This window comes from Mesorhizobium sp. P160927 (assembly GCF_057766385.1).
This window is the reverse complement of the sequence record NZ_JBYMDW010000002.1, coordinates 1-115,343: the sequence shown is the minus strand read 5'-3', so window position 1 is coordinate 115,343 and position 115,343 is coordinate 1. Positions and strand designations below refer to the sequence as shown.

Here is a 115,343-nt window from a genome sequence, read left to right as displayed (position 1 = left end):
TTCGCATGCGCGATGTCGTCACCATGCTGGTCGAGGGCAAAGTGGCTGCCGGGTGAATTGTCGAACGTCTCAACGGTTCGCCGGGAATTTCGTCGTGCTCCGGACAATCTTCGCTGTCGACTCCACTCGACCTATCGCCTCACAAGTGCCCGCCGACATCTTGCCACGGTGTCAAGATCACTGACTTCTCACTGGCGACATCGCGCCCGCACCCGGTACACGAAGCGACTTTGTTCCAAAACCTGGCTCCCGTCGCTCTACCGGCTACCTGTCAAGACGGGATCGCTGCTGCGCGTCGGGCGGATCGCGGCTGATAGCCGCGCATCCGCTTGGCGCGCAGCAGCTCGAGGAAAAGGGCGACGGCTTCGTCCTCGGTATCAAAGGAGTGCTGTACCGTGCGGCCGGTGGTTCCGATCCGGCCCCAACGCCGGACCAGGCAGGTCTGGCCGAACAGGGTCTCCTCGATCGACAGTGCATAGAAGCGCGCCATGTTCCGATCCGCGTCGCGGCGTTCGATACAGAGGCGATAGAGTTGCGCGATCATTGCGGACAGAATCGCGCAGTCGGACGCGCGCGTCCAATGAATGGTTTGAATCGGCGGACGCAGATCGATTCACTCTGGTGATGGATGGAACCGAACGTCAGTCGTTCAGCACCGTCTTTGATGGCCTTCCCCGAAGAGATGTAGCCAATCCTCGTTAGGCCATAGTCCTGGGCGGTCGGTCGTACGAAAATCGACGCTGATAGCGCGTCCGGCTACTTCGGCTGCCCGGCAAGGAATTCCGTTATCAGCCCCTGCACCACCTCCTGCATGGTTGTTCTATTGCGCGCGCAATGGACCTGCAGCTCGATCATCTGCGAGACCGGAATGCGTGTGTGCAGCCGGGCTGTCTCGCCGTCTGCCTTCGGCCTTTCGAGCTTCGCTTTCGCCGCTCTGGCAGACTGGGTTCTCGTCTGCTGCTCCAGCCTGTCGGTTTCGCTGATGCTGGATTCCACTATGGCAGCCATGTTGCGCGAGAACGGATCATCCGAACGGGCGCGCGGTTTCAAGGCAGGCAGCGGCAATTGGTTTGCGGTCCGATCGCTTTTCTCATTCATTGCGGGGTGGCTCCGTTCAGTTTGCGGATGATCTCGGCGGTCAGGGCATTCGTCTGGTCGCGAGCGTCCTCGACGGCCTTGTTCACAGGCTGGACTTCGTAAAGCGTCCCGGCGGTTGCGATTGAGGCGAAGGTCGGCCGTTGCGACAAAAAGGTCTCAAGCACGCTGGCGTTGGCCTGCCGCAGCAGCTGGATCGCCGTGCGGAAGGCCATCGTGTTGTGTTCGATCCCCGAAACCATGTTGAGCATCACCGCGTAGGGAATTTCGCGCTGGCGCCCTCCAAGTGAGCGGATGTGCCGGATCAGACCGAGGCATTGTTTGACATCGAAGACGTGCGCTTTCGTCGGAATCAGCACGAAGTCGGCGTTGGCGACGGCCGGGCCGAGTGCAGCCACGGCCGTGCCCTGGACATCGACCAGCAGCAGGTCCTCGGCGTCGGATTGCGCCAGGCGATCGATCAGTTCGTCGGTCGAGCTGATGGGGATGACGTCGATGTTTGAAAGCGCGTACCCGGCTCGGCGACTGTTCTTGCTCCACTCCACCGCGGACAGTTGCGGATCGGTGTCGAGCACCGTCACCCGATGACCGGCGGCGGCGAATTCGCCCGCGAGCAGGATGGTGGTCATGGTCTTGCCGACCCCGCCTTTGGGAGAGGCCACTGTGATTTGCACCGCGCGTTGTTCCGGCATTGTTTTTTCCCAATGTTGCGTACCTTGGCGTCAAGGCGCATAGGCGATTTGGCGCCAAAGTGACTTTCTTGCATTATGCCTATGCGCCGATGCAACAAAGTACCGAGGCGCATAAGTGTCTGTGTGATAATATGAATTTGCACATCGGTGCAATGTCCCAGGATGCACGATCGGTTCTAGATCAATGTGTCAGTGAGTCAGTATAATGTTTCGTATTGAATTGACAAGATACGCAATTTGGGTCCAAATTGGCTGAGCAGGTCGTCGCTTCGCTTCGACCTGGACCGTCTGCGACGTGAGGCCCATCCGCCATAGCGAGGAATTTTTGGACACCAGCGCCGCCCACAAGGACACCCGAAAGCGCTCTCGGATCGATATTGGGCCGGAGGCGGGCGCGCTCCTGGATGAGGCCTGCAAGGTGTTCCAGCTTGACCGGGCGGAGACGTTGCGGCGCATTATCCGGGCCAGCCTGGATGTCGGTCCCGCTCTGTCAGCTGAGAATTCACGCACTGTCGCGGCGTTGGCCTCACAAGTTCGGATGGTCGGCCGAAACCTCAGCCAGCTTCTCCATGCCATTCATTCCGGCCACGCTGCCCCCATGGAGGCGGCGTTGCCGATATGGGAAGCGCTGGATGAGAGGGTGAAAGCCGTCGACGCCGAATTGACGGCGATGACGATCGCCCATGGCCTGAAACTTCGGAAGGCGGCGCATCTGATGGATGGTGAGGGCGCGTGAACCTCGACCAGTCTTCCATACAAGCCATAGCCGATCGGATTCGCGCGAGCGCGGCTTTTGAAGAAGAGAACCGCAAGCGCCGGCGTCGGGCCCTGTTGTCCTTTGCTGGAAATGACGATGATTGGTTGTTCAAGACGGTTCGCGGCCGGAAGGGGGAGGGCGGTCTCGGGGCAAGCCAGCCACCGGAACCGGCCGTGCCGCGCTCGTCTCCCGGGCAGCTGGAGCCGCCGCGCGGTAAAGCCGGGCGCCTAAACCTCGCCCTGCCAGCGAAGCGACGGAAGCTCGCCGGCGGACCTGCGCCGAGGGCCGCCGCCGACAGGCTGGCGGCCGGGTATCAGCCGGCCGTTCTGAAGGTGATTTCCTACGGGCATGGCGTCACAAGGGCAGCCGCCATCGGTCAATATATCCAGAAGGAGGGTGTCGCGCTCGAGACGCATGACGCGCGTATCCTGGCAACGCAGGAAGCTGTTGCCGAGGAAATGAAACAGTGGGGCAAGGGTTTCGACAAGCGGCGGGAGAGCGAGGATGTGGCGACGTTTCGGCTTTCGCTGGGAGGGCAGGAGAATGCCGAGCGCCTTTCACAGGCAGTTCAGGCAGGTTTCGCCGGCCACGGTTTCGCCTATCGTATCGACACACTGCAGGACGGATCGAGCGTCGCGCGCGTCGTCGCAACCATGGCCGGACACAGCGTCGTGCGGGGTGAGAACGGGGACGACAAGGTGAAGCATCGGTTTCACTTTTCGGATCGACGCCAGCAGGATCGCCAGTTCTCGGCACCGACCCGGGCCATGATCGCCTCGCGGATCTCCGAGGCGCTTGGGGTCAAGGAGGATACCGTTTCGGTGAAACCAATTGGGGAGCCCAGCCACGGCAAAGCCGGTGTCGTGTTCCAGCTCGCGCGCCTTAGCCATGACAGAGCGGCGATCGGCGCCGACGGCGCCGCGATCGCGTCTGAGCAGGCGGTTCGGCAGACCGCGCAGTCCTGGGACAAGACCCTGAATTCCTACAAGCCTCGCGACACCATGCACATGATCCTGTCGGCCAAGGCGGGCGAGGACAGGCAAGCTCTGGTGAGGGCCGCGCGTGGGTTCCTGCATGAGCTGTTCCCCAATCACAAATTCGCCTTCGGCATGCATGCCGATATGGCGGAGGAGGGCGGTCATATTCATGTCCACGCCATTGTTGCGGTGAAGGGTGAGGATGGTGAGCGCTTGCGACCAGGTCCGGCCCAGCTTCGCGAATGGCGCGCGCTCTATGCCCAGCACGCACAAGCGCAGGGCATGAAAATCGTCGCGACCTCCGCGGCCTATCGAGCGTCATCACAAAGCTATGGCCCGCGCGACAAGGCGATTGTGGCCACGGCCGAAAAGCCGCGGCCGGGCAGGGAGGCGCGTGACCGCGCCTACGCCGGTGCAAACCCGCACGTCATCGAGAAAGCCCGCCAGCGGATCGACTACGCGAGGGCCAACCCGATAAAGATTCCGACTTCGGCGCGCCAGCTGCAGGCCACCCAGGCAAGCCTTCGGGATTGGCACTCGGTTGCTGCTTCCCGCCCGGATAACGCGATAGCGAGTCAATTCATTGATCGGATGACGCAAGCTTTCCGATCCGGTACTGTTGTGGTTGCTATTCGAGATGGAAAGGGTGTTCAAATGAGTTCAGATGCCACCGCGGACCAGATGCGGGAAAACCTAAAACAGATCAACGAGACCGTTAACAAGACAGCGGCCATGATGAACGGCCAGACGAAAGCGGAGTTCTTACGGCGCGCAGCGCCCACCATGGAACTGCTTGCGATCCGGACGGATCTCAAATCCCTGCAGGAAGGTGGCGTCACGCATGTCAGCGAAGACCAGGCCCATCGGATTGCCGGCGCGCGCGCCGAAGCTTTGATCCATCGCGCCCAGGAGATCGAGGCCGCTGAGCGGCTTGAGGCCGATCGCGCTCGCGAGATCCGTAATCGCGCCATCGAGCAGGAGATCCGCGACGAACGAGCCGGATCGGCTGATCCGACCTCGCTTGAGCAGGTTGCGCAACACCGCGAAATGGTGCGCAACGCCGAAAGCATCGCTGCGAAGGAAGCCCGCGAGGCACAAGCCGCAAGCGAAGCCGCGCGATCACTGGCACAGAATCCCAACGAGCGGCTTGATCCCGAGATCGTCAAAGGCGAACGGCTCGAAGAACTGCAGCGCCTGCAGTCGAGGAGCATCAACACCGCTGCAGTCGAAGGCGAAGAGCCGGATTCACAAAAGCCGCAAAAGCAGTAGTTGCCTCGTCATGCACCACTGCGTGGGCTCGTTGCTCCCTAAGCCGGGCTCTGGCAGCGGCTCGGTTCGGCACACGCTCGCGTCCAAACGCAAGATGTACTCCGAAGGAAAGACGAGATTTGACACCTCGTGATTATGCAACCTCCTTCACCCGGATTTCTATATCCAGGTGAGCGGAGGCGGCGATGTTGACGAGCGCGTCAAGCGAGAACTTGGCGAGCTTGCCGCGCAGCAGATCATTGATACGAGGGCGCGTCAGGCCGAGCCGCTTGGCGGCTTCCTCCTGGGGAATGCCCCAACGCTGGACTGCCTTACGGATCTCGTAGAGCAGCGCCGAGCGCGCCTTGAGATTTGCTGCCTCCTGTTCGGTGTCCGCCAGGGCGTCCCAGACGTTCTCATAGATTTCTACGTTCATCGTTCTGCCTTCCATCGTTTTAGCCGTTGAGCCGCCAGATCGAGGTCTTTCTTGGATGTGGCCTGTGTCTTCTTCTGGAACGCATGAAGCACCAAAACGCGGTCCTCCAGCGTTGCCAGATAGATGACGCGGAACGCTCCCGATGCCTCCCGAACCCTGATTTGCCTGACGCCGCCCCCCACGATCTGCAGAGGTTTCCAGTCCTCGGGATCGTCGCCGCGCTGGACAAGTTCGAGCTGTCAGCCGGCGCCTCTATCCGCGCATCGTCAGGAAACGCTGGAACATCCGCCCTGCTGCTTCCAAGCCATTCAATCACCTTCATCGGGGTGCGCTGTATCGATTTTGATACAGGTTGGCTAGGGTGACAATCAATCGCATTTTACGGACCAGCAATCAGCTCACGTCCCCACCAAGAACCGGGAGCCGCAACGAAAAGGTTCGATGCGCCTGCCATCGATTGGGAACGCTTCGTCTTGTTCTCACCACCCGACATAGGCACCGAAGGCACAAATCGCGCATTTGTAACTAAATTTCACGTCCTAGCGATCGCCGTGACGTCTAATTTGATCCTGCAGCGCCTCAAGAGCGGCTGACGGTCCCCCGTCGACATCTCCGCTGTCCACTGACGGTGACAGGGAACGAGCGCCGGCCTCTACTTCCTCATCGAGCGATGCGAGCAGTGCGGCGATCGACGTGGACTTGTTTCCCGGCCGGACTTGGAATCGCAAGACACTCGCCTTGCCTTCAGACGCACTCGGGTCGGACGTCTTTGATGCTGCCGGCGCCGATCGCCGGCCAAGGGTGGGAAGCGGCCGCGGCGCATCATCAGCTGTCTGATCGGCCCGCTTCGACTTCAACTCCGGAACTTCAGCGGCGACCTCGCTCTTTGCTTCAGCCTCACCGACCGTTGGAAGGCCTGAGCTTGGCAGCACCTGTGGTGCGTCCGCGCTGTCGCTCTTTGCTTTCGGCTTTAACGCGACGGGATCAGCCCGTTCAGCCGCAGTCGCACACGGCACCGCATCGGCATACGCTGTATCGCCCGAAACCGGCGCTTCGACGGTATCGGGTTCCCCCAACTCGAAAGGTGCGGCCGGCGCGTTGTTAGCCGCCGCTTCGACCTCCGCCATGGAGCGCAGCGGAAGATCCTGCCATCGGGAGAGAGGCGGCACTTTCAGGCGTCGGTGCCGAAATTCCTGGTAGGTCGCTTTATAGGGAGCGTCCTTATAATAGGTGATCTTGCGCACCATGAAACCAGGGGGGCTCGAGCCCAGAACCACGGCCTGCTTCGCCGGCAGTTGCCGAAGCTCCGCCGCCGTTCGGAACGGCCTTTCCTGATAACTTAAACTCTTGTCTCGGCCACCAAATATACCTTGACCAGCCCTGATGATCGGTGTGGGCACCTCGATCGTGGTCGGCCCCAGCATTACAGAGACATGTTCCGAGGTCTCCACGTCGTTCATGCGGATGAAAAGCTTCACCTGACACGCGGTCACCGTGGTGTGCCGCGTCGCTTTTCCATAGACTTCGTCAAGCTGGGCTAGATCCTGCAGGATCAGGACCATGCGAAAGCCATAGCCCGCGTTGATCGCCAGCTTGGAAACGATAGACTCCATTTTGCCGAGCTGGCGAAACTCGTCGATCATCACCAGGACCTGATAGGGCTCGTCCGGGCCTGGCGAGGAAGCCATCAGCACATCATGGATTTGCTGAACCAGGAGTTTGATGATGGGCCGGAACACGTCGAGCTGCGCCACCGAGCAGCCGATGAAGAGAGCCGTCGGGTCCTTGCGAAACTTCGAGATATCGAAATCGGTCGACGCCGTAGCGGCTGCAACGAGATCATTGGTCCAGGGGTTGAGAGCCGCCGTCAGGTTGAAGTAGGCTGAGTTTCGCGTTTCCTTTTCCAGCGCAATGAACTGGTTGAGCCCGTGCACGACCCACGAAGGCAGATATTTTTCCTCGTCATTGCGGATATTCGTCAGCACCCTGAGAAAATCCACGCCGGTCGAAAGAAGCATCGCGACGGCGCGTAAATGACGCTGCCCCTCATAGCGTGGTGACGTCAGCACATAGCCGATCATGGCCGAAAGCAGCTGCCGGCCGGCGCGCGCCCAGATCTCGGAACTTCCTGTCGCGTCGGGGATGATGAAGGAGGAGACCACCGCGCAGTCCGTCGGCATGCGCGCATCGCGCCGGATGAAATCCAGCGGATTATAGCGATGCGAATCCTGCTCGCCGGGCGAAAAGAAAAAGACCTTATCGCCGAGAGCCTGCCGATGCGCACCGAACGCCTCGAAGTTCTCCCGCTTCGGATCGAACCACACCGAGGATCCTCGCCACATGTAACCGTTCGGAATGACAAAGCTGACGCCCTTGCCGGATCGGGTCGGCCCGACCACCAGGACGTGCGCGGGCTCGTCCGAGCGGATCGTCGCCCCACCCATGTTGCCGAGGATCAAGCCTTGCTTTGCCAGCAGGTTTTTCCTTTCGGCGTCCATGATCGTGCCGAACCGCGCATTGCCGTAGTGCTTTGGCTTGCGGTTGATCAGGCTTGCAAAGACCAGGCCGACGCCGATCGCCACGACAACCGCGACCGCGATCACGCCCCGGATGATCGTCTCGCCCTGCGTGGGATGATAGGCTAGGCGCTGGCTGAAATGCTGCCAGGCAACGAACAGGCCGCTTAGGCTGCGTTGCGCGTTCTGGTATTTTAGAAGCCCCCAGCGCGAGGCGCCTTCAGAGGGCAGCGCGGGAGTCCACCGCCATGTCGCCACCAGCTCGTAGGCCAGGCTCCAAAGGGCAAAGAAGGCGGCGAGGCCGATGAGGCCGAGGAGAAGCCTATAAGCGAATACGCGAGACATTCTGGGGAACCTTTCTGGCGGCTCTCCATTCGGTCATGCGGTTGAACCAGATCGCCGAAGTTCCGCGCCAGCCGCCCCGGCGCGTTTGTTGGATCACAATCGGCAGGACCGACCGCACGTAATCGATGATCTCTGCCTTGCTCAGCCCAAGCCCAGCCTGCATGACCATCAATGCTAGCTGCTCAAACGCACCGGTCGGGCTGTCCGCATGGATCGTCGTGATCGATCCGGGATGACCTGTGTTGACGGCGCGCAAGAACGAATAGGCTTCCGCTCCCCGGATCTCGCCCAGGAAGATTCGATCCGGCCGCAACCGCATGGCGGCTTGCAGCAGCGTTTCAACGGTCACGTGCGCCAGGCCCTGGTCGCCCTTTGATGCGACGAGGGGCAGATAGTTGGGCTGGTGTGGTTTAACCTCTCGCGTATCCTCAATGGTGAGGATCCGCTCATCCGAAGGCACCTCGTGCAATATTGCGTTCAGAAACGTCGTTTTGCCCGACGATGTGCCTCCTGAAAGCAAGATCGAATACCGTTCCCGCACGGCCAGGCGGAGGAAATCCTCGATCTTGCCGGCGTCGAGATATTCGCAAAGGGCGCTGTCGGTCTCGCTCAATTCGCCGGGATCCTGGACGGAGATCGTATCGAACGACCCCCGCTTCCGGTAATCATCAAGGCGCATATCCTTCACGACCTGCTTGCGGATCGCGAAGGCGCCTCCTGTCGGCGTCGCCGGCGCAAGCACGCCCTGGAAGCGTTCGCCGCCGGGGAGGGCGGCCGAAAGCAAGGGATTTTCCTCGCTGATCGATTGGGAGGATGATGCCGCTATACGTTCCATGAGGTAAGTGATCGCGGCGCGGTCGAGCTCGGGGACGTCGAAGGGCTCCATATGTGTCGAGCCAACAATTTCGACCCACACAAGCCCAGGCCCGTTTGCACAGATTTCGACCACGCGATCGTCGTCGAGCCAGCGCCGCACCGGCTCCAGCGCCTTATTTAGAAAGACGGTTCTTTGCTGCCCGCTCACGTCGTATCTCCCTCAACGCCTCGCGTACCGGGTCCGGATAGAACTCCGAAAAATCGAGGTCCCGGCGGACGAACACCATGATGCGCGACCCCTGATCGACATGGATCGTGGGCGCGATATTGATCGAATTTCGAAGCGCCTCTTCGGCAATGCGGTTGAGGCTTTGCGAGACCTGTTGCGCGCCGATCTGGCGGGCGCTCTGCAGGTATTGGTTGGGCTGCGTCTGGATTGTCACCGTCTGTCCGGTCTGCGGGTCCGTGTAGGCCTGGCTGGTGTTCGACCCATTCTGGTCGTTGCCAAGGTTGGCGATGAATTGCGTCGCACCGCCCACGACACTTAGAAGGATCGCCGAGCCAAACCGCTCGAAATAATGGTTGTCGACCTCACCCGGCATGCCGCTGCGACCGAGCTCGTCGGTGCCGGTCGAGCCGAGCTGCACCGACATGCCGTCCGATCGAAGCAGGCGTGTCCACACTATGAACACCCGCGTTTGGCCGGTTGCGAGGCCACTGCGATATTCACCGATAAGGCGGGAGCCAGCGGGGATCAAAACCCTGCGACCGTCGAACGACCACACATCCTCCGACACGACGGCCCGAACCATACCGGCAAGATCGCTCTGGATCGCGGTCTCGAGCACGCCTTTGATCATCGTCCCTTGGGCGACCAGAGCGTCCGTGCGCGGGTTCATCGTGGCTTTCGATGTATCCGCTCCGCTCTGGCTCGCCCTTGCCAAAAAACGCCGATTGGGGTCCTCCTCGCCCTCGCCGGCGTTTCCGGCCGCCGCTGCATCCGTACCATTGCCGCCAAATGCTGACGCACTGCCAGGCGCATCGCCGCTATCGACGACGAGCTGCTTGGCGCGCAAGCGCTCCCATTTGCGGCGTTCCTCTTCTTCTTGCCTGCGCCGTTCTTCCTCAGCCAGACGACGGGCCTCGGAATCATCCTGCACCTGTGGTGGAGCTGCAGGCGGTTGCAAGGCTGGTGGAGGGGGAGGCGGAGCCTCGACCGTCGACGGCGGCTGTGCCAGCGCCGCCGGCGGCTCCTCGGGAGCCGTCGGAATTTTCAGGGTCCCGTTATCAAGCTGAGGACGCGGCGTATCGAGCCCCGGTGCGGGAAACTGTGTGGTGTGAAACTCCTCGCCATCCGACGCCGTCAACAGCGGCTTGTCTGGCGCACGCGTCGCCGCATAGATCATCCAGCCGGCGAAGACCACCGCACCCAGCGGCACCACGATCTTGAAGAATGTGGTCGCCCCGAATTTTGGCGGGGCGACCGCCGTGCCTTCCTCGGCGAGCATTCTGTACTCATTGGGAGATGGCATCAGGCCCCCTCACTTTCCGAACAGTCCCACCGCCGACACGCTGCGGCTCGTAAGGTTCAAGCCCGGTCGGTTCGTTCACATTGTTCAGTCTCAGATTGAAGACGCAGGTTGCTTCGTTGCCATTGCGCAGCGTCCATTGGTAATTGACCTTGTCGACGACGATGTACGCGCCCTCGCGGCGATAATTCACAAGCGTCTCATTGCGCTCGCTGTCGACGACATAGATCGCCGGCACTTCCCTTGCCGGATCGAAGCGGAACCAGGTCTTCACGCCGTCGTCGTAGATCACGAGCGGCTTATTTGCCGACGACCCCTTATAGGCATAGGACGAGTTGGCGTTTTCGGCCTTGAAACCATGCCGGTTCGGCTGTGCCGCCCGGGTCCGGGCTTCGTCCATCAGCGCCGCGTCCGACGCCTCTTCGGGATAGCGGAACTTGATCGCATAGACCTGTTGCGCAACTGGCCGAAACTCGCCGTTGAGGAAGAACACATAGCTGCGCTTGTTGGTCAGGACGTTGAGATTCCCGCCCGCATTCTTCTCGATCGGCTTCACAAACAGCACATTGCCCTTCTTGTTGGGCTCGATGCTCCAGGCCGGGACGTCGCCAGCGCCGAGGGTTTCGATTTTCTCGTCATCGCCGAATTCGATCATGGTCGAGGCGCCGTAGCTGGCCGGCACCGACACCACATCGTCCTTTTGATACCAGACGAAGCGAATGCGACTGTCACGAGATCCCGCCCGAGGGGTCTGTTCGGCAAGAGCCGGGTGAACCGCGCAAACGCCGAGCCCGATTGCCATCAGGATGCCGGCAATCTTCATTGCGGTGTCTCCGCGGTGGGTGCCGGCGCCGTCTCCTGATCGCGCCGATATTCGAGCACCTGGAAGCCGAGGGGATTTTGAAAGCGGATCTCGTTTTTGGCCGGCACGCCGGTGTAGCGGAACCGGATCAACGACACCCAATGCCGCTGCACGGTGTTCGCCTGGCTCTTTTCCTCCGTCATGAACCGGACCAGGGCGGTCCTCTGGTTAGGAAATGTCACGGACTTCACGGTCACAGCCACGACGGTGTTTCGCCCATAGAGCACGACCGGGTTCGTCACCTTGTTTGCCGGGCTGAAAAGCTCGACGAGCTCCCTCGAGGCATCGCCGGCGCTCAGCAATTGCGCGAGATCGAAGTTGTCCTTAAGCGCCTTCGGATCGTAGGTCTCGCGGGCCTTCACATAACGGACGATATCGAACATCCCCATCGACTCGTCCTGCTGCAAAGGCCCGTCGGCCAGCGGCCGCTTGACCTCGACAAACCCGGTGGATTTGTCGACCACCACCATGTAGGGCTCATAAGTCTTGAGCGGAAGCGCAAGGATCAGCGCGCCCACCGCTGCAACGGCAATGACCGAGGCGACGCTTGCCACACACCACGCCAGAGATCGCGACCAGCGATTGCGCCGCGCGATATCTTTTTCCCAGATTGCCGCATCCACGTAGTACGGCAAGGGAGACTCGGTTTCCTTCGCCGGTCCCCCAGCGCTTTCCTTCACATCGCTCATTGGTGCCCCAAACCTATGCGGGATCCGTCAGCTTTCGGGAAAGCCGTGCATATTCCGCTGAATTCTCATACCTTCTCTGTGCGAGGCTCACGCGTGCCCGCTCGCGACCCGCCAGCCGTTCCTGCCGCGTGCTCCAGCCCAAGCGTCCCATCAGCCTGCGCTGACCGGCTTGGCCCATCGCTGCGAAGGCGCCGCCGTAGAAGCGCCCAAACGAAGGCGTTCCAATACCAATTCCGCCCGCGAGCGAGGCGGCAACGTTGGTGATTTGCGACAGCAGCAGCACGCCGACGAGGCAGATCAGGATCAGCGGCGCGGCTTCGGTCAAGGTCGTTGTCGCAGCACCATTCGACCGGTTGACCGCGTCGAAATAGGTCTGGGTGATCGAGATGAAGAAGGCACAGAAGGCGTAGACCAGAATCTGCACGCACATGTACTGCACGATCGCGGTTATCCAGCCGGCAAAGAACCGGGTCGTGTAGCCGAACAGCATAAGAATGATGAACACTGGGGCGAGCGCCAGCAAAAGCCAAAGAAAGATCTTCGACAGGATGATGAGGAAGATCGCATAGCCGATGAGCAGCGCGCCGACGACAAGGATGATCGCCGCCAGTACGTAGCCGCCGAAGTTCAACACGCCAAGGCTCTTGATAAAGGCGGAGGTGGAATTGGCGAGCGAATCCCAGATGTTTTGCAGGGTCGTCTGCACGGAGTTGACGGAGTTCAGCCCGGCCGATGTCCCGGTCACATTGGCCGAAACGCTCGTCAGAAGGCTGTTCCCGATCGCGGAAGGTGTCTCATTCGCGAACGAATAGGCATATGTTTGAAAGTCCCCCCAGCTCGTCGCCAGAGCGTAGATGACGAAGGCGCGGAACAGGCGCCAGACCATCTCTTTTCCCGATCCGGTCGAGGTTCCCTGCCAGATGCTGATGGCCCAGAATATCACGTACAGCGTCAGCATCAGGCCGGCGACACCCACCTGTCCCCCGCCGGTCAGGGCCGACGCAAGGTTCTGGTAGGCTTGCGATACATAGTTATTGCCGAACTTGTCGACCTGCTGCAGAAGCGTCGTGATATTGAAGTTCATTTTTTCGCCGTCCCACCTGGAAACAAAGATGGATCGCTATTGAGTGCCTTCATCGGACCGCACTCGAATGGCTTCTTCGCTCCTGTTCTTGGTTCAGGCGCCGCGAACGCCATCGGCTGCATCGGTCCCTCGTCGCGCGAGCATGGAGCCTTGAGCGGCTTGTGGCCGCACCCGGAGGTGGCGACAGCGCCAATGATGGCGGCCGCTGATAGAAGAAAGCGCACCGTCATTGGCCGGACTTGTATTCGAGCCCCCGCGAGGCCTGGGTGATCAGGTTCATACGATCGATGTTTTCCTGGTTGGCGGCTGCCGTAGCTGTGTTCACCGCGCCGATCAGCTCGTTCACGGTCAGACCCGTTTGCACCATGATCTGGCTGTTCTGATCGATCGAGCCCTTGATGTCCTGCGCCGTGCCGATCCGTTGAGCGCCCGACTGAAAAGCGCTGGAACGGGTCTTCACCCCATTTTGCGAGGAGTCCACCAGTCCGGTGACCGTGGCCGCGACGTTCACCAGGGCGCTGTAGTTCTTATCCATCTGCGTCGTCTGGCCATTGATCAGGCCCGAAATGGTTCTCACCAGCTGCAAGCCATTGATCATGTTCGAAACGATGCCCTGCGATCCATTGCCGAGGCCGGCGAACGACAACGAGCCGCCCGAGATCACGCTACCAAGCGAAGGCGCGTCCCCCATGGAGAAGCCGCCATTGCCCAAGGCCATCTGCGCGAGCTGGCCGGCTTGGCTCGACCGGTCGCCCGTGACTGCCTGCAGCGTCTTTTGTGTATAGTTCATGATGTTGCGGTCGGTGCTGAGGATCTCGCTCGTGGCCGATGCAATCTGCCGAGCCTGTTCCAGATTGGCCTCGTCGATCGTAGGCACCTGCGCAAAGGCGATGCCGCCCAAGCCAAGCAAGAGTGCCGCTGTTAACGGAATTCCACGCATAGCGCTTTCTCCTATTGACCCTGATATTGCTTGACGGCCGACATCAGCTCGTCGGTCGTCATTGTCACGGGAGCGCGGTTCGCGTCCCTTTGGATTTGCGAAAGCACGGGCGAGACGTTTTCAACCGTGTCGGTCGTGCGCGGCGCCGTGCATGTGCCGTCCGTCGACGGGCAGCACGGGTTGCCGGCCGTGCCGCCGCCGCTCGTAGCCCCGGGACAGCTTGTCGAGCCACCCGAACCAGGCGGCGGGTACGCGGGAGTGGGCACCACCAGGCCGGAGGATCCCCGACTTGTCAGTGTGGCAGTGCCGATGTTGCGCACGTTGAAAGCTTGGGCGAAGAAGCCTGTCGCCTGGATCACCTCGTTGAAGCTCAGCCCGCCTTGGGCGCGGATTGCGCTGTTGCGGTCGAAGGCTTCCATGACCGTTTTGTCAGTCCCGATATCCTGACCCATGGTCTCGAAGGACTGCCTATTGGGGGCCACCGTTGACATGCTGCCATTCATGCCGCCGAGAACCTGACCGGTGATATCCAACTGGCCCCTTTCGCCGGCATTGCCGCCGATAGCGCCCGATCCCGACCCGGTCGAGTCGAACGCCGAAGAGCCCTTGATGTCCGGATTGGCCTCTTCCAAGGACGCCCGGCCACTCGCCGGATCGACCGAAGCCTTCGGGCTCTTCACGTTCTGCGCCTTTTTGGGTGTCGTTACCGAGCAATTGACGCCCTGCGTGGCGGACTTGGTGTCCGCCTGGATGAGCTTGATCTGAACCTTGTCGGCCTTGTCCTCGCTCCGCTGCGACAGAATAGGGCTGTCAGAAACCGGCACGGCCGCCATGGCCGTCGATCCCGCGAAAATCGTCACAAGGGCGGCCGTCGTGCCCATAATGGTCTTCATTCCGGGTCCCTCCCAAGAAAGATTGGCAACCAAACCTGCGGATCGTCGCCGACGCGCGCGCGTAGCGCGTCGAGCTCCTGAACCGTCTCAATTCGACCGGAGAGGATCTTGATCGCGTCAGGCATCGCGCCCAGATTGAGGCGCGCAATGACGCTGTCCTGATCATGCTTGATCAGGAATTTGCGGGCTTCGGGCGGGGTTTCGCGGATCCATTTGATCTCGCGCTCCGACAGCCCGAACGCCCTGTGCGATTCCTCGTCGGCCTTCGGGTTGGGGAAAAAAATATTGGTCGGCGTCTGTTCGATCAGCGTGTTGGCGATCGATGACTTCACAATGTCCGCCGCTGACTGCGTGCCGAAGCCAACGATGCCATTCAGCTTACGAATGGTTTTCAGCTTGTCCTTGATGAAGTAGCTGAAAATATCATTGTCCAGCAGCTTCCAGCCTTCATCGAGGAAGATCATGACCGGTTGCCCGTCAAGCAGCTCCTCGATGCGATGGAAGATATAGAGCAAGGCCGCCGTGCTGGTCGTTGCGTCGCTCAACACGCTCGTCATGTCGAAGCCGAAAATGGACGACATCGAAAACGAGTCTTCCGCGTTGTTGAACAACCAACCGCGCTGATCGGGCCTCATCCATGGCTGCAAGCGCGAATAGAGATCGTCATCGCCGGCGCGCATCGCACCGCGCAACAGCTCGGCGAACTCCTCCATGGTTCGACCTTCCGGCGGCGCGCTCGCCACCTGGGCGATCGCGTTGCGGATGACTTGCTCCTCGCGCGTCGAGTGGGCGTGTCCGTCGGATCGACGCAGCATGAAGCTGAAAAGCTGGAAGAGGAATTCCCGGTTGCGCGGCGTATCGGGCAGGCGCAACGGATTGAAGCCGGAAGGCTCGCCGGCCTTCAAAACCTCATAGCGGCCGCCAAGCGACCGCACAAAGATATCCAGGCCGCGGTCCTTGTCGATCATCACCAGCTTGGGGCGCGGCGTGATGCGCTGCGCCTGTGCCGCGAGAAAGCCGAGCAGCACCGTCTTGCCCGAGCCCGAGGGGCCGTTCAGAGTGAAGTTGCCGAGGTCTCGAACATGGAAGTTGAAGAAGTAGGCCGTTTGCGACGTCGTCTCGAGAACGCTTATCGGCGTTCCCCAATGCACCGCGCCAGTCCGGCCGCTCGGATAGTTATGAAAGGCGGAGAAGCCCGCCATGTTCTTCGATGAGATCATCGACTTGCGCGCCACATAGGCGAAATTGCCAGGCAGGGTGGCCCAGAACGCAGGTTCACAATTCAGGTCCTCGCGAACCCACAGGGCGGACACCTCCGTCAGCGCGGTGCCGACGTCGGTCACGCAGCGCGCCACGTCGTCCATGGTTTTCCCGAGGCACAGCACCGTCAGATGATGCAAGCCATAGAGCGCTTCCGAGGAGAGAAGCTCATCGCGCGCTTCACCGAGTTGATCGGCCACGATCGAGCCGGCTTCATCCGACATGTCGATCTTGCGCCCGACCCGCTCCATCTGGGTCAGCGCCTGGGGCTTGTCGATGATGGCGAAGGATTGCGTGACGATGAATTCGTGCGGCACCTTCAGCATGGGGTTGAGCATCCCCGGTCCCGTGATCGAGGGGTACTCGCCTACCGAAATGATGGCCCCGTATCGCGTTTCGCCAGGGAACGCCCCGCGAATTTCCAGCGCATTCGGGCCGAAGAACAGCCGCTTTGTCGCTAGCGCCTCCGCGAGTTTCATGCGCGGCAGTGCCATCGGCCGCGGAAATCCGCCATTGACGAGCTGCACCAGGAATTCCAGCGGCTCGGAATGCCAAACGTCACTGCGCTTGACGACGGTGAGAACCCGCGCGCCATAAGCCTGCAGGCTCTCTCGGACGGCTTTCATCACGTCCGTGAGTTCGATCAGCGCCCGCTCCTCGCTCGAAGAGCGACCATCCGCAGCCCTTCGTCCCAAAAGCTTGCGGATCACGAGATCCGCCGTCCCGACCGTGCCTTGCAGCTCGCGCCGCACGATGGTCAGGTAGATATCGTTCACAAACATGCGCTGGGTGCGCAGGGCCGCCGTATAGCGCTGGTCCAGCTCTTGGCAGAACTTGTTTTCGAAGCTCGACTCGATCGCGGGCTTCACCTCGCGGCGCACGATATGCGAGTAGATCGCATAGCGGGAATTCGCCAAACCCCGGATGAGATCGTTGCGGCCGAGCAGGCGCGAATTGATCTCGGCGATATCGATCGTCTCGAAGCACAGTCCGCTCATGTGAACGAAGGACATCAACATGCCGTCCTGCGTCTTGATCACCTCGTCGGACACATGCCGCGAATAGGGTATATGGGCCGAAACCGGGTTCTCCCGACGAGACACGGCCCCGAAACTCAGTTCATTGCGAAGAGCCCGTGCGATCGCCACGGTCACACCCGATAACTGCGCGCACCCCAGAAGCTGGCGCTTCGGGGCGGCGTCTTGCGTGAACGGATGAACATGATCTCGATGAACATGGGATCGCGCATGATCGCGATCCTGGCAACCGCATAGAGCGGCACGCAGATAGAGAGCATGACCAGATTATGGGTTGCAAGGAACACGACAGCGGTCAGCACGCCGATGAACCCCGCAAGCTCGTAGGGAATGCCGAGCACCGTCGGCGCTCGGGTCAAGCCCTTGACCAGCGGAGTGATCAACAATTTGGGCTCGCCAGGATCGATCCGGCCGTCTGCCATGCCGATCACCTGCCGACCGCGGATTGAAAGAATTCGACGATCTGGGCCGAGCCGAAGACCAGCACGATACCCAACACCCAGCTTCCGGCCACAAACCATGACAGGCGTGCCGCCCAGGCCATGAAGCCCATGAAAATGCAGAACAGAACGGCCAAGGCTGTCGCAATCGGACCGGTCAAGGTCTGCACCAGCGTCTGCAGCGTGCTTTGCACCGGCTGGAGATTTCCGCCCCCGGCCATCGCCTGCGTTGCGAAGAGCATGAGCGGCATCGCCACACCAGTGCTGCGTGCAGCAAACATCTTCCACAAAGTCATCAAAGCTTCTCCTCAGTCAAAGTTTTGCACCATACCGCCCTGCCAGACCGGCGCCGTCGCTTCGCGAGACGTCATTGTGCTGCCATTGCGGGAGTTGGCGCGGGGTGTCGGATCATTTCGTTGATCCTCTGCGCCGGCCGCAGCCGGTTGAGCACCGGCCGGGTCAAGGCTTACCGCCCCTGCGGGCATCACCGCCTCAGACCCGACCGATGGCCATTGGTAGAAATCGTTGATGACGTTGGCGACATAGCCAATCGTCTCGGGGTAGGGCGGGACGCCCTTGTATTTGAGAACCGCGATCTCGCCGGCATTGTAGGCGGCGAGCATGTATATCGGGTTCGGAAATTTGCGATGCAGATCCCGCAGAAAGCCGATCCCACCTTTCACATTATCCGCGGGATCGCAGATATCGACCCCGTAGCTTGCCGCCGTGGACGGCAGAAGCTGCATCAGGCCGTAGGCCCCTTTGGGCGATAGCGCACCGGAATTGAAGCGGCTTTCGGCCCGGGCAACCGCGAGGGCGAGGGGCGGGGCAAAGCCTTGCTCGCGCGCGACCGTTTCGACGATCCGCTGTCCTTCTTCCTTCGACAGGGCAGCGACGCCGGGGCAGGGGTTGTCAGCCAAGGTCGGTGTCACCGTAGCGGCCGCGCTGTCAGCGTCGCCCGGCGCACCGACCCGCTGCACGCCCTGGCTCTCAACCTGGTAGGCCGGCATCACCCGGCCATTCACGTCGACGGCAGCATTAACGCTGGTGGCGGGAGTCGTAACGCGGTCCTGGAATCTTTGCGAAGCTTCCTGTGCAGACGCCGCTTGGCACGTCACCAGGATCGCACCCGCTGCCAACACCGTTTTGCGGGATCGAATCATTAAAATAGTCCTGCGCCGTTGCCGATCCTGGAATGCTTAATTAATACAATGACTCGATGAACTGCAATCGCGAAATTGAGGCGGACACAATGAAAATGAGCAAGGTTCTTCCCGTTGTGGCGTTTTTGCCGACCTTGTCGGTTTTGTCGGCGGCGCCGGCCCATGCTGATGATTTTGGCTGCAAGGTCTTGCTGTGCATCCTCAACCCGCAGGGTTGGGCGAGCGTCGGGGAATGTGTGCCCCCGGTCGAGCGCGCTTTCCGTATGGTCGCGCATGGGAAGCCCTGGCCCCAGTGCACCGAGGCCGGCAGTTCCGGTCGTATCGGATATGAGAAATTCAAACCCTGCCCAGACGGCACGATCGCCGTCTCGCCCGAGACGGAATCGAGCGGGAGCGACAACAGCTCTCGCTCACAAACTGTCTACAAGCCCGACAATAACGGCGCTTTCTGTGCTGCGCGGAATGCAACGAATGCCTCTTGGGGCACTTACCCGAGAGGTTCGGGTTACGGTGCGCGTCCAACATCGGCCGTGACGCGGCGCGAGCAGAGGACGGAGCCAAACTATCTCGATCTCACGACGACCGACGGCAAACAACGGTTCTGGTTCAATCTGAGCAGGTATCAATAATGAAACCTGGCTTCGCCGCCGCCGGCATTCTCGCGGCCGTCCTCGCCAGTGTTCCGGCACTGGCCGAGGACAAATCCAATCCCTGGTTTCCGATCCCCGCCACAGCATCGTTCAGCACCGGCGACACCTGGACCTATGCCGGTGAGACCCACCGTCTCTATGGCGTTCAAGCCTGCCTGCGAGGCACATATTTCACAAATGCGGCAGGGGGGCATGTCGATTGCGGGGAGGCAAGCCTTGCAATGCTCGTGTCTCTCATCCGGGATCTCAAACCTCAATGCTACACGGCCGCCTGGCAGACCGCGACCAAAACGCGCTTCGTCGTTTGCGTCGCACAGCCTACTTCAGGATCCGCGGCCGGTTCTCGCATCGATCTCGGCACGGCGCTGATCTCGACCGGCTGGGCGTTCGCGGCCGTCACTCCGAACGGCGCTCCGGTCCATGCTCCCTATATCGTCGCGCAGGAGGTCGCTAAAAAGCAGCACCTTGGCCTGTGGCAGTTTGCCGACGTGCCCGATCCGAATGCCATCATCCTCCGCGATATCCGAAACGCATCTAACCAGGCTGGTCAGTCTTCGAATCCGCCTGCAAATCGATAACTGGTCCCCGGCGCGTTGGATCATACTGTACGTTCTGCTGAGGCCATCGCCAAACCACGAACGCGACGGCAAGCGCAATCGCCGAAATCAATCCGATAACAATAGCCGCGACCAGCCCCGGCTCTCGCCAAAACGATAGACTGTCCCACTGGTTCAAAAGCCGGGCGCCGGACAGCACCAAAATCAGGACTGTTGCTATGACGATGCCCGTTCCCGGATCCATGTCGAATTTCTTCAGCATCGCTTTCTCCTTTTCGCACTCCCTGGTCACGGCCCCGATCCACGATCGCTTCCAGCGCAAACGCCGGCGCCAGACGCAAGCTCAGACGTAGCCTGCCCTACGGGGGCGCCAGCCGTCGTCCGCGCTTCGTCGCGCTCACGGACCCTCGCCAACCGCATCGAATCATTGCCGTCATCTTGTCTTTCGCTTGTTCACGATTTTTATGTCCTGGCTGGGTCCAATTACAGCTGCAGCCTCGCACGCGCTTCGGCTTTTCAGTTGTTCGGTCGATATTCCAAAGCCTGCCTGCCGGGCGGAGGCGAAAGCCGCTGCTGTTTGCCCGGTAGCGCCGGCCGGGGGCCGCTTGCGTCCCAGCGCCAGGTCTCGAGCTCGCAGCTTGAAATCAGATGGTCGAATTCCGCCCGTACCGCCTCGTTAGCATCGTGCGGTACGACAAAAAGCGCGGTTCCCTGCTGGTCAACATCAGTCAGAAGACCGAACGCCATGGGCACCGACGGCACGACGTTGTAGCGCAACGTTTTCACAAACCGCCGATGCTCCCCGGTCAGGACCTCGATCAATTCCTTTTCGTCGTTGTGCTGAAACGGAATCCAACTCTCAGTCACGTTCATAAAGCCGATTTCGTCGATCGCCAGAATGCCGGACGGCATCTGCATGACCGTTGCGATGGTGATCAGGTGCGAATTTTCGTGCAGTCGCCACAGGTCGAATTCTGCTGCGAAGCGCTTCGGCACTGCCCTGAATATTTTCTCATCCATGAAGAGCTGCGCGTCGGGCATATGCTTGATCGACAGCTTGCCGCCAAACCGGGCAGGATCGAGCGATTTCACAATGCCGATCACGATCTTCTTGTGCTTCGCCTTGGCTGCCGCCGCGAAAGCCCGCTCCCGATCCGCTGCCAGGCGATCCTTGTGCTCAGGGGAGTACATTGCCGGCATAAACAGCAGCTCGCGCAACTGGAACTTCTGGCTCGACTTCGCATCGGCCGCGCCCCAAAGAAATTTCCGGACCAACCCCCAATTTCTTTTTCCCACAAAGCCGGGTGCCATTAATGTCAGCTCCGCCTCTTCCCAGAGATAGTCGAGCAAGCCTCGCAGCGTGAGCTTCTTCGGATCGGCCTTCACAGTATGGTGGGAAGCCCCCTCGCCGGATGATCCCTGTCGCGCCTTGCCTTGTGTCAGTGCGAAGGCCAGCTTCAGCCGCGCCGCCTCCGATGCAGGATCCTCGATGATTGCTTGACCCAGGATCTCCGCCTTTCCCGACAGTGCAAGGGGCAGTTCATAGCGATCACAGTCGACCGCATGGTCCTTGCCGGTGTTCGGCATGCGCTTGATGATCAATTCCTCGCCGACGGCGGCGATGTACATCGGCACCCCGGGATGCCGACACAAACACAAGACGCGAGCCTGCTGATCCCGCGCCTGACGCAAGAGCGTCTGGATTTCCGGGTGCTGGGGGCCAACCGTGCGACCCAGAATAGCAAAGTCACTCATAAGGTGCCATCCGACTTTAGATCGTTCGCCTCATGATTAAATCATTGAACCGATATTTCGTTCAACCCATTGGGTTCAACGATGCTTCCCATGGATTGACAGTGGTTAACCCAGCAGACTCGAATGGGCTGATGTTTCAGGTAGGCGACCATAGAGCCGCAAGCAGCGGCTGTGGCGGCGATGTAGCCGTCCGCGGCGTGATCCGCCTGGGATGGTGAAGCATGATGACAATCCGTCGACTTAGACTGTCTCATCGATGGCGTGCATGAAGAGCACGCGGTCATGTCCTCGTGCCGGATGATGCGACGAAGCTACGCCACTATGGTGACCTCTCAAGACCGGAACCGCGCGCTTGTGACGTTCTGTAATGTGGCGCACAAATTTTTGCCGTTTTATATGTTCTTTGGAATCCCATTCGTCGCTAACGCGTTGAAATAAGATCAAACAGGTAAAATCGTTCGATGGTTTCCTCCCATTTCCACCGGACGGTTTTCCTCCCTGAAGGCTTTAACCTTCTTTGGCCGGGCCGTATCCGAGCCCGGCCATTCTTTCTTCCGGGCTTCCTTGTTCAGCGCTGGCGGAAACGCGTTTTTCCTGGTGTCAATCATTCGCGACCAAGGCGGTTCGCACTCGCCGCCTTAGCGCTTTTCGAAGGGCTACGCAGGCGAGGTGTCGGTAGGATTGATGCTGCTGGCGGGCGCCAAAGGCTACGCGTGACAGCAAGGATCGCTGGGTGATCGGATCGGTTCGCGCTGACGCAGGGACTTGCAGGGCGCATCATGTGAGGCTATATTGTACCTCACATGAATGGAGAGTGGAATGCTGGCGTTCGGAAATGTAGCCGACGTGTTGGGGCTGCCTGCTAAGGAGGTGGCGGCGCGGTCGCCATTCGGACTGATCTCCCGGATCGAGAATGGACTTCCCATTGGGGTGGTCGAGCGCGTTGCCCATCTCGTTGCCCCGGGAGATGCTCAGTTCAAATACCGGCTGATCCCCAAAGCAACCTACGAGCGGCGCAAGACGGCGCATCGCCTGTCGTCGGATGAGGGCACACGATTGGCCCGTGTGGCGCGGGTCTGGGGGCTTGCTGTCGATGTCTGGCAGAACGAAGAGGAAGCACGCGATTTCTTGTTTCGGCCGCATCCGATGATTGAGGACAAGCGGCCGATCGACATCGTTATCCTCAGCGAGTTCGGCGCCGAAATGGTGGTCGATATCCTCGGAGGTCTGAAGTATGGCAGTGCTGCGTGACGGCGCAGACTCTCGATCGCACCCTATTGTCCTTTCGTGTCGGCGATCCGGCCGGCACCTACCCGATCTTCGACGCGACAGGCTCGACAGTCGCACCAGGGCGATGGAACACGCCCGGAAGCCCTATCATCTACACGAGCGAGCACTATTCGACGGCCCTCCTGGAAAAGCTGGTGCATGGCAGCGGCCGACTGCCGCCCAACCAGCACTACATCGAAATCACAATCCCGCGCGGGCTGAGCTATGAGGTCTTTTCCCAGCCGTCACTGCCCGGCTGGGACACGATGCCGGCGACGGTGAGCAAGAGATTTGGCGAAACCTGGTGTTTAGAACGGCGCAGCGTCATCCTGCTGGTGCCGAGCGTCGTGGCGCGTCTCGATAGCAATGTGCTGATCAATCCAGCGCATCCGGAGTTTTCAAGGATCCAGACGAGTCTCCACCAGCCTGTCTACTGGGACCGGCGGCTGTTTGGCGCGTAACGGGAGGGGCTTTCTGTCCCTACTATTCCAGAGCTACCGCATATGGCTCAAAGCGTTGAAATATCGGCGTTTCATGCGTAGGACCGATCGCGCTTGAGCATTCCTCAGCGGTTTTTCTTGCCCATCCCGCAGGGTTACCACACCGGCCAATAGAGATGGGCTAATCCGTTCACTTCCATCAGTGCAGGCCAAACTCGCGCAGCAACTCTTCACGGTAGCGCACGAACCGGCTTTCACTGCGGTCGCGCGGGCGGGGCAGGTCGACATCGATCAACCGTGCAGCGCCGCCTTTCTCCCTGGGCAGGATCAGCACGCGGTCGGCCAGATAGATCGCCTCCTCCAGATCGTGCGTGACCATCACCATGGTGACGTTCTCCTCGCTCCAGATGCGCGCCAGTTCCTCCTGCATGCCGATCTTGGTCATGGCGTCCAGCGCTCCCAACGGCTCGTCGAGCAGGAGAATTTCCGGCTGCACGGTCAGCGCCCGGGCGATGCCGACGCGCTGGGCCATGCCGCCGGAAAGCTGCCGGGGAAAGGCGTCGGCGAATTCGGCGAGACCGACGAGCGCGATGTAGAAGCGGGCCTTCTCCTCGGCGTCCGCCTTCGCGACGCCCCGCACTTCGAGGCCGAAGGCGACATTGCCGAGCACGGTCAGCCAGGGCAGCAGGCGCGGTTCCTGGAAGATCACCGCGCGCTCGGCGCCGACGCCGTGAACCGGCTTGCCGTCGATGGCGACGCCGCCGCTGTCGGCGGCCTCCAGCCCGGCGAGGATGCGCAGCAGCGTGGTCTTGCCCGAGCCGCTGGCGCCGACGATGATCAGGCATTCACCGGAACGGACGTCGAGGTTGAGCGTCCTCAACACGGCAAGCTGGCGCCCGCCGAGCGTGAAGGATTTGGAGAGGTCGCGGATCGAGACCTCTCCGCTGCGGTTGGTGCCCGTCATGTCCAGCTCCCAGTCCTTCTCAGCTCTCAGTTGGTCTTGGTTTCACCGGGCCGGTACAGAATGTCGGCGGCCTTCAGCTTGCCCTTGGCCAGGCGGCCGTCGCGCTCGAGCACGGCAACCCAGAAATCGATGTCGCGGTCGGTCGCTTGCGCGCCTTCGCGCAGGCCAAAGCCGGTCCAGTAGCGGGCGAGATCGCCATTTTCGCCGCGCTTGTTGAGGATGTCGGCGAGCACCTTGCGGGCTTCGTCCGGATTCTGCCGCGACCAGTCGGAGGCGCGTGCGGACTGTTCGACGAAGTTGCGCGCCGCGTCCGGGTTGGCGGCAATGAAGTCGCGCCGCAGGACGACAAAGCCGCCGGCGAGTTCGCCCAGCACGTCGGTGTCGTTGAACACGCCGCGCACGCCGCCATTGGCGACCAGCGCGCCGGCAAAGGTCGCCTGCCAGTAGCCGAGGCCGGCGATATCGACCTGGCGCGAGCGCAAGGTCTGTTCGAGCTGCGGCCCGGGCACGACCACAAGGTTGGCGGCATCCGGCGGCAGGCCGACGCTGTGCAGGGCCTCGCGCACCGTATAGTCGAGATGGGCGCCGAGCGTGTTGACCGAGATGGTCTTGCCGGCGATGTCGGCGATCGATTTGATCGGGCTGTCTTCGAGCACGTAGAAGACGCTTTTGACTTGCCTGTTGATGCCGTTGCTCGGATAGGCGGCGACGAAGTCGTTGCCGCCGGAGATCGAGTTGATCACCGCGGCGGTGGCGGCCGAACCGAGGTCGACGCTGCCGGAGGAAAGCGCAAACAGCGATTCCGGGCCGCCGGCTGCATAGCCGACATTCTCCAGTTCGATGCCGAGGTCTTTGAAATAGCCAAGCTCGTAGGCCAGCTCATGCGGAGAGATGCCGCCTCGGCTGGCAAGGTAGCGGAATTTGACGGATGCGGCTTGCGCAAAGGCGAAGCGGGGCAGGCCGGCGGCGATGATGCCGGCGGCAAGCGGTGCACCGGCAAGCAGGGAACGACGCGTGATTTTCATGGTCCGATCTTTCCTAAGTCGAGAGGAGGGGCAGGCCTAGATTGAGAAGGTTGGTCAGTTGACGGGATTGCTCCAGCGGCACAGCCGCCGCTGCAGGACAACCAGCGCCTGGTTGGCGATCAGGCCGAGGCTGGCGAGGATGACGATCGCCGCGAACATCAGCGGGATCTGGAAATTGTATTGCGCGTTCATCACCTGGAAGCCGATGCCCTTGTTGGCGCCGATCATTTCAGACGCGATCAGCAGCAAGAGCGCCGTGGTGGCGCTCAGCCTCAATCCAACGAAGATCGAGGGAATGGCACCCGGCAGCACGACGCGGCGAAACACGGTGAGCCGCGTCGCGCCATAGACGCGCGCCATTTCGAGCAGTTTTGGATCGACCTCCTTGACGCCGCTGGTGGTGTTGAGCAGCAGCGGAAACAAGGTCGCCCAGAAGATGACGAAGATCTTGGAGGTTTCGCCCAACCCCAGCAGCAGGATGAACACCGGATAGAGCGCCAGCGCCGAGGTCTGCCGGAACAGCTGCAGGATCGGGTCGAGCGCGTTTTCGACAGCGCGCACCTGGCCCATGAACAGGCCAAGCGGAATGGCGACCGCGACGGCGGCAGCGAAGGCAATGCCGGCGCGCTGCAGGCTGATGGCGATGTCGCCGAGCAAGACGCCTCCGGCAAGTCCCTTCCACAGGGCGGCAGCAATCATGTCGACGGGCGGCAGCACCGCGGCATTGACCCACCCGACGCTGCTCGCCACCTGCCAGAGCGCCAGGAACCCTAGAAGAACGCCGTAGCGCGACAGGAAACGGACGGCTGCCCGGCCGCCGGGTCGCAGGAAGTCAGTGTCTGCGCCTGTTCCGCCGCGGCGTGCGCCGATCGTGATCGGCCGCTCGATGTGCTGCAAAGTCATCGTCTTGCCCTTCCTTGGAAGATTGTTGGCGCGTCGGATGATTATTCGGCGGCCAGCACGGTCGAGCGTGCTGATGTCCACGGGTTTTCCGGCCGCCTGAGACCAAGGTTCTCGCGCAGCGTCCGACCTTCGTAAGCCGTGCGGAACAGGCCGCGGCGCTGCAGCTCCGGGATGACCAGGTCGACGAAGTCGTCGAGTGCGCCGGGCAGCCAGGGCGGCAGGATGTTGAAGCCGTCGGCCGCCTCGCTGGTGAACCACTCCTCCAGCAGGTCGGCCACCTCCGTGGCGCTACCGACGATGGTGTAGTGGCCGCGCGCCGTCGCCACCCATTGGTAGAGCTGGCGGATGGTGAAGTTGTGCTCGTCGGCGATCTGGCGGATCAGCGCCTGGCGGCTCTTCATGCCTTCGGTTTCCTTGCTCGGCGGCAGCGGGCCGTCGAGCGGATAGCCCCTGATGTCGAGCGTCTGGCCAGCCAGCCCGTTGAGCAAAGCGACGCCATCCTCGGGCAGGATCAGGTCGTTCAACTGCTGATATTTGGCGCGCGCTTCTTCCGTGGTGCGGCCGACGAAGGGCGCTACGCCCGGCATGATCAGCACCTGGTCGGGATCGCGGCCGACAGCGGCCACGCGGGCCTTGATGTCGCGGTAGAATTCCTGCGCCGTTTCCAGCTTCTGATGGGCGGTGAAGATGACTTCCGCAGAATGGGCGGCAAGCCCGCGTCCGTCCTCGGACTGCCCGGCCTGCACTACCACCGGATGTCCCTGTACCGGGCGCGGCACGTTGAGCGGGCCCTTGACGGAGAAGTGCTCGCCCTTGTGGTCGATGTCGTGCAGCTTGTCCTTGTCGTAGAAGCGGCCCGACTGCTTGTCGCGGATGAAGGCGTCATCCTCCCAGCTGTCCCACAGCGCCTTCACCGTCTCGACATGCTCATGCGCCCGCGCATAACGCTCGGCATGGTTGGGCTGGACGTCGCGGTTGAAATTGCGCGCCGTTTCGTCGCCGGCCGAGGTCACCACGTTCCAGCCGGCGCGGCCGTTCGACAACAGGTCGAGCGACGCGAATTTGCGCGCCAGCGTGTAGGGCTCCTCATAGGTGGTCGAGGCCGTGGCAATGAAGCCGAGATGCGTGGTCAGCGGCGCCAGCGCCGCAAACAGCGTCACCGGCTCGAAGCCGGCGATCTTGGCGTTGCCGCCTTCGCGGGCACCGAGGCCGACAGTCAGGTTGTCGGCCAGGAAGAAGGCATCGAACAGGCCGCGCTCGGCGGTCAGCGCCAGCTGCTTGTGGAACTCGAAATTGGTGGCGCCGTCGGCCGGCGCGTCTGGATGGCGCCAGGCGGCGATATGCTGGCCGCCGCCGGGCAGGAAGGCGCCAAGCTTGATCTGTCTGGGCATTATCAAATTCCCTCTTGTCGCATCAGTTGAAGAGACGTTCCCTCGTGTTCAGGCCGCCTTGATCCTCGCCGGCTTGGCTGCCTTGGTGCGGGAGACGCTGCGTCGTCCGTCGACCGCGACCGGCACGTCACCGTCGACAGTGGCGCGGTGGACGACCCGGCGCTGAACGCCGTAGTCGTTGACGGCGTAGTGCTGCGTGGCGCGGTTGTCCCAGATCGCCACATCACCCTGCTGCCAACGCCAGCGAGCGGTGTTCTCCGGTGCGGTAACGTAGGATTGGAACAACTCGTAGACCCGGTGGAAATCGCTTCTGGACAGGCCGACGAACCGCTGCACGAAGTTGCCGAGTAGGAGGGTGCGCTCACCGGTCTCCGGATGAACCCGCACAACCGGATGCTCGGTCTCGTAGATCGTCGAAGTAAACACCTCGTCGAAGTGTTTTGTTTCGGCTTCGGTCGCCCGAGGTCTCACCGCGGCGTAGTCATAGGCGTTGCTGTGGATCGCCCAAAGATCGTCGGCGAGGCGCTTGAGCGCTGGCGGCAAAGTCTCGTAGGCGGCGGCGGTATTCGACCAAATCGTGTCGCCGCCGGCCGACGGAATGACCACGCCGCGCAGGACCGAGAATTTTGGATAGGCGTCGACGAACGTAACGTCTGTGTGCCACTGATCGGCGCGCCCGCCGCCGCGACTTGAATCGAGTTCGAGGATTGAGGCCGTACCGACGATTGGCCCCTGGGTCGGATGCGGTACCAAATCGCCGAGCCGCTGGGCGAAACGCTCCTGCTCGGCATCGTCAAGATGCCCCTGGTCGCGGAAGAACACGACCTTGTGGCGCAGGAGAAGCTGGTTGATCGCCACCACAACAGCATGGGGTAGATCACCGGATAGACGAACGTTGCTTATCTCTGCGCCGACGCGTGCTGTGAGGGGAGCAACATCGCCTTCCGGAATGGTTGCATCAATGAAAGCAGGCTTGGTCATGGGTAGTCTCCAGGCGGATTGAGTTTGTGGCGGCGGCTGACGATTTCTCGAAGATCTAGACAGGGCTGGAGGAGGCGCTTCAGCCGAGATTTGCGTTAGAAACCCGGTTCGAAGCGCGCCACTGCCCGCGGGCGATAGCAATGTCCGCCTGAGGCACGTCGGAATCCGAAACCAACTGGTCTCGAGTTCGCGAGGCCAGATAGGGCGCGAATTGCCCGATCGCACGATCGAGCCGATCGGCCAGTGTCGGGGATACGGAGGTTTGGTCGACGAAGTCGCGCTCTGAAGCATGATCCGTGTCGCCAGCGTTCGTGCCTCGAAGAACCCGAAGAGCGGCCGTAGCTGATGCTCGACAATCAACGCGTGTCGGTCTCCGCCGCCGGTCGCGGCCAGAAGTACCGGTTTGCCTATGAAGGCGGTGGGCTCCAGCAGATCGATGAAATGCTTGAAGAGGCCAGCGTAACTACCTTTGTAGACCGGGCTTGCGACGATCAGTGCTTCGGCTTGCAGGAGATGGTCGACAAGTCTCCTTGCCTTCGTGTCCAGATCGGAGAGGCGGTGCGCGGCGCCGAGCGAAGGCAGGAACTGGCCAATATCCATGACCTCGAAGCTTCTCTCATATTGGTGCGCCGTTCGCCTCGCTATCTCTTCGACCAAAGCGCGCGTGCGGGAAGGAGAACTGAAACTGCCGGAAAATCCGACGATTGCGGGTCTGGTCATTTGGTCCTGTCCCTCTCCTTGAAACTGCGGGCCGCAGCCACGACGAGGGGACAGAATAGTTATGTATATAAAATCTATAGAGAAAGAGAATTGCGTATTGTGGCGGCTTGTAAAATTCCCTTCCTCCGCTTTTGGCGTTTGTGAGTTCTCCTTGAGCGACTGTGCAGCGAGGCGGGTTAGCGCCTTCACCGAGTGCTCGACAGTATCCTTTGACGGAAGACTTCGGCGCTGGTCTTCTGAAGCCAAGGCTTGGGTGTCGAGTAGAGATAGGCGCGCACCTGGTGCCGGTTCTAGATGCTCGAAGGCACCCTTCGCCAGAACAAGTGGTGCCCAATTTGTGATCAAAGTTGATGGCCAAGCTGGCCGCCGAGGGGCTCAGGTGTCTGTGTTGAGTGTTTCGCGCAGCAGAAGATCCAAGGGTAGGGTCTCGGGCGTCGGATCGTCCTCCCACAGCTTCGCGAAATCCCGGTCGTCGGGCGGTCTGTGAATGAGGACCTGGCGCTCAGGGTTGGCTTCGCGAACGCGTTCGGCCGCGCTGAGGCCGGGCTTGTCCGGATCGGCGAAGACGACGATCCGCTGTACGGATTCGGGCAGCTGAAGAAATGGCAAACGTGGTGCTCCCAGTGAGCACCAGACGGGCAAGCCGTGTCGCAGCATTACGGCATGGCCGGTCTCATAGCCTTCGGCAATACCAAGGACGTCGGCCGCTGGGGCGAGCCGCAAGGCAAAGCCCCGGCTCGGGCCGATGATGCGGCGTGGCTCGTCCAGCGCCGCCTTTTCTGGTCGTGTCGGGTGCAAGAGGGTGAGCTGCACCGAACAGATCGAACGGTCTGGGGCCTGCAGAGCAGCCACCAGCGCGGGAAAGCGGTTCTTTCCCAACCGATAACCCGGCAGAAAGCGCAAAGTTGGCAACGTCGCCGGCAGACGGCGAGAGGCAAGATAAGCTTCGCCGTGCGTGCCGGCGAGCGCAATCGCTCTCGACCAGAGCGCGAGCGCGTCCGCTGCCGTGGTTTTGGGCGCCGCCGGACGAACACGACGCAGAGGCTCGGCCGCGCGCTTCGACAAATCCAGGTCCGCAATGGCGGTCTCGATGTCGACCGGATCGCAGCCTGCAAAGCAGTACAGCATAAGACGACAATCCCCGTCACGAACAGAGAGGGAGGGATGGCGGTCGCCTTTCCCTTGCCCGTGACTTGGTACTGGGCAACGGCACAAGTAGCTCCCGCGCGCCGGAAACCCTCCTAAAGCGCGATATACCTGCGCAGCGTTTGGCCACGACACCTTTGTCATGGACCTGACAATGCCGCCAAGCCGTTATCGAATCAATAGAATAATCGAATAGCGCGTCAAACAATCCCGGCGAAATAGCCGGGGCGTTTCAAGGGCCAGGACTTAGCCGTCCTGACGGCAGGGTCGCCTCGGCCAGGTAGCCCAAGCCTGCATCGCTGAAAGCGCGATTCGAAAACACTCGAGGTTGGCGACCAGAAGCCGCTGCATGAGGTAATTACGAGAACCATTTGCGCGCGAACCGCAGCATGGTGATGTTTGCGCAGCAGGCGCGCAACCCGACCTTCAGACGATCGGCACATTGGCGGCGTTCCCGGGCGTCTCGGTCCGGGCCTTTTGGGAATTCGGGACGCTGCCTTGCGCAAGCCTCGAATCATTTGGGGCTATCGTATCAGGAGATCACAGACCTGGCGGAATAGCAGGATCGTCTGTGTGCGTGATTGAGCAGACCCTGGCAAGGAGAGCCTGTTAGAGTTTGAAGCGGCCAAGGCGCTGATCGTTGACGCGGTACTGCCAGGCCAGTTTCGGATCCTGGGGGTTGACGCCGGACGTTGACCAAGCGGAGCGCTCGAACTTTGCAGCGTCATGCAAAGGAAGATCGTCATCACAGCGCGACAGTTGTACCGACGAGCGAAGACGATGACGTCCGATACTGCGGGTTAGAAATTCGATGACACAGACGACGGCGAGGGACAGGATCAAGAAAGCAGTGGAAAAGCTGAGCATGCGAAGGCCGGCTTCCTGATCGGGCAGGGCGAAGAAAGCGAGCACGCCGCCGGCGAAAATTGCGAACGCGAACCTTATCAACATGACGGCGAGTCTCCTATTTCGATGTTGATCATTATAATATCACAGATTGACGGTCATTATAATGATCAATAGAGATAGGATGGCCCCCTATGGATCAAGCGCTTTTCGACGGCCGGGGCAAGGTGCCGTTTTTGGCGGTATCGGCTTCAGAGTATTACCCGGCGCCATTTCCATCTCGAACAGGCATAGAGATTGGTTCCGGGGCAAGCTGCGGCCCCGTCTCAGAGCGTAATCGCCAGAACCACCGGCGTCGAAGTCTCGCTTGTGGTCGACCTGAACCAGGTCATTCGAAGTGGTATCGGGCAACGATTGCAGGGCCTGCCTGCCGCGAGGGCAGAGATCAGGGTTGTCCCTCCGGATGAGGTGGCACACGACATTCATTAGTCAGAGGACCAGGACATCCAAACCGAATTCTTTTAATTATTCATTTTCAACAGGGCATGTCAGGTCGTCAAATGCTATCGCGCATCTGGAACGATTTGACGCGTCAAAAGCTGTACGTCGTCACTTTGCGGGAGTATGGGGAGGTGCCGAGACACTTTGATAGGGCGATGAGTGATCATTTCGGCTACAAGCCCTAAGCACTAGACATTCTGCAAAAAATGGCCGTCATATTCCGACCGATAAGCAGGGGGGCATCTGTGCCGATATTTAAAAACAAGACAGAAGACAGCGACGGTTGGCTTTCGATCCTACTCGCGCTGCGACTTCGCCAAATCGAGAACGAGTACCCGGACTATGCGAGTTTTGCCGACGCTACGGGGCTATCGCGCGGCACGCTCTACCAGTTGCGGACGGGGAAGGGGAACCCGACATTCGTCACCCTGGAGCGGCTGGCACGGCACCTGAAGGTTCCGGTGTGGGCGCTCATTGGTCGGACTGGTGACGACGACAGCGTCAAGCGGGACATCGAGACGTTCGGCTTCAACTTCAACGAGATTGCGCGGCATATTGAGGCCACGCGTGCTGTGAAGCGCTCGATGACGGAGTTCAGTGGTGTACCTTCTTTGAAAGAGGCAGCCAGCCCCGCTGGGGCAACCTCCGAGAAGAAGCGGCTGCCTCCGGCCAAAAAGGGACGCAGGGCAAACCAGTAGATACAAGAAAAGTAGAAGCTGCTAAACTACCAGCGTAGATTCATTTGCTACGATTGGCAGAAAATCTATTGTATATTTCTTTGACTCGCACCAAGAAATCCGCCAGCGTCGATACAAAGGCATCATTTTGCTGAAGGGTTCAGGATGCAAGCGAATATCTGGCAAGTCGCAGGAGACAATGCGCTCTATAAGGAAGTGGCGGCGTTTGTCGATTGCCACCCGAAACCATGGGTGGAAGAGGTTTCGGAATTTCTGCGGAAGAAAGGCAAGCCCGAGACGATCACCTTGGTGATCGGACAGTTCATCGTGGCGGCTCTGTTCGAAGGACAATACGCGGATCTGCTGTACTGGTCGCTGGTTGCGGCCGAAGTGAACTGCGTTGTGATGGAGCAATGGCCTGATGATGTGCGCCAGGAGTTGGCAAGCCATCTGAAACGGGGATTTGTAAAGCTCTCGTCGCGCAATCTCTCCCATTGAAGGCGGCGGGCCGACGGGGGCATGGCAATGGGGAGACGGCGTCACACCTGACCAGGGGCAACGTTGATGTCGCTGCCGGCGGGACCGGGAGCGGATGAAGCGAGTTTTGTGTCACCACCCTTGGGCGTCGGAAAGTCGCCTGGTCCCATTTGGCAGACCGCTTGCGCGCCGCATCCCTGAGGAATGGATTGGCCGGCCGAATTGAGGGCGGCATAGCGGCGGTTTACGTCGTTCGTCCAGTTACGGCGCTGGCTTTCAGTGCTGCCGTTGTAAAGATCGGCGAGGCAGCGAATGCTTGACGTGCCGCCGCACGATTTGACGGCATCGCGAAGCGTCAGTACGCCGCCTTCAATGTTTTCGGACAAGATGCCCCGATCCATTCCGTAGGCCCGGCCGGTCGCCCCCGTAAGCTGCATCGGTCCAAGAACGCCACTGAAGGAGCCGGCACATGCTGACATCGCGCCTTCGTGAGCGGACACGGCAAGAGCGAGCTTGGGATCAACGCCATACTTGTTGGCGGCGTCGACAATCATATTGGCGATGTTCGGGCTGCGCTCCATCATCTCTTGCGTGGGCGGATAGCTCGGCAGACCCGCTCCGTTCGTACAAAGGGAACGCAAGGTTGTGTTGTCATTGAGGTCGCAAGAATTTGCATCATGGTCAAAAGAATTCGCTTGCGAAACAGGCGCTTGTCCAACGACCAGGAGCGCGGAAAGGAGTATTGGGAAGGGACGCAGCATCTTACTTCCCCGGGCAGAAATTATAGATGGTGCCATTGATGGAGAGCGCGTCGCTGGATGGGCGCGTAATCTTCATCGGCTTGATGACCGGGGAGCTGCTGCCACGCTCGGTACATGAGGCTTGGAACGCATCGTCTGCATGACGGGTGCCTGCTATCTTGCAGGTGCTTGCGCCGACGGTGATTGCGTCGCCGTCGAACTCGGCAAGTTCGAGAGCGCCGACGCCTTGGTCGAGATCGGCACAAGTGTGCGTGGACGCTACATATGATCCCTGCGGAGCCTTGAGCGGATCAAGTGCTTGCGCGATTGCCGGCGAGATCAAGACGGCTAGTGTCGCTAAGATTGTCCGGCTGGCCATGGCAGATCTCCGGAACATCATTCCGCCGTGGCCGCCGGCAGGAGCCGCGGTCAAGGCCGCGCATCGCGCGCCGTCAGGGAAGCATTGATCCGTTGGCGATGGCCGGTGGCTGGCTGGTGTCCTGAATAACGTCAGGTTCTTCGTGCCGATCATGATTGCGCTCCTTGGGGATGTCGAGGTTGCCGAAACACAACGGCGTGGGCTGCTTCCTCTAGGGTTGCGGGACAGGGACCCGGAATTGGCATTCCTGGGCGATTTCACCTTGAAATACGATGCCGGCGCGAATGCTTTTGGCCTGAACATCATATGCACCCATCGCACCATTCCGAGCGAGGTCGGGGCGGACGTTATTCGGTTGCGCGCCATATTCGATGAAACAGCCGGAGCCAGCGTCAGCGACCGTTGATCGGCCGTTCTGGTAGATCGCCAAGCGCATGGGGCATCGTTTCAGTATGGCATTGCCGACAGGGTCGGTGCGGATCGGCGAGCAGCCGGTGAGCGTGTGCAGGACCGAGAGGACGACGGTTTTGGTCGGGCTGCGAACGACGATGTGACTCTCGGAAGCCGGCGCGTTGGCGAAAGCAAAGCGCGTATCGCCCTTGGCCACGTAGGCGTCGTTGTTCTTCTTCAGTCGGTCGGCCCATAGGGAGGCGTAGGGCACGGCTTCCGAGTTCGGGAGCTCGAGATCGGCATAGGCGACGGCCCGCCAGGCGTTCGGATCATGCGTGAGCGACTGGGCCGAAGTGTGGGGCGCCAATGTAAGGGCAGCCGCGACTGCGACAAATGTCAGGCGTCCATGCATTCCTTGCCTCGCTTGTTGCCCTATGATTAAATCAATGTTGTGATGATTGTCGAGCGTGATATTTGGATGGAACGAAAAGCCCGCCCATCGGGGCTGGATGAATTGCGAGGCCTGGCGATCGGGCTGGTGGTGCTGTCGCATGTCGGGCCGGTCTTCGGACAAGGCGGGACGGTCGCCGCTCTGCTGTTTGCGCCGGCGTGGAGCGTCGGGGTCGACCTGTTCTTTGTGATTTCCGGCATTGTGGTGGAACGCTCATTGCGAAGCCTGCGCCTCGAGCGCGGTGCGCTCGAGGCGGCCTCCGCCTTCTATGTCAGGCGTGCTATGCGGATCGTGCCGCTGGCCTGGTGCGTCGGCGCCATCCTCTCGATCGGGTTGATCATCCCGGGAAGCGGCGTTGAGCCTGCAGACGCGAAGGCGGCATTCGCCTTCATCTAGAATGCGCACTGGGCGCCCTGTTTCGGGGGCGCCACAGGATGCGGGAACGCCTTTGCGTTTGGGCCATTCTGGTCGATTGCCGCCGAGATGCAATTTTATCTAGTGGCTCCGCTCCTGGTGTTCTTGCTACCGCGGCGGGCGCTCGTCGCGCTGGCCGGACTCGTTCTCGTGGTCGGGACGTTCACGCTGCGGCCCTTGGGCGGGACGCTTTGGACGTTCCGCATCGATGCAATCGCGGTCGGGCTGGCGATCGGAGCAACCATGGGCACAAGCGCATGGCCCCGTCTGGCGGAACACCTGCGGGTGATCGGCAACATGGAAGCGACGTTCTGGATGTCGATCGCGGCCTTCATGTTGGCGATCTTGCCGCCGGCGATGCATAGCGTGGCGACCGCCGTGCTGGCGCTGATGTGCGGGTGGATCGTGACAAGGGCGACCTTGCGGGATGATTCTGTGAACTGGCCGGGGCGGATGCTGCGCCGTTTGGGAGGCATCTCCTATGCCCTCTATCTGATCCATCTGCCGGTGCTGGCGCTGTTCAACTGGTCGCTTGGCCAATTCCTGGACGCTCCGGCGACGGCAACGCTCTCGATCGCAGTCGCGATCGGGCTGTCTCATGTGCTGATGGTGGCAATCGGAGATCCGCTCCGCCAGCTCGGCTGCCAATGGTCAAATCGAACAGTCCGGGAGGTGTCGCCGTGACGGGAGAAAATCGTCAGTGGTCGCTCGGTGGTGAAGATGTCGATCAAATTCCGCGAGGGAGGGAGGCGCTGGCGGAGCAGCTATTGAAAGGAGGGACCGACGGCGATGCCGTGGCAGCGCTCGTCGCGGCATGCTGCGTCATTGGACCCATGCGCTCGGCGGTATCGAGGGGTATGGTGCGCAACGGATCGCCGTCAGGGGTCGATATCGCGCAAGTGCTGGACGTGTTTGTGCGAAGCGAGCTCCCAGCAGAAGAGCAGAACCTGACCGGTAGATGACTTCGACCGCGAAGTAGCCACATGTTGGGGGCTGTGCGGCCTGCCGCTCGATCCCCGGAATGCTGAATGCACAATATCCGCAGTTTGATCTTCGTGGACGACCGTCAGCAATGCCATGCACTGACAATGATTTCGCCAGGAAAGAGATTGAACGAAAGCCTTGCAAAACGCTTTGGCCGAACGACAGGATCGGTCTCGCATAGGGAAGCATGATCTTTCGGCCGGAGGTGAGCGATGCGGCCTCCATGCGTGAAGGTCGCCATGACTGCTGGCGCGACCACACGCAATACGCTCGAAGTCGCCGAAGACGGTCGTCGCAATCTTCGTACTGGGATCTGCACGAAGAGACGCGGTGGCGCTGCGTGACGACACATCCGGAGCGTCGTAAAAGCCGCTCGCAGCGTATCTCTCATACACCTGCGGACAATCTTGCCGACGCCGGCGCCGTTGGTTTGGCCGTCGGCTTCTGTGCGCATCTGGCCAGCCGACACGCGGCAGTGTGACTGCCGCCGCTTAGTAGCGGTCACCGAACCATCCCTTGCTCTTGGGCGGCGAGGGTTCCTGGTAAGCCCACGGGACAGACTTGTAGGACGGCCTCGGGTCTTGGACGCGCCAAGCCTTCTGCCAGTAGTAGAAATTGAGGGGTACTCGGGCGAGCACGCGACCATCGGCAGACAGGAGGTCGGAAGCGCAGGCGACGACGGGGCCGTCGTAAAATTGCACGCGGCCAGTATAGCCGTTGAGCGCTCCGGGTCGGCAGGCAAAGACGCGAACGCCTGCAGCGATCGTGTCCGGGGCTTCCGCGGGGACGGAGATCGTCTTGACGCCTTCCTTGGTGATGAGCGTGCGCACAGGCACGGAGCTCCAATGCGAGCGGCGCAGGGCGTTATTCGCCTGAGCTTCGGTTGGGTAGCCGGCTCGCCGGGTAATGACCGGCGGGAATCGCCCCCAGTCTGGCGCATATTCTTGCCGGCTGCGACTGACCCGATCAGGCTTCCAATAGGAGTCCGTAGCCGAAACGGGGCCGGCCGAAGGTGAAGCATCCGGCACTCGCTCGGCGCAACCGGCGAGCAAGGCCGCGGATGCTACGAGGTGGAGAATGTGACGAAAAGAACGCATATCGTGCTCGGGGGTCATGGGTTTGCAGGTGAGAATTTCCGGTGAAGCCAAGGCATCTGGAAGGTGCTGGACCAAAATGCCGCGATGGGTTTTGCGAGCCTGACGCTCGATCTGGGCGTTGAGGGGGGATGCGGCGATCGAGATCATCTGGGAGGGTGACGGCTACGCCTGCTTTCAGCCTTTCGCCGGCGACGTCGGCCATTTCGCTGGTTGCACAACGCGCGACGATGACAGCTGCGTCTTTCCGGACCGGCAAGCAGACAAGCCATTCTTTCAAGGTGGCGGTTACGAGCCATGCCATGGCGATAACGCCACAAAGCAACGCCTGCTTTCCCAGCGTCGCGGTCTGGCCCGGGTCGCAGCCGTCGACGCCGCGATAGGTGCACGAAGCAAAAGTTGATTGCTGGTTCCCCATGGATCACTCCGCTTCAGATTCATTGAGTCAGTAAACTATCTTGCAAATCGCTGTGCAAGTGTCTCTGACCCATATCCCCCGAGGGGAGGAGGGTGCTCGTATCCGGATCCGCGCCCGAGTTGCGCGACGGCTGCTTTGTTAGGGGCGGCGTAGAACGCGGCTTATATCATCAAGGAAGCGCTCAATCGCAGCGTCGTTTGGGCCGGTAGTAGACCCAATTCTCATCTTCTTGGAGGTGACCAGCACCGCCTTCGCGAGGACCTGCATGTGCGAGGTCACCGAGGGCTGCCTGAGGCCGATCTTGTCGGTGATGAATCGTGAGCGCGACGAACGCCCACCTTGTGATGGAGGCCGCGAGATAAGCTCCTTCTCGATAGGAGGGGAACGGGATGGGTGGAGATCGCGCTGAGGCCATGCTTGAAGTCATGGATGAAGGCATGCATGAGGGAAAATATCGTCGGATCGAGGTGATCACCGGTCGGCGGCAGCGGCGGAATTGAAGTGACGAGGAGAAGGTGCGGATCCTTGCGGAGAGCGCTGAACCCGGAGTGAACATCTCGGCTGTTGCCCGGCCACCGGCACGAATTGCCTGCGCGCAGGCCTTGGCGAATCGTCGAGAGGTCAGCCCGGCTTCGCGGCGCCAGACATTCAGCAAACCGCGATTGACGCCCCAACCGCCACCATATCTTTACGCCATTCGGCGAAAGACCGATCACCCGCGACCTCGCAACGCCGCTACTACCGCTTGCGCCAACTCGGGAGCCACCGAGCCGATCACGGTCAGGCGCGCGCCGGCAATCTCGATCTCGATTCGACCAGCGGCACCGGGCGCGACATCCAACGGACGGTGGTTGGTGATGGAGCGGCCCGTCAGAGTTCGTCCATTGCGGCGCAGGGGAATCCCGCGTCCGTCAGAGAAGCATGAAATGTTATGCGGCGGAGGATTGCAGACTTGGCAGGCCTAGCGGGCGTGTGCGCAGCTCCGCCACACAAATCTCGCCCGACACATAAATAAGGATCAGCCGCAAGCGCTGACGCCACCAATGCCACCAGGCCATTCATGCCGCGCCGGAAGTCGACAGGCTGCGTCTGCTGGAGGGGCAGGATGCTCGACTTCTATTTTTCGTATCGCAGTGTGCTCAAGCGCCTGCGTAGCGGTGCACTCGGTGGCGCGATGGATCGTCTCGCGGAACATTTCTTCATGCTTGGCTATAAGCCAGCAAGTTTTTGGCGCCAATCTTGATACGTGAGCCTGTAAAGGACTTGGCGTCGCAAGGGATCACCGACAGCCTTGAATGGATGATCGAAGTCGTCCTTTGGATCATGGGACATGCCAATGCGTTCCATAAGCCCTCGCGAGGCGACGTTGTCCACTGCGGCATTTGCGACGACTTGGGTCAACATTAGATTCTGGAACCCAAAGGCAAGAGCGGCAACGGCGGCTTCGATTGCATATCCACGTCCCCACCAATCCGGATGCAGCCTCCAAACGATTTCAACCGCCGGTGTGAAATGCGCTTGATAGGGAACGTTGATGAGACCACAGAAGCCGATCGACCCGGCAACATCCAAACGCTCGAGTGCCCAGAGGCCATATCCGTGTGTTTTGAAATGCTCACGTTGGGCATTTATCCATACCTCAATCGCATTCCGATCGGCCAGTCTTGCGAGGTATCTTACAACTCTGGGATCGTCATTCATTCGAGCCACTGGTTCGATGTCTTCGTCCTTCCATTCGCGCAGCAGCAGGCGTTTTGTCCGCGACTCCATTAATAGCCTCCCCGCCCGCTGAAAAAGTCGAGCACCCGCTCCAGTTGAGGAGCCGCACTCGTTCGACGCCGCCGCACGACCTTGCCCAAGACCCATGTCCGTCGTTCTCGACAGTCGATTGCCTAGCTCCGAGAAATGCCTAAGGTTGCCGAGTTATGGACTCGGTATTCGCTCCTCCTGCAGGATGACTATTTGCCTCTCGAGGCAGGCCAGCTTGTCTGTCTCCGATATCCTTGCAAAGGAAGCACGCCTTTGAAGAGCCTTGTGTCCACGGGAGCAACGGTCTCGGCTTCTTGGTAAACTCAATGCGTCAGTTCCGCTAGAGTCACGGCACCTGGTTAGATCTCGACGTGTTGCGAAGTCTGATCAGAGCCGCGGGCGCTTGTCTGCCCATGGCTGCAGCTGTTCAAATGCCGCTGCAGCCTGCAGCACGCCCACATCGTCAAAGCGTTTGCCAACGATCTGCAGTCCGACAGGCAACCCCGCCGGAGTAAAGCCGCATGGTACGCTTGCGGCCGGATTCCAGGACATGTTGAATGGGTAGGAGAACTCCGCCCACATGATCCAGTCCCAAGGATGCATCGGCCAATGATCGGGCATCAGCTTCTCGGCCGGGAAAGCGGCAACTGAAGCGGATGGTGTCAATAGGAAGTCCCAATCTTGGAACCAGCGGTGGATGTTCGCGACGTAGAGCATCTTCCGCTTGCGCATCTCTTGGTAGCGCGCGAAGGAGACATTCTCTGAATGCTTGATGCAGGCGACGAGCCCAGGATCCATCTCCGGCCCCCATTTCGGAAGGTACTGTGCGAAGCCGGTCAAATGCGCGGACCAGAAGAAACGGATCAGTTCCGGTCCATCCTTCGCCCACGGGGTGGGTACTTCCTCGACGATTGCACCAATTTCCATAAAGCGCGCCACAGCGGCCTTCACTAGCTCCGTGACTTCCGGATCCACGCGGGCGACACCTAGATTCGGACTATAGGCGATGCGCTTGCCTTTCACGCCGTCGCGCAGCCGATTGATGTAGTTGGCGGGCTCCGCCTCGAGAGACGTATGGTCGAGAAAATGCGGACCGGCCATGACCTCAAGCATCAGTGCGCTGTCGGCGACGGTGCGTGTGATCGGCCCGTAATGTGTCGTCATGTCACTTTGAGGGACTGGATAATTGGGTACGCGCCCGAAGCTGGGCTTGAGTCCGAATACACCGCTGAAATGCGCGGGCATGCGAATCGATCCCGCTCCGTCACTACCCTGGTGCAGCGGCCCATAGCCTGCCGCTGCGGCGGCGCCCGCGCCGGCTGAGGACGCGCCGGCATTATAACCAAGCATCCATGGGTTGCTGGTGATGCCGGTAAGTGGGCTGCGCGAGACGCCCGTCCAGCCTAACTCCGGCACGGTAGTTTTGCCGATGATGATTGCGCCCTCGTCCCGTAGGCGTTGCACGAGCGGCGCATCCTCCGTCGGCTGATCGCCGGCGAAGATCTTGCTGCCGTACTGTGTCGGCATGTCCTTGGTGATCGAATGGTCTTTGATCGTGACGGGAACGCCGTGCAACCGACCAATTCGCACACCGCTCATCACCGCAGCTTCCGCCTTTTTCGCATCATTCATTGCGCGATCTGCGGCGAGGTATGCGAAGGCGTTTACCTTGGGCTCCAGCTCGGCAATGCGGGCCAGGAGGGTGCGAATGTACTCGACTGGCGAAATCTTCTTGGTGCGGATCAGCTCGGCCAGCTCGACAGCTGGCATAAAGCCGATAGTCTGAGAGTCCATGCGAAAATCCATTTTCAACGAGTAACGTCGATTTCTGCCGCAGCTGGCCCTAATAGTGAGATAAGCGGGCAGTTTGTATCGACAATCACTACATATGCTGCCTTATCTGCGCCTGACGTCCAACGTCATGCAATGAATTGCCACGCGTTTAGGTCCTTAATCATGGGGATCCGGTTCTTATTTAAATCTCGTGCCTCGATGCATGCATTGCAGCGGTTCTGATGGGCCTAGACCCCTTTTGTATATGGAGAACATTCTGTAGATCGGGCCTGCGTCAGGGTAGGTGCTGGACCCGAGAAGTACCGAATCGAGACCGTTTGCGAGGAGGATTTCAGAGAGGAGATCGTCCCGCTGACCACTGGGGAAGCCTAAGAGTATGCTGCCCGACTCCGTGAGGAATTCTGGGCCTTCCGATAGAAAGCGGGTGAGCAATTTATAGCCCGGATCAATGGCTCCTCGTTCGATGTCGTCCCTATACGCATAGTCATTCGGGGCAAAGTCCGACGGACAGTTCCAAAATATAAAGTCAAATTTTCGGCGGGTCGGAATATTGCTAAAGATGTCGCTTTCGATTACCTCGGCATTGTGGATGCCATTTCTTGCAGCATTTTCAATCGTGTTCGCGACCGCCCTGTGATCGATATCACAAGCAACCAAGGACAACGCGCCGAGTTTTGCTAGGTACAGCCCAGGGAGGCCGAAGCCGCAGCCGATCTCCAGGATACGTTTCCCGGCAACAGGAGGAAAATTATCTGTATACCAACGCCAACCCTGGAATTCTTGTGGGGAAAGCACACCCTCGTTTACAGTCAACTCCAGTCCAAATTCATGTAAGTACAGCGGAAAAGCGTGCTGTTGGCTGCGCTTGAGTTTCGTCCTGATCTGGCCAAGGTCCGTCACATTCCTGCCCTCCGAACTAAGTAGAAGAGACGCTGCGAACGGTTCACAGCCATTGGTTCACAGCCGTTCCTGTAAGAATTGGTATTATAGGTGAAATGCAGGCGCCGGATGATTGCGTTGCCGCGTTGTTCGAATGGTTTCACCAACCTACCTCCCATGGCCGGGGCTTGCCGTGGAAATACACCACGCGGACGACCGGGGAGATGTCTTGCCACAGGCGCCAATCGACTCCCCGGCAGCTCCCAAAAAATGCCTGATCGCCGCCGATAGCGAACCGCTGCATGTGGTCCGCGGATGCGGCCGCAAGGCCTCCCACACCGCCGCCTTGATCGATTGCGGGATCGCCATGATGCCGCTTGCAACGCCCCCTGGCCAGTAACATTTCGCTTAGGATCGCCGGACCCTCGACCGCCGCCATATCCGCGAGACTGCGGATAATCGAAGTATCCAGATCGAAAAGCAGCCAGTCGTCGGGCAGTTCCGGCCGCAACAGCTCCATCTTCGCCCAAGCCCGGCCATTCATGCTGAGGCGGAATTACCTCGACGCCCTGCACGTCGACGTCGGAGAAGCAGAGGAGCTTGGCGCCGGGCAAATGCTCAGTCACCTGGTCCAACAGGCGAACAACATGACGCGGCCCGAATTCGCCGCCCGAACGGAGGACACGAGTAACCGTCTTCATGCTGCCAGGCCTTTCTCGAGCGTCACCTCTGGATCGTTCTGCAACCGGGAGACCTGCGGCGGCGGTATTTTCGGTGGGCGTGATCATGGGACGATTTCTCCTCGGTCCGCGACGCATTTGCGGATGAGCGTGCATCTCCCATGCCAAAGAAAAACGATTTCAAATCAGTGCGATAGATCTGGCTTTGCTACGTTGCGTGTCCGACATTGTCGGACATCGAACAAGGGGGAAGGTGGTTGGATAGGGCGTGGATTCCGCTTGTCCCGGAGGAATCCTGTCCGCGAAAGGAAGCGGAAATAGAGCCACACGGCATGGGCAATGACCGCCGCAGGAAAGCGCCGCGGAGGTGATTTGCGCTGGCACCTGGCGGCGAGAACGCAAGGTCCTCGTGGGAAATGCCTAACGCAACAAATTCCAAAGTCTTCATTCATACAATTTCACATATGAAGCCTCAGGAGGCAGCTTTGTTACATTTGTAAGCAAAACTTCATTGTAAATCAAGAATTCTGCTGTCGCCCCCTGTTAAGATCACCACAGGCATACGCTTGGCTGTCGCCGCCCCGCACGGCAAACTGGCCGTTTGAGCCGGCTGAGCAGCGTTCAGCGACCAATCGGAGGCTGCCTATGAGTATCGTGAGCGAAATCTATCGCCTGACACAGTGTCTTACTGGGGGCCACAAACGGACTTTCCCGTGTAAGACGCGTGAATTTGGGTGAATTTCGTCGTCCGTGAGGAGCCTGTCTCACACATGGGCCGTGCCTTTCGCAGATACTCCTGGGCGTCATCGCTGATCAACACACAAGGCCAGCAACGCTTGCCCGGCCCAGAATGACAGCGCCAGTTGAGGGGCGTGCGAGCGACTTTGAGGTTCACGACCGAAAATCGTCTTTATATCTTCAGTTCACGCTTTCGCGCCCGGCTTCGTTCGAAGCATTCCGATTGGCTCGGTAACGGGAACTGCGCGTTTCGGCTGCTATGGAGGTTTTCTCTAAAGTGTAGAAGATCCTACATCGCTACGCGTCTGGAAAACGGGCCGAAGGCGAGAGGCATACTGGAAGAGCCCTCCACCATTTAGAATGTCGTTTAGTTCTGGGAGGTTGGCAGTCCGAATTCCTGCCCCTGCGCGCGGTGGAATTACTTGAGGCAGCAATTTCGACCTGAGACAGGACAGGCAACTACCGATGCAAACGGACGAGCGATTGCGATCAAAGCAGGGTGCGGATACATCTTATCACATTGAATGTGATTTCTGCATTGTTGGGGCAGGGTCCGCCGGCAGCGTTGTTGCTGACCGATTGTCGCAAGATGGTCACTTCAAAGTTTTGCTGCTTGAAGCAGGTCCAGTTGACAAGAACCCATTGATTCACGTGCCAGCGGGATTTCTAAAGCTTCAAAACGACAAAACGATTAATTGGAGATTTTTTAGTGAGCCGTCTCTGGAGCTTAATGGTCGGAGCCTTGATCTACCTCAGGGAAAGGTCTTGGGTGGTAGCAGTTCCATAAACGGAACGCTGTTTGTTCGCGGGCATCCGCAGGAGTACAATCATTGGGCTCAGCTTGGATGCACAGGTTGGAGCTATGATGGGTTGTTGCCCCACTTCCGATCTATTGAGCACTACGATGGTGGGGAATCTGCAGAGCGGGGAAGTGATGGCCCTTTGCCGGTGACAGCTTTAGCAGTCCGTCATCCGCTATCTTCGGCGTTCATCGAGAGCGCCAGGTCCCTCGGGTTTCCAGTGCTGGCGGATATCAATGGCCGCCGAGATGTCGGTGTCGGATGGTTTCAGCAGAACCGCCGAGGCCGCTTTAGGGCAAGCGCTGCCCGTACATTCCTGAAGCGAGCGAGAGCATGTTCAAACTTTCAACTGATCACAAATGCGCTGTGCACGCGCGTCCTCTTTGAAGATCGTCGAGCGATAGGAGTCGAATTCCTGCGAGCTGGAGAACTATTCCATGTCAAGGCAAGACGAGAGGTTATCCTCGCCGCAGGAGCTCTCAAGTCACCACAAATATTGCAGTTGTCCGGCGTCGGGCCTTCCAACCTCTTAGCACATTACGGTATCCCTTTGGTGCACCATGCGCCTGGTGTTGGTGAAGACTTGAAGGACCACTTCCTTATTCGGGTCGCCCACCGCGTTAAAGGCTCCGTAACCCTCAATGAACGGGCACGGGGGTGGCGTTTCATACACGAGTCGTTGGTATATGCCTTGTTTGGACGAGGACTCATGTCCTTAGGAGCGAGTAATGCAGTTCTCTTCGCTCGAAGCCGGGACAGTGTGGCCGCTGCTGACCTCCAATTGAGCTTCACTCCAGGCAGTTACGCTGGCTTAGGCAAACTTGAGCCAGCGCCGGGAATGACCGTCGGGTTATGGCAATCCTTTCCTGAAAGCAGTGGTACCGTGAGTATCGTTTCCGCTGACCCGAATGTCCCTCCTGCAATATCTCTCGGCTATCTTTCCGCGCATTCGGACAGCGAAGTCCTCCTCTCTGGCATAAGATTAGCTCGAGAACTGTTCGAGAGGCCAGAGCTCGCTCGATTTAGCGTCTGCGAAACACTGCCAGGCCCCCTCAGAACAAGCAGCGCGGAGCTTCTAGATTATGCACGAGAATATGGCGCTTCTGCTCTTCACTTTTCGAGCACCTGTCGAATGGGGGTTGATGAAGGAGCCGTTGTCGATTCTAAACTTCAGGTTTACGGAGTGGGCGCACTGCGAGTTGTCGATGCATCCGTCATGCCAACAGCATCGTCTGTCAATACGTATGCTGTAACAATGGCAATAGCTGAGAAAGCGTCGTCGATCATTCGCTCATCGGTCAGTTGAGGGGAACAAACTGCATGCCAGAGCGCTGTGCAGGTTCACAACGGGATTCCGCACCAGCGGCATGGAGCAGGACACAGCGCGCGGCATCGAGAGGGGGCGCCGTCTCCGATTGTCCGCAGCAGCGCATGTTGCCGCAAGCCTCAAGGTTGACCGTGCAGGTGCGGGAGGTTGCGCCTTGACGACGACAAAGAGTCCGCCCCTTAACAATGGCTAAGCCATTGACGCGGCAGTGCCGCAGCGACGGGAGGAAGTATCCGGTTTGGCGGCGCAAGCAGCGATAGCCAGCAGAATGAGCGCACGCCAAAGCGCCAGTGTGGCGAGGATGAGGCGCAGATTGTGGCCGGCGGCCACGAGCAGCGCATTGACGGCATTGCCAGCATGCCCGAGAAGGAAGTTCCGGTCCAGCCGCCCGTCGGTCTTCATGTGGCCTCGATGGCCGATCGTCGCTTCAACTCCCGCTTCATGGTGGCGGTCAGCCGACGCTTGCTGCCGGCGATCATCACCGAACCCGAACCGGCATAGTCATGGCCGCGATGGCCCCTTGTGTCGACGTAGATGCGATCCGGCTCGACGCCGCCAATCTGCGCGGCCTGATCGACCGTCGCTGCAAGCGTGTGGCCATCATACGGATTACCCTCGAAGGATTTGGCGGCCAGCACGAGGCCTTCACGGTTGGTTGTTGCGATCCCGACCTTGCAGCCGAACTCGTAGGGAGCGCGGGCTTTGCCTTTCGAGACGCAAACCACCTCGGCGCATGCATCGGATAGAGCTTGATCTTGTCCTTCGGCCTCTAGGCCAGCAGCCGCTCGACAAGCCCGAGCAGCCGAGTGAACCTGGCCTTGAGTTCACCATTGCCGGTGATCTTGCGGCTGATGTCACGGAACACCCGACCGAGATAGGTGCGAAGGCGCTTCAGTTCGCGCCGTTGCTCTCCCGTTGTTTTATCGATGCCTCCATCTGGTCCATCACGCCGCGTCGGTCCGGTCTTCTGCAGAAGAGCCGACGACGCTCGAAACCAACGAAACAGCAAACCAATGAAGGGGGTCAGTTCTTCACTTCGCCAAAGCGGCCAAATCCTCGACTCGCTGACACTTGCGCTATGCCCTGATCAGAAAGGGGAACGTCAATGCGCCGGAATTCCGACCCGCACTATGGCGATGGCGGATACGGACACATCCTCATACCCAAGGTATTGTTAAGCAATCGAGAGGAAGCAGTAGGGAGGCAGACTGCGACTGATCAATACTGGCGGTCATTTGCTCTCTCCAGGGAGCGCGGTCGCGCTTGATTTGCAACGGGCCAGAATTTCTTGAGTGTGCTCACCGAGTTGAGGGGGTGGAATCCGAATTCCGGTTTTGTAACAGTCGAATCGTAGCGGTTGGTTCACGTGCCATTCACCACCTTTTTCGAGGCCAAGCCGGACAAATAGGTCTCGTGTGCGCAGCTGTGGATCTCTTGCCACATCATTCAGGTCATGCACATGCCCCCAAGGAATTTCGACAGCGTCGAAAAGATCTGCCCACGCGGCTTGTGTTTGCTTTGCGATCGCGGCTGCAAGTTGCGCGCGATAGTCAGCCGCGTGTTCCACGCGGTCCTGATGGCTTGCCGAGGCGAGATGTGCCACACCAGTACTTTGACACAAAGCCTGCCAGTAGTGATCTTCGTTAGCGATGCTCAGCGTAATCATCTTATTGTCTGCACAAACGAACGTCCCATAGGCTGGTTCCTCCTCGTACACCTCCGCCATTGGTCTTCCGTTTAAGGTCGCGTAGTGAGATGCGGTCATCCATGATACCAGGCTATCGGTCATAGCCAGATCGATGTAGCAGCCGTGCCCGGTTCGCTCCCGCGCCAGTAGAGCCGAAACCACACCAAATGCCGCAAGTGTACCCGAGGCGAGATCGGCGACGGGCAATTGAAACGGTTTCTCAATGAGTCCAGTTCGAAGCTGCTGAAATAGAACCCCGGCTAAGCCTTGGCAGGAGAGGTCGTGAACCGGGCGTCTGCGGTAAGGGCCATTCTGACCGAAGCCGGTCAACGAGAGATATATCAGACGGCGATTCTTCGGGCTGAGCTCAGCGTAACTCAATCCGAGGTTTTTCATTACGTCGGGCCTGTAGCCTTCGATGAGGACATCCGCAGTTCTGCTCAATTCGATTAACGATCTCTGGCCGTCCGCTGACTTGAGATCGAGGACAACACTCCGCTTGTTGCGGCTCAGCGAGGAAAAGAGGCTTTTGAGCTTGCGAGCGGGATCACCACCGTTGGGCCTCTCGATGAGAGTGACATCTGCCCCTAAGTCTGCCAGCAGCAGGGTTGCATACGGACCAGGATACTGTTCAGCTAGACTGAGAACTCTCACTCCCTCAAGTGGTGATCCGATCATGAGAAGCCTCCAGACAATCTTAACAACGCTTAACACAGCATGTTCAGGGCACAGCCCAATGTAACGAGGTGGATCTTAGCGGATTCAATGTGACAACAGTGATAAGAGTTCGTGAAGGAAAATTCTGCGATGCTGAGGACCTTGCGGCTCCTCGGTCGCCCTGGCAACGCGAGTTACCATGAATATCCTTCAAACCGGGCGACGTAGCAGAGATTTCAATGAAGCTTCACACTCTCGACGACGAATTCAAGCTATTAGAGGAGTTGAGTTTGCAAGTGGCCGCGTCCTCAACGGTTTGATGCGAACGCGCGGCACCAATGCGCGCCTCGGCAGGCGCGTCGTGTCATCTAGATTGGAGTCCGCGACGCAATGCAGGAGAGAGTTATGGCCGGCAAAGGAGCGAAAGCTATGGCGCGGACCCGAGCGAAAGGCAACTCACAGGACGGTGACGTGCGTCCACTGACGGGTATTCGCGTCTTGGCATTCACACACTATGCGGCAGGGCCAATCGCGGCGCAGTATCTTGGTTCTCTTGGGGCGGAGGTCGTCAAAATCGAGGCTCCGACCGGTGACTATCAGCGGAACGGTATTAAGGAGCCCACGGCGGCGGCGGACGCACCCAGTCCCTACTTTCTGGGATTAAATCGCAACCAGCGTTCAGTGTCAATTGATCTGAAGAGGCCAGAGGCGCAGCCGGTCATCCGCGACATGATCTCCCAGGCGGATGTCATTCTCGAGAATTTCCGACCTGGCGTCTTGGAGCGGATGGGCCTGTGCCCCGGCGAACTTCTTGCGGAGCATCCCAGTCTCGTCTATTGCTCGATCGCGGCTTACGATCCGGCCGGTCCCAGCCGCGAAAAGCCGGGGCAGGATCTCATCATCCAAGCCCTGTCGGGCATTGCTAGCCTCGGCGGGGCGGCCGATGGTCCCCCCATCCCCGCCGGTGCCTACATTGTTGATACCTATACGGCATCGCAGGCGGTTATCGGCATTCAGGCGGCGTTGCGCCAGCGCGACCATACTGGGCTTGGTCAATGGGTGCGCGTGGACATGATGTCGTGCGCGCTTCACCTGTTGGCATCGGAAACCAGCTATGCGCTGAACGCAAAGGACCAGGCAAGTCGAGGCAGAAATGGCATTAGTCACAGTCACCAGCCAGCACCTTACGGCATCTATTCGACCTTGGACGGCGCGATTGCTGTTGTGGCATACCCCGAAGCTCTTCCCGATATTGCCACCGCGTTGGGCCTCAGCGACCAGATCATACCGCTGGTGAAGGGGAAGGGCCCTTGGACAAGCCGGGACCAGATCGCCGGTATTCTGTCAGACCGGCTGTGTCAGCTGACAAGCGAGGATGCGCTGGCGCGCCTCGCATCCACGGGAATCCTGTTGGCCCCCGTACGCAGCATCGATCAGGCGCTAGCGGATCCTGCTGTGGCTGGCGAACTAGTTCGCGAGGTCGAGCACAGCTACGGGGGCCGCTACCGCGTGATACTAGAGCCCCTGAAGCTATCCGCTTCGTCGCTCGTCTTCAATCGCCCTGCGCCCGATTTGGGTGAGCATACGGTTGAAGTTCTGCGGGAGACTGGCATCGCTCAAGAACACATTGATGCGTTGATCGCCGGCGGTGTAATTCGTGTCTCCTCTAGGCCTCAGAATAGGAAATAGCGATGCAAACCGATAAGCAATATGAACTGAGACGTCGGCATTGCGCGATGCGCGATTACGTAGCGCACCTGTTACCACGGTCGTCGAGCACGTCCTGTGATCGATGAATCGATTGTGATGTGACGGGTGCGTTTTATGCTGATTCAACATCCACCTCGATGAGGTGGACGATGGGAGGAAGAGCATTGAGCGGGAATCTTCGGTCGCGGGTCTTGAAGGCTTCGGACGAGGGCATGTCGGCGGGGGCGCCTTGAGCGCCTGGCTTCGCGGCCATGGCTGGACATCCTAAAAAATTGTCACGGGCCGTTGCCCGCCTGCGCGCGGTAGAAACAGCCTATGCTACCCTCGCACCTCGGAGGGTAGCGACCGTCAGCTTATTGGAGGCGCAGTCCCCGTAAAAAAACGTGGTCCATGGGTGCATGCGAACTTGAGAGTGGTGACGCCGCTCCAACGGCGGTCCCGATAGGAAGATGAAGATAGGCATAGCCCAGACCCTCCCGCCCACAATTTTTGATGGAGGATTCGCGATGCCCAAGATGACGACCGGCGACCGCCCGGAGTTGAAGCCGGTCAATGTTGGTGCCGCTGGCATCGACATCGGATCAAGATCTACCCGGCCTGCACAGACACACCAGTGCGAGCGTTTGGCACACTCACGCCAGACCTGCATGATCTGGCGGACTGGTTCATGCGGCGTGACCAGTGTCGCGATGGAATCCACGGGTCTATTGGATCCCGGCCTACGAGATTCTCGAGCAGCACGGGTTCGAGGTCATTCTGGTCAATGCGCTTTACGCAAAGAACGTGCCTGGGCGCAAAACAGATGTCAGCGATGCCGCGTGGCTCCGCCAGCTTCATTCTTACGGTTTGTTACGCGGGAGTTTCCGTCCTGATGCCGAGATCGCAACCCCGCGCGCCTATCTGCGTCAGCGGGAGCGGCTCGTGGAATACGCAGCCGCCCATATCCAGCACATGCAGAAGGCCCTGACGGAAATGAACCTGCAACTTCACCACGTCGTCTCCGACGTCACCGGCGCGACCGGTATGCGGATCATCCGAGCGATTGTAGCGGGCGAGCGCAATCCCGATATTGGCTACCTACCGCGATGTGAGCTGCCATTCCTCTGTCGAGACGATCGGCGCTGCACTGGTGGGCAACGACCGGGACGAACATGTCTTCGCCCTCACCAGTCGCTGGAGCTTTACGACACCTATCACGCAAGATGCTCGACTGCGATCGCAAGCTGCAATCCTTGATAGCGGCGCTGCCTGACAAAGGGACCAAACCGATCGGGAAGCTCTCCAGGCCGCGGGTGAAGACCAAGCAGGTCAATACACCATCGTTCGACGTGAGGACCGCTCCATACGGCGTGCTTGGCGTTGATCTGACCGAGATCCATGGATCGGGTCCGTCACTCGCGTTGAAGCTTGTTGGCGAGTGCGGCACGGATCTGAGGGCTTGGCCGAGCGCCAAGCACTTTACCTCCTGGCTGTGTCTCGCGCCGGGGAACAAAATCTCCGGCGGCAAGGTGCTCTCTTCACGCACGCGGAGATCATCCAGCCGGGCAGCAGCGCTGTTGCGGTTGGCGGCCACGACTATCGGGCGGAGCGATACGGCGCTCGGAGCATTCTATCGTCGGCTGTCCTCTCGTGCGGGCAAGGCGAAGGCCGCGGCGGCGACCGCCCGCAAAATTGCGGTCCTGTTCTACAACACCCTCAGGCACGGCATGACCTACAGGGATCCGGGCTCCGATCACTATGAGGAACAATATCGCAGCCGTGTCCTCGCCAATCTGAAGCGGCGCGCCAAATCGCGGGGCTTCGTTTTGCAAGCTGTTCCATGCGACACTGAGGCGGCTGTTTCTTAGGAAGGCCGCAGCCTACTTCGCGAGGGAAGTGACGTGAAGTTCGCTTTCATCGCGAGGCACCGGAACATCTGGCCGGTGGCATGGCTTTGCAGTGCGCTGGATGTGTCCCGCTCAGGCTTCCATGCCTGGCTCGACCGCAGCCCCAGCGCTCGCTCCCGGGATGACGAAATCCTCGTTTCCAGGATCGACCGTAGCTTCAAGAGCAGCGACCGCACCTATGGCGCCCGTCGCGTCTGGCACGACGTGCTGGCTGAGGGGCTGTCCTGCGGCCTGCATCGCATCGAGAGGCTTATGCGGGAGAACGGTCTGCGTGCCAGGCCTCGGCGCCGCGGCCTGCCGAAGGATATGGGCGAGCGAGCGGTTGTGTCGGACAACCTCCTTGACTGCATCTTCGAGGCCGCGGCCTGAACCAGAAGTGGATCGCGGACTTCACCTACATCTGGACCGCCGAAGGATGGCTCTACGTTGCCGCCGTCGTCGATCTGTTCTCCCGCCGTGTCGTCGGCTGGGCGATGAAGGCTGAGATGACGGTGCACTGGTCACCGACGCCCTCATCATGGCGGTCTGGCGCAGAGGGAAGCCCGACAGGCCTGCTGCACCATTCCGACCAGGGATCAATAGGCGGATTCAACCGGTCGTCGCAACACCCCTTTCCCGGAGGTGAACTTGACGACAGGAAGACGAAAATCCGAACGCTCCGCCCGGCGCAGATTATCCTCGCCAGGACGGCCACCGGTCTCGCAACGTGAGAATCTGTGCCGGTTCTGGCGGGGTATCGCGGCAGGTCTCCCCAGTGAGGAGGCCGCCGTCGAAGCAGGCGTCTCCGGCCCTGTCGGAAGCCGGTGGTTTCAGATTTCCGGCGGAATGCCTCCCACACATCTCGCTCCCTCGTCACCAATGCTGGCGAGCCGCAACCTCTCGTTTGAGCATAGGAGGCAGCTTGTGAGTACACAAAGGTTTACACCGGAATTGAAGGAAGAAGCAGTCAAGCTGGTCATTGAACGCGGTGCCGGATGTCGCTGCGCGTTTGGACGTCTCGGCGCACAGCTTGTATAAGCGGGTGAAGGCGGTCGCTTCGGTAGTCAAGCGGCACGGCTCTATCATTCCGTGCTCTATCTGCGCGTGCCGCGCCTGTTCGAGGACCCTGCCTCGCCTGCCTTACCGCCGCTTTCCCCGCCTCATCGACGAGCTCACCCGCGTGCAACTGCTCGTCCTCGACGACTTCGGAACCAACTCCCTCACCGACCAGCAGCGTTTCCATCTGTTCGAAATCGATCACGGCGAAGGTCCCACGTCGCCGACGCTATTCTCGACAGGATCGTTGACAACGCCCACCGCATCGTGCTCCAGGGCGACAGCATGCGAAAGCAAAAGCTGCCTCCCTCTTAACCTGGCGCCGCGGGAACTCGGCCAGAGATCGCGCGCGTATTGCCATTGCGTCAAAGGACTCAATCCCTCTCGTTCCAACGGTCGATAGCTTAAGTTGCCCGCTGGGTTTCTTATCACAATGCTTCGACCATCTTGGTGGCCTCACGAACGGACGTCACCATTTCGTCGATATGGTCCTTAGACATAGGAGTGGACAGGCAGAGCTGGCAGGTCGGCGAGACGATCACATTTCTGTCCTGTAGAGCACGAATGAGTATCTCCATTTTTCTTTGCTGCTCCGCCGCCGCGTAGGCCTCGCGGTAGCCTTCAGGAGCTTCGGCCCGCAAGTGTATACGCAACATCGATCCCATGCCCGTCACGGAGTATGGCAGACGTTCCCGATGAAACGTCTCGATAAGCGAAGAGCGGGCATATTCGCCCAAATCATCGAAATGTTGAAAACTCTGCTCCGACAGAGATTGCATTGCGGCAATGCCTGCCGCCATTGACATCGGATTGGCACTGAAGGTGCCGGCCTGAGGGACTAGGGGCTTACCATTCGTCGAATCAAAGGGAAGCATGAATCGCGCTGGGCCTCCGACCGCGCCGATTGGCAGACCCCCACCAATGATCTTGGCAAACGCACAGAGATCCGCTTCGAACCCAAATCGAGTTATGCCGCCGCGATAAGATAGCCGGAAGCTCATCACTTCGTCAGAGATCAGAACGATGCCGTAGCGGGCCGTGATTTCGCGCAGAAAGGCAAGATAGGAGAGGCCTATTGGAACCAACCCGGAACGTTGCGGTAGTACGTCTATCACGACCGCTGCGAGCTTGTCCCTGTTCCGTTCAAGAATTTCCCGGGTTGCCTCGACATCATTGAATGGCAAGACGACCGTGTCGGCAGCGAGGGGCTCAGTGTTCCCCCCAGAAAAAGGTATCGCGTTCGGTGCCGACCGCAGACCCCAGTTCGCCGGCGCAGAATCGAGGCTCACTTCGACCGGATCATAACTCCCATGAAAGGCGCCTTCGAGCTTGGCAATTTTTAGCCTTCCCGTTAAGGCACGTGCTGCCTTAATGGTATACATGACCGCTTCAGTTCCTGAATTCACGAAGCGGATCTGGTCAAAATAGGAAACCCTTTCGCAGAGCAGTTCAGCGAGTTCAACTTCCAACTCTGTTGGCCCACTGAAGCTTACGCCTAGTTCTAATTGGTGATGAAGCCTGTCCAACACTGGGCGACACCCATGGCCGTGAATCAGGGCGGTAAAGTTATTCAGAAAATCGAGATAGATGTTCCCATCAACGTCATGCAGATGAACCCCTGTGCCTTTTGCAAAATATACTGGATGGGGCCGCTGGAACAGAGATAGACGAGCATTTCCTCCTGTTATGACGCGCTGTCCGCGTCCGAATAGTTCGGCCGAACGGCAGAGGTCTCGCCACGTGAAATTGCAATTTTTATCAATGTTAGTTGTCGGCATGGCTCTCTCGTGTTCGGGTTACGTCCTTGCGAAAACAACGACTAGTGACTGGGGCACGAAATTGACCAAAAGCGCTACTTGGCGTCGGTCGCTAAGCCACACGACGGGAGCCAACCTCTTCCGCAACCTCGATTCATACCTAGCGGCCCAAGAGTAGTCACGTTAAAGTTTTCTTGCATAATTGCGAACAAGAATGTTCACGGGGAGCTTCGACTATTCGCGAGACCTGCACAAAGCGTAGACAGCCATCTCCGCGTCGGGAATCACTTCGGGGGACAGTTGGGGGCGGATCAAGACCAGCTTCCCCATCTTCCTATGGCCCCATGATGGTACGCGAACGCAAGCGCCAAGGGTGTATCCGCCTCGAAAATACCAACACAAGCACGTCGCCTAATGACCGAAAGCGTGAAGACTCATCGCGGATTTAAGCGTCGCCCGCAAATGAACCGGTGCACCTGCACAAAAAATATTCTGGAATATAGTCTGGTCTTTTGCGTCACCATCCTAGATACACTGCCCAAAGCACTCGACCGATGGTCATTCTGCACCAGAGATGCGACTACGATATTGGTCTGGAGGCTCCTAGCGACCTGGCCTACTCAACGTCCATTGTTTCAGAGCAAATCTCAATCGGCAGCCTAGAGAAGTCCGGGCGCCTATTGCCCGTCTTAGGAGGCAAAATGAGCAATTCGTATAGTCGGTCCGAGGCTCTCCTCCTCAGAGCGCGCGCTGTCATCCCAGGAGGTGTCTCGAGCGGAAATCGGGCGAATTGGACTCCATTTCCCCTCTACTACGCTCGAGGTGATGGTGCTCGAGTGTGGGATGTTGATGGCAACGAATACATTGATTACGTGTTGGGCAGGGGACCACTGATCCTTGGCCACGGAGAGCCAGAGGTCACGGATTCAATATACCGACAACTTAAACTAGGCCAATTTTTTGCAGGTCAGATCGAAGGGGAGATAGAGCTTGCAGAGTTGATTTGCTCGCTTGTGAGCAATGTCGAAATGGTCAGGTTCTGCAACTCTGGCTCGGAAGCAATACATGCGTGCATTCGGCTGGCTCGGTCGGCAACCGGTCGGGAGAAAGTCCTCAGATTCATTGGTCACTATCATGGATGGTACGATGGCATTGCCTGGGGATTTTCGGGCGTGAGCGCCAACTCTGAAGCTCCATCTCTGCCCGTGCCCGTGCCCATGTCTCTTGGTCAACCCTCCTCTGATGCCGCGAACATAGTGGCCGTTGAATGGAATGATCCGGAAGCAGTAACAAACGCCTTTAAGAATTGTCGTGGAGAAATCGCGGCAGTCATCGCCGAGCCAATTATGTTCAACGGATTCTGGAGCAATATCCAACCGTTCGAAGGGTTTCTTAGATTTCTTCGCGAACAATGCGACGCCAACGGCGCGCTGTTGGTTTTCGACGAAGTCCAAACCGGCTTTCGAATTTCGCTTGGAGGAGCTGTAGAGCACTTTGGCGTCGCCGCGGATCTAAGCGCGTTTGCAAAGGCACTAAGCGGAGGCGTCTGTCTCGCTGCCTTTGCTGGCCGAAGGGAGGTTATGAAGCGCCTGTTTGAAACCGATACCGTGCACACAGGAACCTATAATGCCTACCCGCCTGCCGTGGTGGGAGCGTTGAGGCATCTGACCCTCCTAGCGGCGAGTTCCGGCGCAAAGCTCCAGCGTTTGCATCACCATGCGGCATTACTCGAGCGGGGCCTTAAAGACTTGGCAAGGCAAACTCAGCTACCTCTTCTTGTTCGGTCGAGCCCAGGCGCAGTCACGACAGCCTTCAGAGTTGCGCCTACGCAAGTCATCAACCATCGCTCCGCAGCCGACGGTCTAGATTTTGGCCTCCAGCGCGCATGGCACCTCGCATTGCAGGATCAAGGCATCCGGACCACGCCAGAGGGCCTCTGGTACATGTCGGCAGCACACTCGGCCAACGACATAGCAATCACACTCGATGGTGCCCGGGATGCTCTTCAAAGCCTCTCGTCACAATAACTAGGAGAATGCATTTATGCCCGCACAGTCCAACGGTGTCGCTCGCCTTATTTCTCCCCGCCGTTTAATCCTGACGCGCGATGCACTGAGCGAAGACCTCCCCCAAGATTTCGTGCGAATCCGAATCGAATTCTGTGGGGTCTGCGGGACAGATAGATCGTTCTACCTGGGTCATCGCGATGAAGGCTATCCAATCAGTCTCGGTCACGAGCACTGCGGTACTATTGTTGCGGTCGGAGGCCAGGTTACACCCTATCAGGTGGGCGACTTTGTGGCTATTGACCCGAATTTTCGGTGCGGTTCTTGCTTTTATTGCCAAACAGGTGCCGGCCATTTGTGCGAAAGTGCGGCCGTTACCTGGTATTCAAATCGGGGATATGCGAATTTCGTCGACATAAAATCCTCATACCTTCTTAAACTTCCGGAATATCAATCGCGCCATCTGGGCGCATTGGTCGAGCCACTGTCCGTCGCGATTAATGCAGCGGATATCTCGAAATGCTCTCTATATGACGAAGATACACTTGTGCTAGGCATTGGCGGCATTGGAACCTTACTTGTCTTTAATCTCCTCGAGACACAAGGCGGCGAAGTCTGGATCTATGACAACGCGCACCACAAGATGGCCGCATTAAAAGACCTTTATCCGAGCCGGATTAAGATATTGGATGGCAGCGATGATCGTGTATTCGGCGTAGTTTTCGAAGCGACTGGAAGTTCAGACGGCTTCCTTCATGGGTGCGCTCGGTTGGCGAAGCTCGGCAGGCTCATCGTCGTGAGTAGGTACCATTCCGACGAGCCTTCTATACCCGACAGGCTCCCATGGAAGCAGCCACGCATCTACTTCGTCCATGTGAATGGAGATGGCGGTTCCTTTACTAGAGCAGCTGCTTTGATGAAAAGGAACTGGGGACCAAATCACGACCACCTGCTTAGTTTCCATCCACTGGGCGATATTGACAGGGTATTCACTGAATATGAGTCAATCCCCGCAAATAAGAAGATAATCTCAATGGAATGATTACGCCTTGATCGAAATGCCGACATCGAACCTACGATTGGCCGGGTCGGCGAGGTGCGCTGTCCCGATCTGAAGCTGCACATCCGATTCTTCCTTTTGTAATGTGATGGATCACCGACTCGGCCGCCGATCGTGGTGGCATCGGCCATTTGATGGCCGACATGACCCGACGCTTCTGCTCTCAGATGGCGTGTGACCGCGATTTGCGTCGTCGTGGGTGCCTTCGGTTCACTTCCGGGCGCGGTTCTGTTATGTGAGTGATCGCTTCGGGAATTTGGCCGTCGCAGGGATTGGCCTTGTGTGTACAGGGTAAGCCTCCGGTGAGGGCCGCGGCCTACTTGTGATCTTCAGTGTGTCTGGCTGCGGCTGTTTGCAAGCCGGCCTTGCCGAGAGCGCGGCGTCTGGCAAGCTTTCCCATCCGATGTCGGATTTCGTCTTCAGCGGCATGTTCGGGATCGAACGGGCGCCCGTGCCAGCGTTTGAGTTCGCGATGCTGCTCGTGCTTTGGATCGGCTATGGCGTCAAGGAACAGTTCGAAGCCGGGGATGCCGCCGACATCCTCGGGCGGAGCGCGGCCTGCGCCGTCCATGTAACGGGGATACTCGGCAGCTGGATCGGCGCCGGCGATCTCCTCGATTGTGACCGCGTGCCGCCAGTCGTCGCCGAAGTCGTAGGTGTAGGCCAATTGCGAGATGCCACGATCGACCAGCGTGCCGAGCCGCGTGGTCTTCGCCGAGTAGGTTTTGTCGCGCAGGCTATCCCATTCGGGATCGGGGATAGCGTAGCGCTTTCCGGCGGCCCGGAATTCGAACAGGTGATAGTCGTCGAACGGCATGGCCGCTTGAATGACGTCGTGCAGGGCCTTGAGCGTTGTCGTCAGCGGCACCTCGGCGCGCCGCCAGATGGCGGGCTGCCAGTCATCGAGCCGGATCCTGATGCGGGCGATACGATTGGCGTGGCTCATGCAGCCAATCTTGCAGATTGCGCCGTCCAGTTCCACGGCAGGAGTTCGGACAGCCGGCTCTGCGGCGTGTCGGCGATGCGGGCGAGCACGTCGGCGAGCCAGGCCTGAGGATCGACGTTGTTGAGCTTTGCCGTGCCGATCAGGGTGTATATGACGGCAGCGCGCTCGGCGCCACGGTCCGAACCGGCCAAGCGCCAGCCCGCGCAGCGCCCGCTCGGCAGCATTGTTCGTCAGGCAGACGCGCCCGTCATCGAGGAAGCGTGTGAAGCCGGGCCAGCGTTTGAGCATGTAGTCGATCGCCTGGGCGACCGGGGCGTGGCGCGAGAGTTTTGCTCGCTTGCCGCGCATCCAGTCTTCCAGTTCGGCGACGAGCAGCGTGCTCCTATCTGACCTGACGGCGAGGCGCTGTTCGGCGGCCAGTCCATTGATATCGCGCTCGATGTCGAACAGGAGATCAATGCGTTTGACGGCTTCGAAGGCGATCGGCGAGATCGGCGCCGCGGTCTTTCCCCGACGCGCATTGGCGGCGATGTCGGCGAGCACGAAGAACTTGCGTCGCGCATGGCTCCAGCAAAGTGCCTCCCTTACCGGTCCGGGCTTGCGGTCCGGGAGGCAAAGCCGATTGTAGCCCGCATAGGCATCGGCCTGCAGGATTCCAGCGAACTGCTTCAGGTGCCGTTCCGGATGATCGCCCGACCGGTCGCGGGATGCGTAGAACAGGGCTGCCGGTGGTGATGCCCCACCGGAGGGCCGATCATCGCGGACATAGACCCAGGCTCGGCCGGTGTCGGTCTTGCCCTTCGCCAGGATCGGCACCGTGGTGTCGTCGCCGTGAAGCCGATCCGCCTTCAGCACATGGTCCTCGATCAGGGCGTGCAGCGGCCGCAACGCCGCCGTACACGCGCCAACCTGGTCGGCCGTCGACAGACTGAGATCGACGCCTTCCCGGGCATAACGCTCGCTTTGCCGGTTCAGCGGCTGATGCTGGCCAAACTTCTCGAACAGCACCATGGCAAGCAGGTTCGGGCCGGCGAAGCCGCGCGGCGTCACATGGAACGGAGCCGGCGGCTGGGTGATGGCCTCGCACCGACGGCATGAGAACTTCTCGCGCACCGTCTGGATCACCTTCCACTGGCGCGGGATCACCTCAAGCGTCTCGGTGACGTCCTCGCCCAGCTTCGACAGCTTCATGGAGCCACAGCACGGGCATGACGTCGGCGCGGCGATCACGACACGCTCGCGCGGCAGATGCTCAGGAAAGGGCTTGCGCGACGGGCGCCGGCGCTCGAACGAGCGAACCGTCTGTGTCTGGGACACTGCCTTCTCCGCCGCCAGTTCGTCCTCGGTTGCGTCGGCTTCCAGATCTTCGAGCTGCAGCTCCATCTGCTCGAGCAGCCTGGCCTTGCGCTCCGAACGGCTGCCATAGAGCTCGCGCCTGAGCTTCTCGATCTCCAGCTTCAGCCGCGCAATCAGTGCCTCCGTCCCGGAGCTGACCGCCGCCGCGCGGGCGGCAAGGGCCTCCGCCTCGATACGCGCGGCGCGCTCCGCGAGGATCATCGCGTGGGCGGCGGTGAGGTCGGAAGGGAGCGATTCAGCAGCGGACACAGGGCGATGGAATCACATCCACCACCATGTGCAAGGTCAAAAATCGTCAACCTGTCGCCGACGGCCGCCAAGTCTTCTGCGGCATGCGCCAGTCGATGCCTTCGAGCAGATAGCCGAGCTGGGCCGGCGTGATAGTGACCACGCCGTCGGCCGGTGACGGCCAGATGAAGCGACCGCGCTCGAGCTTCTTCGAGAACAGGCAGGCACCTTGGCCGTCGTGCCACAGAACCTTGATCAGATCGCCGCGCCGGCCGCGGAAGACGAACAGGTGACCATTGTGCGGATCACGCTTCAGCGTCTCCTGCACCACCAGCGCCAAGCCCGGAAAGCCCTTCCTCATGTCGGTGTGGCCGGTCGCCAGCCACACCCGCACGCCGCTTGGAACCGGAATCATCGGGACCCGAGCGCGGCCAGAACACGCCGCAGCGCTTCAGCATCGACATCGCGGTCGACGCGAACGCGGCGCCCGCCGCCAAGCTCGATCTCGATGATGCCGCTCTTGCGGCGACGGCGGCCGGGAGACGCCGATGGCGCCGGCGCCTCAACGGCAGGCGGCGCAACAGCAGGAACGATCTCCACCGGAACCAACCGCGAGGAACCGGGATCGACCCGATCGCACAGGTCCTTGCGCCATCGGAAGAGCTGGCTGACATGAATGCCCGCCGATCGCGCGACTTCCGAGGTCGAGGCTCCGGGCTCGAAGGAGGCCGCAACCAGCAGCTCCTTCTCCTCGCGCGACCAACGCCGGCGTCTATCGACCGACGTGATCACCTCCACCCGCGGCATCGTCATAGGGATACTCCTAGGATTATCCCTATGACTTCCGACGATCGCCATCAGCAGACAAGACGGTCCTCACCGGAGGGGTACTGTACAGGCGCGCCATGGCGCATTCGCCTGACCGCCGAACTCAAGGCCCGCTTCCTGGCCACGCCTGGCGACGGCTTGGAGCGCATCCGCGACGCCGTTGAGAACCTCGGCCTGGGGCGCCAGATCGTGTTCCTGCATGCCGGTGCTTACTGGTTGATGTGGGGCTTGCGGGCCGCGATGCCGAGGCGCTCGAGCTTTGCCATCGCCCAATTCGACACGCTGCGATTGCGTCTCATCAAAATCGCTGCGCGGGTGGTCGAGATGAAATCGCAAATCCGTCTGCGCCTGCCGACATCGTGCCCCAACCAGCGCATCCTGCGCATCGTCCTCGATCGCATCCCTCAACTCGGCGCAGACGGCCCGAAACGAACCCGTCGATCGCAACCTGCAAACCCCCGCCTGCCATCACGAGGAGCAATCCCGGCGCCTGACGAGGTGCGTGGAGAAGCACCACAACGGCGACCACAGCGTCGCTTCAGGCCGTCAAAAGCTTATCGCCGTGTCGAGGCGGTTAGAGCGCCCCCTCCTCGTTGCAATCCACATCTTGCCGGATCGTGCCCCACAGTGGTGTAGCTTGACGGCTCGGCATCTTGTTCTCCAGTGGGGCCGGGATTGATCAGCGTGCTGCGGGGCATGATCGCGGATATCCATGCTAAAATGCATCGATCTGGCGTCAGTGGTGTTTCCCCATTGTGAATTCGCTTTTAACATATTGCGCCATACTGCGATGGTGATTTATATAACTTTCGCAAAAAGCCGATCATATTGCACAAGAACTGTGTCATAAGACTAACGCGTGTTTATTCGATGGTAAGATCGAGATAGACGGGGATGTGCCACCCATTGGTGACCATGCGCTTTGCCGCGTAGTCTTCCTGCCGCCTAGAAGGCCGGATTCATCGCGGCGATCGACTTTATCGGCGGAAGGTAACAAAACCGCATCTGACCAGGTAGGCTCGCGCATCCGGCCGCGGCTGGTTGGTGAGAGATGGCAGAGCGCTTAATATCGTCACCGACTGCTTCGCGGCGAAGGAAGGCTTATCTTTGGGGACGGAGGCGGCAAATGGAACGACCGGTAAGGAGATGGGACTTCCGCCCGCATCAGTTGGCACGCGGCAACGGCGGGATCAGCACTATGGCAGTCGCTGCTCGTGGCAAGTCCGATTCGACCTACTGCCGATTGAAGGAACTCGTCCTCAATTACCGGTTCCGACCCGGAGAGCCGCTAAGTGCTGTCAGCATTGCCGATCGACTGCAGGTTAGCGCGACGCCGGTGCGAGAAGCGTTGGCGCGACTCCATGGCGAAGATCTTGTTGAATTACTGCCAAATCGCGGTTTTTTTGCAAAGACGCTAAATGCCAACAGCATGAAGAACCATTATGAATTCGCGTTCCAGATTGTGAATTATGCGATTCAACAGGGGCGCGTCCAATTCCTTGCTCAAGACAACATCGAAGGTCCGACTGGAGTCGGCAGTAGAGGCAAAACAGGAAGGTGGCAAGAATTGGACAGTAGCATGATAGAACATCTATATATACGTATCGTAGGTCTATCTGGCAATCGCGTCATGGTCGATGCGATTCGGAAGTTCAATGATCAAACCCGTTTGCTACGTCTGATTGATTTGGAGAATGAGCGCAACTATCATGAAATTACAGCGGATATGTCTGCTCTCATCAGCGCTTTGCAACGGCAAGATGTGGCCGGTGCGATAGCCAATCTGAGGTGTCAGCGCGACAAAAAACTTGCTCGAATGAATGAGCTTGTTCACGAAGGTATTGCTCGCTCTCTAATAAGTCTATCATAAGTTAGCGGCATATTGACAATTGCAGTAAACTTACTGCAGGAAACACGGCCTTCGCCACACTGCAGTGACCATGCCTAGCAGCTTCTCTGGTTGGGGTCGTTGAGGTCAAGCTCCTCCTGATATTTTCCATGTCGCCCCGCGGGGTCACTCGTATCGCGGTCTTTTCCAAAGATCGTCAAGTCCGGCGAAATACTTCATGGCTGCTCATCCTGATATTTATGGCGATCTACATCGCCCACGTTCTCACATCTCGACAGGAGCAGCCGCCCTCAATTTGGCTCGGGCGAGAGCCCAATCACCCCATCTGTTGAAGAAGTATCTCATTTGGCCTTGAGGATGGCTTCGTCGCCTGTCGGGCCTGCGCGTCGTGCGCGGACTGGAAACCACGATGGCGCGGGCAGCCGGACACGATCGTCTCCGACAACGGCACGGAACTGACCTCTATGGCGGTCCTGCGATGGTGCCAGCAGACCGGCGTCGAATGGCCTACATCGCGCCGGGCAAGCCCACCGAGAACGCCTTCGTGGAGAGCTTCAACGGGCGCTTCAGGGACGAATGCCTTAATGACACGCTGTTCTCGACGCTGGCGGAGCGCCCCGCAGCGCCATCACCTCATGGAAGGAGGATTACAACCACCACAGACCACACTCGGCGCTCGCCAACATGCCGCCGGCCGAGTTCGCAATCAAACCCACGCTGAAAAAACAGGCCGCATGAGGCCACGAACGACACACAGGACTCTCACTCAAACCGGAGGAGTTCAGGTTTCAGGTCAAGCTCCCTCTACAAACTCGGCAAAGGAACGAGCTGTGAGATAGGATGCATCCACGTCTGCTTCCATCTCGCATAGGAAGGATCGAACCGACGAGTGCCAGGTCGTCAATGCCTCTTGCGATCTGCCGGACGAAGATCGTTCAAGAGGCGACAATGTTCCCGTCATGAAACTGCAGCATTAAATTAATCAAAAGATCATCCTATTTTCTGATTCATCGCCCATACTGCCGCTCCATTCGACCTCACGGCGAGAGACGAAAATCGCTGCTTAGACTGGAGGCTGCCATCATGGCAATTGTTAACCCCAGGCGTACATTCCTGCGTCCGCACGGAGAGGCAGCTCAGACGAATACCGAATGCGCCGGAGACTATAACAGCATAAAAATAGTCATGCTTGAGCGGGCGAGAGCAATCATCCGCCAAGAGGCGGTCGCGTTGGAACGTCTTTCAAACCGGATCGACGAGAGTATCTGCATGCTCGCGGACCACATCCTTATTTCAACAGGCATTGTCCTAGTCTGCGGCGTCGGCAAGTCGCGACTGGTTGGAGAAAAGATCTCCGCAACTCTCGCATCGACTGGCACTCGGTCGATCATGCTCGACGCGGTCGACGCGTTGCATGGAGATCTTGGGCGCGTGCGAGCCGGGGACGTGATTCTTGCGCTATCCAACTCTGGCGAGACTGCTGAACTTATGCCGCTCATCCGCGCTGTCCGCCAGCTTCCGGTCATCGTTGCCGCGATCACAGGACGCGCCATCTCGTCGCTGGCACAAGCTGCGGATGTAGTGGTCGACATCGGGTCGATCCAGGAAGCATGCGCACTTGGGCTTGCTCCGACTACCTCGACGACAGCGATGGCGGCAATGGGGGATGCCCTAGCACTTATCCTGCAGGAGCGGCGGGGGTTCACGCGTCAGGATTTCGCTCGTCTTCACCCAGGTGGAAGTCTCGGATGGGAACTGACGCGAGTGCGCGACCTAATGTGGCCGCTTGAAGCAATTCCTGTCTTCGGGCCAGATACACCACTATCGCTGGCGCTCCTGTCGATGTGCCGCGCCCCCCGAAAGTTAGGCGTCGGCGCAGTGCTCAGCGGGCGAAGCAAGGTCGTCGGGATATTGATTGGGGAGTCCATCGGCCGATTAGTCGACGGCGGCGCAACTCCCGACCTGAATGATCCGGTGAGGCACCACATGCAACAGCCGCTCGCTGCAATTTCCGTGCACGCATTGCTCGATCAAGCCGCGCAGCTCTTCCGTCAGCACGAAATCGAGCTGCTGCCTGTGCACGATGACCAGGAACGTTTCGTCGGGTTGATATCGCGCCAGGACGTCCTTAAGCGACCTTGAGTGATGAGACCTTATACAGTGACAATCCTTCAAGGGACCGTCTGGCATCGTTGCTTTTGGCCGCAGTCTTGCATCGCAACAGGACGTCGATGATGCGCGCCCTGGCGGATGACTTCGAGATCGTCTACCGATCCGAGCGGCCTCGAGATGTCTACTGCTACACGCCGGGCATTGCCGTCACGGAGGACCGCAGAGTGATAGCGACCTTTGATCTCGGCGGTGACGGGATCAGGGACCTTCTCGGACCGAAGGGATCTCGCGACCGTGGTACACGCTTCGGAATGGGCATGGTCTATGTGTCCGACGATCGGGGGCGTTCCTGGACCGAGCGATGCAGGTTTCCATTCTGGCATGCCCGCCCGTTCGTGGCTGGCGGGCGGCTCTACATCCTAGGTCATGCCGGCGACGTCATGATCATAGCCTCCGACGATGAGGGGGAGACGTGGAGCGCGCCGGTCGCGGTAACCTCAAATATGAAATGGCACGGCTCGTCCTGCAACGTCCACTACACCAAAGAGTATCTCTACCTCGCTTTGGACGAGCGGCGCGATCTTGCAATCGAAGGATGGAATACAGCCGGTTTGGCACCGCGGGTGTTGCGCGCGAGAATCGACCACGATCTCCTTGACCCCAGGAGCTGGACTATCTCGGAGTCGTTTGCGTTCAATGAGATAGTCTCGTCCAGCGATTTCGATTTGTTTGGGATCCCTTTCTATAGGACCCCAGCCAGAGGTCCGGCCCAGCTCGGAGCGGGACGCCTGTGTGCACCGATGGGCTGGCTTGAACCGAATATCGTTCGGTTCCACGATCCCGCACATCTGTGGCACGATCCGGCCGGGCGGACATTGCACCTCTTTTTGCGCACGAACACGGGCGGAACGGGCTATGCCGCCGTGGCGAAGGTCATTGAGCAGGCTGATGGTCGCCTGACCACGGAATTAGAAACCGTGCCGTCTGGAAAAAGGGTGCTCTTCGTTCCATTTCCGGGAGGCCATCTGAAATTCTTTTTAATTTATGATGACAAGACGCGGCTTCACTGGTTGCTGAGTTCACAAGCGACCGACTCTATGGTGCGCCTTACTCACATGTCGGAGGCGCGCTACAATTTGCCGAACAATGAGCGCCATAGGCTCCAACTTCACTTCTCGAGAAACTGCCTCGACTGGTGCTTTGCCGGACTTGTCGCCGCAGGTCAGATCGAGCGTTACGCACGGAACTACGCGAGCATGGCGATCGACGGCGACGATCTTCTCGTAGTGTGCCGGTCAGGGGACGACGAGGGGAGGAATCCTCAATACACGAACCTGATCACGTTCCATCGCGTCAAAGGATTCCGCAACCTCGTCTATTGATCTTTTGTATTTCTAAGAGTAGGGAAAAAATGCCCAATGCTTCGAGCCCAATCGCTATCATCATCCCGGCCCGCTACGGATCGAGCCGCCTCCTCGGCAAGCCGCTCGCGACGATCACTGGCCGGACGATGATCAATCGTGTCTGGTCTTTGGCCTGTGCCGCAGCTGGCGCAGATATGGTCTGCGTTGCCACTGACGATGAGCGCATCGCCGAGCATGTTCGAAGCTTTGGCGGTGACGCGGTGATAACCCCAAAGGAATGCCCAAACGGTACCGAGCGGGTGCTGACCGCAGCGGAGATGCTCGCCACGACGCCTGCCGTCGTGGTGAATCTTCAGGGTGACGCTGTCCTCACGCCGCCCTGGGTCATAGCCGCTGTGATCGATGAGATGCGCCGAGACCCGACAGTCGAGATTGCGACTGCCGCGGTCCGGATGGACCAGCGGAGTTATGAAGCCCTGCGGACGGCCAAAGGGCGCGGCGAGGTCGGAGGCACGACAGTGACCTTCGACCGGCGCGGCAACGCACTCTACTTCTCGAAATCCATCATCCCGTTCGTGCGCAATGATGGAGAACATAATAATACAGATGCGCTGCCTATCTTTCGTCATATTGGGCTCTACGCGTACCGCTATAAGACCCTGTCCCGGTATACCAGTTTCGCATCCGGTCCCCTCGAACGTTCTGAGAAGCTTGAGCAATTGCGCGCGCTCGAGCATGGGATTCCGATCCGCGTGGTCGAAGTCGACTATTGCGGCCGGACTCACTGGGCTGTCGACAGTCCGGATGATTTGAAGCGCGTTGAGGCGATCATCGCCGAAGAAGGCGATCTCGTTGCGGCTTGAGGTACCCTGCCAGCCTCGAGCGGCGGGAGGATCTGCAATATAAGGCAATCATCCATGAAGCTTATCCTCAGCCGCCACGGCAACACGTTTGGACCAGGCGACAAGGTCACGTGGGTCGGCCGCAGAACCGACCTCACGCTCACAGCAGAGGGCTGCCGCCAGGCCCAGGATCTCGGCAACGCACTGTGCCAGTCGGGTGCTATGCTCGGTGGGATTTATTGCGGACCGCTGCGGCGCACGCGTCAGTATGCCGAGATCATCGTGGAGCGGATCGGCGCCGCGCCCGTACCGATTGTCGACTCGAGGTTAGCCGAGATAGATTATGGTGCATGGGAGGGTTTGAGCAGCCAGGAAATCATAACCCAATTCGGGAGGGAGGAATTCGAGGGGTGGGAACGCAGCGGCGCGTGGCCGGAATCATCTGGTTGGAGCCCTTCCGAGGCAACGTTGGCACATGGCGTCACGACATTTGTGGGGCAGCTCGCCCGGACGCACCGAGAGGATAGTGCTGTCCTCGCCGTGACGAGCAACGGCGTGTTGCGCTACTTCCTGCGGCTTGCCGGCAATAGTCTCAACGGCAAGGTCGGCACAGGTCATATCTGCATTCTTGAGGTACTGCAGGGTAAATGCCGGGTCCACGCCTGGAACATTGCACCAGATCCAGATCATCTGTCAGAGCTATTGAGTAAGGCGCTGCGCATGGGACCAACCGACACCACATCCAGCCCTTAAACCTCGCGCGTGCGGTTGACCGCATCGTTTCGACGGCCATCACACAACATCCTGTTATAACTAGCGCCATTGCCACCCGCATGTTGGAAGGCGGTCATGGTCGAGCCCGTGACCTGAGACCCTTGTTCCCTACATTTCAATGGAGAGTCCGGTGCTTCATTGATCCGATACCATTCTTTGGACCGCCGGAAGGTGGAGTTTTCCGGCTGTTTCACGATGGCGGGCTGACGGCGCCATCGGGATTGATCAACGAGATCGGAACCTTGTGCCCGATTGCGCCATGGGGGCGCACCTCGTTGTAGTATCTGTAGTATCTGCGCCAATCCTCCAACTTTTCGGCCGCGTCGGCAAGCGTCAGGAACCAGTGGGCGTTCAAACATACAGCGCCAGCGATCGTCGGGATGGAGTCGTGCGCAGGATCACAATGGATCGCCAGGAAACTGCATGCGCTGGGGCACAAAGTTCGCTTGATCCCGGCGCAGTTCGTGAAGCCCTACGTGAAGTCGAACAAGAGCGACATCATTGATTCATGGCGCGCGGTCCTGCTTCCGACACCTGGATCGAACCCGAGATCGCCTTGCAAGCTGGCTTGATGGCCTGCAGAGCCGGATGCATCCGAACAAGGCCGTTGTTGCACTCGCCGCCAAGATGGCGCGCATTGTCTGGGTTGTTCTGACCAAGCCGGGAGCGCTCTACGAACGCAGGGATCCTGCATTCGCCTGAAGCTTCCGGCTCGATTGCAAGGCTCGGGAATGGCGATGACGAAACAGTGGATCAGCATGCCGTAAGCCCTGTGCAAAAAAGCGGGCTTCGTGCCCGAACCATTTATTGGGAACGGTGCGTCATCGGCGATGTCGCGAACCCTTGCACGGTCGGGGCGGACCATACATGTGCGCGGATCTCATCATGGCCTGGCTGCAACAGCAGCCCACTCGCGAGAGGCCGGATACATTTGTGCAACTGGAATCGTTTTTTTTGCGGCGACATCCTTCAGGATGGGATTGTCCAGCATCTAATCGGCCAGCAGCTTCTTCAATTTGGCGTTCTCCTCCTCCAAAGCCTTCACCTTGCGGGCGCGGAAACGTCCATGGTCCATGCCACCAAACTTGGCCTTGTATTTGTAGAAGCGCTTCCGAGATCCCGTGCTTGCGGCAGACATCGGCGGTCTTCATTCCCGCCTCCTGCTCCTTCAAAGTCGCGATGACTTGTTCTTCCGTGAACCGTGAACGCTTCATTCGTCCGTCTCCTTGAGCGGGACGGACTCTACCAAAAACTGGAGGAGCTTCAGGGTCTCAGGTCAGCAGTTCCTCGCCCCTTGGGATATGGTGCACGTAGCCTACAAGCTGGCGCAATCGCAACCGGGATGTGTTGCCGCGCTTTACGGAACTTGTAATAGTTGAAGAAGTATCCACCCCGTGGGTGAAGGACGGACCGGAACATTCTTTGAACTCATGAAAAGCGATCACCATCCATCGCCCTAAACTCCCACCTACTTATTCGCGATAACCACGAGGCGCGGGCCATAGGATGTGAACTCTCCGCCCTCCTGCCCATAGGCTTCAACGGTCTCGAACCCCGCGCTTCGCAACATGCGAACATATTCAAGAAACCCATAGTGTCTGATAGAAAGACATGTTCGTCTCACGCATCCATTGCGGACGACGATCCTTTCGAAGTTTCGACGATCGGTGAGCGCATCATTGCTTATTATGTCGATTCTTAGATCGTCGTTACGCTGCACGATGCGGCAGGTAGGCGACTCGTCGCGTAGCAAAACGAAGCGATTGTCCTGATCGATTAACAGACGCCCCCCCTTCCGAAGTGACGAAGCGGCTTCATGAAGAACTCTCTCATTATCTGCTTCATCGAAATAGCCAAACGTCGTGAACCACAGAAATGCCGCATCAAACCGATCTCGCCAAGGAAGTGAGCGCATATCGCCAAGAACATACTCCACGTTTACCTGGCGTTCAGCCGCGTCCGTTTCGGCTTTTTTTAGCAAGATCGGCGACACATCCAGTCCGGTGACCCGTGCTCCTTTTTCCGCCAACCGGTTCGTAATCCGCCCATAGCCGCATCCGAGTTCAAGAACTGAACTGCCTTGTTCGAGTGAAAGAAGCTCCCAAATTGCGCCTGCATCCCGGTCACTTCTCTCCGGCGGAATGAGAAAATCGCTGAAGTGTAAATAATCTTCGCTGAAGTGTGATTCAAGCTCCAAAAGGGGATTACTTTCGTAGTTCATAGTGCTTTTCCCTGTCATTCGCTGATTGTCCTAAGGGCGGGAGATTGATTCTTGCGCATAGCAGGGCGTTTTAAAAGAAGAGACTTGTGAATATTTGTTATCCAACGGTGACGGTCATTTCAGTTTTCTGAAACGTTCGGTATCCGGGTCAATAACCGGCCGGGAGAAGGCTGCGAGCACCCAGCCTGAAAAATTCATGGGGGTTGGTGGATGTCGCGCAAGAGGATTTGGTTGCTAAAGCCGATCCGACCATTTCCCGGAGACCACACCCACCATGAACGATCTTACGCTGCCGCTGAGCGGTTGTTATCAGTCGGTGGCAAGTCCGTCGTCGCCCGTTTCGACGGCGGCATGCTGTGATTGCCGCCGGCTACGAGGACGGCAACGACGCCAACCGGCTGCGCCGCGATCCGGTCTTCAAGATGGCCCAGGATGCGCTGCCGTCGGGTCGGGATCTGGCGTCGCAGTCGACGCTGTGCCGGCTGGAGAACCTACCCGGCGTGCCGGAGCTGGTCGCGATGGGACGGGCGATGGTCGATCTCTATTGCGCCTCGTTCCGGCAGGTGCCGAAGCGGATCGTACTCGACATTGACGACACCTTCTACGCTGTGCACGGAGGCCAACAGCTTCGCCTGTTCAATGCCCACCATGACGAGTACGGCTTCCAGCCGATCGTCGTGTTCGATGGTGCGGGACGGTTCGTCAGCGCGATCCTGCGACCGGCCAAGCGGCCGAGTGGGGCTGAGATCCGCCCCCACCTGCGCCGTCTGGTGCGGGCGATCCAGATCAACTGGCCGAACATTCGAATCCTGCTCTGCGGCGATAGCATTATTGCAACCCGCAGGTCATCGACTGGTGCCGCGCCAACGACGTCGACCTCATCTTTGGCCTCGCGCCCACCACGACCCTGCGCAAGCATGTCGCGGATCTGGAGGCCAGCACGACGGCGCGCTTCGAAGCGTCGGCCAAGACAGGCAAGGTCCGCAGGTTCAAGGAGTTCGTTGACGGCGCCGCTAGTTGGAGCCGCGTCGAGCGCATCATCGCGCGGGTCGAGGTCGGCGCCCAAGATGGCGATATCCGCTTCGTCGTCACCAACCTTGCCGGTGGGAAGGCCAAGGCGCTCTACGAGGATGTCTACTGCCGGCGCGGCGCGGCCGAGAACCACATCAAGTCGTGGAAGACGCATCTTGCCGCCGACCGCACGTCCTGCACCAGAGCGACGGCCAACCAGTTCCGGCTATTCCTGCATGCCGGTGCTTACTGGTTGATGTGGGGCTTGCGGGCCGCGATGCCGAGGCGCTCGAGCTTTGCCATCGCCCAATTCGACACGCTGCGATTGCGTCTCATCAAAATCGCTGCGCGGGTGGTCGAGATGAAATCGCAAATCCGTCTGCGCCTGCCGACATCGTGCCCCAACCAGCGCATCCTGCGCATCGTCCTCGATCGCATCCCTCAACTCGGCGCAGACGGCCCGAAACGAACCCGTCGATCGCAACCTGCAAACCCCCGCCTGCCATCACGAGGAGCAATCCCGGCGCCTGACGAGGTGCGTGGAGAAGCACCACAACGGCGACCACAGCGTCGCTTCAGGCCGTCAAAAGCTTATCGCCGTGTCGAGGCGGCTAGCTTGGGTCACCAACTCCGGTATTGTCCGGAATTTAGCGAAAGAGCTGTCCACGAAACACGCAGACTTCCTTGAACAGCGCGCTGTTTCGTTTGCGGCACGGGCGTTCCAATTCGCTCGGCTTGCGCGGGGAACCGGCCAATCTGGCCCCGGACTCTCCAGTACGCGTGACACGCGATCGTGATCGTTCGCGGTCCCGTCGCCGTGTTCAGCCGTGTTCGGTTGAGGACGTCTGCGTTCGGAACCTGACAGACCCGCGCGTAAGTATCCCGACGCTGCGCGCGAAACATGTGGCTTTGCCCCTGTTGCCCGCACAAGCTCTTCGGTGGCACGCCGATTGCGTGGACACGGTGCAGGATCTGTTTCGCCTGTTTGCGGTCCCGCAGTCTCCAGCCGTGTAGGTCCAAATGAAAAATTGCTCGAACGATCCAAGTCAATGCGATCGACGCCGCACTGTTGGGTGGGTTCCGCCACTTAAAGCGTTGCCGCGTCCGTCGCGGGTGCCGCTGTCATTCCCCCAGCAGCAGCTTTGGTTCATTGCGCGTTTGGCGGGCGGAGGCGAGGCCTGTCACATCCAGATGGGGCTTTGGCTTCATGGCGAGCTGGGCGAGGCGGCCCTCCAGTCGGCTCTGAGCAGGTTGGTGGCGAGCCATGAAGGGCTGCGCACCCCCTTCGCGGTTGAGGATGGCGAGCCATTCCACCGAATCGGGCCGGCGGACGTCGGCCTGCCGCTGAAACGGGACGACCTGACGGCGGCAGTGGATCTGGAGGCGACGCTCGCGGAGCTGATACGCAATGGAGCGCAGGCAGCGTTCGACCTGGAGGCTGGGCGGCCGGTGCGCCTTGCAGTGGGCGATAATGCGCTGCTGACCACCATGCTCGACATGGTATCGGACAACTGGTCGCGAAAGATACTGACGCGGGAACTCTACGCCGCGGCGCGGGAAGGCAGCGCGGATCGGCTAATACCGTTGCCCGCGCAGTATGCGGACGACGCGGTTTGCCAGTGGGTGGCGCGCGATCTGTCGGAGCGGCATTCGAAATACTGGCTCCGGATGCTGGCGGGCGCACCAGCGGTCTTTAAGCTGCCGACGGACCAGCCGCGTCCGGCGCAGCAGGACTACAGCGGCAGTTACGTCGCGTTGCAAGAAGCCCTGACTGCGCCGATCAAGTCGCTCAGCCTGCCTGGTGGGATGATGCCGTGCGCGACCTTGCTGGCGGGCAGGTCGCTCGTGCTGGGTTTGTGGTCGGGTCAGGACGAGCTGGTCATCGGCACAGCGAGCGCCAACCGCACACGCTCCAACATCGAGGGGCTGATCGGCCTCTTGAAGGCGGCGGCGTTCGATATCGTCGGCTTCCCTATCGGCCTTGCAATCCTCTCGCTGGTGATCCTCGTCACTGTCGCGTTGCGTCCGCTGGTCAAGGCGGACCACAGATTCGCACGAGTAGCCATGCTGTTGAGCCTCGCGGCTGCGCTACTTTTTGCATCGTTGATGACCGGGAACCTTGGGATATTGCCTAGCTTCGCGACATTGTGTTCTTTCCGGTTAACGCCTTGTGCGCGGCCTGCGAAAGCTTCGCAAATATACACGATCCAGATATTCGCGAAGCGCTCTGGCGCGCGTTCACGACCGTTGGGGGTTCTCATCGTTGTGCCTTTGACGAGCTTGCCAGATAAAATCAAACTCTTCCTGCCTTTCCCGAAACTGCCGTTGGTGCAGGCCGGCAGCTTTTTTGCTGACCAACGAGGATCTCGATTTCCACTTTTGGAGGAGGCAAGCCTGCTCGCCGCTTGGACGGCTGTACTGGCTGGGCACGCGGAGTCCAGACGAGCTGTTGCCTTCGATCAATTACAAATCCGACAAATGAAGGTGACCGTGGGGCACATCCAGGGGAGTAACTCATGCGAATAGCTGTCGTGTGGAACGATGATGATACGGGCGTGATCAACCGGTTCGGTCAGCCTTGTCCGGAGGAATATGGCCGCGAGACGGTCAAAAGCGTGGCGGCGGCACTGCAAGAGTGCGGCCACGAGACGCTGCTGTGCGAAGGCGATAAAGGACTGCTCCCTACGCTTGAGCGGTTTATGCCACCCGAGCCCGGAGCCCGCCCCTCGGGGATCGTTTTCAACCTGGCGTATGGAATTCAGGGCGAGTGCCGTCTCGCCCACGTTCCGGCCATGCTCGAGATGGCCGGCGTTCCGTACACCGGATCCAGCCCGCTCGGGCATGGGTTGGCGCTCGACAAGGTTATCACCAAGAGGCTCATCCGCGATCGCGGCGTGCCGACGCCGAACTTTCGCGTGATGCGGCGCGGCACCGAGAGTATCGGCGACCTGCGATTCCCAATGGTAGTGAAGCCGCGTCACGAATCCGACAGTTGCGGACTACAGCTCGTACATGAGCCCGCTGGTTTAAGGCAGGCCGTAGAAGTGATTGTCACGCAGTATGCGCAAGATGCGCTCGTGGAGGAATACATCGAGGGGCGAGAAATCTGGGTCGCGCTGCTGGGAAACGGAGAACTCGAGGTGCTACCTCTGGTGGAGCAGGACTTCGGCGACCGCGAAACGCGTCTTGTGACTTGGGAAGCAAAGCACACGGGGGTCGCTGCGCCGCAAAGGATTTGTCCCGCTGAGATCGGAAGCAGCCTTGCAACAGTGCTGAGGGAGATTTCGGTTGCGACCTTCCGTGCCTGCCACTGCCGGGATTACGCCCGCATCGACTTCCGGATCGACCGTTCCGGCCAGCCGTTTGTTCTTGAGATCAACACCATGCCGGGGCTCGGTGTGACCCACGCTTATGTCTTGGCGGCGACCACCGCCGGATACAGCTTCTCAAGCTTGGTCGGTCGCATCCTCAATGTCGCTCACACGCGGTGTTTCGGCGTCGGCATCCCCTAGTTTGTTTGTGATGGCGCATCCCTTTGTCATCCGAATCAAAGGATACGCTATGGGTTAGGTTCTCCATGGCCGCGCCACGACGACGGAGGCTAACTTCGAACTCTGTGGGCGTTGCAGCAGCCGTATGACGCGCAATTCGAGACTTACGAGAAGGGATGGGGATTCCGTTGGAAACTTGCCCCCACAATGAAATCAAATACTGCTTGAGGCTGACCCAGCGTTCGCCTGCGAGGCTGCCGGAATCCTTGCTGTAGCTTCGGCCTGTTCGGCAATTGTGAGTGACATGCCGAGCGCACCTCGACGGTGCGCTCGGGCGCGTTCACCAGCCGACCAAGGAGTTGCTGCGGCGCGTCCGGCATGACGCATCGCCGCAACATGCTTGCCCTCGCGGATCTTCCGCCGGCCGGCGATAACAGGATCAATCCCTTGAAGAGCGTCCGAGAAGGGAGCGCCTCGATCTGCAACCTGCCAAAGACCTTCCAAGCCGCATGAGGGGCCAGTAATAGCCACGATTGAAGAGGTCGCTGCCCCAGAGGAACACGTCCTCGACGCCTCTTCAGCAACCGGAATTGCTTCGCTGTGGCAGCTGTGTCCTGCAGGATCGCGCACGGGATGCGCTTCTCTGAGGCGAGGGTGAACATCTACATCGAACCATTGCCGTCTTGACTGGGATGGTGATGTCGGATCGGATGCCGAAGCGTGCGTGAAGAACGAGCGCTCGGCTTTTGAGAGACGCGGCCTCTCCTGCTCACCAGCCCACGTGAACGTCCGCTTCAGCGATTTCGCGCGCCTTACCACGGGAACATTCGAAGGCGATCAAAGCAACCTCGAGCAGGCTCTGGCGAGACTGGCTTTTGCAAAAAAACCATTGAACATTTTTTTGCGTATCTGTGCGAATATCACAATTTCATAACAAGCCGAGTAACATATCTTTGTAACCAAAATTTATGGTACAAAACCAAGGGTTAATTAGCACGCATCCGCTATATTAGAGCTGATTCTCTGCTCTGCAGGGGCAAGCGCGTCAGGAGGAAATTGTGGTCCCCTCCGGAGCTCGGTGCCGAGCGTCGGCCATTAGAAACAGGCAATTGACTAGACCGTTCCGCCTAAGCGGCCAAGCGACGCTTCCTGAAGTCTTTGATGATCTCCCGAGCAGCGTTGTGCCCGGGCATCCCGGAAACGCCGCCCCCCGGATGTGTTCCGGAGCCGCACATGTAAAGGTTGGGGATGGGGCCGCGATATTGAGCATAACCGCCGACTGGGCGCATTGAATAAAGCTGATCGAGGTGCAGCGCGCCATGGAAGATGTCCCCTCCCACCAGCCCGAATTCGCGCTCCAAATCCAGGGGTGTCAGGACCTGGCGGCCGAGGATGCTTGATTGGATATTCGGTGCATATTTCCCTATCGTTTCGACGATCAAGTCAGCGACCTCTGATTTTACGTCGTCCCAAGATCGACCGCCGGAAAGCTGAGGATGGAAGTGCTGACAGAAGACGCTCATAACGTGACGCCCCTGCGGTGCGAGGCTTCCGTCGTAAAGGCTCGGAATGTTCATTGAGACTACCGGCTCCTTTGACCAGGAGCCGCGCTTGGCATCGTCATAGGCACGTTCGAGATAGTCGAGCGACCATGCTATGTGAATTCCGCCGCTGAGCGCCGTTTTAGGGTCGGTTGCTTGGCCCAATCCGTTAAAGCGCGGCATCTCCGACAGAGCTAGATTCATCCGAAAAGACCCGGAGCGGCAACGCCATCCTTGGATTTGGCGAAGGAACTCTGAGTCGAGTGCTGATTGGTCGACCAGCTTGAGATATAGCAATTTTGGACCTACGTTGGCGGCGATGGCACGTGCTCGAATGACGCTGCCATCTTCCAATACAACACCTCGTGCAGCTCCTCTCTCCACGATTACTTCGCGTACCCCAGCGCTCACGCGAATCTCGGCGCCCTTCGACTCGGCCGATCGTGCCATCGCCTGAGTAATTGAGCCCATGCCGCCAATGGCATGTCCCCACGCACCCTTTTTGCCGTTGAGTTCCCCCAGCGCGTGGTGGATGAGGACATAGGCACTCCCCGGGTGATAGGGGCTGACCATGTTTCCGACGATCGATTCGTACCCGAGGTTTCCCTTGAGGGGATCGAACTCGAACCATTCGTTTAGGTAATCGCCGATACTCATCGTCATCAAGTCTATGAACTCTCGTTGCATAGCAGGTTTCAGTTTACGGAAGCGGTTACCTGAGGTCAGGAGAGTGAGCAGGTCCCCGACCCCGCCGCCGATGTTTGGAGGCGTTTCAAGCAATGTGCCTCGAATTAGGTCAGCAATAATTTGCAATTGATCATCGAAGGCGCGAAACCGTTCGGCATCGCGCCGTGAAAATTTGGCGATCTCGCGCACTGCTGCGTCGACGTCTCCAGGTACGACCATGGCGCCGCCATCAGGCAAAGGTAGGTAGCTGGAACTAGGCCGTTCCACGATTTTCAAGCCGTGGGCTTCGAGCTCCAAATCGCGGATAACTTTCGGATGAAGTAGGCTCACAACGTATGAGCAGACTGAGTTGCGGAAGCCCGGGTGGAACTCTTCAGTGACCGCCGCGCCTCCAACAACGCCGCGTCTTTCCAGCACAATCGTCTTAATCCCGGCGCGTGCAAGGTAACCGGCTGTTGTCAGCCCGTTATGCCCACCGCCAATAATTATAACGTCGTATTCTGGTCTGACCGCCATTTGGTGCCTTTCGTGGCCTCTTAAAACGCCATTCTTAGTGGAATACCATCCTTTCATGCTTGTCAACCGTTGTGTCGCAGGTTATTCCTTGCGAACGGCGCCATGAGGCTGTGTCTCCGAGCAGCTTAGCGTCGCGGCCCTGGAGGTTATGATGACGGTGCTACGGACAGCACGCTTGCTCATGCGAGAATGGAAGGACGATGATGTCGATCCAATCGCTAGAATGGTGGAAGACCCGAGGGTTGGAAAATACCTCTCTAAATTCCGCAACCGTGCTGCCGTCCAGGCCTGGATAGAGGCCGAGCGCGAGCAGTTCAGACGCAAAGGATACGGCCTTTTTGCCGTCGAGCGGTCGGACCCTCCTGAATTTGTAGGGTTTTGCGGACTAACCGACGTTGACTATGAAGCCCATTTCACGCCGGCCGTTGAAATCGGTTGGAGGTTGCAGCCAGACTGCTGGGGACATGGGTATGCGAGCGAAGCTGCGGCTGCTGTTCTCGATTTCGGTTTCGAAGCTTTGAAGCTTAACGAAATCGTTGCGAACTCGTCCGTGGATAATTTGGCGTCACGAATTGTCATGGAACGCATTGGGATGTCGCATGATCCCAAGGACGACTTCGACCATCCGCTGAAGGCTCCTGATGACGTTTTGCGCCGTCAGGTTCTTTACAGAATTACGCTGCAAGATTGGCATCGAAGACGCCAGGCGCAGCTCGCGCCATCTAGCCCGGTGTTTGGAAACGCAGGAGGGTAAATTTCCGGCGGTGATGGCGCCAATTGCCTCGATCGCAACGTCCTCGCCCTGACTGATGACGATTGAAATGGCGCAACCCGTCGTATCCGACGAGCTCCCCCCCTATTCGGTGCTCCATGACCGTCTGGACCGTTCAGGCTATACGCGCTAGAGCGTTTCAGATTTTGACAGAAGCGTATCCAGCGTTTGCGAAGTAGTTTCTGCATTCATTGGGTTCGATAGTTGAAACGAGGTGGCCGATGTGTCGCCAGGTGTCGTCGATGGTTCGCTTCTGGGCGGCTCGCATCCAGTGTTTGATCTTGGCGAAGGCTTGCTCGATTGATGGTGTGGATGGCTCCTGCTCCCGGCGTCGCATTGCGCCATAGTTGGGATGTTGTCGTCCCGAGCAAAGGAGCCATCCATGTCAGAACTTGCCACAGTTGGCATCGACCTCGCAAAGAGTGTCTTCCAGATCCATGGTGTCGATGGGAACGGTCGGGTTCTCGTACGCCGTCAGCTTCGCCGCAGCCAGTTGCTGGTGTTTTTCCAGAAGCGTCCACGATGCCTGATCGGCATGGAGGCTTGCGCAGGTTCTCACGATTGGGGGCGCAGGCTTCTGGAGATGGGGCACGACGTCCGGCTGATGCCGCCCTCCTATGTAAAGCCTTACGTGAAGCGCGGGAAGACGGATGCTGCGGATGCGGCCGCCATCTGTGAAGCCGTGACACGCCCCTCCATGCGGTTTGTCGCCATCAAGAGCGAAGCCTGCTCGTCGGTTCTGGTTCTTCACCGCACGCGAGACTTTCTGGTTCGCCAGCGCACGCAGATCGGCAACGCGATCCGGGCCCACATGACGGAGTTCGGCGTCATCGCGGCGAAGGGCGCGCAGAACGTCAATCGACTGAAGGATCAACTGGATCAACTGCCGGAAGTAGCTCGAATGCCTGTGAGTTTGCTCTTCGATCAGTTGGCCGAGACGGACAAGCGGATCGAGCGGCTGACCCACGAGCTCGAAGAGACCTACGCGCAAAGCGAGACAAGCCAGCGTCTAGCCACAATCCCAGGTGTGGGGATGCTGTCGGCGACGATCATCGCGGCGACGACGCCGGATGTCGACAATTTCGGCAGCGCAAGGGACTATGCCGCCTGGCTCGGCCTCACTCCCAAGCCGCACTCCACCGGAGGCAAGCAGAGGGTGGGCCGGATCTCGAAGATGGGCAATCGTTATATCCGACGCTTGCTGTATCTGGGCGCCATGGCGCAGATCATGCTCAGATGCAGACTCAAGCGCGAGCCGAGCTCGGACTGGCTATCGGGCATGCTGATGCGAAAGAAGACGAAGATCGTCGCCGTCGCTTTGGCGCATCGCATGGCACGAACAATATTCGCCGTCCTGAGGGACGGATCGCGTTACGAGCCGCAGTCAGCCTGACAGGCTCTCGGAATGGTCAGGGCAAAGTGAGGTGATGGCGAACAAACGGAGACGAAGAACCAGGACACCCCGATTAATCCGAAGCGCCTCGAGCGCGCTCGATTGAGTGGGACCTGTTCTCCAAGCGGATATTCATCAGGGCGCGCAGCGATCCCGTTGCACATTCGGACGCCGTATACATGGCCGCAACCGACCTGTTCACCAAACCCGATCCGATACCCTTGACCCGCAGGAGCCATCCATACATGGGTTGAGGTCGGGCGAGTATGGCGGCAGATACCAAAGCCTGGCGCCTTGCACAGCGATGCCGCCAGGGGGCGTCCACCCCATCAATCTTGGCTCCCACAAGTCGGCCGACATCCGGCAGATGATCCGCGCCGCAGGCCGCGCAGGCGTTTGCCGCATGGTCCCCAGCCGCGCAGCGGTGCCATGTTGGTCTTGATCCAGGTTTCGTCGATGAACACCAGCCGTTCCGGATCGAGACCCGCCTGCCAGGAACGCCAGCGTTGTCGTCGGCGGGCAACATCGGCGCGAGCTTGCTCAAGGGCGAATAGCGTTTTTTTTGAACCGCAATCCTTCGCGCCGCAGGAAATGCCATACCGTGTCGTGCGAGACCTTCACACCGCGCGCCGCAAGTTCGTCCTTCAGCCCATGCAGCGACAGATGCGACGTCTGGTTGATCCGTTCCACGATGAACGCCCGGTGCGGCTCCAGAACACGCTTGCGGTGGCCGCCCATCTTACTCGGTGCCACAGACCCATTCGCCCGATAGCGCTGCGACCACTTCACCGCCGACGAAACCGCCACGCCAAAACGAGCCGCCACCGAGCGGCAGCTCTCGCCAGCCTCGATCGCGCCAACAACACGCTCACGTAGATCGTTCGAAAGGGGAGCCGTCATCTGATGCTGGCCTCCGATCCAGCCAGCATCTTGAATCACAAAACCACTCTCAAGGGAATCCCGCAGATTCAGTCAAAATCTGAACTGCTCTAACCAATGATGCAATGCTGCCAAGCGAAATTCAGGGGGGTTATGTCTGATAGCGCAGCCACGGATCTTCGGGAGTTACTCCTCGATAGATCCTAGAAATGCTGCAAGGTTGTCGCCTAGCTCAGGGCAAGGGTATCCACCCTCCTGCAGCATGGCGATCGGTTTGTCGAATGCTTTTATGGCTTCTGCCGCGTAACGAAAACCGTCGGTGGTGACGTCAAAAACACTGAGGGGGTCGCCGCGATATGCATCAAGACCGAGCGAAACCAGGAGGACATCGGGTCCATAATCCCCTATTCTTCGCATTCCCGCCTCGATCGCGCTTACAAAGGCCGCATTGTCGCTGCCATGATCCAGCGGAAGATTGAGGTTGAATCCCTCACCGGCTCTAGAGCCAATCTCATCTGCATAGCCGCTGAAGAACACCGGGAACCCGTCGGGATTGGCGTGAACAGAGACGGTCAGAACGTCAGACCGGTCATAGAAGATCTGCTGGGTGCCATTGCCATGGTGGATATCAATGTCGAGAATTGCGACACGCTCCACGCCTTTCATCCGTAGCGATTCGGCGAGCGTCGCCACATTGTTGAGATAGCAAAATCCCCAAGCCATCTCGGTGCAGGCGTGATGGCCAGGTGGGCGACAAAGTCCGTAAGAACGGCGCTCACCGCGCGCAATCAAATCACTGACGTTAAGGGCGACGTCGATACTGGATCGTGCTGCTGGCCAAGTTCCGCGCCCGATGGGACACGCTGTGTCGGCCTGGTGGAATCCGGCTCGTGCAACGATATGGCTGGCGTAGTGTGACGCGAAGCGGTTCGGATGCGTATTAGGTACGATTTCCGGCCCGGCATGCGGTAGGGCCAGCCATTCGTCGATGCCATTTTCCAAAAAGTCGAGGTACCGCGCTGTATGCACGCGCGATAAGATGGAGGCGTCGGTTGGGCTGGCCTCGAGCGCTTCGTGCCCGGCACCAATCGCCGACGAGAGCAGCATGTCGGCACGCTCGGGCCGCTCTGGGCTTTGGACGATCCTTCCGCGATGAATGAATGTTTGCGGGTCGTGGCTACGGTGACCTTCCGAGTATACGACTTTCATGGATATAACATTCTTGAGAACTATACCGTGGCGCCAAGGACCCATGGCGCAAACTCGGCCGCGCCGAAGTCAAACTCTTCGCTTTTGGTGCGCTCCCCGGAAGCGATACGCAGGATCAAATCGAATATCCGTTTTCCGCATTCTTCAACGGTCTCATTCCCACTAAGGATCTCGCCGCAATTCACGTCCATGTCATCCTTCATGCGCTGGTACATGGCCGTATTTGATGCAAGTTTGATGGAGGGTGCCGGCTTGCAGCCGAAGACGCTGCCGCGTCCTGTCGTGAAGCAGATGAGATTCGCGCCGCCTGCAACCTGGCCGGTTGCCGACACCGGGTCGTACCCGGGGGTGTCCATGAAAACCAAGCCAGGACCTTTAACGGTCTCGCCGTATTTGACGACTTCGACGAGGTTGGTCGTGCCGCCCTTCGCCATTGCCCCCAACGACTTTTCGACGATGGTGCTTATCCCGCCAGCCATATTACCCGGCGAACGGTTATCGTTCATTACGGCCCCTTCCCGCTTGAAGTACGCATCCCACCAGTCCATGAGGCTGATCAGCTTTTCGCCCACTTCGCGCGATATGGCGCGTCGCGTCAGCAGATGCTCGGCACCGTATGTTTCAGGAGTTTCGGACAGGATCACTGTGCCGCGCTGACGCACGAGCATATCGCTTGCAGCTCCAAGAGCTGGATTTGCCGTGACTCCTGAGAGGCCGTCAGAACCCCCGCACTGAAGCCCGACAATCAGTTCGCTTGCAGGGATCGGTTGTCGGGCGACCTGGTTCGAGTCGCGGAGTACCTCCCGCACGAATTCGACCGCGGCTGCTACGGTTTTTCTGGCGCCTCCCATGGTCTGGATGTCCATGCTACGCACCCGGCCTACCAGACGTTGATCATCGAGCAGACCACCGATCTGGTTGACCTCACAGCCTAATCCCAAAACTATGACATGACTGAAATTGACATGGCGAGCATAGCCTCCCAACGTACGGCGCAGGAGATTCAGCGGCTCGCCGCCTGTCATGCCGCAACCGGTTTTATGTGTTAATGCGACGACGCCATCCACATTGGGAAATTCAGCCAGAGGATCGACGCCGGTAAAAGGATTTTTCTTGAATACGTCGGCCACTACGTTGGCAACGTGACTGCTACAGTTCACACTGCTGAGGATTCCGACGTAATTTCGCGTTGCAGCTCTGCCGTCTGGGCGGCGGAACCCCAAGAATGTCGCCGGGGCGTCGACATAGTCGGTCTGTCGAGCGTCGGTGCCGAAAGCATAATCCTTGTCGAAGTCACCTAGCGCCATGTTTTGAAGATGAACATGGGCGCCGGGTTCTATCTGTTTTGTGGCAAACCCTATGATTTGCCCGTAGCGAAGAACTGGCTCCCCCAACTTGATGGGTCTGATGGCGACTTTGTGGCCGGCCGGGATTGAACCCTTGGCAACCGCCGATGAGCCCAATAGCTCACCTTGCGCTATTAAACGCCGTGTGATCGCTACATTATCGCGATCATTCAGCACGAGCACCGGAGTGACGTCTTGGCGCTGCGGGGAATCGCTTTGCATCACTACTCCTGACTTGCTGGGGGCCATCGACCCTCACCGTTCTGGTCTGCCGAATCGTCTTGGCCTTCAGAGACGCAGCCCATTGAGGGCTGGCGCCTGCACAGTGACCGTTATTGACCTCGTCTATGCGGCCTTCGAACTACGCCTTCTCAACGAGGCGATGGTGTCGTTGATCACAGAGACGACCTTTTCGCGCTCCTCGCCGACCAAGGGCAAACGGGGCGCACGCGTCCACTCGGGGGCCCCGTAGACGAGATGCTCCGCGAGCTTGATGTATTGGACAAGCTTTACGCTGGTATCCAAATGAAATGCTGGCGTCATGACGCGGTACAAGGCCAAGGCCTCGGCGAACTTTCCAGCTCGCCCCAAATCAAAGATGCGGACGCATTCTTCAGGCCAGGCATTCGTCATGCCGGAAACCCACCCCGTCACGCCTAGGACGAGGCTCTCTAGGATCAAATCGTCGACGCCACAGAACACAGCAAAACGATCGCCGAATTCGTTGTTAAGATCAGTCACACGCCGAATGTCACCAGACTCCTCCTTGATGCAGACGATCTGATCGACATCTTCCAGCGTCCGCAGGATCGCCGGCGTCACGTCGACGCCATAAGCGATGGGATTGTTATAGATCATGATCGGGAGGCCGCATTCAGCCGCAAGCGTTCGATACCATTCAGAAGTTTCGCGGGGGTCGGATTTGTATGCGATACTTGGAAAAGCCATCAATCCTTCCGCGCCGAAGGTTTGGAACTTGCGCGCTGTCTCCGCTGCAGCCTCCGTTGAAACTTCAGCAAGGCCCGAAAGAAGCGGAACTCGCCCGGCGACGACTTCCTTCGCGGCTCGAATGACTTTTTCTTTTTCGGCCAGCTTCAATGAAGCGTTCTCACCCAACATTGGCAGAACGATGATCCCGGACACGCCGCTTTTGATAAGTCGCTCGATGCTGCTTTGCGTTGCCAGGACATCAACATCGCCATTCTCCTGCAACTTGGTCGTCACCGCCGGAAAAACGCCTGTCCATTTAGCTGTCATGATAAACCCCTGTTTTGGTGTTTGCGCACCACATCCCAAACGACGTTCTGTATGGAATACCGTCCTAGTATGGCGCCGTGGTCCTGTCCATTCTGAGAGAGTGGCTATGGGTCAGTGGATGATATCTTCGCGCGCAATCGGTATGTTGCAAGGACGCCGATGGTTCATCAGACCGCAACCATATCTGGCCCTCGGAGGACTACATTTTGCCTCTGCCGACCCAGCCCGTCGGCGCCCAACTCGACTACGTCACCCGGCTTCAGATATACTGGCGGCTTCATACCAAGCCCTACACCATGAGGCGTGCCGGTGGTGATGACGTCTCCGGGTTCAAGCGCCATGAACTTGGAAATGTACGAGATTAGGTAGCCAAATGGGAAGATCATCTTGGCTGTGGATCCTGACTGCCTGGTGACGCCATTTACCGTAAGCCATAAATTCAGGGTCTGAGGATCGAGAACGTCATCCGCCGTCACCAGCCACGGCCCAAGCGGGCCAAAGCTTGGCGAAGATTTGCCTTTAATCCACTGTCCGCCACGATGTATTTGGGAGTCCCGATCGGATACATCGTGGCAGATCATATAGCCTGCCACCGCTGAAAGCGCGTCTTCTTCTGGGAGCTCAAAGGCATGCTCGCCAATGACGACAGCGATCTCCGCCTCCCAGTCAAGCGTTGTGCAGGCAGGTGGCATCTGGACATCGTCATGCGGTCCAACGATGCACGACGGCGCTTTGGAAAAGATAACCGGCTGGTCTGGGATGGGAGTGTCGGTCTCGATGGCGTGATCTGTGTAATTCAGGCCCACGGCGATAAAGTGACGGACGCCAGCCACCGGAGGCCCAAGGCGAACATTGTCCTCGACCCGCGGCAATGACGAAGGAACAACCGAGCGCAATACGTCCAAGCTAGCACGTGATAGCGTGTTGCCTTGAATATCTGGCACCACGCTGCCAAGGTCGCGGATAATTCCATCCGCGTCCAGCAACCCCGGTCTCTCAAAGCCAGCTGGTCCAAATCGCAACAGTTTCATACCAATGTCCTTAAGGTCAGCCAGCGGCAGCGTCGGTCTTTAAACGAGTATATTCCAGCACGTAGCGGCCCACCTGCGCATTTCGGACCAAAGGGTGCTGGATAACAGCCTGGATCGGTTCTTCTAAAGACTCTACGGTGCATGCCTCCAGAAGAATAAACCAATTGGGTGGCGCATCATAATCCGTACGCCCTTCACTCTCCGCACTGCGCACCTGAGTGGCTTCGTCATCTGCTTTGCAGAGATGCGCCCCAGTCAGAAGCGGGAGTGGCGTGATGCTGTGTACGAGCTCCGATAGCTCATCGACTGCTTGCTGGTCATCGGCTGCGGCTAACTGGAAGCGCACTGTGGCAAGGGCGCCACCAGGCCCAGGACCATTGGACAACAAAACCCGCGCCAGGCCGCGAGAGGTGTTGATGAAATGCGATGTCGCGCGCCTCGTCCACGGCGTCGGTGCATTTAGACGATTGGCATATTCCTCGCCCGTTATAACGTCGAATTGCTCGACTTCGTAAAGTGTAAAGAACTCAGGATGGGTTTCTGAATCGGCAGCGCGAAAGCGGCGCCCCCGCAAAAACCCGGGAATGCCGGTTCTTTCGGGCATGTGCTCGTGAATGTGCCATTGATAGAAATCCAGGCGGCCCGCCTCGGATATCCCGTTCCAGATGGCCACCATGCCTTTACCGCAAAGCATAGATATCTCCGCTGTTCCCAGATTTATCAAATGTCACTGAAACGGGCGCGAAACCGTCAAACTCGGCGACAATTTGGTCGCCGGGATTTGCGGTATGAAAACCCGTGTAGCTTCCTGTCGTGACAATCTCTCCGGGCCGAAGCGCGATCCCCCTTGTTCGAAGATCGTTGGCCAACAGGACGAGGAGTCCAACGAGGTCTCCACGAGGGTGACCTCCGGTAGTCTGGCAGATGGTTTCTCCGTTGATACCAAGGCGGACTTGGAGGGAATCGAGAGGCTTCTCTCGCCAGTTTTTATTTAGCGGCCCGCAGATCAGAGCGCCATTCGCCAGCAGGTCCGCAACCATCGCATTGCGGGGAATGGAGAATTTGCTTGCCCACCGGCTATCTGCGATCTCAACCGCCGCACAAGCACCGTCGATGGCCTCAATGATATGCTGGCTGGCGAAGCCGTCCCTGCCCGGGACTGGCTGTCTCGCAAAATGGAAGGCGATCTCACATTCAACGCCGCCGAGACCGTAGACCGCCGGAGAAATCGACGCCGGGCTACGAAAAAGACGGCTCTTGAGGAGCGGCGCTGATATCAGGTCGCCATCCGGCAAAGCTGCTACTTTCCAACCCCCGGTGGGGGACAGCGCGGTGACTATGTCATGCTGAATGCTCAAAGCCTGAGGGCGGGTCAGCGCTGCCAGATCTGAGATATCGGCAGGAACGCGATAATCGCTTCGATGTGCTGCGACCAGCTTTTGGGAAACGCCCTTTGAAAATTCGCTTGCTATGTCTGACATGTCATACTATCTGGAATAATGTTCTAACAGCGAATATCTGCTTTCTAGGCCTTGGTCAACCGGCTTGCCGGAAAATGATCGGCAAATGTGTCAAAGGCAGTCAGCACCAACAATTGCTACGAGCCGGGATCCTGTTGGCGACATTGGAAACTCGGATGAAGGAGGGAATTCGTGTCCGATGGCGTTGTGACTGCCGCAGACGTTATTGTTGTAGGCGCCGGAGGCTCTGGCCTGTTCGCCGCGATCGAGGCAGCTGAACTCGGGCGACGGGTACTGGTACTCGAGAAAAATCCGAAACCAGGCGGCACGACAAATTGGGCGATCGGTTCCCTGTCGTCGAGCGCATCGCCGATGCAGGCTGCAATTGGCATCCACGACACGCCGGCAGCTCATTTTGAGGACATGGCACTTTTTCATGGGGGGCTGTTGTCTCGAGACAATCCCGAGCTTCGTAAAGCCTTTGTAGAAAATGTTCCTGATACTCTCAGGAAACTGATCGACATGGGGGTAGTCTTTTTCGGCCCGATGCCCGAGCCTCCTCATCGTGCTCCCCGCATGCACAACGTTTTGCCAAATTCGCGAGCGTACGCACACGCATTATATCGGCGCGCCCGTGAGCTCGGCGTGGATATCCGCCTCAATCATCGTGCCCATCGTCTTCTTACCGAAAACGGAAGGGTTGTCGGTGTCGAGGCGGAAGCTGATGGGGCACTCCGTCGTTTCTTTGCGCGCCGGGGCGTTGTCCTGGCTGGCGGTGATTTCAGCGCCAACCCAGAAATGAAACGAATCTATGCTGGTGAGGCCATCTCGCGAGCGGGTGCTTTGGTTGAAACGAGCACGGGTGACGCTCATCAGCTCGCACTGGACGTTGGTGCAGAAATTGTGAACGGCGACTTGGTCAGCGGCCCCCAGCTTCGGTTCGTGCCGCCTAAGATCAATCTTATGACAATGCTACCCCCGAGCCGGTTCCTGGCATTGCTCATGAAATGGTCGATGGCTACCCTGCCTCAGCCGGTCATTCGACCCTTTATTATGATGTTTCTTACAACAGTCCTCGAACCCCAGCGGAAATTATATGAAAGCGGAGCGATCCTGGTAAATACCAATGGAACGAGGTTCGCTGACGAGTGTGACAAGCCGCAGTTCGCCGTGCCGGAGCAGCCCAAAAAAGAGGCATACATTATCCTCGACAGCGTGCTCGCCAAGAAATTCAGTAGTTGGCCAAACTACATTTCGACTGCTCCTGGCGTAGCCTATGCCTACCTTCCCGATTACAGGCGAAATCGCAGAGATATCTATAATGTGGCGAGTTCATTGGGTGAGCTCGCCAAAAAGATCGGTATTCCTGCGGATAATCTTAGGAAAACCGTTGCGGCCTACAATCAAAGCACCCGTGAGGGAACGCCAGGTCTGTTACAGCCCCCGTTCATCGCACTCGGGCCGGTTCGAAGTTGGGTTTTGACTGAAGGGGGTCTAAAAATCTCGCCCTCTATGGAGGTTCTCTCGAAAACTGGTGGTGCCATCCCGAGTCTCTATGCGGCTGGGGCAACCGGTCAGGGGGGAATTATCCTGGAAGGCCATGGCCACCATTTGGGATGGGCATTTACATCTGGGAGATTGGCAGGCCGAGCTGCTGCCCTTCAGGAACCACTTCAGCTTGCTTCATGCCGGTAGCAGCTGACGCCTTCACCGAATAGACACGTGATCCAGTTGGAGAATGCTTCCCTATGGAAAGTAATTTGTTGACCCCCATTTTTCCGTCAGACCCGACAAGGCCCAGCTTTTCGCAAGGTATGATCCTCAAGGGCAGCGGAATGTTCGTGTCGAGTGGACATATCGGGGTAGATGACAACGGAAAATTGGTCGTCTCCTCCTTAGAGGATCAAGTCGTGGCAGTGTTCGAGGGTATTGGTCGTACATTGATCGCCGCGGACCTGGGTTTTGAGCACGTTGCGCGAGTTACGTATTACATTACCGACCTAGAGCCGAGGATAATGGAAGCCGTTCGAAAAGTTCGTAACCGCTATCTCCGTGCCGACGCCCCACCCGCGTCGGTGTTAATCGGTATCTCAGCTCTTCCAGATCCCGGCGCGCGCATTGAGGTCGAGGTCGTGGCCGTAGTGCCGACCGGTCATCAGGCCAGCTTTCCATAGTGCTCGAGCGGCCATGGTCGCTTCCTGGAATCAACCCTCATTCAAAGGATCGACATATGGATGTCCGTGCAGCCGTCGCTGTTCAAGCCGGCAAACCTCTTGAATTGATGACGGTAAACCTGGAAGGTCCGCGCGATGGCGAAGTGCTGGTCGAGATCAAGGCGACCGGCATCTGCCACACCGACGAGTTCACCCTGTCTGGAGCCGATCCCGAAGGCCTGTTTCCGGCCATCCTCGGCCATGAAGGCGCCGGCGTGGTGGTCGATGTTGGCAAGGGCGTCACCTCGGTCAAGAAAGGCGACCATGTCATCCCGCTCTATACGCCCGAATGCCGGCGGTGCCCGTCCTGCCTGTCCAGGAAAACCAATCTGTGCACGGCGATCCGCGCCACGCAGGGCCAGGGCCTGATGCCTGATGGCTCGTCGCGCTTCTCGATCGGCAAGGACAAGATCTTCCACTATATGGGCTGTTCGACCTTCTCGAACTTCACCGTGCTGCCTGAGATCGCGGTAGCCAAGGTCAATCCGGACGCGCCCTTCGACAAGATCTGCTACATCGGCTGCGGCGTCACCACCGGCATCGGTGCCGTCATCAACACCGCCAAGGTCGAGCAAGGCGCCACCGCCGTCGTCTTCGGCCTTGGCGGCATCGGCCTCAACGTCATCCAGGGCCTGCGGCTTGCCGGCGCCGACATGATCATTGGCGTTGATCTGAACAACGACAAGAAAGCCTGGGGCGAAAAGTTCGGCATGACGCATTTCGTCAATCCGAAGGAGATCGACGGCGACATCGTGCCCCACCTCGTCAACATGACCAAGCGCGGCGCCGACCAGATCGGCGGCGCCGACTACACCTTCGACTGCACCGGCAGCACCAAGGTGATGCGCCAGGCGCTGGAAGCCTCGCATCGCGGCTGGGGCAAGTCGGTCGTCATCGGCGTTGCCGGCGCCGGCCAGGAGATCTCGACCCGGCCGTTCCAGCTGGTCACCGGCCGCAACTGGATGGGCACCGCCTTCGGCGGCGCGCGTGGCCGCACCGACGTGCCGAAGATCGTCGACTGGTACATGGACGGCAAGATCCAGATCGACCCGATGATCACCCACACGCTGAAGCTCGAGGAGATCAACAAGGGGTTCGACCTCATGCATGAGGGCAAGTCGATCAGGAGTGTCGTGGTTTACTGAGGAAGACCACACGCCGCCGACCAACAGGCCTGCGACCCCTGTGGTGAAACATGGAGGAGAGAAAAAATGGCGGAGAAACTGCATCCGAAAATCGACAATGGGCTGCCCAAGGAAAGTGCCGGCTTTGCCGGCGGCACGCTGGTCTGCGCCTGTACCAGCAAGTCGGTCAAGGTGAAGGTCAAGGGCCAGATCGCCCACAACCACGCCTGCGGCTGCACCAAATGCTGGAAGCCAGAAGGTGCTGTATTCTCGGTGGTTGCGGTCGCCGGCACCGGCGATGTCACCGTCACCGAGAATGGCGACAAGCTCAAGGTGGTCGACCCCTCGGCGCTGATCCAGCGTCATGCCTGCACCCAATGCGGGGTCCACATGCACGGGCCGGTCGAGCGCGACCATCCGTTCAAGGGCCTGTCCTTCATCCATCCCGAGCGCTTCGAGGAAGACGGCTGGTCGCCGCCGGGCTTCACCGCCTTCGTGTCCTCGATCATCGAATCGGGTGTCGATCCGAGCCGCATGGACGGCATTCGCGGCAGGCTGAGGACAATCGGGCTGGAGCCGTACGACTGCCTCAATCCGGGCCTGATGGACTACATCGCCACCTGGACGGCGAAGAAGTCCGGCGCCCTGCCGACCTGAAAGAACATGGAGCCGGGCCAAAGCCCGGCTCCATGTCACGCGTGGCTTGCCGCCGCAGCGCTTTCTTTCGATTCTTGAGTGAAACACCTCATAGAAGCCCTCGCCGACATCGCAATGATCGCTGCTGCCGTGCCGTCCCGAATACGGCAGGTACGGCCAGAGGCTGACATGCGGCGCTTTAAATTGCTGCCGAGGGTGCTCGTCATCGGCATCGATTGACCCATGGAATTAAGGGGTTCTTCTTGGCGACAGCGTGACGCTGATCGCCCTGCTGATCATTGCGTCCGTGAACTCGATCTCCAGGCAGAGATGCCGGGGCTCAAGATCATTCCCCTGGTCCGCTTTGAGAAACTCCGCAACGAAATCGGCCTGGCGCGGCTGGCGGAGTCTGCCGGACCCAAGACAATCAGTCTGGCCGTCAAGGACGCCAAGACCGGCGCTCCGATCGCCGGTGCCCGCGTGGTCGCCTTTGCCAACTACCGCCATAGAACCGGTGCCGAACCAATTCGGGTGCAAACGGCGCGGCAGCGACATCGCCCATAATCACGCTTGCGGCTGCACCAAGTGCTGGAAGCCTGAAGGCGCGAACTTCTCTATCGGGGCCGTCGGACCACCCGAAAGCGTCGAAGTTCTCGAGAACAGTGGCAAGGTAATGCATGTTGACCTGCTACTGAACTGTCATCCAGCTGCGATTAGAGCCTCGACCGTTTTTGTTACGCCTTGTGGCGCGGGTTGAGCAACCGGCGGAGGCGCGGAGCCTTCCATCAGCACAGCGTCGGAGCCGGTTGCGGTGATGACCTGGGCATAGGCTGCCGGGGTCTGGTAGCCGAGCGAGGAATGTGGCCTCGCGGTGTTGAAGTCCTCCCTCCATTCGGCGATGGCGCTTCGGGCGTGGTCGAGACCGAAGAACAGGCTCTCGTTCAACAGCTCATCGCGCATCCGGCCGTTGAAACTCTCGACATAGCCGTTCTGCATCGGCTTGCCCGGCGCGATGTAGTGCCATTCGATCCTGTAATCCTTCGACCAGGCGAGGATGGCGTTCGAGGTGAACTCGGTGCCGTGATCGGAGACGATCATGCGTGGCTTGCCGCGCTGGGTGATCAGTTCCGTCAGTTCACGGGCAACCCGACGGCCGGAGATCGAGGTGTCCGGGATCGCCGCCAGGCATTCGCGCGTCACGTCGTCGACGACGTTGAGCACGCGAAACCTGCGGCCGCAGGCGAACTGGTCATGCACGAAATCCAGCGACCAGCGCGCGTTCGGCTTTGCCTCGACCAGGATCGGCGCCCGCGTGCCGACCGCTCGCCGCCTTGCCCGGCGCTTGCGCACCGTCAGGCCCTCCTCGCGGTACAGACGATAGATGCGGTTGACCCCAGATGCCTCGCCCTCGCGCCTGAGCAGGATGAACAGCCGCCTGTAGCCAAAGCGTCGGCGCTCATTGGCGAGGTCGCGCAACCTGCCACGCAGCTCCGTCTCGGGCGGACGCCTTGACCGGTAGCGGATCATCTCGCGATCGGCGCCCACAAAGGAACAGGCCCGACGCTCCGACAGACCCATGACGGCCTGCAGATGCGCGACGGCTTCGCGCTTGGCGGCGGGCCCTACCATTTTTTTGACAGAAGCTCACGCAGCGCCGAGGCTTCCAGCATCTGATCGGCGAGCAGCTTCTTCAGCTTGGCGTTCTCGTCTTCCAGCGCCTTCAGCCGCTTGGCGTCGGACACGTCCATCCCGCCATACTTCGCCTTCCAATTATACAGCGTCGCCTCCGAGACCCCGTGCTTGCGGGCCAGATCGCCCGCCTTTACACCCGCCTCATGCTCGCGCAGAACCGCAATGATCTGCTCTTCTGTGAACCGCTTTCTCTTCATCAGTCCGTCCTTCGATCAAGGGCCGGACTCTAATCTCAGATGGAGGAAATTCTTAGGGGCAGGTCAATGTCGCTCAAAAGTGGCCCCGGTTTTGAGAGAACGACATGCACAAAGACAAAGACCTAAAGCGCGTCGCCTGAATCCGCGCAAACACGACGCGCTTTAGCCGTCGTGGACTCCTCGGCGCTGATTCAGCGTCACGCTTTGCAGCCAGTGCGGTGTGGATATGTACGGCCCTGTCGGAGTGTTTTGAGGACGATAGCTGGGGAGGGCCAGGGTTCGCAGCTTTTGCTCCTCCATCATCGAGCCTTCCGACTGCCTCTCGCCAGCATTGATGGAATAAATCGCGACTTGCACCGCGAACAAGGGCGGTGTTCTCCCGGCACGACGTCCAAGAGGGCAAGCCCTGCTGATATTCCGGCTTGGCCCCTTGCTCCCAACGGAGTTTGCCCGCCTAACAGCGGCTTTATCGCCTATATGATGGTTTTCAGGCCGGCTGCGGCGTTGATGTATGTATGCAGAAGAGACCTGCCGCCCCTGCAGCAACAAGTGTGCAGTAGGCGCGGGGGCGTGTTCCAATGGGTCACCCGCAGGCAGCATAGTGCTGATTGTGATGCTCGCGGAAGCAGAATGTCAGCAAGTGATCGAGAACAACGCATTACTGTTGCATTAGGCCGGTTGTGCAGGCGGTCTGTTCGAAACAAATCGGACATGTTGACACGGCGATGCAGGTCGAAGCATCACGTCTGCATCAACACCGATCTCTCTTCGGGCTTTTGCCGAAGAACGCCGAGTAGCAACGGGAGAAATGCGCCGCGCTTGAAAAGCCCGTGGCAAACGCAATCTCGGAAATCGATAGAGGGCTCTGCTGCAGAAGCCGGCGCGCGTGGCTGAGCCGGAAATTTCGACAAACTTCCGTATAGCCTGCCTTGAGATGCTCGGAGAACAGGCGGTCAAGATTTCGCGTGCTTACGCCCACATATGCGGCTATCTGTGCCCGGTCCAGCGGCTGTTCGACGGCCGCTTCGATCTTTGCCAATACATTAAGCAAGACGGGATGGTTGACGCCAAAACGCTCCGCGGCAGAAGCCCGCTGTGGCGCGGTCGGCTCCGCTACGGCAGTGTGAAGATACCAATCACTGACACGGCGGGCAAAATCGGCTCCCATTCTGTCGGCAATGAGGGCGTGCATCATGTCCAAAGGCGCCACCCCGCCGCCACATGTTATGCGGTTGCCATCCAGAACGAAACGAGCCTGCCTCGGGTTAAGATTTGGGAAAGCTTCTTTGAGAGCAGCCGCATGTTCCCAGTGAACAGTAAAGTCTCGCCCGTCGAGCAAACCGGCAGCTGCTAGAATGTAAGGCCCGCCTGAAATTCCCCCTATCCTGACGCCGCTTCGAGAGAATTGGCGAAGAGCCGTATAAAGCGCAGGCGAACCCAGTGTCGACGGGTTACCGCCCGCGCATACGAAAACAGTGTCGAGCCGCGACTGGTCCATCCGTCGGCAGGGAACGATGGCGCCGGATGAGCTCTCAACCGCGGCGCCGTCCAAGGACAACATCCCCACATCATAAAGCGATTGGCCTGCCAAGAGGTTTGCGGCGCGCAGCGGCTCCGTCGCCGATGCGTAGGACATTAACGCGAAGCCGGGCAAAAGTAGGAACCCTATATTCTGGGTCAATCGGTTGTTTTGCTGGTTCATGGCTTCTGTGTGTCTTTTTTTGGCTGTCCTGTGAAACTCCTATTTGAAATTTCCCGATATAGAAAGCCGAACGAAGTGGACAGACCATGCGCTACTCAGCTTTATCCATTTTCCTGAACGGACTTCGCGGCAACACCGCCTGGAAGTCGGCATGGCGCACGCCGGCGTTGAAGGCTCATTATGATGTAATTATCGTCGGTGGCGGCGGTCATGGTCTTGCCACAGCCTATTATCTCGCTAAGGAATTCGGCATCCGCAACGTCGCGGTTCTGGAAAAGAATTATATCGGCTCAGGCAACGTCGGCCGCAATACAACGATCATCCGCTCGAACTATCTTCTGCCTGGCAACAACCCTTTCTATGAGCTGTCCATGACACTCTGGGAAGGGCTGGAACAGGCTTTCAACTTCAACGCGATGGTCTCTCAGCGCGGCGTGCTCAACCTCTTCCACTCCGATGCGCAGCGCGATGCATATACCCGACGCGGCAATGCCATGCGGCTGCATGGCGTAGATGCTGATCTACTCGACCGCGAGCAAGTGCGGGAGAAGCTTCCCTTCCTGAATTTTGGGAACGCGCGCTTTCCCATTCAGGGCGGCCTTCTCCAGCGGCGCGGCGGCACTGTCCGGCATGACGGCGTCGCATGGGGTTATGCTCGTGGGGCCGATTCGATGGGCGTCGACATCATTCAGGAATGCGAAGTCACTGGCATACGCCGCGCCAACGGTAAAGTGATTGGTGTCGATACCTCCAGGGGATTCGTCAGCTGCGGCAAGCTCGCAATAGCAGCTGCCGGCAATTCTTCCCAGGTAGCCGCGATGGCCGACATGAGGCTCCCGATCGAAAGTCATGTGCTGCAGGCTTTTGTCTCGGAAGGCCTGAAGCCGTTCATCGACTGTGTTGTTACCTTCGGCGCCGGACACTTCTACGTTTCGCAGTCCGACAAGGGAGGCCTTGTGTTCGGTGGCGATATCGACGGCTATAATTCCTACGCCCAGCGCGGCAATCTCGCCACGGTCGAACATGTCATAGAAGCCGGCAAGGCGATGATCCCAGCTCTTTCGCGCGTTCGGGTCCTTCGGTCCTGGGGCGGCATCATGGACATGTCGATGGATGGCTCGCCAATCATCGACCGCACGTCCATCGACAATCTCTACCTCAATGCAGGATGGTGCTACGGCGGCTTCAAGGCCACGCCGGCCTCGGGCTTCTGCTTCGCTCACCTCATCGCTCGGAACGAGCCGCATGCCGTCACCCGCGAAATGCGTCTCGACCGGTTCGAGCGCGGCTATCTCATCGATGAGAAGGGTCAAGGCGCCCAACCGAACCTTCACTGATTTCCGGGAAAGCAAGGACACCGAAATGGCAAGCCTTATCCCCTGCCCACATTGTGGGCAACGGCCCAAAGAAGAATTCACCATCAAGGGAGAAGCGCTGGCGCGTCCCGCCGCGAACGCATCGCGGAAGATATGGTTCGACTATGTCTACCTGCGCGAGAATCCGCGCGGCGCCTTTAGGGAGTACTGGCATCACACGTCCGGGTGCCGTCGCTGGCTGGTGGTGAGCCGTGATACCGCTACCCATGAAATCGAAGGCTTGCGTGACGCTGCCGCCCACAAGGAGGCTGCGGAATGACGTGTTATCGTCTCGAGAAGGGTGGTCTCGTCGATCGCTCCAGGCAACTGTCCTTCACCTTCGACGGCAAACGCATGGTTGGCCTCGAAGGCGACAGTCTCGCATCGGCCCTGCTTGCGAACGGCCAGATGCTAATGGGTCGCTCGTTCAAATACCACCGGCCGCGCGGCGTCCTCTCGGCTGGCGCATCGGAACCCAATGCACTGATGACTATCGGCCAGGGCGGACGTACGGAACCTAATACCCGCGCCACCATGCAGGAGCTTTATCAGGGGCTCGCGGCGCAGAGCCAGAACCGCTGGCCCTCGCTCGATTTCGATATCGGCTCCTTGAACAGTCTGCTGTCGCCTTTCCTCTCCGCCGGCTTCTACTATAAGACTTTCATGTGGCCAGCAGGCTTTTGGGAAAAGCTCTACGAGCCCCTCATCCGCAAGGCGGCAGGCCTCGGCAAGGCGAGCTACGAGCCGGATCCCGATCGCTATGAAAAGTCTTGGGCGCATTGCGAACTGCTGGTCATCGGCGGCGGGGCTTCCGGCCTGGCGGCGGCGCTGACGGCGGGTCGCGCAGGTGCCCGTGTCATTCTCGTCGACGAGAATTCGATGCTCGGTGGCGGCCTTTTGTTCGACACAGCCATGATCGGCGGCCTGACCGCCTTGAGCTTCGTCCGTCAGACAATCGCCGAACTTGAAACTCTGCCCAACGTTCAGCTTCTCTCTCGCACGACGGCCTTCGGCTGGTATGACGGCAATGTATTCGGCGCGGTCGAGCGCGTACAGAAGCATGTTGCCGACCCGCGCGCCGAGGTTCCGGTCGAGCGGATGTGGCGCATCGTGGCGAAGCAGGCCATTCTCTCGACCGGCGCGGAAGAACGTCCGCTTGTCTTCGGTGGCAACGACATTCCCGGCGTGATGTTGGCAAGCGCCATGCGCGCCTATCTCAACCGCTACGGCCTTGCGCCTGGCAAATCGGTGGCGATTTTCACCACAAATGACAGCGGTTATGCCTTGGCTCGCGATCTCGAAACGGCTGGCGTCCCGCTTACGGTGATCATCGACAGCCGGGCTTCGGGCGCGGCGGTCGCCGGCTACACCGGCTCCGCCCGGGTCGTTTGTGGAGGCTGCGTCTCCGACGCCGAAGGCGGCAAGGCACTTTCGTCCATCACCATCTTTAAGGACGGCCGGATGGAGAAACTGGACATCGACGCACTCGCAGTTTCCGGCGGCTTCAGCCCCGTCATCAACCTCGCCTTCCATCGTGGCGGCAAACCTCGGTGGTCGGATGCAGATGGCGCCTTTGTGGCGGACGAGGACCGCAAGGGCATTTCACTGGCCGGCGCCAGCGCGGCGGCAAACGGTATCGCCTCATGCCTCGAAGCCGGCTCCGCCAAGGCAGCGACGTTGCTTGAATTGTTGGAGCTGAAGGCGGAAGCGGCGACCTTCGGCCATGTTGAAGGCGACATCGTCGCTCCCGCAAGCAAGCCGCTCTGGACCATTCCCGGCGTGAAGGGAAAGGCCTTTATCGATTATCAGAATGATGTACATCGCAAGGATATTGGTCTAGCCGTGCGTGAAGGCTACGGGCATGTCGAGCTTGCCAAGCGCTATACCACCAACGGCATGGCGACTGACCAGGGTAAGCTGTCCAACGTCAATGCCATCGGCCTGCTGGCGGAAGCGCGTGGTGTTTCTCCTGGCGATGTCGGCACCACGACGTTCCGCCCCTTCTATACGCCGGTTTCATTCGGTGCGCTTGCAGGCACGTCGCATGGAAAACATTTCCAGCCAGTACGCAAATCGCCGCTGCATGGTTGGGCGGCAAAGAACGGTGCGGCCTTCGTCGAGACGGGTCTCTGGTATCGTTCTGCTTGGTTTCCCCGGTCCGGAGAGACCGGCTGGCGCGAAAGTGTCGATCGAGAAGTGAAGAATGTTCGCATCAATGCCGGCCTTTGCGATGTCTCGATGCTCGGCAAAATTGAGATCACCGGCAAGGATGCCGCGGAATTCCTTGACCGCGTCTATTGCAATGCCTTCAAGAAACTGCCCGTCGGCAAGGCCCGGTACGGCCTAATGCTCCGCGAAGACGGCTTCATCTACGATGACGGCACCACTAGCAGGCTCGCGCAAGATCGTTTCTTCATGACCACCACCACCGCCTATGCGGCGGCCGTCATGATCCATCTGGAATTCTGCTCGCAGGCGCTGTGGCCGGAACTCGACGTGAGGCTCGCTTCCGTCACCGATCAGTGGGCGCAAATGGCGATTGTCGGGCCGAAGGCACGCCTCATTCTGCAGAAGATCGTCGACGAGGACATCTCCAACGATGCTTTCCCATTTCTGGGAGCCAAAGAGGTCTCACTGTTCGGCGACAGGCTTACGGGACGATTGTTCCGCATCTCCTTCTCAGGCGAATTGGCTTATGAACTGGCCGTTCCCGCAGGTTTCGGCGAATCGGTGGCGGATGCCCTTATGGAAGCCGGCAAGGAACACGACATCTGTGCCTATGGTGTCGAAACTCTGTCCGTACTTCGTATCGAGAAGGGGCACGTCACGCACAACGAGATCAACGGCACGGTCGTGCCCGGTGATCTCGGCTTCGGCCGGATGGTGTCGGCCACCAAGGCGGATTTCATTGGCAAGCGCATGCTGGAGCGCGGGGGGCTCAACGACGCGAACCGCCCTCAGCTTGTTGGAGTCCTGCCGCTCGATCCCGCTACCTCGTTTCGCAGCGGTTCGCATATTCTCGAAAAGGGTGCGGGGGCAATGTTGGAAAACGACCAGGGCTACGTCAGTTCAAGTTGCTACTCGCCCCATGTCGGCTCGACCATCGGTTTGGCGCTCGTCAAGCGCGGCGCATCGCGTCATGGCGAGGAAGTGCAAGTATGGAACGGCCTTCGCAACGAGTACACGAGCGGTCGCCTCTGCAATCCGATATTTGTCGATCCGCTCCATGAAAAGTTGAAAGTCTGAGGTCCCATGTCCGTAATCCCGATCGAACACCGTTCTGCGCTCGGTAGCAAGACCCCCATCCTCTCGACAGACGTGAGGCTAACTGCACTGCCGGAAGGCCTTATACTACAAGCGATAACTACAAGCGGGAGCGGCAATGTCGCTGGCGTGATTGTTGCCGCGCTCGAGTGTGATGCCCTTGCTGTTAGAAGCATGTCGCCGGGCCAATATTTCATCGTGAGCGACGAGCTAGGGTCGCCAGCAGATCTCGTCGACCTCCTGCATAAGCTGAAGCCCTATGCAGACGTGGTCGACCAGAGCCACGGCCGCGTTCGATTAGCGATTTCGGGCGCCAAAGCCGCCTTGGTGCTCGCCAAGGGAACAGCGGTGGACCTGGCCCTGAACGTCTTTCCGGTCGGGCATGCGACGACCACGCTAATCGGCCGTATCACGGTTGGTATTACAAGAACCGCTGAACTTGAATTCGAGTTGATGGTGCTGCGAGGGTTTGCCGAAAGCCTCTGGGACGAGCTCGCGGACCTCAGTTGCGAATATCGATGATCTGCGACTTCACCGAGGTAACCCTTGTGCCGATTGCGCAATAGCTTAGCCGTGGAATAGCGGGACTAACATGATGAACAAGCTGGTCTTAACTGCTCAATGGAACTGAGAACTGCTCGAGGCTGAGGCGGTCGACGTTTCGCCGGCCGCCGCCGAACAGTTCGGTGTACGAGAACCTTTTCGCGGCCGCGTTGCGATCCACTCCGCGTGAGAATTTGGTCGGGCAACAATGAATTGTGCTCAGGCTGATCGTGTGAAGACAGGACATTCGATTTTGCAACGGCCGCTCGCGCTCGACGCCCCGCTGGGTTCCATTGTTCCATTCAACGAGACCCGAAAGCAAGACCTGGAACCCATACCCGGCAGGTTTAACTTTTTCCTGCTTCCTGCTTTTTCGCTGCATGCGTTTTCCTCCGCGATCGAAGTGCTCACGCTGGCAAATGAAGCGGTGGGGCGAAACGCCTATAGTTGGCAGATCGTTTCGGCCGACGGACAAGCTGTGGTGTCGAGTTGTGGCATCACCATAAGCTCAGCAGTCGGATTGCCATCGGAGCGTGACCGCAACCTGCGATCAAACCCAGCCCCGGTCGCGATAGTGTGCGGAGGACGATCCCTCCCTGGCCATGACAGCCAGTTGCATGCCTGGCTTAGAGAGTGCCGTAACCGCCGCGGGCACATTATCGGCATAGGCGGCGGAACCCTAGTCCTTGCTCGAGCTGGCGTTGCAGAAGGTCGCCGCTGCGCAGTGCACTGGGAGCAATTCCCGCTATTTCTGGAGGAATTCCCAGGCGTTATGGCAACGCAAGCCGCGTTCGAGAAGGATGGGGACCTGTATACCTGCTCTGGCGCAGACGCATCCTTTGACACATTCCTGGATCTAGTTAGGCGGGATCATGGGGCCGCCGTCGTAAATCGCATCTGCGAGAAGGCCGTCGCATTTCGTGTTCGGGCGGTTGGAGACCGTCAACGCTTCCCGCCAAATTCCCGCGTACGATTCAATCATAAGGCAGTCATCGAAGTCATCGATCAAATGGAGGCACACATCGCCGATCCTAAATCGATAGATCGACTGGTAGCAGTGACTGGCGTTACAAGGCGTCAAATTGAGCGGCTCTTCAAGAGTGAACTAGGACGCAGCCCGAGCCGCTACTACCTGGAACTTCGTCTGGAACGCGCGCACCTGCTGCTTCGCAGCTCGAGTTTGCCTGTTATAGAGATAGCGATGGCTTGCGGGTTCGTCTCGGCATCACATTTCTCAAAAGTCTATCGGGACATGTACGGCTGTGCCCCACATCAAACTCGATTGTTGTCGGGCGAAGCTGCACAATTGGTTTTGTTGCGATATTGCGACAGCTGAAGGAGAGCGCAGAGAGAATTGACGCGAGGCCAATCACGCGGCAAGGATTTGGAACTGCTCGGCCAGGAATGGATTCGGACTGAAGGCGAACCTCGCCTGTCGATTACGCCTCTGAAGCGGAGTTCTGTGTCATCCCTGCTCGGTTGTCGAGGCACGGAGCACTTCTCGATGGATAGTGATCGTGACTCCCGCAGCGCCGCATCACCTCATCATCCAGGAACATCCACTCAAGCCGGTCGAAAGCTCATCTTCGGGCAGGATCCGCCCGATCGGCGTCTCTATGAGATCGCAACAATTGCTATTTTGCGCGACCGGCTTCGATATACGGATATCTGGGTCGATGGCAGCCGATATTTCCGACCGGTCGACGAGATCTAATCCTGCGGTCAACGTTCAACCATGAAGGAGCAGGATCGACTCCGACTTGGTGTCCGAGAAGACCGCACGGCCTGGCTCGAAGAGGCTCGCCAGATGCTCAACTGCAACCTGAAGCGCCTGGCGCACAGAGCTCGACCGCAAAGCTCGACGGTGTTCGCCTTGAAGCGTGTACCTTGATCGTCACGCCGACCGCCGGCGAGGTTCCCGCTGCAGCCGAGGAACTGAATGCCGGGATCAGCGACCTTTATCTGTTTGTCGAGGCTGTCGAGGCGCCGGACCTCTTGCGGGAAGTGCATGAATGGACTGGCTTTGCGAATTCCACTCATGTTCGCACCGGCGACGTCGCATACACTCGCCATCCAATGGCACGACGTCATCATCTGACGGCCTTTCTTCCGCGCGAGCGACGGAGCGGCAAGGCGCGGCGCATCAATCTGCATTACGGCAGCGAGTCTCGAAGTTCTACAGCCCACCTTTCCGATCAGTACGGCTGCTTCAGCATTCTGCCTATCAATCCGACCGAAAACGAGGCTGCTTATGCGCTCGTTGGGCTATTCGATCGGGGCACAGCCCTCGACATCCCGAACAGTTTACCGATAGGGCGGCGCGAGTGATCACATCCTCGGCCTGTTCGCCCTCCTAGACAAACGCTTCACGCCGCGACTGCGCAACCTCAAGGACCGGAAGTTCCACACATTCGCGAAATGCGATGCATACCCTATCAACCACATTAGCGACTCGAAAACACAACCCTGATCCTCGAGCACCGGGAACGTCTGGCGGCGTCGATCACGTTTAGGCAATGTTGATTCCTAGCGGTTTCCGCGAATAGGCTCATTTTGGGTAAGGACCCCTTCTCCCGGGCTTCAGCTATATATGAAGAACCACATATTGCCGACGATCACCTATGCCAGCATCACTCGGCCGCTAAGCCCACAGAATTAGACTAGACGTCCTGAATCCGGCCGATGCGCGGGGCACCACGCCTGGAACGGCCCACCCCGCGGCAATTCGTTGCATTTCCGATTGACAGACCGAACAAAAGACGTGTAAATGGAATAGTGTTCTAGATAGAGACCAGTTCCATATTAGGGCGGATGAATATGGCCAAACCCGGACGCAGGGTCATGAAACTGCCGGATGCCGCAGTTGCCCTCTTTTGGATTTTCGTAGTGATCGCGGCCTGGGCTATCGCAATTCCCGTCTTCGATATCCCCAAGTACATTCTCCCTAGCCCCGAAACTATCGCCGGTCGAATCGCTTCGCGGCCGGAATATTTCTTGTCAGCAACCGCTTCGACCCTTGCACTTATAGCCATTGGCTTCTGCAGCGGGCTGTTGGTCGCGATACCAATGGCGTTTGCTCTTGCAAAAATAAAGTTACTGGAGCGAGCGCTGTATCCTCTCATCGTATTCACGCAGACCATGCCGTTGATTGCAGTAATTCCTATCTTGGTCATTTGGGCGGGGTATGGCTTGGTTTCGACGTCAATACTGGTTGCGTTTAGCGTATTCTTTCCGGTATTAGTAAATGGCGTGGCGGGATTAAAAAGTACTCCCGCTCGTCTCTATTTCGTGACCCGAACGATGGGCGCTAGCCCTTTCCAGACACTTCGATACGTCGATTGGTTCATAGCCCTTCCGTATCTCCTGGGCGGCTTACGAATTTCTTTGGCGGTAGCAACCGCCGTTGCCATTATTAGTGAATATATCGCGTCGAATGAAGGTCTTGGGTTTGCGGCCTTGATAGGCCTTCGAAATAGAGACCCAGTGCAGATCATTTCAGTCGTTTTAATAGCGGCTACGCTAGGCGTGGTACTCAACACTGGTAGTCTCTTCCTAGAGAAGAAAATGTTGAAAAGATACCAGGACTAGAAACGGCGACACATATGAAAAGAAAGGGAGAAAGTCATGGGTAAGTACAGAGACTCTCGAAAGAGAATTGCACTGTTTGGGCTTGTTGTTGCTGTTCTTGCCAATTCGGCGGCCCATGCGAGTGAAAAGTTTAAGGTGACGTTAAACTGGACCCCGGACAACGGGAGCATAGGGATCGTTTATGCGGACGTCTTGGGCTACTACAAGGACGCAGGCATTGACCTTGAGATCGAGTCTGGCAAGGGATCTGGCGCCACGTCGAAACTTGTGGCCGGCGGGAGTACTGATGCCGGACTTGCAAGCGCTACCTCCGCCATCTCTTTCGCTGCGAAGGGCGCGCCGATCAAAGTCATCGCGCCTATCTACCAGTTAGTGGATTGGGGCATCGTCTCCCTGGAGGAAACCCCCATCGCAACGCCAAAAGACCTGGAGGGAAAAACCATCATCATGGGTCCAGGCAGCGCAGACATTCCTCTTTTTGACGCCATGCTGAAGGCAAACGGTGTCGACAAATCCAAGGTTCATGTTCAAATGATGAGTGGAGATTGTGTCGCGATTCTGGCGGAGAAAAAAGCGGACGGATGCTCCGACGCGCCGGGCGGAACGTTGATTCCGCTTGAGCAGCAAGGAATCAAGGCAAAGATAATGCTTTATAAGGATTGGGGTGCGCCCCTCGTAGGATTGAGCCTTATCGCCCGGGAGGAGAAGTTCAAACAGAATCCTCAACTCTATAAGAAGTTCATTGAAGCCACGCTTAAGGGATACGCTGCAGTTGCAAAGAGTCCTGAAGCTGCTGTCGATGCGCTTCGGACGCGATATCCGGATGCTGCGGAAAAAAAGGTCCTCTTGGAGGAAATGACTGAGTACTTGATGACTGAATTCTGCGCGCCGGGCGCAACCAATTTGGGTAAGCCGCCCGCTGCGGTGTGGAAAGTCACTGGGGAGGTTCTAACGGCAACCTTCGGGTCCCTAGGCGATGGCGGAATCGGAGCATTGTATACTGAAGAACTCTTACCCAGCCAGGCTCCTGCCTGCCCATAAACCAGTCGTAGTGGCCCACACGGGTGGCGCCACTACGTTTTCTTTCAATGTCAACGAAAAGCAGACAATGACACGGATCGAAATTGCTCAATCCCCAAGTGCTTTGCAGTTTCACTTGGCCAAAGTGGCCGAACAGATCGTCCCGCCCGCTCTCGTCCTTATGGCTTTTCTCGTCGCTTGGCAGTTTGCCAGTGATTGGTTTGGGATACCAAGATACCTTCTTCCTGCCCCGGCAGACTTCATGGGCAGGTTCATCACTGATAGAAGCGAGCTCGCTTACAATTTTGCGGCCACGGCGTACGTGGTGGTTTTGGGCTTTCTTGCAGCGACGTCAGTTGCTATTCCAATTGGGCTACTAATAGCTTCATACTCTTCTTTGAAGCGTAGCTTGTTGCCGATTATCGTTTTTTTCGACATAATTCCCAAAACGATAACAGCTCCCCTTTTTATAGTTTGGCTCGGTTTTGGGTTTTCGCCGCGCATTACGCTGACGGCAGTCATGACAGTCTTTCCGATTTTGGTGAATAGCATCGCCGGGTTCTCTTCAGTCAACCCCCGTCTCCATTTGATAACAAAGTCGATGGGTGCAACCCCCTGGCAGACTTTTCGATTTATACGGCTACCGGCGGCAATGCCCTATATTTTTTCAGGTATGAAGATGGGGATGGTGTTCGCCGTTTCAGGCGCCATCACAGCTGAGTATATCGCTGCAAACGAGGGGCTCGCAGCACTTATATTGCGAGCGGGGGATTACATGGATATCCCGCTCATGTTGGCGGGTATAGTGGCGACCGCGATACTTGGTATCTGTTCGACAGGTATTTTGCTAGGGCTAGAAAAGTGGATCATGCCTTGGAGGAGCGATCAATGAATATCGCGTTAGACATAGAAAAAGGGAAACTGATGCGGATAAATCCGACGGTCGAAAGAGAAGCCCAGCCGTTGAAGGTTCAGGACCAAAAGCACAGAGCTATAGTCGCTTCAGACGTATCCAGGCGCTTTGGGGAATACTTGGCTATTGGGCCGGTAAGCGTCGCTATAGACGAAGGTGAGTTTGTGAGCGTGCTCGGACCGTCCGGTTGTGGGAAAAGCACGCTGATGCTGATGATCGCCGGTTTGCTTCGGCCGACAAAAGGCACTGTGCAGGTCGACGGAAGGCCCCTCGATAAAGCCATGACTGACGTTGGGATCGTGTTCCAGGATCATTTGCTGCTAGAATTCCGAACGGCCATGGACAACGTTCTCCTTCAACAAGAAATCCGGGGACTTGACCGGGTTGCAACGGAAAGGCGCGCGAAGGACCTGTTCAAAAAACTTGGTCTTTCCGGAGCCGAGGCGCGCTATCCTCGACAACTGTCGGGAGGTATGCAACAGCGCGTCGCGATCGCTCGCGCCTTGGTTCATAATCCATCAATTTTGCTAATGGACGAACCATTCGGGGCCCTTGATGCTATTTCCCGGACGCAGATCAGGCACGACCTCGAGACACTCTGGATGGAAACGCGAAAGAGCGTGCTGTTCATCACTCACTCAATTGAAGAAGCCATCGGTCTGTCCGACCGCATTTTGGTTATGTCGAATTCCCCTGGGCAGATAGTTGCGGAAATTCGGATTGATCTACCGCGGCCGAGACCGGCCTATCTGGGGCACTATCCCGAGTTTGCCGCGTATGCGGACGAAATCTACAAAACTTTCGAAGCATTAGGCGTTTATAAATTCAAATGAGACCTAACCGCATCTTCTGCAGGCACACGGCACGTCCGAAACCGGCATGACGTTGGATATTGGCACCGCTCGATGACCTTCCGCACTGCGGGCAGCTCTTCGGCGCTAGTGCGCTCGGAAAGTATGATCATGTCCTCGCCGGGAATCTCGACGATTAATTGGGGCCGGCGATCAGAGACGACTACAACCGAAAGATGTTCGTCTGGTACTGGTCCCCAGAAAGCGCCGCCACGCCCGGTAGGATCAGTCCATTTGCGCAGCTATGATCGCGGCCGGGTTCGCAATTCCGCCAAGGGACGCGTTTGTAATGCTGAGCGGCTGCAGCACTTATAGATCACTTGTTTTTAGGAGCGATTATGAGCGGAAACGACGAAACTGAACACCGAAAGCAGCCAGCGGTCGGACCTTGGCCAGTCATGACTTTTTCTGGAAGTGGCGAGGCGTGGCAGAGCATCTGGGTCGAACTACCGAGTAAGAGCGGCCTTCCTGCCGCATGGTGCTACAGCGACAAACTAAGCTACAAACCGGGTGAAAAAGTCTCGCTGTTCATATCATCAACAGTAACAAAGCTTGATGTTGAAGTTCGTAGAGATGGGCTTAAACCCGTTGTGATAAAGCACTGGGACGACCTTAGTGTAGATTTTCAAGAAGTACCTGCCCAGTCGTACATGAACGGGTGCTCATGGCGGGAAACGGTTTTAGTAGATCTCCCCGAGGAGGTATTGCCAGGCGCGTATATAGTTGAACTACGGGATCCCGATGCAAGCCAGTCCGAGCCCGCCTTAGGACACCATATTTTCTTCGTGCGTGCCTGCAAACGTGATATGGGGAACACCCTGCTGCTGATGGCCTGCACATCCACTTGGGCGGCTTACAACGACTGGGGCGGGGCATCACACTACATTGGAATACACCCAGATTTGCCCGACGGATTCTCGCCGATCTTGTCGTCGCAACGCCCATGGGCGAGAGGCCAGGTGTGGCTACCTCCTGGCGCACCCCGCACTGTCTCGAAAACTCGCCCGCGTGGACCCGAACAACCCTACTTCGGGAACAAAGAGTGGGCATTCGCCAATGGATATGCGCGTTACTATGCCTCTGGAGGCTGGCCATCCTATGAGCGCCCGTTTTTGCTTTGGGCAGAAGCTGCCGGTTACGATGTACACGTGATAGCTCAGGAGGATCTCGAGCTTAACCCAGAATGCATTGAAAACTATCGGTGTCTGGCTATCGTCGGCCATGATGAATACTGGTCGACGCCGATGCGACAAACCGTCGAAAACTACGTCGACCGTGGAGGGAAAGTTGCTCGATTTGGGGCAGACTTCTATACCCAGATCAGGCTGCGCGAGAGAGGATCGGGTCAGATATGCTATAAGAGTTTCGCGAGAGAGCTCGATCCCATTCGGAATGAAAACCCTAAACTCATGACCGGTTGTTGGGAGGATCCTCTAATTGGCTATCCGGGGGCAAAAACATTTGGGGTGACCGGAGCACGAGGCTCATACATCGCGACGTTCGGCATGGCACAACGCTCCTCGCGGGGCTATATCGTATTCAGGCACAAGCATTGGTCCCTGGAAGGAACAGGCCTCGGCTATGGTGACACGTTCGGGGATGAAGCTAGTATCTGCGCGTACGAAGTTGACGGGCTAGAGTACCGCTTTGAAGACGGTCTTCCGGAGCCTACCGAAAAGGACGGTGCACCGGACGGACTTGAGATAATCGCAATGAATTTTGCCAGCAAGGCAGAATTCGGGCTTCCCAAATTCGCTCATTACCTCGACCGGGGAGATTCCTTCGGCCGAAATGTCGCTTCTATGATAGAGGGTACGGTAAGCCCCGAGGCCCGTCTGGTCGAAAAGCATTCCCGTGGGAGTAGTATGATGGTTTCATTCAAAGGCGGAAGGGGCGAGGTATTTTGCGCTGCAAGTACTGAATGGGTGAACGGTTTGATCGAGCGCGATTTTTACGCCGATATCATCACACGTAATGTATTAAACAAGTTCCTATCCCTCTAGGCCACTAGTGGGGGACGGAAGAGTCCGATTTGGGATTCCCGTCGTTGTCGCGGCATGTGACGGTGGGGATGCGCACAGGTATCATGATCGACGTTACGGCATCCGACAGGGCTAGGCTTGAGGCGATCGTGGCGGCCCGAGGCTCGCCGCAGAAGCATGTCTGGCGAGCTCGGATCATCCTTTTGAGCGGTGAAGGCTTGGGAACTGTGGCAGTCATGGCGGCTACGCCAAGTCGAAGACCTGCGTATGGCGGTGGCAGGAACGGTTCATGGCCGGGGGCGTCGACGGCCTGTTGCGCGATAAGACGCAGCCGCCCGGCATCGCGCAGCTGAAAGCCGTGCTGGTCGAGAAGGTCGTCGCGCTGACGCTTGAGCCGCCTGCTCACGAAGCGACACACAGTCCGTGCGATGGCGAGGGCGGCCGGTATTGCTGCGTCTTCGGTCGTGAAGATCTGGCACGATCACGGTCTTGCCCCGCATCGCTGGCGCCCCTTCCAAAGCTTTCGAACGACAAGGCCTTTGCCGAAAAGTTGCACGACGTGGTCGGCGTCTATGTCTCGCCGCCCGCCCGAGGTCGTCGGAATCTTCCCGAACGACGATGCGATCGTGCGCCTCGTCGGCGCAATCCTGCTCGAACAGAACGATGAATGGGCAGTGCAGCGGGCCAGTATGACTCTGGAAACGATCAGCCAGATGAGCGATGATCCCCTGATCAGCCTGCCAGCCGTGGCGCGCTGATCAGCCCGGCCCATGCCGGAGAGCACGGCGACTAATGCCGCCAGCTACACCACTCCGCGGGAGTACGTCATGCCAAGCTGATGATTGCTTTTGGGTGCCATCCGGCCAAAGCCGTAGCGGGCAAGCCGGGACCGAGTCTTGCGGGCGTCGCGGCAACGCGGGGTCTGAAGTGTAGACAGGAGCCATGCGGGGTGCGGGAATGAGCCTCGAAAGGTGGATGTTCGCGGAGGCCGAGTGTGTTCCCTAGTCACTAAGGCAATATGAGCATCGTCGTTACGCGAGACGTTGCCGCTCCGTCGGGGTCGATGGCCGGATCACGCATGGAAGGTAATCATCGGAACATGAGAGGCCCGACCGGGTCCGGTGGATTGGTCTCCAGCGGGGGACAGCAGCAAGGTACTGCCAGAGCTGCCGTCCGAGCTGAGGTCGGGAGTCGGACTGGTTCATAGTACCCGTGAAGCCGTCGAAGGAAACGAGGCGAGTGGAGGGAAGGGACCAGCCTGAGGGGAGCCTGCGCGAGGAAGCCAAGGTCCGGACACAGAGCCGGGTTGCCTTGCCGCTGAACCTCGAGCGGGTGAACGCGGCGGCCAAGCAGGCTGCCCAAACCCGGTTCACGGCCCTGCTGCATCACGTCGACGAAGAAGCCCTTTACCGGGCGTTTCGGCGACAGAAGCGACAGGCGAGTGCTGGGGTCGATGGGATGACCGTGGCTAAGTACGAAGAGGGGCTGACGGATAACATCCGTGATCTCTGCGAACGGGTCCACACCGATCGCTACCGGCCACAGCCGGTGCGGCGGGTCTACATTCCCAAAGCCGATGGCGGTAAACGGCCTCTCGGGGTGCCGGCGCTGGAAGACAAGATCGTCCAAAGCGCGGTGGCCGAGGTGCTGAGTGCTGTCTACGAGGTCGACTTCCTGGGGTTCTCCTACGGCTTTCGGCCGGGGCGGAGCCCCCACATGGCGCTTGATGCCCTCCATACAGCGATCATGAGCCAACGTGTGAACTGGGTGCTCGATGCCGGCATTCGCAGCTTCTTCGACTCGGTCGACCACGAGTGGCTGCTGCGGATGGTGGCGCACAGGATCGCTGATCCTCGTATCCTACGGCTCATTGGGCTGTGGTTGCGGGCTGGCGTCCTTGAGAGCGGCGAGAAGCAAGAGGCGGACAGGGGTACCCCGCAAGGGGCGGGCATCAGCCCGCTCCTCGCCAATATCTTCCTGCAATACAGGCCGCTCTGTCCATTTCCTTCAGCACCTGGACCGTGGTCTCGTCACCATGGATGAGGGGCTGCGATCTGAGCCGCAGCTTCAGCGCGTCATAGATGCGGGAGAGATGCTTTTCGCTCGAGCCGATCACCCAGTTGCCCAGCGCCTCGGCTGACAGGAACGCCGGCGCGCTCGAATGCCTGCGCCAGGCGGTAGAGCGGTGTGCCGTCGACATACTTATGAACGAGCGCGAAGGCCAGCGTCGAGGCCGTGGCGATGCTGCCCGGCAAAGGTTGCGCGGGCATCGGCGCGATCACGACCGGCGTGCTGATCCCGGTGCGGTCGCAATGACGGCAGGCATACTTGAACCGCACATTCTGCAGGACCTTCGCCTTCACCTCGATATGAAGCTGCTCGGTAATGGTCTCGCCCATCCGATGCATCTGGTGACGGCAGCAAGGACAGACCTTCTGATCGTCGGGAAGGTCATACTCGACACGCTCGCGCGGCAGGTTTTCCGGCAAGGCCTTGCGGCCGCGCCTCTTTCCCGTCGCCCCTTCGCTCGCCGGCAAGCCCGTGTCCGGCAGGACAACGACATCGCCATCTTCACCGTCGGCGGCGTCCTCATCCGCAGCCTGTTCGGCTTCATTGAAGAGGCGGTCAATGTGCTTTCGCTCTTCGGCGCAAAACGATGCAGTCGTGCAAGCGCCAGCTCTTCCTCGAGTTTGACGACGCGTTCGGTGAGGTGACGGTTCTGCGCCTGCAGCGCAGCAATACGCGCCATCAACTCTTCAACGGTCGGTTCGCCCGGTCGATTCATCAGATTCTTGAATCGAAAGCATGCTGCCGCGTCAACCGCTCAATTCGAGAGCCCTCAACCGGCAACCTGATATTGCCGCACCGGATGGCGGACCATCGCATCGATTACGATGCCATCGAGGATCCAGTGCAATTGCTCGGTCGTAAGCGTGATCACCGCTGCCTCCCGGCGCGGCCACCGGAACTTGTCCTCGGTCAGCCGCTTCAGGACCAGCACAAAGCCGGACCGATCGAAGAACAGGAGCTTCATCCGGTCGCGACGGCGATTGCAGAACGCAAAAACCGCCGGAGGAAACGGATCGAGCGCCATCGTCTCCTGGACCAGGACCGCGAGGCTGTTGATGCCGGCCCGGAAGTCGATCGGCTCGCGGTGCAGGTAGACTTTCAGGTCAGCGCCCAGTCTGAACATGACCCAGTGCTCCGATGGTCGCCGTCAATGCATCCACATCACCGCATTCCAACGTCAACTTCACGCCGTTCGGCAGCGACGCGCTCACCTTAGCTGGAGAGGAAAAAGGCGCAGTCCTTTTCGATGCCGACCCACGCACCCCATCGCAAGTCCCCGGCAAATCCACCGCAGCCATGCTGCTCTGTCGCAGCAAGGCCCGATCGGAAGTGCTTTCAATCTGAACCGGGATAAACGCCGGTGATGAGGACGGCGGGAGGGACTGGGTCTCCGTGCGCTTCTTTATCCATTTGCGAAGAAGGTTCGCATTGCCCCCATGTTCGAGTGCAAGCCTCGATACCGACACGCTAGGCTCAAGGCAGTCCGAGACAAGACGGTCCTTCGATGCGGGGTCGTATCGGCGTCGCCCGTTCCGACCGACCAGCAGTTTCTGATCATCTTCTTCCATCACAAGGTGTCCACCTATTTTGGTGGACACCTCATGCATCAGAGCACTCAACAGCAAAAGGTGCGGGGAAATTCGCACTTACGGTCAATCCACACATCCCGATCTATCCACCCTCAGTCGCACGCCTCAGGCCGGGTTATCGGCGTCTAATTTTTGAACGCATTTTGACACCCTAAGCCCTTGCCCCTGGACACCCCCATTGACATTACAGGTAACGGCGCTGTAACTGGAATATCGTTCTCGCTGTGGCACGAGGTTCTATTTCGCTTGAAATTGCGCGACTGTCCGGCACTTCTTTCCCACTTACTCGGCCGACCGGATGGAAAGCATCACAGCCGAAACGAGTTGGCTAAAACATTTTGGCGACAACCATACGTAGTGTGGAGCATTTGGCTTTCCATAGTTCGTCCCGTGATGGATGTTTCGATTGTGGTGTAACGCTTTGGTCGGAGCTGATTTACGTCCCTTTAGGGCGGCGAAAAACAAGGTAGTTCAAGATATGCGCGATCCAAAACTCGAGGCGCTCCTGCACAGTCTCGAGACGTCCCTCCTTGAAAAGCCCCAAGACTTTCAAGGTCGTCACGTGGCGGACACGGTGTTCAAGGCGCTAAGAGACTTTCCGGGCAAAGCGCGGGAGACCAGAAGCGGATATCTTCCGGTTCTGGATAACCTCCCGCGAGCGCTCGAGATTTCAAAATCACATTCAAGTCGGACGCAACCACTCGGTGTGGCATTGGAGCAGGTGCTGTTCCGGGTGCCGTGGAAGCAGAGCAAGCTTCACACGGATTCCGCCTTCAACGAGCGCCTTGCCAACGCGGTGATTGTGGGCGACGGCGGGCTGGAGGAGCGTTTGGATTTCACGATCGGCATCAGCCTCGCTGCTCCCGGCGCTGGCTATCCCCTGCACAACCATCCGCCGGAAGAACTGTATCTCGCCATGGCTGGAGGCGAGTTCCGCCATGGCGATGACGATTGGACCCCCGTGGAAACGGGAGAGACATTCTATAACTCTCCTGGCATCTTCCACGCGATGCGCGCCTCGAACGAGCCCCTTCTCGCCATCTGGATTTTCGGCGGTGCTGATCAGGCGAAGTAGGCCGACGTGGCGAGTAAGCTGTCTGGCGCGCATTCTGATTCGGCGGTCGATAATTTCATCGCCTGTGAAGCGCCGGGTTCCATGGGCGGCGAGCCGAGGGAGCCGTCTCATCACCTTTGTAACCACGGTGGCGAGCCGACGGCGGTGAGTCGGTCTTCCACGATGGCGAGCAAAGTTGGAGACTATTCGGCAATTGAAGCTGAGAGCTATCGCGTCGGCGCCTGATGGATGCTACTCAAATCTGATCTTTCGCACATTCACTTTGGACAGAGACATTCCGCACGCCAACCTGGATGGACTTTCTTCCTCTCAATCATCGGCGCACGGCGGCGGATAAGGAAGTCGGTCATCATCTTCTGGCACTGCATGATGGAGAGCTTCCTCCGCAGACAGTGCTTTCGATTGAATGACGACCGAGGCAGCCAGCACCCGTGCCTACAACAATCTTTTCTCTCCTCCGAGGTGACGTCGTCATGAAGCTGTGAGCCGATCAATGCGCGATCATCCCAAGGGGTTTGAACCGCCCCGGGTTTGCCGGAGGCTGTTTCGTTTGAGTCACGCCGCCATGGCTGGGTCTTCGAGCATGGCGTAGTAGCGTTCCTCGGCTTCGGCCGGCGGGATGTTGCCGATGGGCTCCAGTAGCCGGCGATTGTTGAACCAGTCGACCCGTTCCAGCGTCGCGAACTCGACGGCCTCGAACGAGCGCCATGGTCCGCGTCGATGGATCACCTCGGCCTTGTAGAGACCGTTGATCGTTTCGGCGAGAGCATTGTCGTAGCTGTCGCCGACGCTGCCAACGGAGGGCTCGACGCCGGCCTCCGCCAAGCGCTCGGTGTATCGAATGCTGACGTATTGGCTGCCTCTATCGCTATGGTGCACGAGCCCACCGCGATGGATCGGCCGCCGATCGTGTAATGCCTGTTCCAGGGCATCGAGAACGAAGGCTGCATGCGCCGTCCGGCTCACCCGCCAGCCGACGATCCGGCGGGCATAGGTGTCGATGACGAAAGCCACGTAGACGAAGCCGGTCCAGGTCGCGACATAAGTGAAGTCGGAGACCCACAGCATGTTCGGCGCCGGAGCATGGAACTGGCGGTTGACGTGGTCGAGAGGGCAAGGTGCAGCCTTGTCGCTCACCGTGGTGCGGATCGGCTTGCCGCGGATGATGCCCTCAAGACCCATCACCCGCATCAGCCGCGCCACCGTGCATCTGGCGACATCGAAGCCCTCGCGCTGTAACTGCCGCCAGACCTTGCGAACGCCGTAGACGCGGAAATTCGCATCGAACACGCGTCGGACCTCGTCCTTCAAGGCGGCGTCGGATTTCGCGCGAGCCGATAGCCTGGTGGGATCAGCCCGCTTCGCGACATGGTCGTGGTAGGTCGACGGGGCGATCGGCAGCACCTTGCAAATCGACTCGACCCCATGCGCCTGCCGGTGATCGTCGATGAACGCGATCATGGCCTGAACCGGCGGTCGAGCTCCGCCTGGGCAAAATACGCGCTCGCCTTGCGCAGGATCTCATTGGCCTGTCGAAGCTCGCGGTTCTCGCGTTCCAGAGCCTTCAGTTTCGTCGCAACATCCGTGGGAACTCCGGCGCGCACGCCGCTGCCACGCTCGGCTTTCTTCACCCACTCATGCAGCGTCTGCGCCGTGCAGCCGATCTTGGCGGCGATCGATGAAACCGCCGCCCACCGCGACGTATGCTCGCCTTCGTGATCCAAAACCAGCCGAACCGCGCGGGTCCGGACCTCGGGAGAGAACTTGTTGGTCGTCTTGCTTGTCATGGCTCCACCTTCTCAGGAGTTGGAGCCTCCGATCAACCCGGGGCGGTTCAGTTCCCAGACCGGTGCATTCTTGACAGCGAAAGCTGCTCTTTTCATATTTAGTCCCATTCGGTCAGCGTCGACGGCCCGTTTTCGTGAACTCTGGCCAGTTTATACTTCTGGAGACTGGCTGCTTGAGTGATACGTTCGACACTTTTTTTGGACGGCGTGGCCGAAGAACTGAAAGGGTCAATCCCCGAAGAGTTTAAGGCGCCATTGTGGCAGCTTGAAATTGCCCGCAAGTGGTTAGGCGGACTGTTCCAAGCTATTGTATTGCCTGAGAGGCCAAAGCTCGCCGAGCTTGGCGGCCGTTGCCAACACTGACGACGCTACTTTCTCGTGTCGGTCCGCAGTTAGGCGCGAGCTAGGTCCAGCGACGCTAACCGTGCCGACCGTCTGGCCGCCCGACAGAGTGATAGGAGCGGCAATCGCAACGACACCAGGTTCAGCTGACTCGTCGGAAATTGCCCACCCTCGCTGTTTAGTCAGTTCGAGTTCCTTGATGAACTCTTCCAAAGAGGCCATCGACTGCTTGGCTCGGCCATCGGCGGCGTCATTGATGGCGATACGAATTGCTTCTGGCTGGCTGAGCGTTGCCAAATAAGCTCTGCCGTTGGCGGTGGTACTCAAGCGGACGCTTGCTACCATTTCGGGCTGATACTTCAATCCATTTCGGGCGCCTTGCACTTGTGCAATCCATGTCAACGTTTCACCCTGCACGACTGCCATCCGAACGAGCTCCGCGCTCTGAGTCGACAATTCCTCCAAAACAGGCTGGCAGACGTCAGTAAGGTGCGTTGCGCTGAGGAACCGCTGTCCCAAAATGGCAAGCCTGAGTGTAAGCTTGTAAAATCCTGTCACTGGCTCCTGCTCT

91 protein-coding genes, 26 pseudogenes and 1 other annotated feature (1 of these 118 running past the window's edge) are annotated in these 115,343 nt (G+C 59.0%); of the genes and pseudogenes, 53 read left to right on the top strand and 64 right to left on the bottom strand.

The genetic code is table 11. The features are described from left to right. On the top strand, positions 1–56 hold the 3' end of the coding sequence (locus tag AC3CB8_RS30365; RefSeq protein WP_023819769.1) for a hypothetical protein. The gene continues 133 nt to the left of window position 1, outside the view; only the last 56 of its 189 coding nucleotides appear in the window; the start codon falls outside the window, past its left edge; its stop codon occupies positions 54–56. 215 nt (positions 57–271) lie between these two features. Here the strand turns inward: AC3CB8_RS30365 and AC3CB8_RS30360 are convergent, their stop codons facing one another. The 3 genes from AC3CB8_RS30360 to AC3CB8_RS30350 all read right to left on the bottom strand — a co-directional run bounded on the left by AC3CB8_RS30360 (position 272) and on the right by AC3CB8_RS30350 (position 1,787). Further along, a complete protein-coding gene (locus AC3CB8_RS30360; protein ID WP_352726793.1) occupies positions 272–544 on the bottom strand; it encodes a WGR domain-containing protein in 273 nt (90 codons plus the stop codon). A gap of 212 nt (positions 545–756) precedes the next feature. Continuing rightward, a complete protein-coding gene (locus AC3CB8_RS30355) occupies positions 757–1,098 on the bottom strand; it encodes a hypothetical protein (protein WP_023819767.1) in 342 nt (113 codons plus the stop codon). After that, positions 1,095–1,787, bottom strand: a complete 693-nt coding sequence (locus tag AC3CB8_RS30350; protein WP_352726796.1) for a nucleotide-binding protein — start codon at positions 1,785–1,787, stop codon at positions 1,095–1,097. The genes AC3CB8_RS30355 and AC3CB8_RS30350 overlap by 4 nt, the downstream gene beginning before the upstream one ends. 325 nt (positions 1,788–2,112) lie before the next feature. Here AC3CB8_RS30350 and AC3CB8_RS30345 point away from each other — a divergent pair, with 325 nt between their 5' ends. Together AC3CB8_RS30345 and AC3CB8_RS30340 are read left to right on the top strand one after the other, a co-directional pair. Beyond that, positions 2,113–2,523, top strand: a complete 411-nt coding sequence (locus AC3CB8_RS30345) for a hypothetical protein (protein WP_352549330.1) — start codon at positions 2,113–2,115, stop codon at positions 2,521–2,523. Beyond that, entirely contained in the window at positions 2,520–4,790 is a 2,271-nt protein-coding gene (locus AC3CB8_RS30340; RefSeq protein WP_352726798.1) for a relaxase/mobilization nuclease domain-containing protein, read from the top strand. Before AC3CB8_RS30345 ends, AC3CB8_RS30340 begins: the two co-directional genes overlap by 4 nt. 133 nt (positions 4,791–4,923) lie before the next feature. Here the strand turns inward: AC3CB8_RS30340 and AC3CB8_RS30335 are convergent, their stop codons facing one another. From AC3CB8_RS30335 to AC3CB8_RS30270, 14 genes and pseudogenes are all read right to left on the bottom strand, one after another. Next, entirely contained in the window at positions 4,924–5,205 is a 282-nt protein-coding gene (locus tag AC3CB8_RS30335) for a helix-turn-helix domain-containing protein (RefSeq protein WP_006205593.1), read from the bottom strand. Beyond that, positions 5,202–5,527 (bottom strand): annotated as a pseudogene (locus AC3CB8_RS30330) (type II toxin-antitoxin system RelE/ParE family toxin). The gene AC3CB8_RS30335 and the pseudogene AC3CB8_RS30330 overlap by 4 nt, the downstream one beginning before the upstream one ends. Before the next feature lie 217 nt (positions 5,528–5,744). Further along, positions 5,745–7,979 (bottom strand): type IV secretory system conjugative DNA transfer family protein, encoded by a 2,235-nt coding sequence (locus AC3CB8_RS30325; protein ID WP_488377386.1) that lies wholly within the window; start codon positions 7,977–7,979, stop codon positions 5,745–5,747. A gap of 64 nt (positions 7,980–8,043) precedes the next feature. After that, positions 8,044–9,090: a P-type DNA transfer ATPase VirB11 gene (virB11, locus tag AC3CB8_RS30320; protein ID WP_023819761.1), complete on the bottom strand. Its 1,047-nt coding sequence runs from the start codon at positions 9,088–9,090 to the stop codon at positions 8,044–8,046. Next, a complete protein-coding gene (gene virB10, locus AC3CB8_RS30315; RefSeq protein WP_352726802.1) occupies positions 9,056–10,390 on the bottom strand; it encodes a type IV secretion system protein VirB10 in 1,335 nt (444 codons plus the stop codon). The genes virB11 and virB10 overlap by 35 nt, the downstream gene beginning before the upstream one ends. Positions 10,391–10,397: 7 nt before the next feature. Next, positions 10,398–11,234 (bottom strand): P-type conjugative transfer protein VirB9, encoded by an 837-nt coding sequence (gene virB9 / locus AC3CB8_RS30310; RefSeq protein ID WP_352726804.1) that lies wholly within the window; start codon positions 11,232–11,234, stop codon positions 10,398–10,400. Then, entirely contained in the window at positions 11,231–11,962 is a 732-nt protein-coding gene (locus AC3CB8_RS30305; protein WP_352492034.1) for a VirB8 family type IV secretion system protein, read from the bottom strand. The genes virB9 and AC3CB8_RS30305 overlap by 4 nt, the downstream gene beginning before the upstream one ends. A gap of 13 nt (positions 11,963–11,975) precedes the next feature. Next, a complete protein-coding gene (locus tag AC3CB8_RS30300; protein ID WP_352726806.1) occupies positions 11,976–13,046 on the bottom strand; it encodes a TrbL/VirB6 family protein in 1,071 nt (356 codons plus the stop codon). Between the two features lie 226 nt (positions 13,047–13,272). Continuing rightward, a complete protein-coding gene (locus tag AC3CB8_RS30295) occupies positions 13,273–13,947 on the bottom strand; it encodes a type IV secretion system protein (RefSeq protein WP_352726808.1) in 675 nt (224 codons plus the stop codon). A gap of 50 nt (positions 13,948–13,997) precedes the next feature. Beyond that, positions 13,998–14,819 (bottom strand): hypothetical protein, encoded by an 822-nt coding sequence (locus tag AC3CB8_RS30290; RefSeq protein ID WP_488377384.1) that lies wholly within the window; start codon positions 14,817–14,819, stop codon positions 13,998–14,000. Between the two features lie 56 nt (positions 14,820–14,875). Then, the gene (locus tag AC3CB8_RS30285; protein ID WP_352726812.1) at positions 14,876–17,287 is read right to left on the bottom strand and encodes a VirB4 family type IV secretion/conjugal transfer ATPase; all 2,412 of its coding nucleotides are present in this window, start codon (positions 17,285–17,287) and stop codon (positions 14,876–14,878) included. Between the two features lie 2 nt (positions 17,288–17,289). After that, positions 17,290–17,598 (bottom strand): VirB3 family type IV secretion system protein, encoded by a 309-nt coding sequence (locus AC3CB8_RS30280; protein ID WP_023819753.1) that lies wholly within the window; start codon positions 17,596–17,598, stop codon positions 17,290–17,292. A gap of 5 nt (positions 17,599–17,603) precedes the next feature. Continuing rightward, on the bottom strand, positions 17,604–17,912 hold the full coding sequence (locus tag AC3CB8_RS30275; RefSeq protein WP_352726814.1) for a TrbC/VirB2 family type IV secretion system protein: 309 nt from the start codon (positions 17,910–17,912) through the stop codon (positions 17,604–17,606). Between the two features lie 12 nt (positions 17,913–17,924). Further along, the gene (locus tag AC3CB8_RS30270; protein ID WP_032911436.1) at positions 17,925–18,779 is read right to left on the bottom strand and encodes a lytic transglycosylase domain-containing protein; all 855 of its coding nucleotides are present in this window, start codon (positions 18,777–18,779) and stop codon (positions 17,925–17,927) included. Positions 18,780–18,874: 95 nt separating this feature from the next. Here AC3CB8_RS30270 and AC3CB8_RS30265 point away from each other — a divergent pair, with 95 nt between their 5' ends. Further along, complete coding sequence (locus tag AC3CB8_RS30265; protein WP_352726816.1) at positions 18,875–19,408, top strand: hypothetical protein; 534 nt, start codon at positions 18,875–18,877, stop codon at positions 19,406–19,408. Beyond that, positions 19,408–20,007 (top strand): thermonuclease family protein, encoded by a 600-nt coding sequence (locus AC3CB8_RS30260; protein WP_352726818.1) that lies wholly within the window; start codon positions 19,408–19,410, stop codon positions 20,005–20,007. The genes AC3CB8_RS30265 and AC3CB8_RS30260 overlap by 1 nt, the downstream gene beginning before the upstream one ends. Here the strand turns inward: AC3CB8_RS30260 and AC3CB8_RS30255 are convergent. Then, on the bottom strand, positions 19,964–20,248 hold the full coding sequence (locus AC3CB8_RS30255; protein WP_352726820.1) for a hypothetical protein: 285 nt from the start codon (positions 20,246–20,248) through the stop codon (positions 19,964–19,966). The genes AC3CB8_RS30260 and AC3CB8_RS30255 overlap by 44 nt on opposite strands. Positions 20,249–20,502: 254 nt before the next feature. Then, positions 20,503–21,741, bottom strand: a complete 1,239-nt coding sequence (locus AC3CB8_RS30250) for a DUF1173 family protein (RefSeq protein ID WP_352726822.1) — start codon at positions 21,739–21,741, stop codon at positions 20,503–20,505. 819 nt (positions 21,742–22,560) lie between these two features. On the opposite strand from AC3CB8_RS30250, the gene AC3CB8_RS30245 reads away from it, so the two are divergent. Both AC3CB8_RS30245 and AC3CB8_RS30240 read left to right on the top strand, forming a co-directional pair. Continuing rightward, entirely contained in the window at positions 22,561–22,992 is a 432-nt protein-coding gene (locus tag AC3CB8_RS30245; RefSeq protein ID WP_023755433.1) for an antitoxin Xre-like helix-turn-helix domain-containing protein, read from the top strand. Then, positions 22,989–23,471, top strand: a complete 483-nt coding sequence (locus AC3CB8_RS30240; RefSeq protein WP_352726824.1) for an RES family NAD+ phosphorylase — start codon at positions 22,989–22,991, stop codon at positions 23,469–23,471. The genes AC3CB8_RS30245 and AC3CB8_RS30240 overlap by 4 nt, the downstream gene beginning before the upstream one ends. 178 nt (positions 23,472–23,649) lie before the next feature. Here the strand turns inward: AC3CB8_RS30240 and AC3CB8_RS30235 are convergent, their stop codons facing one another. The 8 genes and pseudogenes from AC3CB8_RS30235 to AC3CB8_RS30200 all read right to left on the bottom strand — a co-directional run bounded on the left by AC3CB8_RS30235 (position 23,650) and on the right by AC3CB8_RS30200 (position 31,531). Then, positions 23,650–24,414, bottom strand: a complete 765-nt coding sequence (locus tag AC3CB8_RS30235; protein ID WP_352726826.1) for an ABC transporter ATP-binding protein — start codon at positions 24,412–24,414, stop codon at positions 23,650–23,652. 26 nt (positions 24,415–24,440) lie between these two features. Further along, the gene (locus AC3CB8_RS30230) at positions 24,441–25,439 is read right to left on the bottom strand and encodes an ABC transporter substrate-binding protein (protein ID WP_352616682.1); all 999 of its coding nucleotides are present in this window, start codon (positions 25,437–25,439) and stop codon (positions 24,441–24,443) included. A gap of 54 nt (positions 25,440–25,493) precedes the next feature. Beyond that, entirely contained in the window at positions 25,494–26,342 is an 849-nt protein-coding gene (locus AC3CB8_RS30225) for an ABC transporter permease (protein ID WP_352726867.1), read from the bottom strand. A 41-nt stretch (positions 26,343–26,383) separates the two neighbouring features. Next, complete coding sequence (locus AC3CB8_RS30220) at positions 26,384–27,733, bottom strand: LLM class flavin-dependent oxidoreductase (RefSeq protein ID WP_352726828.1); 1,350 nt, start codon at positions 27,731–27,733, stop codon at positions 26,384–26,386. Between the two features lie 48 nt (positions 27,734–27,781). Further along, positions 27,782–28,714, bottom strand: coding sequence for a TauD/TfdA dioxygenase family protein (locus tag AC3CB8_RS30215; RefSeq protein WP_352726869.1), 933 nt, complete (start codon positions 28,712–28,714; stop codon positions 27,782–27,784). Positions 28,715–29,059: 345 nt separating this feature from the next. Continuing rightward, a pseudogene (locus AC3CB8_RS30210) lies at positions 29,060–29,434 on the bottom strand (NAD(P)H-dependent oxidoreductase); the annotation flags it as partial. Between the two features lie 375 nt (positions 29,435–29,809). Then, on the bottom strand, positions 29,810–30,562 hold the full coding sequence (locus tag AC3CB8_RS30205; RefSeq protein ID WP_352726830.1) for a DUF7146 domain-containing protein: 753 nt from the start codon (positions 30,560–30,562) through the stop codon (positions 29,810–29,812). 627 nt (positions 30,563–31,189) lie between these two features. Then, positions 31,190–31,531, bottom strand: a complete 342-nt coding sequence (locus tag AC3CB8_RS30200) for a hypothetical protein (RefSeq protein WP_352726832.1) — start codon at positions 31,529–31,531, stop codon at positions 31,190–31,192. A 641-nt stretch (positions 31,532–32,172) separates the two neighbouring features. Here AC3CB8_RS30200 and AC3CB8_RS30195 point away from each other — a divergent pair. After that, on the top strand, positions 32,173–32,625 hold the full coding sequence (locus AC3CB8_RS30195) for a helix-turn-helix domain-containing protein (protein WP_352726834.1): 453 nt from the start codon (positions 32,173–32,175) through the stop codon (positions 32,623–32,625). A gap of 144 nt (positions 32,626–32,769) precedes the next feature. Beyond that, positions 32,770–33,102: a hypothetical protein gene (locus AC3CB8_RS30190; protein ID WP_352493588.1), complete on the top strand. Its 333-nt coding sequence runs from the start codon at positions 32,770–32,772 to the stop codon at positions 33,100–33,102. 41 nt (positions 33,103–33,143) lie between these two features. Here the strand turns inward: AC3CB8_RS30190 and AC3CB8_RS30185 are convergent, their stop codons facing one another. From AC3CB8_RS30185 to AC3CB8_RS30175, 3 genes are read right to left on the bottom strand one after another with little or no spacing between them, the layout of a single operon-like run. Next, the gene (locus AC3CB8_RS30185; RefSeq protein ID WP_352726837.1) at positions 33,144–33,842 is read right to left on the bottom strand and encodes a transglycosylase SLT domain-containing protein; all 699 of its coding nucleotides are present in this window, start codon (positions 33,840–33,842) and stop codon (positions 33,144–33,146) included. A 1-nt stretch (position 33,843) separates the two neighbouring features. After that, positions 33,844–34,353: a hypothetical protein gene (locus AC3CB8_RS30180; RefSeq protein WP_352726839.1), complete on the bottom strand. Its 510-nt coding sequence runs from the start codon at positions 34,351–34,353 to the stop codon at positions 33,844–33,846. Positions 34,354–34,411: 58 nt separating this feature from the next. Next, complete coding sequence (locus AC3CB8_RS30175) at positions 34,412–35,002, bottom strand: hypothetical protein (RefSeq protein ID WP_488377381.1); 591 nt, start codon at positions 35,000–35,002, stop codon at positions 34,412–34,414. A gap of 42 nt (positions 35,003–35,044) precedes the next feature. Here AC3CB8_RS30175 and AC3CB8_RS30170 point away from each other — a divergent pair. After that, positions 35,045–36,139, top strand: a pseudogene (locus AC3CB8_RS30170) (acyltransferase family protein). Continuing rightward, positions 36,136–36,417: a hypothetical protein gene (locus AC3CB8_RS30165; RefSeq protein ID WP_352726844.1), complete on the top strand. Its 282-nt coding sequence runs from the start codon at positions 36,136–36,138 to the stop codon at positions 36,415–36,417. The pseudogene AC3CB8_RS30170 and the gene AC3CB8_RS30165 overlap by 4 nt, the downstream one beginning before the upstream one ends. A 513-nt stretch (positions 36,418–36,930) precedes the next feature. Here the strand turns inward: AC3CB8_RS30165 and AC3CB8_RS30160 are convergent. From AC3CB8_RS30160 to AC3CB8_RS30135, 6 genes and pseudogenes are all read right to left on the bottom strand, one after another. Next, positions 36,931–37,683 (bottom strand): hypothetical protein, encoded by a 753-nt coding sequence (locus AC3CB8_RS30160; RefSeq protein WP_352726846.1) that lies wholly within the window; start codon positions 37,681–37,683, stop codon positions 36,931–36,933. Between the two features lie 980 nt (positions 37,684–38,663). Further along, positions 38,664–38,789, bottom strand: a pseudogene (locus AC3CB8_RS30155) (IS66-like element accessory protein TnpA); the annotation flags it as partial. Positions 38,790–39,160: 371 nt separating this feature from the next. Further along, positions 39,161–39,721: a GNAT family N-acetyltransferase gene (locus AC3CB8_RS30150; RefSeq protein WP_352726848.1), complete on the bottom strand. Its 561-nt coding sequence runs from the start codon at positions 39,719–39,721 to the stop codon at positions 39,161–39,163. 366 nt (positions 39,722–40,087) lie between these two features. Continuing rightward, on the bottom strand, positions 40,088–41,494 hold the full coding sequence (locus AC3CB8_RS30145; RefSeq protein ID WP_352726850.1) for an amidase family protein: 1,407 nt from the start codon (positions 41,492–41,494) through the stop codon (positions 40,088–40,090). Between the two features lie 177 nt (positions 41,495–41,671). After that, a complete protein-coding gene (locus tag AC3CB8_RS30140; protein ID WP_352726852.1) occupies positions 41,672–42,394 on the bottom strand; it encodes a methyltransferase in 723 nt (240 codons plus the stop codon). Positions 42,395–42,533: 139 nt separating this feature from the next. Beyond that, on the bottom strand, positions 42,534–42,893 hold the full coding sequence (locus tag AC3CB8_RS30135; protein WP_352726854.1) for a hypothetical protein: 360 nt from the start codon (positions 42,891–42,893) through the stop codon (positions 42,534–42,536). Positions 42,894–44,256: 1,363 nt separating this feature from the next. Between AC3CB8_RS30135 and AC3CB8_RS30130 the strand changes: the two genes are divergently transcribed. Continuing rightward, complete coding sequence (locus AC3CB8_RS30130) at positions 44,257–45,897, top strand: GMC family oxidoreductase (RefSeq protein WP_352726856.1); 1,641 nt, start codon at positions 44,257–44,259, stop codon at positions 45,895–45,897. A 210-nt stretch (positions 45,898–46,107) separates the two neighbouring features. On the opposite strand, the pseudogene AC3CB8_RS30125 reads toward AC3CB8_RS30130, so the two are convergent. Beyond that, positions 46,108–46,822: pseudogene (locus AC3CB8_RS30125) on the bottom strand (transposase family protein); the annotation flags it as partial. A gap of 327 nt (positions 46,823–47,149) precedes the next feature. Then, complete coding sequence (locus AC3CB8_RS30120; protein ID WP_352726858.1) at positions 47,150–48,283, bottom strand: CaiB/BaiF CoA transferase family protein; 1,134 nt, start codon at positions 48,281–48,283, stop codon at positions 47,150–47,152. Positions 48,284–48,667: 384 nt separating this feature from the next. On the opposite strand from AC3CB8_RS30120, the gene AC3CB8_RS30115 reads away from it, so the two are divergent. The 3 genes and pseudogenes from AC3CB8_RS30115 to AC3CB8_RS30105 form a co-directional block, all read left to right on the top strand. Next, positions 48,668–49,951, top strand: coding sequence for a CaiB/BaiF CoA transferase family protein (locus AC3CB8_RS30115; RefSeq protein WP_352726860.1), 1,284 nt, complete (start codon positions 48,668–48,670; stop codon positions 49,949–49,951). Positions 49,952–50,478: 527 nt separating this feature from the next. Then, a pseudogene (locus AC3CB8_RS30110) lies at positions 50,479–51,819 on the top strand (IS110 family RNA-guided transposase). Continuing rightward, a pseudogene (locus tag AC3CB8_RS30105) lies at positions 51,820–52,436 on the top strand (IS3 family transposase); the annotation flags it as partial. It lies immediately after the preceding pseudogene. 885 nt (positions 52,437–53,321) lie between these two features. Here the strand turns inward: AC3CB8_RS30105 and AC3CB8_RS30100 are convergent. Beyond that, on the bottom strand, positions 53,322–54,671 hold the full coding sequence (locus AC3CB8_RS30100) for an aspartate aminotransferase family protein (RefSeq protein WP_352727373.1): 1,350 nt from the start codon (positions 54,669–54,671) through the stop codon (positions 53,322–53,324). A gap of 533 nt (positions 54,672–55,204) precedes the next feature. On the opposite strand from AC3CB8_RS30100, the gene AC3CB8_RS30095 reads away from it, so the two are divergent. Together AC3CB8_RS30095 and AC3CB8_RS30090 are read left to right on the top strand one after the other, a co-directional pair. Beyond that, complete coding sequence (locus tag AC3CB8_RS30095; RefSeq protein WP_352727371.1) at positions 55,205–56,677, top strand: aspartate aminotransferase family protein; 1,473 nt, start codon at positions 55,205–55,207, stop codon at positions 56,675–56,677. 16 nt (positions 56,678–56,693) lie between these two features. Continuing rightward, positions 56,694–57,698: an alcohol dehydrogenase catalytic domain-containing protein gene (locus AC3CB8_RS30090; RefSeq protein WP_352727369.1), complete on the top strand. Its 1,005-nt coding sequence runs from the start codon at positions 56,694–56,696 to the stop codon at positions 57,696–57,698. 334 nt (positions 57,699–58,032) lie between these two features. Here the strand turns inward: AC3CB8_RS30090 and AC3CB8_RS30085 are convergent. From AC3CB8_RS30085 to tnpA (AC3CB8_RS30070), 4 genes and pseudogenes are all read right to left on the bottom strand, one after another. Next, positions 58,033–58,632 (bottom strand): annotated as a pseudogene (locus tag AC3CB8_RS30085) (plasmid pRiA4b ORF-3 family protein); the annotation flags it as partial. A 26-nt stretch (positions 58,633–58,658) separates the two neighbouring features. Further along, positions 58,659–60,219 (bottom strand): annotated as a pseudogene (gene tnpC / locus AC3CB8_RS30080) (IS66 family transposase). 94 nt (positions 60,220–60,313) lie between these two features. Next, the gene (tnpB, locus tag AC3CB8_RS30075; protein ID WP_352558794.1) at positions 60,314–60,661 is read right to left on the bottom strand and encodes an IS66 family insertion sequence element accessory protein TnpB; all 348 of its coding nucleotides are present in this window, start codon (positions 60,659–60,661) and stop codon (positions 60,314–60,316) included. Next, the gene (gene tnpA / locus AC3CB8_RS30070; RefSeq protein ID WP_352727366.1) at positions 60,658–61,059 is read right to left on the bottom strand and encodes an IS66-like element accessory protein TnpA; all 402 of its coding nucleotides are present in this window, start codon (positions 61,057–61,059) and stop codon (positions 60,658–60,660) included. The genes tnpB (AC3CB8_RS30075) and tnpA (AC3CB8_RS30070) overlap by 4 nt, the downstream gene beginning before the upstream one ends. Before the next feature lie 204 nt (positions 61,060–61,263). On the opposite strand from tnpA (AC3CB8_RS30070), the pseudogene AC3CB8_RS30065 reads away from it, so the two are divergent. The 7 genes and pseudogenes from AC3CB8_RS30065 to AC3CB8_RS30035 all read left to right on the top strand — a co-directional run. Next, positions 61,264–61,485 (top strand): annotated as a pseudogene (locus AC3CB8_RS30065) (transposase); the annotation flags it as partial. A 715-nt stretch (positions 61,486–62,200) separates the two neighbouring features. Further along, positions 62,201–62,944 (top strand): GntR family transcriptional regulator, encoded by a 744-nt coding sequence (locus AC3CB8_RS30060; protein ID WP_352727338.1) that lies wholly within the window; start codon positions 62,201–62,203, stop codon positions 62,942–62,944. Between the two features lie 392 nt (positions 62,945–63,336). Further along, positions 63,337–63,661 (top strand): annotated as a pseudogene (locus tag AC3CB8_RS30055) (integrase core domain-containing protein); the annotation flags it as partial. Between the two features lie 345 nt (positions 63,662–64,006). Continuing rightward, positions 64,007–65,065: a KpsF/GutQ family sugar-phosphate isomerase gene (locus AC3CB8_RS30050; RefSeq protein ID WP_352727336.1), complete on the top strand. Its 1,059-nt coding sequence runs from the start codon at positions 64,007–64,009 to the stop codon at positions 65,063–65,065. An 89-nt stretch (positions 65,066–65,154) separates the two neighbouring features. Continuing rightward, the gene (locus tag AC3CB8_RS30045; RefSeq protein WP_488377380.1) at positions 65,155–66,417 is read left to right on the top strand and encodes a sialidase family protein; all 1,263 of its coding nucleotides are present in this window, start codon (positions 65,155–65,157) and stop codon (positions 66,415–66,417) included. A 29-nt stretch (positions 66,418–66,446) separates the two neighbouring features. Beyond that, positions 66,447–67,262 carry a 3-deoxy-manno-octulosonate cytidylyltransferase gene (kdsB, locus tag AC3CB8_RS30040; RefSeq protein ID WP_352727332.1) on the top strand — a complete coding sequence of 272 codons (816 nt, stop codon included), beginning with the start codon at positions 66,447–66,449 and terminating at the stop codon, positions 67,260–67,262. A 54-nt stretch (positions 67,263–67,316) separates the two neighbouring features. After that, entirely contained in the window at positions 67,317–67,994 is a 678-nt protein-coding gene (locus AC3CB8_RS30035) for a histidine phosphatase family protein (protein WP_352727330.1), read from the top strand. Between the two features lie 211 nt (positions 67,995–68,205). Here AC3CB8_RS30035 and AC3CB8_RS30030 read toward each other — a convergent pair. Further along, positions 68,206–68,379, bottom strand: a pseudogene (locus AC3CB8_RS30030) (integrase core domain-containing protein); the annotation flags it as partial. Between the two features lie 13 nt (positions 68,380–68,392). On the opposite strand from AC3CB8_RS30030, the pseudogene AC3CB8_RS30025 reads away from it, so the two are divergent. Next, positions 68,393–68,524: pseudogene (locus AC3CB8_RS30025) on the top strand (IS110 family transposase); the annotation flags it as partial. Further along, a pseudogene (locus AC3CB8_RS30020) lies at positions 68,517–68,717 on the top strand (IS110 family transposase); the annotation flags it as partial. The pseudogenes AC3CB8_RS30025 and AC3CB8_RS30020, both read left to right, overlap by 8 nt. Before the next feature lie 292 nt (positions 68,718–69,009). Here AC3CB8_RS30020 and AC3CB8_RS30015 read toward each other — a convergent pair. Together AC3CB8_RS30015 and AC3CB8_RS30010 are read right to left on the bottom strand one after the other, a co-directional pair. Then, positions 69,010–69,229: pseudogene (locus tag AC3CB8_RS30015) on the bottom strand (transposase); the annotation flags it as partial. Positions 69,230–69,483: 254 nt separating this feature from the next. Beyond that, complete coding sequence (locus AC3CB8_RS30010; protein WP_352727328.1) at positions 69,484–70,236, bottom strand: class I SAM-dependent methyltransferase; 753 nt, start codon at positions 70,234–70,236, stop codon at positions 69,484–69,486. 356 nt (positions 70,237–70,592) lie between these two features. Here AC3CB8_RS30010 and AC3CB8_RS30005 point away from each other — a divergent pair. From AC3CB8_RS30005 to AC3CB8_RS29995, 3 genes and pseudogenes are all read left to right on the top strand, one after another. Beyond that, positions 70,593–71,935, top strand: a pseudogene (locus tag AC3CB8_RS30005) (IS1380 family transposase). Positions 71,936–72,360: 425 nt separating this feature from the next. Continuing rightward, complete coding sequence (locus AC3CB8_RS30000; protein ID WP_352727401.1) at positions 72,361–73,773, top strand: condensation domain-containing protein; 1,413 nt, start codon at positions 72,361–72,363, stop codon at positions 73,771–73,773. Next, entirely contained in the window at positions 73,764–74,759 is a 996-nt protein-coding gene (locus AC3CB8_RS29995; protein WP_352727399.1) for a D-alanine--D-alanine ligase family protein, read from the top strand. Before AC3CB8_RS30000 ends, AC3CB8_RS29995 begins: the two co-directional genes overlap by 10 nt. A 644-nt stretch (positions 74,760–75,403) precedes the next feature. Here AC3CB8_RS29995 and AC3CB8_RS29990 read toward each other — a convergent pair. Continuing rightward, positions 75,404–75,560 (bottom strand): annotated as a pseudogene (locus tag AC3CB8_RS29990) (transcriptional regulator TraR); the annotation flags it as partial. Between the two features lie 305 nt (positions 75,561–75,865). Further along, positions 75,866–77,482 (bottom strand): phytoene desaturase family protein, encoded by a 1,617-nt coding sequence (locus AC3CB8_RS29985; RefSeq protein WP_352727397.1) that lies wholly within the window; start codon positions 77,480–77,482, stop codon positions 75,866–75,868. A gap of 148 nt (positions 77,483–77,630) precedes the next feature. Here AC3CB8_RS29985 and AC3CB8_RS29980 point away from each other — a divergent pair, with 148 nt between their 5' ends. Further along, complete coding sequence (locus tag AC3CB8_RS29980; RefSeq protein ID WP_488377379.1) at positions 77,631–78,236, top strand: GNAT family N-acetyltransferase; 606 nt, start codon at positions 77,631–77,633, stop codon at positions 78,234–78,236. A gap of 157 nt (positions 78,237–78,393) precedes the next feature. Here AC3CB8_RS29980 and AC3CB8_RS29975 read toward each other — a convergent pair. Beyond that, positions 78,394–78,570, bottom strand: a pseudogene (locus tag AC3CB8_RS29975) (IS630 family transposase); the annotation flags it as partial. A 66-nt stretch (positions 78,571–78,636) separates the two neighbouring features. Between AC3CB8_RS29975 and AC3CB8_RS29970 the strand changes: the two are divergent. Then, positions 78,637–79,647 carry an IS110 family RNA-guided transposase gene (locus tag AC3CB8_RS29970; protein WP_488377378.1) on the top strand — a complete coding sequence of 337 codons (1,011 nt, stop codon included), beginning with the start codon at positions 78,637–78,639 and terminating at the stop codon, positions 79,645–79,647. Between the two features lie 383 nt (positions 79,648–80,030). On the opposite strand, the pseudogene AC3CB8_RS29965 reads toward AC3CB8_RS29970, so the two are convergent. The 7 genes and pseudogenes from AC3CB8_RS29965 to AC3CB8_RS29935 all read right to left on the bottom strand — a co-directional run. Next, positions 80,031–80,547 (bottom strand): annotated as a pseudogene (locus AC3CB8_RS29965) (transposase); the annotation flags it as partial. Positions 80,548–80,712: 165 nt separating this feature from the next. Further along, the gene (locus AC3CB8_RS29960; protein WP_352727278.1) at positions 80,713–81,735 is read right to left on the bottom strand and encodes a histone deacetylase family protein; all 1,023 of its coding nucleotides are present in this window, start codon (positions 81,733–81,735) and stop codon (positions 80,713–80,715) included. 20 nt (positions 81,736–81,755) lie between these two features. Next, positions 81,756–83,303 carry a UxaA family hydrolase gene (locus AC3CB8_RS29955; protein ID WP_352727276.1) on the bottom strand — a complete coding sequence of 516 codons (1,548 nt, stop codon included), beginning with the start codon at positions 83,301–83,303 and terminating at the stop codon, positions 81,756–81,758. A 123-nt stretch (positions 83,304–83,426) separates the two neighbouring features. After that, the gene (locus AC3CB8_RS29950) at positions 83,427–84,338 is read right to left on the bottom strand and encodes a dihydrodipicolinate synthase family protein (RefSeq protein WP_352727274.1); all 912 of its coding nucleotides are present in this window, start codon (positions 84,336–84,338) and stop codon (positions 83,427–83,429) included. Between the two features lie 167 nt (positions 84,339–84,505). Then, positions 84,506–85,369, bottom strand: coding sequence for a fumarylacetoacetate hydrolase family protein (locus tag AC3CB8_RS29945; protein ID WP_352727272.1), 864 nt, complete (start codon positions 85,367–85,369; stop codon positions 84,506–84,508). Between the two features lie 16 nt (positions 85,370–85,385). Continuing rightward, on the bottom strand, positions 85,386–86,045 hold the full coding sequence (locus AC3CB8_RS29940; protein ID WP_352727270.1) for a hypothetical protein: 660 nt from the start codon (positions 86,043–86,045) through the stop codon (positions 85,386–85,388). Positions 86,046–86,049: 4 nt separating this feature from the next. Next, on the bottom strand, positions 86,050–86,850 hold the full coding sequence (locus tag AC3CB8_RS29935; protein ID WP_352727268.1) for a 2-keto-4-pentenoate hydratase: 801 nt from the start codon (positions 86,848–86,850) through the stop codon (positions 86,050–86,052). Positions 86,851–87,021: 171 nt separating this feature from the next. Between AC3CB8_RS29935 and AC3CB8_RS29930 the strand changes: the two genes are divergently transcribed. The 6 genes and pseudogenes from AC3CB8_RS29930 to AC3CB8_RS29905 form a co-directional block, all read left to right on the top strand. Continuing rightward, positions 87,022–88,524: an FAD-dependent oxidoreductase gene (locus tag AC3CB8_RS29930; RefSeq protein WP_352727266.1), complete on the top strand. Its 1,503-nt coding sequence runs from the start codon at positions 87,022–87,024 to the stop codon at positions 88,522–88,524. Between the two features lie 53 nt (positions 88,525–88,577). Next, entirely contained in the window at positions 88,578–89,003 is a 426-nt protein-coding gene (locus AC3CB8_RS29925) for a RidA family protein (RefSeq protein ID WP_352727264.1), read from the top strand. 56 nt (positions 89,004–89,059) lie between these two features. Next, a complete protein-coding gene (locus tag AC3CB8_RS29920; protein WP_352727262.1) occupies positions 89,060–90,187 on the top strand; it encodes an S-(hydroxymethyl)glutathione dehydrogenase/class III alcohol dehydrogenase in 1,128 nt (375 codons plus the stop codon). Positions 90,188–90,253: 66 nt separating this feature from the next. Beyond that, positions 90,254–90,823, top strand: a complete 570-nt coding sequence (gfa, locus tag AC3CB8_RS29915) for an S-(hydroxymethyl)glutathione synthase (RefSeq protein ID WP_352727260.1) — start codon at positions 90,254–90,256, stop codon at positions 90,821–90,823. Positions 90,824–91,132: 309 nt separating this feature from the next. Beyond that, entirely contained in the window at positions 91,133–91,366 is a 234-nt protein-coding gene (locus AC3CB8_RS29910) for a hypothetical protein (protein WP_435053118.1), read from the top strand. Next, a pseudogene (locus tag AC3CB8_RS29905) lies at positions 91,350–91,487 on the top strand (S-(hydroxymethyl)glutathione synthase); the annotation flags it as partial. The gene AC3CB8_RS29910 and the pseudogene AC3CB8_RS29905, both read left to right, overlap by 17 nt. 14 nt (positions 91,488–91,501) lie before the next feature. On the opposite strand, the gene AC3CB8_RS29900 reads toward AC3CB8_RS29905, so the two are convergent. Together AC3CB8_RS29900 and AC3CB8_RS29895 are read right to left on the bottom strand one after the other, a co-directional pair. Beyond that, positions 91,502–92,691, bottom strand: a protein-coding gene (locus AC3CB8_RS29900; RefSeq protein WP_488377377.1) for an IS3 family transposase whose coding sequence is annotated in 2 segments (ribosomal slippage) — positions 91,502–92,439 and positions 92,439–92,691 — 1,191 coding nt in all. Because the reading frame shifts where the segments join, the coding sequence is not laid out codon by codon here. A gap of 751 nt (positions 92,692–93,442) precedes the next feature. Further along, positions 93,443–94,393, bottom strand: coding sequence for a GlxA family transcriptional regulator (locus tag AC3CB8_RS29895; protein ID WP_352727241.1), 951 nt, complete (start codon positions 94,391–94,393; stop codon positions 93,443–93,445). 86 nt (positions 94,394–94,479) lie between these two features. On the opposite strand from AC3CB8_RS29895, the gene AC3CB8_RS29890 reads away from it, so the two are divergent. The 5 genes from AC3CB8_RS29890 (at position 94,480) to AC3CB8_RS29870 (ending at position 100,891) form a co-directional block, all read left to right on the top strand. After that, positions 94,480–95,730, top strand: coding sequence for a sarcosine oxidase subunit beta family protein (locus AC3CB8_RS29890; protein ID WP_352727239.1), 1,251 nt, complete (start codon positions 94,480–94,482; stop codon positions 95,728–95,730). A 25-nt stretch (positions 95,731–95,755) separates the two neighbouring features. Further along, the gene (locus tag AC3CB8_RS29885; protein WP_352727237.1) at positions 95,756–96,028 is read left to right on the top strand and encodes a sarcosine oxidase subunit delta; all 273 of its coding nucleotides are present in this window, start codon (positions 95,756–95,758) and stop codon (positions 96,026–96,028) included. Then, on the top strand, positions 96,025–98,994 hold the full coding sequence (locus AC3CB8_RS29880; protein WP_352727235.1) for a sarcosine oxidase subunit alpha family protein: 2,970 nt from the start codon (positions 96,025–96,027) through the stop codon (positions 98,992–98,994). Before AC3CB8_RS29885 ends, AC3CB8_RS29880 begins: the two co-directional genes overlap by 4 nt. Before the next feature lie 6 nt (positions 98,995–99,000). Further along, positions 99,001–99,534, top strand: coding sequence for a sarcosine oxidase subunit gamma family protein (locus AC3CB8_RS29875; protein ID WP_352727233.1), 534 nt, complete (start codon positions 99,001–99,003; stop codon positions 99,532–99,534). Between the two features lie 253 nt (positions 99,535–99,787). Beyond that, complete coding sequence (locus AC3CB8_RS29870; RefSeq protein WP_352727231.1) at positions 99,788–100,891, top strand: GlxA family transcriptional regulator; 1,104 nt, start codon at positions 99,788–99,790, stop codon at positions 100,889–100,891. A 33-nt stretch (positions 100,892–100,924) separates the two neighbouring features. On the opposite strand, the pseudogene AC3CB8_RS29865 reads toward AC3CB8_RS29870, so the two are convergent. Then, a pseudogene (locus AC3CB8_RS29865) lies at positions 100,925–100,999 on the bottom strand (IS6 family transposase); the annotation flags it as partial. Between the two features lie 117 nt (positions 101,000–101,116). On the opposite strand from AC3CB8_RS29865, the pseudogene AC3CB8_RS29860 reads away from it, so the two are divergent. The 9 genes and pseudogenes from AC3CB8_RS29860 to AC3CB8_RS29820 all read left to right on the top strand — a co-directional run. Then, a pseudogene (locus tag AC3CB8_RS29860) lies at positions 101,117–102,069 on the top strand (Tn3 family transposase); the annotation flags it as partial. Between the two features lie 327 nt (positions 102,070–102,396). Next, on the top strand, positions 102,397–103,143 hold the full coding sequence (locus AC3CB8_RS29855) for an ABC transporter permease (protein WP_352727229.1): 747 nt from the start codon (positions 102,397–102,399) through the stop codon (positions 103,141–103,143). Between the two features lie 36 nt (positions 103,144–103,179). Further along, entirely contained in the window at positions 103,180–104,184 is a 1,005-nt protein-coding gene (locus AC3CB8_RS29850; protein WP_352727227.1) for an ABC transporter substrate-binding protein, read from the top strand. Between the two features lie 67 nt (positions 104,185–104,251). Further along, the gene (locus AC3CB8_RS29845) at positions 104,252–105,055 is read left to right on the top strand and encodes an ABC transporter permease (protein WP_352727225.1); all 804 of its coding nucleotides are present in this window, start codon (positions 104,252–104,254) and stop codon (positions 105,053–105,055) included. After that, the gene (locus AC3CB8_RS29840) at positions 105,052–105,909 is read left to right on the top strand and encodes an ABC transporter ATP-binding protein (RefSeq protein WP_352727223.1); all 858 of its coding nucleotides are present in this window, start codon (positions 105,052–105,054) and stop codon (positions 105,907–105,909) included. The genes AC3CB8_RS29845 and AC3CB8_RS29840 overlap by 4 nt, the downstream gene beginning before the upstream one ends. Positions 105,910–106,265: 356 nt before the next feature. Then, the gene (locus tag AC3CB8_RS29835; protein ID WP_352727221.1) at positions 106,266–107,930 is read left to right on the top strand and encodes a N,N-dimethylformamidase beta subunit family domain-containing protein; all 1,665 of its coding nucleotides are present in this window, start codon (positions 106,266–106,268) and stop codon (positions 107,928–107,930) included. Positions 107,931–107,998: 68 nt separating this feature from the next. Next, positions 107,999–108,498: pseudogene (locus tag AC3CB8_RS29830) on the top strand (helix-turn-helix domain-containing protein); the annotation flags it as partial. Next, positions 108,488–108,667, top strand: a pseudogene (locus AC3CB8_RS29825) (transposase); the annotation flags it as partial. The pseudogenes AC3CB8_RS29830 and AC3CB8_RS29825, both read left to right, overlap by 11 nt. A 481-nt stretch (positions 108,668–109,148) precedes the next feature. Next, positions 109,149–109,952, top strand: coding sequence for a reverse transcriptase domain-containing protein (locus AC3CB8_RS29820; RefSeq protein ID WP_488377376.1), 804 nt, complete (start codon positions 109,149–109,151; stop codon positions 109,950–109,952). Here AC3CB8_RS29820 and AC3CB8_RS29815 read toward each other — a convergent pair. From AC3CB8_RS29815 to tnpA (AC3CB8_RS29805), 3 genes and pseudogenes are all read right to left on the bottom strand, one after another. Then, positions 109,861–110,539: pseudogene (locus AC3CB8_RS29815) on the bottom strand (transposase). The gene AC3CB8_RS29820 and the pseudogene AC3CB8_RS29815 overlap by 92 nt on opposite strands. A 209-nt stretch (positions 110,540–110,748) precedes the next feature. Continuing rightward, positions 110,749–111,102, bottom strand: a complete 354-nt coding sequence (gene tnpB / locus AC3CB8_RS29810) for an IS66 family insertion sequence element accessory protein TnpB (protein WP_352727138.1) — start codon at positions 111,100–111,102, stop codon at positions 110,749–110,751. Continuing rightward, entirely contained in the window at positions 111,083–111,547 is a 465-nt protein-coding gene (gene tnpA, locus AC3CB8_RS29805; protein WP_352727136.1) for an IS66-like element accessory protein TnpA, read from the bottom strand. The genes tnpB (AC3CB8_RS29810) and tnpA (AC3CB8_RS29805) overlap by 20 nt, the downstream gene beginning before the upstream one ends. A 499-nt stretch (positions 111,548–112,046) precedes the next feature. Here tnpA (AC3CB8_RS29805) and AC3CB8_RS29800 point away from each other — a divergent pair, with 499 nt between their 5' ends. Together AC3CB8_RS29800 and AC3CB8_RS29795 are read left to right on the top strand one after the other, a co-directional pair. Further along, on the top strand, positions 112,047–112,643 hold the full coding sequence (locus AC3CB8_RS29800; protein ID WP_352727134.1) for a dimethylsulfonioproprionate lyase family protein: 597 nt from the start codon (positions 112,047–112,049) through the stop codon (positions 112,641–112,643). Between the two features lie 257 nt (positions 112,644–112,900). Beyond that, positions 112,901–113,109 (top strand): annotated as a pseudogene (locus AC3CB8_RS29795) (MFS transporter); the annotation flags it as partial. Between the two features lie 89 nt (positions 113,110–113,198). On the opposite strand, the gene AC3CB8_RS29790 reads toward AC3CB8_RS29795, so the two are convergent. Both AC3CB8_RS29790 and AC3CB8_RS29785 read right to left on the bottom strand, forming a co-directional pair. Further along, positions 113,199–114,430, bottom strand: a protein-coding gene (locus AC3CB8_RS29790) for an IS3 family transposase (RefSeq protein ID WP_352727132.1) whose coding sequence is annotated in 2 segments (ribosomal slippage) — positions 113,199–114,139 and positions 114,139–114,430 — 1,233 coding nt in all. Because the reading frame shifts where the segments join, the coding sequence is not laid out codon by codon here. After that, positions 114,030–114,146 (bottom strand) — a sequence feature (AL1L pseudoknot). (Overlaps the previous gene by 117 nt.) A 285-nt stretch (positions 114,431–114,715) precedes the next feature. Further along, on the bottom strand, positions 114,716–115,343 hold a 628-nt coding region (locus tag AC3CB8_RS29785; protein WP_488377375.1), incomplete at its 5' end, for an IclR family transcriptional regulator.

Excerpts from the sequence above, each read along its gene's own strand:
- AC3CB8_RS29935 (WP_352727268.1), bottom strand. The coding sequence starts at position 86,850 with ATGTCAGACATAGCAAGCGAATTTTCAAAGGGCGTTTCCCAAAAGCTG.
- AC3CB8_RS30220 (WP_352726828.1), bottom strand. The coding sequence starts at position 27,733 with ATGCCCAGACAGATCAAGCTTGGCGCCTTCCTGCCCGGCGGCGGCCAG.
- AC3CB8_RS30360 (WP_352726793.1), bottom strand. The coding sequence starts at position 544 with ATGATCGCGCAACTCTATCGCCTCTGTATCGAACGCCGCGACGCGGAT.
- AC3CB8_RS29985 (WP_352727397.1), bottom strand. The coding sequence starts at position 77,482 with ATGGCGGTCAGACCAGAATACGACGTTATAATTATTGGCGGTGGGCAT.
- AC3CB8_RS30035 (WP_352727330.1), top strand. The coding sequence starts at position 67,317 with ATGAAGCTTATCCTCAGCCGCCACGGCAACACGTTTGGACCAGGCGAC.
- AC3CB8_RS30160 (WP_352726846.1), bottom strand. The coding sequence starts at position 37,683 with ATGATCTCGATCGCCGCATCCCCCCTCAACGCCCAGATCGAGCGTCAG.
- AC3CB8_RS29980 (WP_488377379.1), top strand. The coding sequence starts at position 77,631 with ATGATGACGGTGCTACGGACAGCACGCTTGCTCATGCGAGAATGGAAG.
- AC3CB8_RS30150 (WP_352726848.1), bottom strand. The coding sequence starts at position 39,721 with ATGGAGTCGCGGACAAAACGCCTGCTGCTGCGCGAATGGAAGGACGAA.
- AC3CB8_RS30010 (WP_352727328.1), bottom strand. The coding sequence starts at position 70,236 with ATGAACTACGAAAGTAATCCCCTTTTGGAGCTTGAATCACACTTCAGC.
- AC3CB8_RS30060 (WP_352727338.1), top strand. The coding sequence starts at position 62,201 with ATGGAACGACCGGTAAGGAGATGGGACTTCCGCCCGCATCAGTTGGCA.
- AC3CB8_RS30130 (WP_352726856.1), top strand. The coding sequence starts at position 44,257 with ATGCAAACGGACGAGCGATTGCGATCAAAGCAGGGTGCGGATACATCT.
- AC3CB8_RS29895 (WP_352727241.1), bottom strand. The coding sequence starts at position 94,393 with ATGAACCAGCAAAACAACCGATTGACCCAGAATATAGGGTTCCTACTT.
- AC3CB8_RS30200 (WP_352726832.1), bottom strand. The coding sequence starts at position 31,531 with ATGTTGATAAGGTTCGCGTTCGCAATTTTCGCCGGCGGCGTGCTCGCT.
- AC3CB8_RS30355 (WP_023819767.1), bottom strand. The coding sequence starts at position 1,098 with ATGAATGAGAAAAGCGATCGGACCGCAAACCAATTGCCGCTGCCTGCC.
- AC3CB8_RS29890 (WP_352727239.1), top strand. The coding sequence starts at position 94,480 with ATGCGCTACTCAGCTTTATCCATTTTCCTGAACGGACTTCGCGGCAAC.
- AC3CB8_RS30185 (WP_352726837.1), bottom strand. The coding sequence starts at position 33,842 with ATGCTGCGTCCCTTCCCAATACTCCTTTCCGCGCTCCTGGTCGTTGGA.
- AC3CB8_RS30205 (WP_352726830.1), bottom strand. The coding sequence starts at position 30,562 with ATGCTGTACTGCTTTGCAGGCTGCGATCCGGTCGACATCGAGACCGCC.
- AC3CB8_RS29970 (WP_488377378.1), top strand. The coding sequence starts at position 78,637 with ATGTCAGAACTTGCCACAGTTGGCATCGACCTCGCAAAGAGTGTCTTC.
- AC3CB8_RS30350 (WP_352726796.1), bottom strand. The coding sequence starts at position 1,787 with ATGCCGGAACAACGCGCGGTGCAAATCACAGTGGCCTCTCCCAAAGGC.
- AC3CB8_RS29800 (WP_352727134.1), top strand. The coding sequence starts at position 112,047 with ATGCGCGATCCAAAACTCGAGGCGCTCCTGCACAGTCTCGAGACGTCC.
- tnpB (WP_352727138.1), bottom strand. The coding sequence starts at position 111,102 with ATGTTCAGACTGGGCGCTGACCTGAAAGTCTACCTGCACCGCGAGCCG.
- AC3CB8_RS29835 (WP_352727221.1), top strand. The coding sequence starts at position 106,266 with ATGAGCGGAAACGACGAAACTGAACACCGAAAGCAGCCAGCGGTCGGA.
- AC3CB8_RS30245 (WP_023755433.1), top strand. The coding sequence starts at position 22,561 with ATGCTGGCGTTCGGAAATGTAGCCGACGTGTTGGGGCTGCCTGCTAAG.
- AC3CB8_RS29910 (WP_435053118.1), top strand. The coding sequence starts at position 91,133 with ATGCCGGGGCTCAAGATCATTCCCCTGGTCCGCTTTGAGAAACTCCGC.
- AC3CB8_RS30050 (WP_352727336.1), top strand. The coding sequence starts at position 64,007 with ATGGCAATTGTTAACCCCAGGCGTACATTCCTGCGTCCGCACGGAGAG.
- AC3CB8_RS29845 (WP_352727225.1), top strand. The coding sequence starts at position 104,252 with ATGACACGGATCGAAATTGCTCAATCCCCAAGTGCTTTGCAGTTTCAC.
- AC3CB8_RS29850 (WP_352727227.1), top strand. The coding sequence starts at position 103,180 with ATGGGTAAGTACAGAGACTCTCGAAAGAGAATTGCACTGTTTGGGCTT.
- gfa (WP_352727260.1), top strand. The coding sequence starts at position 90,254 with ATGGCGGAGAAACTGCATCCGAAAATCGACAATGGGCTGCCCAAGGAA.
- AC3CB8_RS30135 (WP_352726854.1), bottom strand. The coding sequence starts at position 42,893 with ATGGAGCTGTTGCGGCCGGAACTGCCCGACGACTGGCTGCTTTTCGAT.
- AC3CB8_RS29840 (WP_352727223.1), top strand. The coding sequence starts at position 105,052 with ATGAATATCGCGTTAGACATAGAAAAAGGGAAACTGATGCGGATAAAT.
- AC3CB8_RS30260 (WP_352726818.1), top strand. The coding sequence starts at position 19,408 with ATGAAACCTGGCTTCGCCGCCGCCGGCATTCTCGCGGCCGTCCTCGCC.
- AC3CB8_RS30265 (WP_352726816.1), top strand. The coding sequence starts at position 18,875 with ATGAGCAAGGTTCTTCCCGTTGTGGCGTTTTTGCCGACCTTGTCGGTT.
- AC3CB8_RS30100 (WP_352727373.1), bottom strand. The coding sequence starts at position 54,671 with ATGCCGACAACTAACATTGATAAAAATTGCAATTTCACGTGGCGAGAC.
- AC3CB8_RS30180 (WP_352726839.1), bottom strand. The coding sequence starts at position 34,353 with ATGATCGGCACGAAGAACCTGACGTTATTCAGGACACCAGCCAGCCAC.
- AC3CB8_RS29945 (WP_352727272.1), bottom strand. The coding sequence starts at position 85,369 with ATGAAACTGTTGCGATTTGGACCAGCTGGCTTTGAGAGACCGGGGTTG.
- AC3CB8_RS29875 (WP_352727233.1), top strand. The coding sequence starts at position 99,001 with ATGTCCGTAATCCCGATCGAACACCGTTCTGCGCTCGGTAGCAAGACC.
- AC3CB8_RS30145 (WP_352726850.1), bottom strand. The coding sequence starts at position 41,494 with ATGGACTCTCAGACTATCGGCTTTATGCCAGCTGTCGAGCTGGCCGAG.
- tnpA (WP_352727136.1), bottom strand. The coding sequence starts at position 111,547 with ATGGAAGAAGATGATCAGAAACTGCTGGTCGGTCGGAACGGGCGACGC.
- tnpB (WP_352558794.1), bottom strand. The coding sequence starts at position 60,661 with ATGATTCCGGTTCCAAGCGGCGTGCGGGTGTGGCTGGCGACCGGCCAC.
- AC3CB8_RS30275 (WP_352726814.1), bottom strand. The coding sequence starts at position 17,912 with ATGACTTTGTGGAAGATGTTTGCTGCACGCAGCACTGGTGTGGCGATG.
- AC3CB8_RS30280 (WP_023819753.1), bottom strand. The coding sequence starts at position 17,598 with ATGGCAGACGGCCGGATCGATCCTGGCGAGCCCAAATTGTTGATCACT.
- AC3CB8_RS29955 (WP_352727276.1), bottom strand. The coding sequence starts at position 83,303 with ATGCAAAGCGATTCCCCGCAGCGCCAAGACGTCACTCCGGTGCTCGTG.
- AC3CB8_RS30305 (WP_352492034.1), bottom strand. The coding sequence starts at position 11,962 with ATGAGCGATGTGAAGGAAAGCGCTGGGGGACCGGCGAAGGAAACCGAG.
- virB9 (WP_352726804.1), bottom strand. The coding sequence starts at position 11,234 with ATGAAGATTGCCGGCATCCTGATGGCAATCGGGCTCGGCGTTTGCGCG.
- AC3CB8_RS30215 (WP_352726869.1), bottom strand. The coding sequence starts at position 28,714 with ATGACCAAGCCTGCTTTCATTGATGCAACCATTCCGGAAGGCGATGTT.
- AC3CB8_RS29950 (WP_352727274.1), bottom strand. The coding sequence starts at position 84,338 with ATGACAGCTAAATGGACAGGCGTTTTTCCGGCGGTGACGACCAAGTTG.
- AC3CB8_RS29940 (WP_352727270.1), bottom strand. The coding sequence starts at position 86,045 with ATGGTGGCCATCTGGAACGGGATATCCGAGGCGGGCCGCCTGGATTTC.
- virB10 (WP_352726802.1), bottom strand. The coding sequence starts at position 10,390 with ATGCTCGCCGAGGAAGGCACGGCGGTCGCCCCGCCAAAATTCGGGGCG.
- AC3CB8_RS30230 (WP_352616682.1), bottom strand. The coding sequence starts at position 25,439 with ATGAAAATCACGCGTCGTTCCCTGCTTGCCGGTGCACCGCTTGCCGCC.
- tnpA (WP_352727366.1), bottom strand. The coding sequence starts at position 61,059 with ATGACGATGCCGCGGGTGGAGGTGATCACGTCGGTCGATAGACGCCGG.
- AC3CB8_RS30270 (WP_032911436.1), bottom strand. The coding sequence starts at position 18,779 with ATGATTCGATCCCGCAAAACGGTGTTGGCAGCGGGTGCGATCCTGGTG.
- AC3CB8_RS29855 (WP_352727229.1), top strand. The coding sequence starts at position 102,397 with ATGAAACTGCCGGATGCCGCAGTTGCCCTCTTTTGGATTTTCGTAGTG.
- AC3CB8_RS29920 (WP_352727262.1), top strand. The coding sequence starts at position 89,060 with ATGGATGTCCGTGCAGCCGTCGCTGTTCAAGCCGGCAAACCTCTTGAA.
- AC3CB8_RS30290 (WP_488377384.1), bottom strand. The coding sequence starts at position 14,819 with ATGGCGGCCGTGCCGGTTTCTGACAGCCCTATTCTGTCGCAGCGGAGC.
- AC3CB8_RS30120 (WP_352726858.1), bottom strand. The coding sequence starts at position 48,283 with ATGATCGGATCACCACTTGAGGGAGTGAGAGTTCTCAGTCTAGCTGAA.
- AC3CB8_RS29885 (WP_352727237.1), top strand. The coding sequence starts at position 95,756 with ATGGCAAGCCTTATCCCCTGCCCACATTGTGGGCAACGGCCCAAAGAA.
- AC3CB8_RS29925 (WP_352727264.1), top strand. The coding sequence starts at position 88,578 with ATGGAAAGTAATTTGTTGACCCCCATTTTTCCGTCAGACCCGACAAGG.
- AC3CB8_RS30190 (WP_352493588.1), top strand. The coding sequence starts at position 32,770 with ATGCAAGCGAATATCTGGCAAGTCGCAGGAGACAATGCGCTCTATAAG.
- kdsB (WP_352727332.1), top strand. The coding sequence starts at position 66,447 with ATGCCCAATGCTTCGAGCCCAATCGCTATCATCATCCCGGCCCGCTAC.
- AC3CB8_RS30115 (WP_352726860.1), top strand. The coding sequence starts at position 48,668 with ATGGCCGGCAAAGGAGCGAAAGCTATGGCGCGGACCCGAGCGAAAGGC.
- AC3CB8_RS29995 (WP_352727399.1), top strand. The coding sequence starts at position 73,764 with ATGCGAATAGCTGTCGTGTGGAACGATGATGATACGGGCGTGATCAAC.
- AC3CB8_RS30095 (WP_352727371.1), top strand. The coding sequence starts at position 55,205 with ATGGTCATTCTGCACCAGAGATGCGACTACGATATTGGTCTGGAGGCT.
- AC3CB8_RS30175 (WP_488377381.1), bottom strand. The coding sequence starts at position 35,002 with ATGCATGGACGCCTGACATTTGTCGCAGTCGCGGCTGCCCTTACATTG.
- AC3CB8_RS30235 (WP_352726826.1), bottom strand. The coding sequence starts at position 24,414 with ATGACGGGCACCAACCGCAGCGGAGAGGTCTCGATCCGCGACCTCTCC.
- AC3CB8_RS29960 (WP_352727278.1), bottom strand. The coding sequence starts at position 81,735 with ATGAAAGTCGTATACTCGGAAGGTCACCGTAGCCACGACCCGCAAACA.
- AC3CB8_RS30335 (WP_006205593.1), bottom strand. The coding sequence starts at position 5,205 with ATGAACGTAGAAATCTATGAGAACGTCTGGGACGCCCTGGCGGACACC.
- AC3CB8_RS30225 (WP_352726867.1), bottom strand. The coding sequence starts at position 26,342 with ATGACTTTGCAGCACATCGAGCGGCCGATCACGATCGGCGCACGCCGC.
- AC3CB8_RS30300 (WP_352726806.1), bottom strand. The coding sequence starts at position 13,046 with ATGAACTTCAATATCACGACGCTTCTGCAGCAGGTCGACAAGTTCGGC.
- AC3CB8_RS30250 (WP_352726822.1), bottom strand. The coding sequence starts at position 21,741 with ATGAGTGACTTTGCTATTCTGGGTCGCACGGTTGGCCCCCAGCACCCG.
- AC3CB8_RS29880 (WP_352727235.1), top strand. The coding sequence starts at position 96,025 with ATGACGTGTTATCGTCTCGAGAAGGGTGGTCTCGTCGATCGCTCCAGG.
- AC3CB8_RS30255 (WP_352726820.1), bottom strand. The coding sequence starts at position 20,248 with ATGCTGAAGAAATTCGACATGGATCCGGGAACGGGCATCGTCATAGCA.
- AC3CB8_RS30090 (WP_352727369.1), top strand. The coding sequence starts at position 56,694 with ATGCCCGCACAGTCCAACGGTGTCGCTCGCCTTATTTCTCCCCGCCGT.
- AC3CB8_RS30045 (WP_488377380.1), top strand. The coding sequence starts at position 65,155 with ATGATGCGCGCCCTGGCGGATGACTTCGAGATCGTCTACCGATCCGAG.